Origin of the sequence: Pseudolysinimonas kribbensis, from assembly GCF_030161895.1 — a bacterium.
GTDB classification, from domain to species: domain Bacteria; phylum Actinomycetota; class Actinomycetes; order Actinomycetales; family Microbacteriaceae; genus Pseudolysinimonas; species Pseudolysinimonas kribbensis.
In genome coordinates this window covers 1,903,381-2,015,880 of record NZ_BSVB01000001.1, presented here as the reverse complement: position 1 = coordinate 2,015,880, position 112,500 = coordinate 1,903,381, and the positions used below count along the sequence as shown (strand labels likewise).

The 112,500-nt window shown below is 70.7% G+C and carries 105 protein-coding genes, 4 tRNA genes and 13 pseudogenes (2 of these 122 cut by a window edge); 44 read left to right on the top strand and 78 right to left on the bottom strand.

The features are described 5' to 3' along the window. From QQK35_RS11220 to QQK35_RS11195, 6 genes and pseudogenes are all read right to left on the bottom strand, one after another. Positions 1-1,483: pseudogene (locus QQK35_RS11220) on the bottom strand (alpha-glucosidase) (it extends 268 nt beyond the left edge of the window). Then, positions 1,480-3,078 (bottom strand): glycoside hydrolase family 66 protein, encoded by a 1,599-nt coding sequence (locus QQK35_RS11215; RefSeq protein WP_284254242.1) that lies wholly within the window; start codon positions 3,076-3,078, stop codon positions 1,480-1,482. Before QQK35_RS11215 ends, QQK35_RS11220 begins: the two are co-directional and overlap by 4 nt. Next, a complete protein-coding gene (locus QQK35_RS11210; RefSeq protein ID WP_284254241.1) occupies positions 3,075-3,392 on the bottom strand; it encodes a carbohydrate ABC transporter permease in 318 nt (105 codons plus the stop codon). Before QQK35_RS11210 ends, QQK35_RS11215 begins: the two co-directional genes overlap by 4 nt. Continuing rightward, on the bottom strand, positions 3,293-3,910 hold the full coding sequence (locus QQK35_RS11205) for a carbohydrate ABC transporter permease (protein WP_284254240.1): 618 nt from the start codon (positions 3,908-3,910) through the stop codon (positions 3,293-3,295). The genes QQK35_RS11210 and QQK35_RS11205 overlap by 100 nt, the downstream gene beginning before the upstream one ends. Further along, positions 3,907-4,875, bottom strand: a complete 969-nt coding sequence (locus QQK35_RS11200; protein ID WP_284254239.1) for a carbohydrate ABC transporter permease — start codon at positions 4,873-4,875, stop codon at positions 3,907-3,909. The genes QQK35_RS11205 and QQK35_RS11200 overlap by 4 nt, the downstream gene beginning before the upstream one ends. Before the next feature lie 4 nt (positions 4,876-4,879). Continuing rightward, positions 4,880-6,091: an extracellular solute-binding protein gene (locus tag QQK35_RS11195; protein ID WP_284254238.1), complete on the bottom strand. Its 1,212-nt coding sequence runs from the start codon at positions 6,089-6,091 to the stop codon at positions 4,880-4,882. Positions 6,092-6,351: 260 nt separating this feature from the next. Here QQK35_RS11195 and QQK35_RS11190 point away from each other — a divergent pair, with 260 nt between their 5' ends. Continuing rightward, on the top strand, positions 6,352-7,503 hold the full coding sequence (locus QQK35_RS11190; protein WP_284254237.1) for an ROK family transcriptional regulator: 1,152 nt from the start codon (positions 6,352-6,354) through the stop codon (positions 7,501-7,503). A gap of 194 nt (positions 7,504-7,697) precedes the next feature. Here QQK35_RS11190 and QQK35_RS11185 read toward each other — a convergent pair. Together QQK35_RS11185 and QQK35_RS20470 are read right to left on the bottom strand one after the other, a co-directional pair. Further along, positions 7,698-8,426: pseudogene (locus QQK35_RS11185) on the bottom strand (fatty acid desaturase family protein); the annotation flags it as partial. Then, positions 8,375-9,208, bottom strand: coding sequence for a flavin reductase family protein (locus QQK35_RS20470; protein ID WP_431311846.1), 834 nt, complete (start codon positions 9,206-9,208; stop codon positions 8,375-8,377). The pseudogene QQK35_RS11185 and the gene QQK35_RS20470, both read right to left, overlap by 52 nt. 218 nt (positions 9,209-9,426) lie before the next feature. On the opposite strand from QQK35_RS20470, the gene QQK35_RS11175 reads away from it, so the two are divergent. Further along, complete coding sequence (locus QQK35_RS11175; RefSeq protein WP_284254236.1) at positions 9,427-9,720, top strand: DUF2277 domain-containing protein; 294 nt, start codon at positions 9,427-9,429, stop codon at positions 9,718-9,720. A 75-nt stretch (positions 9,721-9,795) separates the two neighbouring features. Here the strand turns inward: QQK35_RS11175 and QQK35_RS11170 are convergent, their stop codons facing one another. Both QQK35_RS11170 and QQK35_RS11165 read right to left on the bottom strand, forming a co-directional pair. Then, positions 9,796-9,969, bottom strand: coding sequence for a hypothetical protein (locus QQK35_RS11170; protein WP_284254234.1), 174 nt, complete (start codon positions 9,967-9,969; stop codon positions 9,796-9,798). Beyond that, positions 9,969-10,394 (bottom strand): Hsp20/alpha crystallin family protein, encoded by a 426-nt coding sequence (locus tag QQK35_RS11165; RefSeq protein ID WP_284254233.1) that lies wholly within the window; start codon positions 10,392-10,394, stop codon positions 9,969-9,971. Before QQK35_RS11165 ends, QQK35_RS11170 begins: the two co-directional genes overlap by 1 nt. A 244-nt stretch (positions 10,395-10,638) precedes the next feature. Here QQK35_RS11165 and QQK35_RS11160 point away from each other — a divergent pair, with 244 nt between their 5' ends. Both QQK35_RS11160 and QQK35_RS11155 read left to right on the top strand, forming a co-directional pair. Continuing rightward, positions 10,639-12,096: a cation:proton antiporter domain-containing protein gene (locus tag QQK35_RS11160; protein ID WP_284254232.1), complete on the top strand. Its 1,458-nt coding sequence runs from the start codon at positions 10,639-10,641 to the stop codon at positions 12,094-12,096. Positions 12,097-12,249: 153 nt separating this feature from the next. Further along, a complete protein-coding gene (locus QQK35_RS11155) occupies positions 12,250-15,324 on the top strand; it encodes a DUF7507 domain-containing protein (RefSeq protein ID WP_284254231.1) in 3,075 nt (1,024 codons plus the stop codon). Between the two features lie 5 nt (positions 15,325-15,329). Here the strand turns inward: QQK35_RS11155 and QQK35_RS11150 are convergent, their stop codons facing one another. The 5 genes from QQK35_RS11150 to QQK35_RS11130 all read right to left on the bottom strand — a co-directional run bounded on the left by QQK35_RS11150 (position 15,330) and on the right by QQK35_RS11130 (position 18,293). Next, the gene (locus QQK35_RS11150) at positions 15,330-15,617 is read right to left on the bottom strand and encodes a hypothetical protein (protein WP_284254230.1); all 288 of its coding nucleotides are present in this window, start codon (positions 15,615-15,617) and stop codon (positions 15,330-15,332) included. Beyond that, positions 15,614-16,267: a serine/threonine-protein kinase gene (locus QQK35_RS11145; RefSeq protein WP_284254229.1), complete on the bottom strand. Its 654-nt coding sequence runs from the start codon at positions 16,265-16,267 to the stop codon at positions 15,614-15,616. The genes QQK35_RS11150 and QQK35_RS11145 overlap by 4 nt, the downstream gene beginning before the upstream one ends. Before the next feature lie 213 nt (positions 16,268-16,480). Further along, on the bottom strand, positions 16,481-16,900 hold the full coding sequence (locus QQK35_RS11140; RefSeq protein WP_284254228.1) for a hypothetical protein: 420 nt from the start codon (positions 16,898-16,900) through the stop codon (positions 16,481-16,483). A gap of 73 nt (positions 16,901-16,973) precedes the next feature. Further along, complete coding sequence (locus tag QQK35_RS11135) at positions 16,974-17,591, bottom strand: TMEM175 family protein (RefSeq protein ID WP_284255681.1); 618 nt, start codon at positions 17,589-17,591, stop codon at positions 16,974-16,976. A gap of 42 nt (positions 17,592-17,633) precedes the next feature. Beyond that, positions 17,634-18,293 carry a TetR/AcrR family transcriptional regulator gene (locus QQK35_RS11130; RefSeq protein ID WP_284254227.1) on the bottom strand — a complete coding sequence of 220 codons (660 nt, stop codon included), beginning with the start codon at positions 18,291-18,293 and terminating at the stop codon, positions 17,634-17,636. Between the two features lie 31 nt (positions 18,294-18,324). Here QQK35_RS11130 and QQK35_RS20465 point away from each other — a divergent pair, with 31 nt between their 5' ends. Next, a complete protein-coding gene (locus QQK35_RS20465) occupies positions 18,325-18,768 on the top strand; it encodes a carboxymuconolactone decarboxylase family protein (RefSeq protein WP_431311845.1) in 444 nt (147 codons plus the stop codon). Between the two features lie 43 nt (positions 18,769-18,811). Here QQK35_RS20465 and QQK35_RS11125 read toward each other — a convergent pair. Further along, a pseudogene (locus QQK35_RS11125) lies at positions 18,812-19,812 on the bottom strand (aldo/keto reductase); the annotation flags it as partial. A 106-nt stretch (positions 19,813-19,918) separates the two neighbouring features. On the opposite strand from QQK35_RS11125, the pseudogene QQK35_RS19775 reads away from it, so the two are divergent. Both QQK35_RS19775 and QQK35_RS11115 read left to right on the top strand, forming a co-directional pair. Beyond that, positions 19,919-20,095: pseudogene (locus QQK35_RS19775) on the top strand (hypothetical protein); the annotation flags it as partial. Positions 20,096-20,172: 77 nt separating this feature from the next. Continuing rightward, positions 20,173-20,559 carry an SbtR family transcriptional regulator gene (locus QQK35_RS11115; protein WP_284255784.1) on the top strand — a complete coding sequence of 129 codons (387 nt, stop codon included), beginning with the start codon at positions 20,173-20,175 and terminating at the stop codon, positions 20,557-20,559. On the opposite strand, the pseudogene nhaB reads toward QQK35_RS11115, so the two are convergent. The 4 genes and pseudogenes from nhaB to QQK35_RS11095 all read right to left on the bottom strand — a co-directional run bounded on the left by nhaB (position 20,556) and on the right by QQK35_RS11095 (position 25,436). Beyond that, a pseudogene (gene nhaB, locus QQK35_RS11110) lies at positions 20,556-22,056 on the bottom strand (sodium/proton antiporter NhaB). The gene QQK35_RS11115 and the pseudogene nhaB sit on opposite strands and share 4 nt — an antisense overlap. Positions 22,057-22,214: 158 nt before the next feature. Further along, a complete protein-coding gene (locus QQK35_RS11105; protein ID WP_284254226.1) occupies positions 22,215-23,117 on the bottom strand; it encodes a carbohydrate ABC transporter permease in 903 nt (300 codons plus the stop codon). Beyond that, positions 23,114-23,962, bottom strand: a complete 849-nt coding sequence (locus QQK35_RS11100; protein WP_284254225.1) for a carbohydrate ABC transporter permease — start codon at positions 23,960-23,962, stop codon at positions 23,114-23,116. Before QQK35_RS11100 ends, QQK35_RS11105 begins: the two co-directional genes overlap by 4 nt. A gap of 169 nt (positions 23,963-24,131) precedes the next feature. Then, on the bottom strand, positions 24,132-25,436 hold the full coding sequence (locus QQK35_RS11095) for an ABC transporter substrate-binding protein (RefSeq protein WP_284254224.1): 1,305 nt from the start codon (positions 25,434-25,436) through the stop codon (positions 24,132-24,134). Positions 25,437-25,656: 220 nt separating this feature from the next. On the opposite strand from QQK35_RS11095, the gene QQK35_RS11090 reads away from it, so the two are divergent. Then, on the top strand, positions 25,657-26,619 hold the full coding sequence (locus tag QQK35_RS11090) for an aldo/keto reductase (RefSeq protein WP_284254223.1): 963 nt from the start codon (positions 25,657-25,659) through the stop codon (positions 26,617-26,619). A 60-nt stretch (positions 26,620-26,679) separates the two neighbouring features. Here the strand turns inward: QQK35_RS11090 and QQK35_RS11085 are convergent, their stop codons facing one another. After that, the gene (locus tag QQK35_RS11085) at positions 26,680-27,375 is read right to left on the bottom strand and encodes a ThuA domain-containing protein (protein ID WP_284254222.1); all 696 of its coding nucleotides are present in this window, start codon (positions 27,373-27,375) and stop codon (positions 26,680-26,682) included. Between the two features lie 116 nt (positions 27,376-27,491). Here QQK35_RS11085 and QQK35_RS11080 point away from each other — a divergent pair, with 116 nt between their 5' ends. Further along, complete coding sequence (locus QQK35_RS11080; RefSeq protein ID WP_284254221.1) at positions 27,492-28,523, top strand: LacI family DNA-binding transcriptional regulator; 1,032 nt, start codon at positions 27,492-27,494, stop codon at positions 28,521-28,523. A gap of 27 nt (positions 28,524-28,550) precedes the next feature. Here the strand turns inward: QQK35_RS11080 and QQK35_RS11075 are convergent, their stop codons facing one another. Beyond that, positions 28,551-29,993 (bottom strand): NAD-dependent succinate-semialdehyde dehydrogenase, encoded by a 1,443-nt coding sequence (locus QQK35_RS11075; RefSeq protein ID WP_284254220.1) that lies wholly within the window; start codon positions 29,991-29,993, stop codon positions 28,551-28,553. A gap of 317 nt (positions 29,994-30,310) precedes the next feature. Here QQK35_RS11075 and QQK35_RS11070 point away from each other — a divergent pair, with 317 nt between their 5' ends. The 4 genes from QQK35_RS11070 to QQK35_RS11055 all read left to right on the top strand — a co-directional run bounded on the left by QQK35_RS11070 (position 30,311) and on the right by QQK35_RS11055 (position 33,400). After that, positions 30,311-31,660 (top strand): CshA/CshB family fibrillar adhesin-related protein, encoded by a 1,350-nt coding sequence (locus tag QQK35_RS11070; RefSeq protein ID WP_284254219.1) that lies wholly within the window; start codon positions 30,311-30,313, stop codon positions 31,658-31,660. After that, a complete protein-coding gene (locus QQK35_RS11065; protein WP_284254218.1) occupies positions 31,657-32,589 on the top strand; it encodes a DUF7507 domain-containing protein in 933 nt (310 codons plus the stop codon). The genes QQK35_RS11070 and QQK35_RS11065 overlap by 4 nt, the downstream gene beginning before the upstream one ends. Positions 32,590-32,625: 36 nt before the next feature. Beyond that, positions 32,626-33,018 carry a DUF2510 domain-containing protein gene (locus QQK35_RS11060; protein ID WP_284254217.1) on the top strand — a complete coding sequence of 131 codons (393 nt, stop codon included), beginning with the start codon at positions 32,626-32,628 and terminating at the stop codon, positions 33,016-33,018. Between the two features lie 232 nt (positions 33,019-33,250). Further along, the gene (locus tag QQK35_RS11055; protein WP_284254216.1) at positions 33,251-33,400 is read left to right on the top strand and encodes a hypothetical protein; all 150 of its coding nucleotides are present in this window, start codon (positions 33,251-33,253) and stop codon (positions 33,398-33,400) included. A gap of 100 nt (positions 33,401-33,500) precedes the next feature. Here the strand turns inward: QQK35_RS11055 and QQK35_RS11050 are convergent, their stop codons facing one another. The 7 genes from QQK35_RS11050 to QQK35_RS11020 all read right to left on the bottom strand — a co-directional run bounded on the left by QQK35_RS11050 (position 33,501) and on the right by QQK35_RS11020 (position 39,906). Beyond that, positions 33,501-34,112, bottom strand: coding sequence for an ATP-binding cassette domain-containing protein (locus tag QQK35_RS11050; RefSeq protein WP_284254215.1), 612 nt, complete (start codon positions 34,110-34,112; stop codon positions 33,501-33,503). Continuing rightward, entirely contained in the window at positions 34,105-34,572 is a 468-nt protein-coding gene (locus QQK35_RS11045) for an ATP-binding cassette domain-containing protein (RefSeq protein ID WP_284254214.1), read from the bottom strand. The genes QQK35_RS11050 and QQK35_RS11045 overlap by 8 nt, the downstream gene beginning before the upstream one ends. Beyond that, positions 34,509-34,907: an ATP-binding cassette domain-containing protein gene (locus tag QQK35_RS11040; RefSeq protein ID WP_284254213.1), complete on the bottom strand. Its 399-nt coding sequence runs from the start codon at positions 34,905-34,907 to the stop codon at positions 34,509-34,511. Before QQK35_RS11040 ends, QQK35_RS11045 begins: the two co-directional genes overlap by 64 nt. Positions 34,908-34,974: 67 nt before the next feature. Further along, positions 34,975-38,040 (bottom strand): FtsX-like permease family protein, encoded by a 3,066-nt coding sequence (locus tag QQK35_RS11035; RefSeq protein ID WP_284254212.1) that lies wholly within the window; start codon positions 38,038-38,040, stop codon positions 34,975-34,977. A 141-nt stretch (positions 38,041-38,181) separates the two neighbouring features. Continuing rightward, on the bottom strand, positions 38,182-38,892 hold the full coding sequence (locus QQK35_RS11030; protein WP_284254211.1) for a hypothetical protein: 711 nt from the start codon (positions 38,890-38,892) through the stop codon (positions 38,182-38,184). After that, positions 38,889-39,416, bottom strand: a complete 528-nt coding sequence (locus tag QQK35_RS11025; RefSeq protein ID WP_284254210.1) for a hypothetical protein — start codon at positions 39,414-39,416, stop codon at positions 38,889-38,891. Before QQK35_RS11025 ends, QQK35_RS11030 begins: the two co-directional genes overlap by 4 nt. 142 nt (positions 39,417-39,558) lie before the next feature. Then, on the bottom strand, positions 39,559-39,906 hold the full coding sequence (locus QQK35_RS11020; protein WP_284254209.1) for a hypothetical protein: 348 nt from the start codon (positions 39,904-39,906) through the stop codon (positions 39,559-39,561). 82 nt (positions 39,907-39,988) lie between these two features. Here QQK35_RS11020 and QQK35_RS11015 point away from each other — a divergent pair, with 82 nt between their 5' ends. After that, positions 39,989-40,906: a LysR family transcriptional regulator gene (locus QQK35_RS11015; RefSeq protein ID WP_284254208.1), complete on the top strand. Its 918-nt coding sequence runs from the start codon at positions 39,989-39,991 to the stop codon at positions 40,904-40,906. A 4-nt stretch (positions 40,907-40,910) separates the two neighbouring features. Beyond that, positions 40,911-41,567: pseudogene (locus QQK35_RS11010) on the top strand (SDR family oxidoreductase); the annotation flags it as partial. Positions 41,568-41,902: 335 nt separating this feature from the next. Here the strand turns inward: QQK35_RS11010 and QQK35_RS11000 are convergent. The 3 genes from QQK35_RS11000 to QQK35_RS10990 all read right to left on the bottom strand — a co-directional run bounded on the left by QQK35_RS11000 (position 41,903) and on the right by QQK35_RS10990 (position 45,129). After that, positions 41,903-43,675, bottom strand: a complete 1,773-nt coding sequence (locus QQK35_RS11000; RefSeq protein WP_284254205.1) for an ATP-binding protein — start codon at positions 43,673-43,675, stop codon at positions 41,903-41,905. Between the two features lie 247 nt (positions 43,676-43,922). After that, on the bottom strand, positions 43,923-44,702 hold the full coding sequence (locus tag QQK35_RS10995; RefSeq protein WP_284254203.1) for a hypothetical protein: 780 nt from the start codon (positions 44,700-44,702) through the stop codon (positions 43,923-43,925). A gap of 337 nt (positions 44,703-45,039) precedes the next feature. Beyond that, a tRNA-Ser gene (locus QQK35_RS10990) sits at positions 45,040-45,129 on the bottom strand. A gap of 106 nt (positions 45,130-45,235) precedes the next feature. Between QQK35_RS10990 and QQK35_RS10985 the strand changes: the two genes are divergently transcribed. From QQK35_RS10985 to radA, 7 genes and pseudogenes are all read left to right on the top strand, one after another. After that, complete coding sequence (locus QQK35_RS10985; RefSeq protein WP_284254202.1) at positions 45,236-46,912, top strand: HAD family acid phosphatase; 1,677 nt, start codon at positions 45,236-45,238, stop codon at positions 46,910-46,912. A 95-nt stretch (positions 46,913-47,007) separates the two neighbouring features. Continuing rightward, on the top strand, positions 47,008-48,303 hold the full coding sequence (locus QQK35_RS10980) for an efflux RND transporter periplasmic adaptor subunit (protein ID WP_284254201.1): 1,296 nt from the start codon (positions 47,008-47,010) through the stop codon (positions 48,301-48,303). Further along, on the top strand, positions 48,300-49,040 hold the full coding sequence (locus QQK35_RS10975; protein WP_284254200.1) for an ABC transporter ATP-binding protein: 741 nt from the start codon (positions 48,300-48,302) through the stop codon (positions 49,038-49,040). The genes QQK35_RS10980 and QQK35_RS10975 overlap by 4 nt, the downstream gene beginning before the upstream one ends. Next, positions 49,037-49,704: pseudogene (locus tag QQK35_RS10970) on the top strand (ABC transporter permease); the annotation flags it as partial. The gene QQK35_RS10975 and the pseudogene QQK35_RS10970, both read left to right, overlap by 4 nt. A 9-nt stretch (positions 49,705-49,713) precedes the next feature. Then, positions 49,714-50,268 (top strand): ABC transporter permease, encoded by a 555-nt coding sequence (locus QQK35_RS10965; RefSeq protein ID WP_431311844.1) that lies wholly within the window; start codon positions 49,714-49,716, stop codon positions 50,266-50,268. A gap of 29 nt (positions 50,269-50,297) precedes the next feature. Then, positions 50,298-50,930 carry a DUF5666 domain-containing protein gene (locus tag QQK35_RS10960; protein ID WP_284254197.1) on the top strand — a complete coding sequence of 211 codons (633 nt, stop codon included), beginning with the start codon at positions 50,298-50,300 and terminating at the stop codon, positions 50,928-50,930. Between the two features lie 90 nt (positions 50,931-51,020). Beyond that, positions 51,021-52,384 (top strand): annotated as a pseudogene (gene radA / locus QQK35_RS10955) (DNA repair protein RadA). 16 nt (positions 52,385-52,400) lie between these two features. On the opposite strand, the gene QQK35_RS10950 reads toward radA, so the two are convergent. From QQK35_RS10950 to QQK35_RS10915, 8 genes are all read right to left on the bottom strand, one after another. Continuing rightward, positions 52,401-53,024 (bottom strand): hypothetical protein, encoded by a 624-nt coding sequence (locus QQK35_RS10950; RefSeq protein WP_284254196.1) that lies wholly within the window; start codon positions 53,022-53,024, stop codon positions 52,401-52,403. A gap of 63 nt (positions 53,025-53,087) precedes the next feature. Next, positions 53,088-53,873: an IclR family transcriptional regulator gene (locus QQK35_RS10945; protein ID WP_284254195.1), complete on the bottom strand. Its 786-nt coding sequence runs from the start codon at positions 53,871-53,873 to the stop codon at positions 53,088-53,090. A gap of 179 nt (positions 53,874-54,052) precedes the next feature. Then, positions 54,053-54,793 (bottom strand): carbohydrate ABC transporter permease, encoded by a 741-nt coding sequence (locus tag QQK35_RS10940; RefSeq protein ID WP_284254194.1) that lies wholly within the window; start codon positions 54,791-54,793, stop codon positions 54,053-54,055. Continuing rightward, positions 54,790-55,692 carry a carbohydrate ABC transporter permease gene (locus tag QQK35_RS10935; protein ID WP_284254193.1) on the bottom strand — a complete coding sequence of 301 codons (903 nt, stop codon included), beginning with the start codon at positions 55,690-55,692 and terminating at the stop codon, positions 54,790-54,792. The genes QQK35_RS10940 and QQK35_RS10935 overlap by 4 nt, the downstream gene beginning before the upstream one ends. A gap of 59 nt (positions 55,693-55,751) precedes the next feature. Then, on the bottom strand, positions 55,752-57,095 hold the full coding sequence (locus tag QQK35_RS10930) for an ABC transporter substrate-binding protein (protein WP_284254192.1): 1,344 nt from the start codon (positions 57,093-57,095) through the stop codon (positions 55,752-55,754). 39 nt (positions 57,096-57,134) lie between these two features. Then, positions 57,135-59,639, bottom strand: coding sequence for a serine/threonine-protein kinase (locus QQK35_RS10925; RefSeq protein WP_284254191.1), 2,505 nt, complete (start codon positions 59,637-59,639; stop codon positions 57,135-57,137). A 79-nt stretch (positions 59,640-59,718) separates the two neighbouring features. Further along, complete coding sequence (locus QQK35_RS10920; protein WP_284254190.1) at positions 59,719-60,468, bottom strand: mandelate racemase/muconate lactonizing enzyme family protein; 750 nt, start codon at positions 60,466-60,468, stop codon at positions 59,719-59,721. An 80-nt stretch (positions 60,469-60,548) separates the two neighbouring features. Continuing rightward, positions 60,549-60,824, bottom strand: a complete 276-nt coding sequence (locus QQK35_RS10915) for an enolase-like domain-containing protein (protein ID WP_284254189.1) — start codon at positions 60,822-60,824, stop codon at positions 60,549-60,551. Between the two features lie 120 nt (positions 60,825-60,944). Between QQK35_RS10915 and QQK35_RS20460 the strand changes: the two are divergent. Then, a pseudogene (locus QQK35_RS20460) lies at positions 60,945-61,070 on the top strand (alcohol dehydrogenase); the annotation flags it as partial. Between the two features lie 38 nt (positions 61,071-61,108). Beyond that, the gene (locus QQK35_RS10905; RefSeq protein ID WP_284254188.1) at positions 61,109-61,948 is read left to right on the top strand and encodes a zinc-binding dehydrogenase; all 840 of its coding nucleotides are present in this window, start codon (positions 61,109-61,111) and stop codon (positions 61,946-61,948) included. A gap of 97 nt (positions 61,949-62,045) precedes the next feature. Here QQK35_RS10905 and QQK35_RS10900 read toward each other — a convergent pair whose 3' ends face one another. Continuing rightward, entirely contained in the window at positions 62,046-62,549 is a 504-nt protein-coding gene (locus tag QQK35_RS10900) for an amino-acid N-acetyltransferase (protein WP_284254187.1), read from the bottom strand. Positions 62,550-62,632: 83 nt separating this feature from the next. Beyond that, positions 62,633-65,128 (bottom strand): ATP-dependent Clp protease ATP-binding subunit, encoded by a 2,496-nt coding sequence (locus tag QQK35_RS10895; protein WP_284254186.1) that lies wholly within the window; start codon positions 65,126-65,128, stop codon positions 62,633-62,635. Positions 65,129-65,311: 183 nt separating this feature from the next. Between QQK35_RS10895 and QQK35_RS10890 the strand changes: the two genes are divergently transcribed. Then, entirely contained in the window at positions 65,312-66,310 is a 999-nt protein-coding gene (locus QQK35_RS10890) for a pirin family protein (protein WP_284254185.1), read from the top strand. Positions 66,311-66,478: 168 nt separating this feature from the next. Here the strand turns inward: QQK35_RS10890 and QQK35_RS10885 are convergent, their stop codons facing one another. The 4 genes from QQK35_RS10885 to panC form a co-directional block, all read right to left on the bottom strand. Then, the gene (locus QQK35_RS10885) at positions 66,479-66,661 is read right to left on the bottom strand and encodes a hypothetical protein (RefSeq protein WP_284254184.1); all 183 of its coding nucleotides are present in this window, start codon (positions 66,659-66,661) and stop codon (positions 66,479-66,481) included. Positions 66,662-66,780: 119 nt separating this feature from the next. Then, complete coding sequence (locus QQK35_RS10880) at positions 66,781-66,903, bottom strand: hypothetical protein (RefSeq protein ID WP_284254183.1); 123 nt, start codon at positions 66,901-66,903, stop codon at positions 66,781-66,783. 13 nt (positions 66,904-66,916) lie between these two features. Further along, positions 66,917-68,374, bottom strand: coding sequence for a lysine--tRNA ligase (gene lysS / locus QQK35_RS10875; protein ID WP_284255679.1), 1,458 nt, complete (start codon positions 68,372-68,374; stop codon positions 66,917-66,919). Between the two features lie 58 nt (positions 68,375-68,432). After that, positions 68,433-69,275, bottom strand: a complete 843-nt coding sequence (gene panC / locus QQK35_RS10870) for a pantoate--beta-alanine ligase (protein WP_284254182.1) — start codon at positions 69,273-69,275, stop codon at positions 68,433-68,435. A 59-nt stretch (positions 69,276-69,334) separates the two neighbouring features. Here panC and QQK35_RS10865 point away from each other — a divergent pair, with 59 nt between their 5' ends. Further along, on the top strand, positions 69,335-69,808 hold the full coding sequence (locus QQK35_RS10865; RefSeq protein WP_284254181.1) for a serine hydrolase domain-containing protein: 474 nt from the start codon (positions 69,335-69,337) through the stop codon (positions 69,806-69,808). Then, entirely contained in the window at positions 69,724-70,782 is a 1,059-nt protein-coding gene (locus QQK35_RS10860; RefSeq protein WP_284255677.1) for a serine hydrolase domain-containing protein, read from the top strand. The genes QQK35_RS10865 and QQK35_RS10860 overlap by 85 nt, the downstream gene beginning before the upstream one ends. An 18-nt stretch (positions 70,783-70,800) precedes the next feature. Here QQK35_RS10860 and QQK35_RS10855 read toward each other — a convergent pair whose 3' ends face one another. Next, positions 70,801-71,844, bottom strand: a complete 1,044-nt coding sequence (locus QQK35_RS10855; RefSeq protein ID WP_284254180.1) for an alpha/beta fold hydrolase — start codon at positions 71,842-71,844, stop codon at positions 70,801-70,803. Positions 71,845-71,903: 59 nt separating this feature from the next. Here QQK35_RS10855 and QQK35_RS10850 point away from each other — a divergent pair, with 59 nt between their 5' ends. Together QQK35_RS10850 and QQK35_RS10845 are read left to right on the top strand one after the other, a co-directional pair. After that, positions 71,904-72,656 (top strand): 3-hydroxybutyrate dehydrogenase, encoded by a 753-nt coding sequence (locus tag QQK35_RS10850; protein WP_425564962.1) that lies wholly within the window; start codon positions 71,904-71,906, stop codon positions 72,654-72,656. Then, a complete protein-coding gene (locus tag QQK35_RS10845; RefSeq protein ID WP_284254177.1) occupies positions 72,653-73,516 on the top strand; it encodes an alpha/beta fold hydrolase in 864 nt (287 codons plus the stop codon). The genes QQK35_RS10850 and QQK35_RS10845 overlap by 4 nt, the downstream gene beginning before the upstream one ends. A 49-nt stretch (positions 73,517-73,565) precedes the next feature. Here QQK35_RS10845 and QQK35_RS10840 read toward each other — a convergent pair whose 3' ends face one another. From QQK35_RS10840 to tilS, 22 genes and pseudogenes are all read right to left on the bottom strand, one after another. Continuing rightward, a complete protein-coding gene (locus tag QQK35_RS10840) occupies positions 73,566-74,426 on the bottom strand; it encodes a fumarylacetoacetate hydrolase family protein (RefSeq protein ID WP_284254176.1) in 861 nt (286 codons plus the stop codon). 49 nt (positions 74,427-74,475) lie between these two features. Beyond that, positions 74,476-75,360 carry a phosphotriesterase family protein gene (locus QQK35_RS10835; RefSeq protein ID WP_284255676.1) on the bottom strand — a complete coding sequence of 295 codons (885 nt, stop codon included), beginning with the start codon at positions 75,358-75,360 and terminating at the stop codon, positions 74,476-74,478. 37 nt (positions 75,361-75,397) lie between these two features. Further along, positions 75,398-75,637: a hypothetical protein gene (locus QQK35_RS10830; RefSeq protein WP_431311843.1), complete on the bottom strand. Its 240-nt coding sequence runs from the start codon at positions 75,635-75,637 to the stop codon at positions 75,398-75,400. Then, positions 75,577-76,356, bottom strand: a complete 780-nt coding sequence (locus QQK35_RS10825) for an alcohol dehydrogenase catalytic domain-containing protein (protein WP_284254174.1) — start codon at positions 76,354-76,356, stop codon at positions 75,577-75,579. The genes QQK35_RS10830 and QQK35_RS10825 overlap by 61 nt, the downstream gene beginning before the upstream one ends. Positions 76,357-76,447: 91 nt before the next feature. Further along, entirely contained in the window at positions 76,448-77,524 is a 1,077-nt protein-coding gene (locus QQK35_RS10820; protein ID WP_284254173.1) for a hypothetical protein, read from the bottom strand. A 15-nt stretch (positions 77,525-77,539) separates the two neighbouring features. Then, positions 77,540-78,319, bottom strand: coding sequence for an IclR family transcriptional regulator (locus QQK35_RS10815; RefSeq protein ID WP_284254172.1), 780 nt, complete (start codon positions 78,317-78,319; stop codon positions 77,540-77,542). After that, entirely contained in the window at positions 78,316-79,041 is a 726-nt protein-coding gene (locus tag QQK35_RS10810) for an SDR family NAD(P)-dependent oxidoreductase (protein ID WP_284254171.1), read from the bottom strand. The genes QQK35_RS10815 and QQK35_RS10810 overlap by 4 nt, the downstream gene beginning before the upstream one ends. Before the next feature lie 79 nt (positions 79,042-79,120). Next, positions 79,121-79,984: pseudogene (locus QQK35_RS20455) on the bottom strand (amidohydrolase family protein); the annotation flags it as partial. 246 nt (positions 79,985-80,230) lie between these two features. Next, the gene (locus tag QQK35_RS10800; protein WP_284254169.1) at positions 80,231-81,328 is read right to left on the bottom strand and encodes an ABC transporter ATP-binding protein; all 1,098 of its coding nucleotides are present in this window, start codon (positions 81,326-81,328) and stop codon (positions 80,231-80,233) included. A gap of 2 nt (positions 81,329-81,330) precedes the next feature. Next, a complete protein-coding gene (locus QQK35_RS10795; protein WP_284254168.1) occupies positions 81,331-82,113 on the bottom strand; it encodes a carbohydrate ABC transporter permease in 783 nt (260 codons plus the stop codon). 43 nt (positions 82,114-82,156) lie between these two features. Continuing rightward, positions 82,157-83,074, bottom strand: a complete 918-nt coding sequence (locus QQK35_RS10790) for a carbohydrate ABC transporter permease (RefSeq protein WP_284254166.1) — start codon at positions 83,072-83,074, stop codon at positions 82,157-82,159. Between the two features lie 71 nt (positions 83,075-83,145). Next, positions 83,146-84,411 (bottom strand): ABC transporter substrate-binding protein, encoded by a 1,266-nt coding sequence (locus tag QQK35_RS10785; protein WP_284254165.1) that lies wholly within the window; start codon positions 84,409-84,411, stop codon positions 83,146-83,148. A 199-nt stretch (positions 84,412-84,610) separates the two neighbouring features. After that, complete coding sequence (locus tag QQK35_RS10780) at positions 84,611-85,318, bottom strand: Rossmann-like and DUF2520 domain-containing protein (protein WP_284254164.1); 708 nt, start codon at positions 85,316-85,318, stop codon at positions 84,611-84,613. Between the two features lie 21 nt (positions 85,319-85,339). Then, on the bottom strand, positions 85,340-86,785 hold the full coding sequence (locus QQK35_RS10775; protein ID WP_284254163.1) for a PH domain-containing protein: 1,446 nt from the start codon (positions 86,783-86,785) through the stop codon (positions 85,340-85,342). Positions 86,786-86,966: 181 nt separating this feature from the next. Continuing rightward, entirely contained in the window at positions 86,967-87,452 is a 486-nt protein-coding gene (locus QQK35_RS10770; RefSeq protein WP_284254162.1) for a PH domain-containing protein, read from the bottom strand. A gap of 2 nt (positions 87,453-87,454) precedes the next feature. Further along, positions 87,455-87,937, bottom strand: coding sequence for a DUF3180 domain-containing protein (locus QQK35_RS10765; protein ID WP_284254161.1), 483 nt, complete (start codon positions 87,935-87,937; stop codon positions 87,455-87,457). Then, entirely contained in the window at positions 87,934-88,425 is a 492-nt protein-coding gene (gene folK / locus QQK35_RS10760) for a 2-amino-4-hydroxy-6-hydroxymethyldihydropteridine diphosphokinase (RefSeq protein WP_284254160.1), read from the bottom strand. The genes QQK35_RS10765 and folK overlap by 4 nt, the downstream gene beginning before the upstream one ends. Beyond that, a complete protein-coding gene (gene folB, locus QQK35_RS10755; RefSeq protein WP_284254159.1) occupies positions 88,422-88,784 on the bottom strand; it encodes a dihydroneopterin aldolase in 363 nt (120 codons plus the stop codon). Before folB ends, folK begins: the two co-directional genes overlap by 4 nt. Next, entirely contained in the window at positions 88,781-89,686 is a 906-nt protein-coding gene (gene folP / locus QQK35_RS10750; protein WP_284254158.1) for a dihydropteroate synthase, read from the bottom strand. The genes folB and folP overlap by 4 nt, the downstream gene beginning before the upstream one ends. A gap of 82 nt (positions 89,687-89,768) precedes the next feature. Continuing rightward, the gene (ftsH, locus tag QQK35_RS10745; protein WP_284254157.1) at positions 89,769-91,775 is read right to left on the bottom strand and encodes an ATP-dependent zinc metalloprotease FtsH; all 2,007 of its coding nucleotides are present in this window, start codon (positions 91,773-91,775) and stop codon (positions 89,769-89,771) included. Between the two features lie 178 nt (positions 91,776-91,953). Then, positions 91,954-92,505 (bottom strand): hypoxanthine phosphoribosyltransferase, encoded by a 552-nt coding sequence (gene hpt / locus QQK35_RS10740; RefSeq protein ID WP_284254156.1) that lies wholly within the window; start codon positions 92,503-92,505, stop codon positions 91,954-91,956. A gap of 13 nt (positions 92,506-92,518) precedes the next feature. After that, positions 92,519-93,542: pseudogene (gene tilS, locus QQK35_RS10735) on the bottom strand (tRNA lysidine(34) synthetase TilS). 35 nt (positions 93,543-93,577) lie between these two features. Here tilS and ppa point away from each other — a divergent pair. After that, positions 93,578-94,069, top strand: coding sequence for an inorganic diphosphatase (ppa, locus tag QQK35_RS10730; RefSeq protein ID WP_284254155.1), 492 nt, complete (start codon positions 93,578-93,580; stop codon positions 94,067-94,069). Between the two features lie 125 nt (positions 94,070-94,194). On the opposite strand, the gene QQK35_RS10725 is transcribed toward ppa, so the two are convergent. The 3 genes from QQK35_RS10725 to QQK35_RS10715 all read right to left on the bottom strand — a co-directional run bounded on the left by QQK35_RS10725 (position 94,195) and on the right by QQK35_RS10715 (position 97,870). Next, a complete protein-coding gene (locus QQK35_RS10725; RefSeq protein WP_284254154.1) occupies positions 94,195-95,385 on the bottom strand; it encodes a C40 family peptidase in 1,191 nt (396 codons plus the stop codon). Positions 95,386-95,470: 85 nt separating this feature from the next. Then, the gene (locus QQK35_RS10720) at positions 95,471-96,628 is read right to left on the bottom strand and encodes a C40 family peptidase (protein ID WP_284254153.1); all 1,158 of its coding nucleotides are present in this window, start codon (positions 96,626-96,628) and stop codon (positions 95,471-95,473) included. A gap of 15 nt (positions 96,629-96,643) precedes the next feature. Next, positions 96,644-97,870: a M23 family metallopeptidase gene (locus QQK35_RS10715; protein ID WP_284254151.1), complete on the bottom strand. Its 1,227-nt coding sequence runs from the start codon at positions 97,868-97,870 to the stop codon at positions 96,644-96,646. 290 nt (positions 97,871-98,160) lie between these two features. Here QQK35_RS10715 and QQK35_RS10710 point away from each other — a divergent pair. The 11 genes from QQK35_RS10710 (at position 98,161) to QQK35_RS10660 (ending at position 105,078) form a co-directional block, all read left to right on the top strand. Then, positions 98,161-98,233, top strand: a tRNA-Glu gene (locus QQK35_RS10710). 35 nt (positions 98,234-98,268) lie between these two features. After that, positions 98,269-98,342 (top strand) — tRNA-Asp (locus QQK35_RS10705). A 70-nt stretch (positions 98,343-98,412) separates the two neighbouring features. Further along, positions 98,413-98,485, top strand: a tRNA-Phe gene (locus QQK35_RS10700). A gap of 31 nt (positions 98,486-98,516) precedes the next feature. Then, positions 98,517-99,131 (top strand): cation efflux transmembrane domain-containing protein, encoded by a 615-nt coding sequence (locus QQK35_RS10695; protein WP_284254150.1) that lies wholly within the window; start codon positions 98,517-98,519, stop codon positions 99,129-99,131. 31 nt (positions 99,132-99,162) lie between these two features. After that, a complete protein-coding gene (locus tag QQK35_RS10690) occupies positions 99,163-99,579 on the top strand; it encodes a YkvA family protein (protein WP_284254149.1) in 417 nt (138 codons plus the stop codon). Between the two features lie 75 nt (positions 99,580-99,654). Continuing rightward, positions 99,655-100,380: a VIT1/CCC1 transporter family protein gene (locus tag QQK35_RS10685; RefSeq protein ID WP_284254148.1), complete on the top strand. Its 726-nt coding sequence runs from the start codon at positions 99,655-99,657 to the stop codon at positions 100,378-100,380. A 2-nt stretch (positions 100,381-100,382) separates the two neighbouring features. Continuing rightward, the gene (locus tag QQK35_RS10680) at positions 100,383-101,060 is read left to right on the top strand and encodes a response regulator transcription factor (protein WP_284254147.1); all 678 of its coding nucleotides are present in this window, start codon (positions 100,383-100,385) and stop codon (positions 101,058-101,060) included. Beyond that, positions 101,057-102,391 carry a sensor histidine kinase gene (locus QQK35_RS10675; RefSeq protein WP_284254146.1) on the top strand — a complete coding sequence of 445 codons (1,335 nt, stop codon included), beginning with the start codon at positions 101,057-101,059 and terminating at the stop codon, positions 102,389-102,391. Before QQK35_RS10680 ends, QQK35_RS10675 begins: the two co-directional genes overlap by 4 nt. Positions 102,392-102,457: 66 nt before the next feature. Beyond that, positions 102,458-103,867, top strand: coding sequence for a ferredoxin reductase family protein (locus tag QQK35_RS10670; RefSeq protein ID WP_284254144.1), 1,410 nt, complete (start codon positions 102,458-102,460; stop codon positions 103,865-103,867). Then, on the top strand, positions 103,864-104,346 hold the full coding sequence (locus QQK35_RS10665) for an FMN-binding protein (protein ID WP_284254143.1): 483 nt from the start codon (positions 103,864-103,866) through the stop codon (positions 104,344-104,346). Before QQK35_RS10670 ends, QQK35_RS10665 begins: the two co-directional genes overlap by 4 nt. After that, positions 104,347-105,078 (top strand): FAD:protein FMN transferase, encoded by a 732-nt coding sequence (locus QQK35_RS10660; protein ID WP_284254142.1) that lies wholly within the window; start codon positions 104,347-104,349, stop codon positions 105,076-105,078. Positions 105,079-105,100: 22 nt separating this feature from the next. Here QQK35_RS10660 and QQK35_RS10655 read toward each other — a convergent pair whose 3' ends face one another. Next, a complete protein-coding gene (locus tag QQK35_RS10655; RefSeq protein WP_284255675.1) occupies positions 105,101-105,757 on the bottom strand; it encodes a TetR/AcrR family transcriptional regulator in 657 nt (218 codons plus the stop codon). 100 nt (positions 105,758-105,857) lie between these two features. Between QQK35_RS10655 and QQK35_RS10650 the strand changes: the two are divergent. The 3 genes and pseudogenes from QQK35_RS10650 to QQK35_RS10640 all read left to right on the top strand — a co-directional run. Further along, positions 105,858-106,133 (top strand): annotated as a pseudogene (locus tag QQK35_RS10650) (NAD(P)-binding domain-containing protein); the annotation flags it as partial. Between the two features lie 167 nt (positions 106,134-106,300). Beyond that, a complete protein-coding gene (locus QQK35_RS10645) occupies positions 106,301-106,513 on the top strand; it encodes a hypothetical protein (RefSeq protein WP_284254141.1) in 213 nt (70 codons plus the stop codon). Positions 106,514-106,515: 2 nt separating this feature from the next. Next, entirely contained in the window at positions 106,516-107,250 is a 735-nt protein-coding gene (locus tag QQK35_RS10640) for an SDR family NAD(P)-dependent oxidoreductase (protein ID WP_284254140.1), read from the top strand. Positions 107,251-107,266: 16 nt separating this feature from the next. On the opposite strand, the gene hpaD is transcribed toward QQK35_RS10640, so the two are convergent. The 5 genes and pseudogenes from hpaD to QQK35_RS10615 form a co-directional block, all read right to left on the bottom strand. Further along, complete coding sequence (gene hpaD, locus QQK35_RS10635) at positions 107,267-108,316, bottom strand: 3,4-dihydroxyphenylacetate 2,3-dioxygenase (RefSeq protein WP_284254139.1); 1,050 nt, start codon at positions 108,314-108,316, stop codon at positions 107,267-107,269. Beyond that, complete coding sequence (hpaE, locus tag QQK35_RS10630) at positions 108,313-109,812, bottom strand: 5-carboxymethyl-2-hydroxymuconate semialdehyde dehydrogenase (RefSeq protein WP_284254138.1); 1,500 nt, start codon at positions 109,810-109,812, stop codon at positions 108,313-108,315. Before hpaE ends, hpaD begins: the two co-directional genes overlap by 4 nt. After that, a complete protein-coding gene (gene dapA / locus QQK35_RS10625) occupies positions 109,809-110,756 on the bottom strand; it encodes a 4-hydroxy-tetrahydrodipicolinate synthase (RefSeq protein ID WP_284254137.1) in 948 nt (315 codons plus the stop codon). Before dapA ends, hpaE begins: the two co-directional genes overlap by 4 nt. Before the next feature lie 15 nt (positions 110,757-110,771). Continuing rightward, complete coding sequence (locus QQK35_RS10620) at positions 110,772-111,440, bottom strand: GntR family transcriptional regulator (protein ID WP_284254136.1); 669 nt, start codon at positions 111,438-111,440, stop codon at positions 110,772-110,774. Then, positions 111,428-112,500: pseudogene (locus QQK35_RS10615) on the bottom strand (fumarylacetoacetate hydrolase family protein); it runs 369 nt beyond the window's last position. The gene QQK35_RS10620 and the pseudogene QQK35_RS10615 overlap by 13 nt, the downstream one beginning before the upstream one ends.

Genomic DNA, 112,500 nt, shown 5'->3' with positions numbered 1-112,500 from the left:
AGCCGGATGAGCCGCCGGTAGAAGGCGAAGACGGACGAGGATCCTGGCGCTGCTGCCGCGCATTGACCTCGGCGAAGTCCGGATGGATATCGATCCACGGGTGATGGGATCCGAAGCCGCCGTTCTCCTCATCGCTCCACGGCATCGGCGTACGGGCGTTGTCGCGACCGATCCGTCGGATCGAATCCATCACACGCTCGGAGTCCTGACCGGACGCGACCGCGAGTTCGTAATGGCGCAGCGACTCAATATCGCGCAGGTCGTCACTCGTGCGCAGCCTCGCGTTGGTCATGCCGAGTTCTTCGCCTTGGTAGACGTACGGGGTGCCGCGCTGCAGGTGAAGCACTGCGGCGAGCGCGGTCGCGGATGCCACACGGAATGCGCCGTCGTCGCCGAACCGGCTGACGGCACGGGGCTGGTCGTGGTTGTTCCAGTAGAGGCTGTTCCAGCCCACGTCCGCGAGGCCGCGCTGCCAGCGGTCGAACGAGGCCTTGAGCTCGACGAGATCGAGCGGCTGCACGTCGAACTTGCCGCCAGGCCCGTGATCCAGGCCGACGTGATCGAACTGGAACACCATGTCGAGCTCGCGCCGCTCGGGATCGGTGAAGAGCCGCGCCTGCTCGACCGTGGCGCCGGGCATCTCCCCGACCGTGAGGAGGTCGGCGGCGTCCCGGCCGGCGAACACCTCGCGATGCATCTCCTGCAGGAACTCGTGGATGCGGGGACCGGCCGCATAGTGCGGGAACCCGTCACCGAGCGTCCCGTCGGGCGGTACGGCGCCGTCGGGAAGGGACGGGTCCTTGGAGATGAGATTGATCACGTCCATCCGGAATCCGTCGATGCCGCGATCCAGCCACCAGCGCATCATCCGGTAGACGGCCTGCCGCACGTCCGGGTTCTCCCAGTTCAGGTCCGGCTGCTTGGCCGAGAAGAGATGGAGGTAGTACTCGCCGCTCGCCGGGTCGAGCTGCCAGACCGGCCCCGAGAAGAACGACTCCCAGTTCGTCGGCTCGGCGCCCGAGGTTCCCGCCAACGTGCCCGGCCGCGCCGGGCGCCACCAGTACCAGTCCCGCTTCGGGCTGTCGGGTCCGGATGCCGACTCCACGAACCACGGGTGCTCGTCGCTCGTGTGGTTGACGACGAGGTCCATGACGAGGCGCATGCCGCGCGCGTGGAGCGCCGCGACCAGGTCGTCGAAGTCCTCGAGCGTGCCGAGGACCGGGTCGATGGCCTCGTAGTCGCTGATGTCGTAGCCGTTGTCGTCGCCCGGCGACGGGTAGATCGGCGACAGCCAGATGGCGTCGACGCCGAGGTCCTCGAGGTGGTCGAGATGCTGCAGGATGCCGCGCAGGTCGCCGATGCCGTCGCCGTTCGCGTCGGCGAAGCTGCGGGGATAGATCTGGTAGATCACGGCGGAGTGCCACCACGGATCGATCGGTGGCAGGCCCGCAGCCGGCTCGCGGCCGGCGAGGGTGTCGGTCATGGTGTCGGCGTCCGTTCGATCGTGACGAGCTGCCACACCGCCAGCGGCGGCAGTTCAGCCTCGGCCCATTCGCCCTCGAGCCGTACCGGCAGCTCGACCAGGCGCGGTGCGCCATCCGGGTCGGCGACGCGCACGCGCGGCGCGTGGGCTCCGACCCGGCGGAAGCGCAGAACCCCGGCCGCCGGATCGCCGACGGGCGCGCGGGGCGCGTCCCACTCGGTGTCGTCCTGGCCGACGAGGTTGATGAGGTGCAGCACGAGACGGTCGCCGGCTCTGGTGACCCGGCGCCAGACGGTGCCGGCGCGCGCACGGTGATCGAGCTCGGCGCCGGCGAAGGTGACGTCGAGCTCCGCGTTGTACTCGCCCGCGTACGAGCCGGTGACCTCGACGATGCTGGGATCGAGCAGCAGCTCGTCGTGCTCGACGAGGAAGTCGTACCAGCGGCGCAGGAGGTCAGCGGTCGAGAGCTCCACCACGTGGTTGCGCACGTAGTAGGGGTCGACCAGGACGCGGTCGCCCTCACCGGCCAGCAACTGCGTCACACCGTGCGAATACAGGGTCGCCATGGTGAATGCGGTGGCGAGGTCGGCGTTCGCCGCTGGAGCGTCGTCGTAGACGTGCTGGTAGGCGGCGAGCACGATCGGCTTCTCGCCACCCGCTGCCCGCGCGCGACGCGCGACGTCGGCCAGGTCGCCGAGCGTGGTGTGCGGGGCCCACGGCTCGATGTAGAGCGCGTCCTGCGGGTCGGCGCCTGTGCGCCAGGTCGGGAAGTCGTTCACGTTGTTGAACACGAGACGGCTCGCGGGCAGCGCCGCGCGGACCGCCTCGATGAGCGCGGAGAAGGAGCGCTCGACGTCGACGGCCCCGCCGTCGGGCGAGACCGCGGTCTTGGGGTAGCCGTACTGATCGAGGTGGTACCCCGCGAACCCGATCTCCCGCGCCGCCTCGGCCAGCTGCGCCGCGAAGGCTTCCCGCCAGTCGGGTGCCGCCGGGTCGACGAGGAACAGGAAGTCGCCGAGCGCGTAGCGCTCGCCGGTCGCTGTGAGCAGCGCGCGGTGCTCCCACCGCGGCCACTCCTGCGGCCCCACCGCGTAGACCGCCGCGTAACCGAGGGCGTCCGCGCCGGCATCGGTGACCGCAGCGACGAGCCGGCGCACGGTCGCGAGCGCTACCGGCTGGCCGAGGGCATCCAGGTACTCGTCACCACCGCCGAGCAGGTCGGCGTGCCGGTAGGCCCAGTCGTAGAACTGGATGCCGGTCAGGTGCAGCCGGCGCACGGTGTCGACGAGGGCCCCTGGGTCGCGGCCGGGCCGGAAGTCGACGGTGAAGCCGTAGCGCAGACGGGTGCGAGGATCGTCGCGCACATCGACCGCGGTCCTCACGACGTGCTCCCCGACCGTCAGTTCGACCCCGTACCCGCCCGCCGGCAGTGGCGGCAGCTCGATGGATCCGTCGCCGGACCACGACTGCTCGAGGACCGGATCGCCGAGCCGCCAGACGCTGACGATGCCCGGGCCCCGCATCCCGCGCACCTCGATGACGATGGGCTGACCCGGTGCGCCCGTCGCCGCGAACGGCAGGAGTTCGGCGCTCATCCCTTCACGGCCCCGGCCGTGAGCCCCTGCACGAACTGACGCTGGAAGACCAGGAAGATGACGATCACGGGCACCACCGCGATGAGCGAGGCCGCGAACACGAGCCCCCACTGGGTCGCGTTCTGGCCCTGGAACGTCGCGATGGCGAGCGGCAGGGTGCGCGAACCGGGGTCGCTGATGAGGGTCAGAGCGATCGGGTATTCGTCCCAGCCGTTCAGGAATGTGAAGATCGTCGCCGTCGCGAGCGCCGGCCGAGCCAGCGGCAGGGCGAGCCGCGCGTAGCGGGTCCACGCCGAGGCGCCGTCGACCTGCATGGCCTGGTCGAGCTCCCCGGCATCGAGGCGAGGAAGCCGCGCAGCAGGAACGTGTTGAACGACAGCGACCCGGCGACGTAGAAGACGATCAGGCCGCCGAGCGAATCCAGAATGCCCAGGTTCTTCGCGAGCACGAACTGCGGGATCAGCAGCATGATGGCCGGGATGGTCAACCCCGCAAGCAGCACGCGGAAGATCGTCTCTTTGAACCGGAACTGGAATCGGGCGAACGCGAACGCCATCATCGAGCTGATCAGCACCGAGAAGAAGGTGGAGATCGCGGTGACGATGATCGAGTTCACGAAGTAGAGGGCGAAGTCCTCCGTCGTGAGCGCCCGTGTGTAGTTGTCGATGGTCGCCGGATTCGGGATGAGCTGCGGCGGCAGGGAGAGCACGTACGCCTGTGGCTGGAAGCTCGTCGACAGCATGTAGACGAACGGCGTCACCATCACGAGCGCGCCCGCGATCAGGGCGACGTAGCGGAGGACCGAGGAGGCGCCGCGACGGGCGGGCGTCACGCCAGTGCCTCGTCGGCGCGGCCGCGGGCGATCCGCAGCTGGAGGACCGCCAGCACGAACACGAGCACGGCGAGCAGCATCGCGATCGCCGACCCGTAGCCGAAGTCGAGGTAGGTGAAGGCCTGCTTGTACATGTAGGTCAGCACCACGTCGGTCTGCCCGATCGGGCCGCCGTTCGTGACGAGGACGACCGATGCGAACACGTTCAGACCGCCGATCACGAGCATCACCGAGAGGAACACCGTGGCCGGATTCACAGCGGGCAGCGTCACCGCGCGGAAGCGCTGCCACCGGCCTGCGCCGTCCATGATCGCCGCCTCCTCGAGGGCCTGCGGCACGCCCTGCAGGGCGGCGAGGTAGATCATCATCGACCATCCGATGCCCTTCCAGATGCCCAGCAGGCAGATCACCACGAGAGCCGTGCCGCGCTGGGCGAGCCACGACACGTCGCTGTTCATCAGGTGGAGGAAGTCGTGGAGTGTGAAGTTGACGAGCCCGCTGTCGGCGAAGAGGTACTTGAACAGCAGCGAGACGACCACCCAGCTCGTGACGACCGGAAGGTAGAACAGCACGCGGAACAATGGCTGCACAGGGCTCTTGCGCTTGAGCAGCAGGGCGATGGCCAGCCCCAGCGCCATCTGCGGCGCGACCGTCGCCAGCATGTAGATGCCGCTGTTGGTCAGGCTCAGCCAGAAGTGCGGGTCCTGCACTGCTCGGACGTAGTTGTCGAGACCCACCCACCTGCTGATCGCGCCCGCGACGATCTTCCAGTCGTAGAAGCTCATGCGGAGCGCCTGCACCGCCGGCCACACGATGAACACGGCGAAGAGGATCACACCGGGGGCCAGGAACAGGTACGGCACCGCACCCACCCGCAAGCGCCCACGGCGGGGAGACCGCGCCGGCCGCGCGACGGATCCCGTCGCGCGGCCGGTCGTCGTCCCCCGGGTGGGGATGCTCGTCATCCGATCAGTCTCCCGACAGCAGAGCGTCGATCTGCGACGCGGCGCTGTTCAGCGCCGCCTTGACCGTGGTGCCGCCCGTGAAGGCCGGTGTCAGGGCCGCCGCGAGGACGGCATCGATCTTGCTCTGGTTCGGGCTCGCGATGCGCGACTTGGCCGTCTTCAACTGGTCGGAGTAGACGCTGTAGTCGGCCGCCATCTCGGCCTGCTGATCGGCCAGGCGCGGCTGCACCGTGAGTTGACCCGTCTTGGCCATCTCGATCTGGAACTGCTTGCTCTGCGTGAAGCGGATGAACTTCGCTGCAGCAGCCTTGTGCGCGGAGCTCGCGGTCATGACGATGTCCTCGCCGCCCACGACGCTGACGGAGCCGCCCTTGCCGGCCGGAATCGGCGCGTAGATGGGGTGGAAGTCCTTGTACGAGCCGGACCACACGCCCGCCATCCACGGACCGTCGAAGATCGTCGCGTAGTCGTTCTTGGGCAGGCCGTCCTGTGTGGCGACCGCCCCGCTGTTGCCGGTCAGGAGGTTGGGGATCAGCCCCTCCTTGTACCAGTCCACGAGCATCTGGATGGTCGCGGCGTTGGCCGCGCTGTTGAGGTAGCCGGTGGCCTTGGTCTCGGCCTTGTTGGTGAACTCGCCGCCGCCCGACCAGATCCAGGGCGCGATGTTCCAGGCCTCGAGTTTGCTGTCGGCCCAGAGCGAGACGCCGGTGCCCTTGAGCGCGGTGGCCATCGTCTTCAGGTCGGCGAAGGTCTTCGGCGGTTCGCTGACGCCCGCCTTGTCGAGCGCCTGCTGGCTGGTGATGAGCACGCGCGTGTTGGTGTCCAGCGGCAGACCGTAGTACTCGCCCTTGTATCGATTGGTTGCGACGCTGCCCGGATAGTCCTTGGCCGCGAGGGCCTTGTAGTCCGACATCGAGGTGGAGAGCGGCTCGAGCACCCCGAGGTCGGCGAACTGCGGCACCCAGCCGAGGTCCGCGCGGACGAGGTCCGGCAGTTTGCCGCCGGCGGCGCTCGTCGTGAGTTTCTGCAGCAGCGAGTCGTACGCCACGTCCACGTACTTGACCGTGATGCCCGGGTTCGCCTTCTCGAAGGCGGGGATGAGCGTCTTGTTCAGCGCATCCTGCTGGGTCGAGTTGCCGCCGTTGCCGTAGGCCCCCAGAAGGTGATGGTGACGTCCTTGTGCGAATCGGATCCGGTACCGGCCCCGGTGGAGCAACCGCTGGCGATCAGAGCGACGGAAGTCGCGATCACCACCGCCGATCCGATCTTGTACGAGCGCTTCATTGCGTGGGTTCTCCTGTCGTGGTTCGGGGGTCCGACCTCGTCCGCGAGAGTCGGGGGCCGTGCGAGGTAAGTTTTACAACAAAAATAAATACACTGTCAACTGCGAGATCCGCGGCCAATCGATGGCCTAGTTGTTTCCTTTGCAATAGATACCCCGCTATGTCACTCTGAGCACATCGAAGGAGGGACGGAATGCGGATCACCACGCCGGCGTGGACGCCCGACTCGGGGGCCACGCTCGCGGTCGCGCTCGAGGTGCTGCTGCACGGTCCGATCTCCCGGAGCGACATCGCGCGGAGACTAGATCTCTCGCCGGGATCCTTGACCCGACTGAGCACTCCGCTGATCGAGAGCGGTCTGCTCGTCGAGCTCGACGAGCGATCCGAGACACCGCGTGCCGGGCGGCCATCGCGGCCGCTGGATGTCGTGGCGGACTCGCGGCATTTCGTCGGGATGAAGTTGACGGGCGCCGACCTGCGCGCCGTCGTCACGGACCTGCGTGCCAACGTGGTCGCTGAGGAGTCGATGCAGCTCACATCGCAGGAACCGCGCGCCGTCGCACGCCAGGTCGGCGAGCTGGTGTCGAGCGTCTCGCGGGGTCTGCCGACCCCGACGGCCGTCGGGATCGGGATCGGCGGATTGGTTGCCGACCACGGCACCGTGCGCAGCGCCCCGTTCCTCGGATGGGAGGACGTGCCCCTCGGGAGCATGGTCGAGCACGAGACCGATCTTCCTGTCGTCATCGAGAACGACGTCGTCGCGTTCACCGAGGCGCAGCACTGGTTCGGGGTCGGGCGCGGCCTCGACCGCTTCGCCGTCATCACCCTGGGTGCCGGAGTCGGGTACGGCCTCGTCATCCACGGCGATGTCGTCGTCGACGGCGACTCGGGACTCGGGCTCGTCGGCCACTGGCCGCTGGATCCCTTCGGCCCGGTGTGCCCGGCAGGCCATCGCGGGTGCGCGCGCAGCGTGCTCACCTCGACCGCCATCAGCCAGGCGGTCTCCGCTGCAGTCGGTCGCGTCGTCGACTACCCGGAGGCGCTGCAACTCGCATCGTCGGGCGACTCCGCTGCATTGCGCGTCGTCGACGATGCCGGTCGCGCGCTCGGCCGCCTGATCGCGGCCGTGGCGAATCTCACCGCTGCCGAGCGCATCGTGCTGGGTGGTGAGGGCATCGGCCTGACCGACGTGGCTGCCGACGCGATTCGGGAGGGCATCGCGCTCGACCGCGACCCGAGAGCGCGTACGCCTGACCTCGTCAGCACCTCAGGCGACGACTCACAGTGGTGCCGCGGCGCCGCCGTGATCGCGATCCAGCGCTTCGTGCTGGGCAAGCGCTCTTGAGGTATCCCCCGGGGTACGGGCCGGCTCAGCCCGCGCTGTAGCGCGCGGCGACGGGGCACTCGAAGATCCGCGGAGGCTCCGCCGACCGTGTTGAGGTGCTCGATCACCCGATGCCAGGCGGCCGGGAGCGTCGACTCGGTGTAGGGGACGTCGTGCTGCTCGCAGTGCTCGCGCACGATGTCGCGGGCCCGGGCGAGGTGCGGTCGCGACATGCTCGGGAAGAGGTGGTGCTCGACCTGGTAGTTGAGGCCGCCCATGAGGAGCGTCATCGCCCAGCCGCCCGTGATGTTGCGCGAGGTCAGCACCTGCTTGGAGAGGAAGTCGAGCTTCGCGTCGCGCGCCACGAACGGCATGCCGACGTGATTCGGGGCGAACGTGGCCCCCATGTAGATGCCGAACACGGCGAGCTGCACACCGAGGAAGGCGAACGCCATCCCGAGCGGAAGGACGAGGAAGACGGCGCTCAGCAGGATCCCGAAGCGCAGAGCGAGCACGGTGAGCTCGAATCCACGGCCGTGCACCTTGCGGCGCTCGACGAGCGAGCGCACGGACTGCACGTGGAGGTTGACGCCCTCGACCGAGAGCAGCGGGAAGAACACGTAGCCCTGCACCCGCGTGAACAGAGCGAGGAGGCCCCGGCGCGACGCCGCGGAATCCTGGTGGAAGGAGACCGTGTCGGCCGCGATGTCGGGGTCTTTGCCGAGCTGGTTCGGGTTGGCGTGGTGGCGGGTGTGCTTCGTCATCCACCACTGGTAGCTCATGCCCACCATCGCCGTGCCGATGAACCGCCCGAGGCGGTCGTTCGCCGGCCCGGATGCGAGCACCTGGCGGTGCGCGGCCTCATGGGACAGGAAGGCGAACTGTGTGAAGATCAGCCCGAGTGCCGCGGCGATGAGCAACTGGTACCACGAGTCGCCCAGCATGACGAAGCCGGTGATGGCCCCGCCGAGCGCGACGAACAGCCCGCCGAGCAGGAGGGCGTAGAACCAGCGACTGCGGCGCAGCAGCCCCGTCTCGCGGACGACACGCGACATCGCGGCGAAGTTCGGGCCCGCGGCGGATGCCGAGATGGTGCGCGTGTACGAAACGGAGGACATGGCCTCTCCTGGGATCGAAGTCCGACTTCCCAGTCAGAGGTGCGGGCGACTCGCCCATCGAACAGATGGGTCGAATCTAGCCGGTTCGGCTGTGCGCCGACCGAACGCGGCGGTCCGCCGCGCCTACCGGTACCACTCCTCACCGATGGTGGCGAGCCGGGAGGGTGCAGCCGCTCGCCGACGCCGTAGAAGTGCTGGAAGCTCATGATGAGCGGCCGCCATGCATCGGGGTCGACCCGCTGCATCCCCTCGTCGGAGCGGATGCGCGGATGGACGTGCGTGCGCACGATCTCGAGCTCCATCGGCCGCATCGAGTCGGCATCGGCGTCGGACCGGTGGTCGACCACCAGTCGCGCCTCGAGGTTGACCGCGCATTCGGCGACGCGGAACGGGTGCACGAGATCGGAGGGCACGGGAGTGAGCCCGGCGACACCGAACTTGTCGGGCTCGTACCGGTATCCGACAGAGGCCTTGCGCTCCGAGACCGGATTGCGGCCGGTCGTCAGCGCGAGCCGGTCGACGGCATCCACGAGGTCGGCGGAGGGCAGATTGATCACGCACTCGCCGGTCGCGCGGATGTTGAGCGCCGTCTGCGACCGCGGCGACATGCCGATGACGGCCCGTCGGCCGAGCCAGAAGATGCTCGACATCGGAGCGAGGTCGGGGTCACGGTGCTCAGCAGAGCGACCGGGGTGCCGAAGTAGAAGATCGCGGGGCTGATCACGTCGTGTGTTCGCACCTGTCGATCCTGACGATCGCCGGATGCCTGGGCTCGCGGGATTCGGACACGGCACCACGGCGCTCCTCACGGACTATGGTCGGCGGCATGTGCCGCAACATCCGGTGCCTCCACAACTTCGAGCCGCCGACCACCGATGACGAGGTACGGGAGGCCGCGCTCCAGTTCGTGCGCAAGGTCAGCGGGTCGACCCGGCCCTCCCGCGCGAACGCGGCGGCGTTCGAGCAGGCGATCGACGAGATCGCGCTCGCGACTCGCCGCATGCTCGAGCAGCTGGTGACGAGCGCGCCGCCGAAGAGCCGTGAGCTCGAGGCGATCAAGGGCCGCCGGCGGCACGAGAAGCGGATGGAGCGCGAGGTCAGGATCCGAACGGCGACCTGACGTCCGACGGCATCGATGAGCCCCGACCCGAGCCGAGGGGTCCCGGGCGCGAGGACGCGTCCGGGACCCGGTTGCTCAGGCGGCGCGCAGCGGCGGGCCTCCCGGGAAGCGCCCGGACCAGCCGGTGCGCGACGGCCGACGCTCCCCGAGCGGCGGCGTGAGCCGTCGTCCGAGGTTCGGAAGCCGCACCCCGGAGCCCTCGGAGCGGCGATCGCGCGGGTCCTGCGGCACGGCCACGAGCCGCCTCATCAGGCCCTCACCTGCTTCTGTTCCGCACCGCCCGCGGCGACGGCGATCTTGCGGGGCTTGGCGCGCTCGGCCATCGGGATGATGACCGACAGCACGCCGTGCTCGTAGTTCGCGGTGATCCGCTCCACGTCGACGCCGTCCCCGAGGGTGAACTGGCGCATGTAGGAGCCGTCGGGGCGCTCGTGGCTCAGCCACTGCACGCCGTCGTTCGCCGGCGTCCTGCGCTCCGCGCGGATGGTCAGCAGCTGGCCGTCCACGTCGAGGTCGACGCTGGCCGGATCGATGCCGGGGAGGTCGGCGGACAGCACGTACTGGTCGCCGTCACGGAACAGGTCGACGGGCATCAGGCGAGGAGTCAGGGCCGTGTCGAACACGCCGGACGCGAGGCGGTCGAGCTGGCTCAGAACATCGAACGGGTTGGACATGGATCTCTCCTTCCTCATCGGGTGCGGTCCCGGTCGAGGGGCCACGGAAGATGTATTAGCACTCTCCGCTGCCGAGTGCCAATAGTGTCGTGGGTGCTTTCGACATATCCGAAGGTGCCGTGCAGGCGGCCCGGAGTCCGGGCCCGACGATCCGCTCGTGCTCCGCCGGTGGACGCCCGGCTACGCTGGCCCCAGGTGCGCCGGGAAGTCTGGTCGGCTCCATCCCCGCACGCCCTGGAGCCGCATGACCGATCAGATCGCCTTCGCGCTCGTGGTGGCCGCCGTCGCCGCCGCCGTGATCCTCGCGGTGCTCTCCAACCGGCTGAGCCAGCGGCTGCGGATCCCGGCCCCGGCGTTCTTCCTGGTCGCGGCAGCCCTCCTCGCTCTGGCCCTTCCGCCCGTCGCGGAATCCGGACGACAGCTCGACGAGAAGGTCGTCAGCATCGCGCTCGCCTTCATCCTGTTCGACGGCGGCATGCACATCGGCTGGCGGCGCTTCCGCGGCTCGGCCGCGCCCATTCTCTGGCTCGGCATCGCCGGCACCGCCGTCACGGCCGCGGCAGTCGCCCTCGCCGCTCATCTCCTGCTCGGGCTCGATCTCACCGCGTCGCTTCTGCTCGGGGCTGCGCTCTCGCCGACCGACCCGGCCGTCGTCTTCTCCGTGCTGGGGCGCAAGGAGATCGGCGGCCGCACCGGCACGATCCTCGAGGGCGAGTCCGGCGCCAACGACCCGGTGGGGATCGCCATCATGGCCGCCCTGCTCGCCGCCACCGGCACGGGGTGGGGCGCCGTCGGCAGCGGGGTGCTCGAATTCCTGCTGCAACTGGGCATCGGCGCCGTGGTCGGCATCATCGGAGGGCTCGGCCTGCGACTGCTGCTGTCGCGCCTCACCCTCCCCAGCGAATCGCTCGCGTCGGTCTTCGCGATCGCCGCCGCCGGGCTGCTCTACGGTCTGGGCACCGCCGCCCACGGCTCGGGGTTCCTCGCCGTGTTCATCGCCGGGATCCTCATCGGCGACCTGCACGCGCCCTACAAGACGGAGATCACCCGATTCACCTCGGGCATCGCCAGCCTGGCCGAGATCGTCGCGTTCGCGGTGCTGGGGCTGACGATCCGGCTCGACGTCGTGCTCCGGCCGGAGGTGCTGGTGCCCGGACTCGCCATCGCGGCGATCCTGTCGTTCATCATTCGGCCGGTGCTGGTCGGTGCACTGAGCCTCCCGTTGCGCATCCGGTGGGGCGAGCGCGCGTTCCTGCTCTGGGCGGGGCTCAAGGGCGCGGTGCCGATCCTGCTCGGGCTGCTCATCGTGAGTGCCGACGTGCCCGGCGCGCAGACGCTATACGGGATCGTCTTCGTCGTCGTCCTGTTCTCCGTCGTGGTGCAAGGCGGACTCGTGCCGCTGCTGGCCCGAGCGCTCCGGGTGCCGATGCGCGAGGTGGAGGCGCGTCCCTGGTCGCTCGACGTCCGCTTCGCGGACCGGCCCACCGGCCTCGAGCGCCACACCGTCGAGTCGGGGTCGGCCGCCGACGGCGCCACGGTCGGCGACCTGTTCCCCGACGAGCTCGCCCGCGTGGCGCTCGCGAGCCGGGACGGACGCAGCCTGCCCGTCCGCTCCGGCACCCGGCTCCGATCCGGGGATGTCGTGCTCACCGACATCGACGACGGGCACGACATCACGGACCTCTTCACGCCCCGGGAGTAACCATGGGCGCCGGCCGCGCCGATCGCTATGCTGACGACTATTCGCGTGATCCACGGGTGTGGATGGGGCTGGGAGCGCCGAGTCGCGATTCGCAGGGGGATCCGAGTGACCGGTCTGTCCGTACCTGGTTCGAAGCAGGGCAGGCGGGGCCTGTTGCCGGCACTGCGATCGCTGCCGCTGCGTCTCGCTGCGGCGGCGGGCGCCGCCGCGTTGATCGCCTCCGGCCTGGCCCTGGGTCTGGTCGCCCAACCGGCGAGCGCCGCACCCGGGAACCCGGGGGTGCCGAGCGACGGAACCCTCGTCTACCAGGAGGACTTCCAGAATGCGCCGGTCGCGGGCGCAACCAGGATCGCCGGTTACACGAGCAGCAGCGGAGCGACCTACACGGCGGACCCCGTGTACCAGAACACCACGCTCTGCAACGGGCTGATCTTCGGCCACCAGGCGACCAACGCGGCCCTCGGGGCGCAGAGCTTCTGCGGCGCGTCGAGCGGATGGTGGCCGAGCGCGCGGACGATCCCGTCCGGCATCGGGCTCTACAACGGCATGACCGACCCGACACAGAACCTCGCGGTCGCCGACCAGACCGTCGGCGGCACGTCGAACAACTACACCGGCACGATGCTGCAAGGCAACGGGATCACCGTGCCCACCAGTGGCCGGTTCCTCACGTTCTCCGTTCAGGTCGGCAACCTCTGCTCCACCGGAGTACAGGCGCTCGATCGGTTCTACCTCCTCGACGGAGGCAGTGCCATCCCGCTGAACACGACCGACTACAACATCTGCGCCGACCCGAATCGGCGCAGCTTCGCCGTCGACGCAGCGACCGTCACCGTCGGCACGTTCACCGGCAACCAGTCCGCTCTGGTCACCAGCTCGACGATCGGATTCCGCCTCACCAACCAGCAGCCGTCCGGTTCCGGGAACGACCAGGCGTTCGACAACTTCAAGATCCTCGACGTGACCCCGCAGCTGGACAAGGCCTTCAGCCCCGCGATCGTTCCGACCGGGGGCGCGTCGGCCCTGACGTTCACGGTCACCAACACGAGTGAGCTCGCCGCGAAGAACGGCTGGTCGTTCACCGACGCGCTGCCGTCCGGCCTCCGGGTGGCGGCGGTGCCGGCGATCAGCACCACCTGCCCGTCCGGCGTGGTCACGGCCGCCGCGGGCAGCACGAGCGTCGCCGCGACGGGCGACCTCGCCGCCGGCATGGCGTCGTGCACCGTCACCGTGCAGGTCGCCTCCGCGACCACCGGGGTCGCCTATACGAACGGCCCCGGCAACGTGACGACGGTCGGGCTGAACCCGCCGGGATCGAGCACGGTGCATTTCGAGAGCCCGGCCCTCACGTTGGTGAAGCACGCCGGAACGCCGACGGATGCCAACGGCGACGGCATCACGAATGCCGGTGACACGATCGGCTACACCTTCACCGTCACGAACACCGGAGACGTGGCCCTGACCGACGTCGGCGTCACCGACGCCAAGGCCGGGCCGGTCACCTGTCCGAGCACGACGCTCGCACCCGGGGACACCGAGACGTGCACAGCGGACGCGCTCTACACGGTGACCCCGGATGATGTGGCGGCGCACGCGGTCGACAACACCGCGACGGCCCACGGCACCCCGCCGAGCGGCGTGGTCACCACCTCTCCGCCGTCGACGACGTCGACGCCCGCCGCCGACCCCGCTCCGGCGCTCACCGTCGTGAAGTCGGCCACGCCATCCGGAGACGCGACCTTCCAGCCGGGTCAGACGATCACCTACGACTTCGTGGTCACCAACACCGGCAACGTGACCATGAGCGACATCGCGATCGACGATTCCACCTTCACGGGCACCGGCTCGCTGCCGACGCCGACGTGCGCGCAGACGACCCTCGCGCCCGGGGAGCAGACGCTCTGCACCGCCGACTACACCCTCAGCGGTGGGGATGTGGACGCGGGCAGCGTCAGCAACACCGCGACGGTGACGGGCACGCCGCCAGGATCGGAGATCCCGGTCCCCTCGGAGCCGTCGACCATCGTCGTTCCCACGCCCGAGGCGCCCGGGATCACCCTGAGCAAGACCGCGACGCCGACCACCGTCGACGCCGCCGGGCAGAGCGTGACCTACTCCTTCCTCGTGACGAACACGGGCAACGTCACGCTCTCGGCGATCGATGTGCCGGAGACCACGTTCACCGGCACCGGCACCCTCGGCGCGCTGGACTGCCCCCGGGAGACCCTGCTCGCGGGGCAGTTCGAGACCTGCAGCGCCGACTACACGGTCACCCAAGCCGACATCGACGCGGGCGGCGTCGTCTCGAACACCGCGACGGCGACCGGCGTCGCGCCGAGCGGCGTCGTCGCGCTGTCCATCCCCTCCACCGCGACGGTGAACGTGACGCGGACACCGGCGCTCACCCTCGCCAAGACGGCGGATGTGACGGCGGCGGCGGCGGGGCAGCATCTGACCTACTCGTTCCTGGTCACGAACACCGGCAACGTCACGATCACCGATCCGGTGATCGACGAGGGCGCGTTCTCGGGCAGCGGCGCGCTGTCGGCGATCCAGTGCCCGACCGGTCCGATCAGCCTCGCGCCCGGCGATGACGTCAGCTGCACCGCGGACTACACGGCGACCCAGGACGACGTGGATTCCGGGGCGCTCACCAACACCGCCACGGTCACCGGCACCCCGCCGGACGGCACGACGCCTCCCGTGTCGCCGCCGTCGACCTCGGTCGTGACCACGAGTCCGGCACCGGCGCTGACGATCGTGAAGACGGCCGACGCCGCGAAGGTCACCCGCGCGGGTCAGGTGGTGACCTACTCGTTCGCGGTCACCAACACCGGCAACGTGACGATCACCGACCCGGTCGTGCACGAGGGCGCCTTCACCGGTCACGGCACGCTCTCGGCGATCGCCTGCCCCGACAGCGCGTCGACGCTGTCACCGGCTGAGTCGGTCACCTGCACCGCGACCTACACGGTCGTGGATGCCGACCTCGTCCGCGGCTCCCGGCTGAGCAACAGCGCGACGGTCAGCGGCACGCTCCGCGGCGGCGGGACGATCACCAGTGATCCGTCCACGTCGCGGGTGCTCGTCGACCCGCCGGGCGGGCTCGCGCTCACCGGCAGCGACCTCCTGCTCCCGGGCGTCGCGATGGCGCTCGTGCTGCTGCTCGCGGGCGGTCTCGCGATCGTGATCCGTCGGCGGCGTGGAGACGGATCGCCGACGGACTGACGCCGCTACGGCGCGTAGGTCACGGAGGTCTGCTTCTCGAGCTGCTTCAGGTGCTCGCCGAGCGGACCGCTGACCGCCGGGTAGCTCGTCACGGGGTCCGGCCGCGGCGTGGCGCCGTGCGCGGAGACCATGACGAGGACGACCACGAGCACGACGGCGACCGCGAGCGCGAGGCCCGCGACGAGTTGCACCGCGCGGCGGCCCCGCATGCGCGGCTTCGCCGCCGCCGGCTGGTCCGGCGCGGGGTTCGCGGGCAGCACCTTGGTCGGATCCGGTGCCGCGGCCACGGTCATCGCCACCGTGGGGAGCTCGGCGAGGAGGGGTCGTCGAGCGCGGGGGCCTGGAGCGAGACCAGCGCGCTCAACCGTTGGGCGGCCTCCGCGGCGGTGGGGCGCCCATCCGGATCACGCGCCGTCATGGTGCGCAGCAGCTCCTGCCAGGCCGCCGGAAGGGCGGGCGGGATGGCGGGGTCGCGCGCCAGCCGCGCCACCGCGGACTCGACCCCGCTGCCCGGGAACTCGCGCCGCCCGGTGAGGCACTCCAGCAGCACCAGCCCGAGCGAGTAGACGTCGCCGGCCGGCGTGGCCGGGCGGCCCTCGGCCTGTTCCGGGCTCATGTACCCGGCGGTGCCGATGACCGACCCCGTGGCGGTGATCTTCGCATCATCGACCAGGCGCGCGATGCCCAGGTCGGTGAGCTTCGCCGTCGGGCCCGACGCGTTGTCGTCGGGCAGGAGGATGTTCGCGGGCGAGATGTCGCGGTGCACGACTCCCTGACCGTGGATGTAGGCGAGCGCGCGCGCGACGTCGGCGCCGATCGCCGCGACCTCCGGGGGCGGCAGCGGTCCGCGCGCGAGTCGAGCGCGCACGTCGGACCCGTGCACGTACTCCAGCACGAGCACCCCGCGGCCGCGGTCGTCCGAGACCGCGTCGAACAGGGTCACGAGGGAGGGTGCGACAGGCGCGCCAGCAGGCGGATCTCCCCTGCTGGCGATGCAGGTCCTCGCCCTCCGCGAGCTCGCGCCGGAAGATCTTGAGCGCGACGTCCCGGCCGAGGCTCTCGTCGAGGGCTCGATACACCTCCGCCATGCCGCCGGTGCCGACCCGATCCCGGAGCCGGTATCGCGCCGCGATCAGGTCGAGGCTCTCGGTCACCGTCATCCCTTCGGCCCCGGGGGCTTCGGGCCGCCCTTCTTCTTCGGCGGCGTGGGAGCCTGCGTCTTCTGCTGCTCCTGCTGCTCCTGGAGCTGCTGGAGCCGGGCGCGCAGCTCGGCCGTGGTGGCGGCATCCTGCAGCTGGATCAGGTCGGCGCGCACGAGGGCGATCGACCGGGCTATCGCGTCGTGGCGCGCGGGCTCGATCGTGCCCTTCTCGGCGTCCGCGTCGTTCAGCCTCTCGAGCGCGCTCAGCCGGGTGAGCGCGGCGGAGTAGTCGCTGCCGGCCGCGGAGCTCGCCACGTCGAACACGGAGCGCTGCAGACCCCGCGCAGTGGCCGTCGAGTAGCCCGCGTTGCCCGCGCACCCGCTCAGCCCGATCGCGAGCGCGACGGCGGCCGCCGCCACGGGAATGCCTCTCATGGATCCAGGATGCCGGTCGAACGCTGGGCGCCTCCCAAGCTCCGAGCGGCCGTTCAGACCGGCGCCGAGGAGCTCACATCCCGGGAGTCGCGCGCCGTTGCCGGCGCGTCTCGCGCGCCCGGCGCCGCCACCCGGTCGCATCCGGGGCCAGGTGCAGCGCGAGCGCTACGCAGATGAAGCCGAATCCCGCCCAGTTGGAGAAGACCGCCAGCACGGCCGCCACCACGAACAGCAGGAACGCGAAGAGCGAGCGGCGACGGGTCGCCCGGTACTCGACCGGACTGAACTCGCCGGAGCTGCGCAGGATCTCCCGCTCGAACAGGTTGTACATGCCGTCGGTCACGACGAACAGGGCCGCGTAGACGAGGACGGGAGCGGGCGCGAACTCGGTCTGCGCCATCCACGCCGTCGTGAACGGCACGAGCGAGACGAAGAACAGGTGGCCGAAGTTCAGCCAGATCACCCGCAGCGACGGTGACGTGATGTAGGTCATCAGGTAGTGGTGGTTGATCCAGATGATCGCCACGAACGCGTAGCTGACGACGTAGCTCAACGCCACCGGCCACAGCGACAGCAGCGCGCTCAGCTCGGCGGAGGCCGGCGGCTTCAGCTCGAGCACCATGATCGTGATGATCACCGCGAACACCGCGTCGGTGTAGCCGGACAGCCGCTCCGGCGTGCTGGGGCTCATCTTCGACACGGCACCATCCTGCGCCCTCGCGCCGGCGTCGGCTCACCCGCCTGCGTGCCGTGCAACCCGCAACCCTTCGACCACCGCATCGAGGATCCGCGTCAACGTGGGCTGCAGATCGACGATGGCGTGCGCCAGGCGCGGGTCGCGCCGATACACGTCGCTCAGCACCTCCCCCGGCGTCGACATCTGCCACATGGTGCCGGCCACCGAGATCGCCGTCGAGATGACATCGACGGCATCCTGCTCGACCAGCTCGGGCAGGACAGCCCGCAGCGCTGCGCCGATGCGGTCGACCTCCCCGTGCGTCACCAGCTTGTACTCCCGGACCGAGTCGACCGAGACGTTGCGCTCGAGGCTGAGCGAGACGTGACCCAGCAGGTCGCAGAACAACGGGCGAGCGGTGAGGGTCGCGGAGACCGCCCCGCCGACGTCACGGGGATCGTCCAGCATGGCCAGCGCCGCGCTCAGCTCGGGACCCCACCGCGCCCATTCGGCCGCGGCGAGACGGAGCAGGATCTGCTCCCGGGTCTCGAAGTAGCGAAGCAGCGCCGACTTGTGCATCCCGATCTGCTGCGCGATGCCGGTCAGCGTCACCGAGCGCACACCGTCGCGCGTCGCCAGCGCGCGGGCGGCGTCGAGGATCGCGGTCTCACGGGAGCGCTTGGCGTCGGCGGTGCGCGCGCGCTGGAACTCGGACATGCAGTGAGCGTAACGCGCCTGGGTTGCGTTAATAACACAACCATGTTGTACTAGGTGTTCTCCGAGAGAGACAGGACCCCGTCATGACCCTCGCGTCCGACCGCGACTACTCCGCAGCGCTGGAATACGCCGGGCAGCTGCTCGGCACACCCTCGAGCCGTTCCTCGCGGCCACCCCGGGCGAACCCGCCAACGGCGCGGACTTCAAGCGGATCGCCACCATCCAGGCGTTCACCGACGCGTGGCCGCGCACCGACGACCTCGACCACCGCACCCGCGGCCTGGTCTCCGTGGCCATCGCCGCCACGCTCGGGACCCTCGAGCCGCTCCGCGGCCAGATCCGCATCGCCCTCAACAGCGGCGCCACCGCACGGGAGGTGGTCGAGGTGTTCGTGCAGGTCGCCGCCTATGCCGGCGTGGCGAGGGCATTCGAGGGGTACGGAGTCGCGGCCGCGGTTTTCGCCGAACGCGCCTGACGACGCCGTGTCGGCGAAGGTCAGCCGGCGGAACGCTCCGCGGGGGCCGTCGGCGCAGGGCCGCAGCGCCGACCTGCGGACCCCGGTAGACCATGTCCATCGCGCCGATGCTCTCGCCCGGGGGCACGATCGCGTCGATCCGGTCGAGCACCTCGTCGGAGAGCGCGAGGTCGACCCCGGCCAGGGTGTCCTCCAGCTGCTCCATCGTGCGCGGTCCGGCGATGGCCGACGTGACGCCCGGGTGCGCGATCGCGAAGGTCATCGCGAGGTGGGTCAGCTTCACGCCGAGCTCCTCCGCGAGGGCGACGAGCTGCTCGACGGCGGCCAGCCGACGCTCGTCGCGGAAGTGGCGCATCCCCGTCCGGGTGGAGCGGAAGTTGTCGTTCTCCTGCCCCGACCGGTACCGCCCGGTCAGCGTGCCGCCCGCGAGCGGGCTGTAGACGAGCGTGCCCATCCCGTAGCGCTCGGCCACGGGCAGGATCTCGCGCTCGATCTCCCGGTCGAGGATCGAGTAGTTCGGCTGCTCGGTGCGGAAGCGCTCGAAGCCGCGGCGCTCCGCCATCCACTGCGCCTCGACGATCTCGGAGCCGCGCATCGACGAGCTGCCGACCGAGCGGACCTTGCCCTCCCGAACGAGATCCGTGAGGGCCGAGAGCGTCTCGTCGATGTCGGTGTCGGGGTCGGGGCGGTGCAGCTGGTACAGGTCGATGTAGTCGGTCTGGAGGTGACGCAGCGATCGCTCGACCGCCTCCCGGATCCAGCGCCGCGACGCGCCCCGATGGTTGACGTCGTCGTCGACGGGCCCCCAGAACTTGGTGGCCAGCACCACCTCGTCGCGGCGCCCTTGAGCGCCTCGCCGACCACCTCCTCCGAGTCGCCGTAGCGGTCGGCGGTGTCGACGAAGTTGATGCCGGCATCGAGGGCGCGGTGGATGATCGCGACGCCGGCGCTGCGATCCGGGTTGCCCAGCGAGCCGAGCATCATCGCCCCCAGCGCGTAGGGCGTGACCTTGATGCCGGTGCGGCCCAGCGTGCGGTACTGCATGGTGTGCTCCTCGTCGCCGCGATCGGGACCGCGGCGGCATAGTGTGGTGAGAGACGGAACGACACTCCGGATATAACCGGAACATGGTTCCGCTTAAGACGACCATATGCGGAACAGGGTTCCGCCGCAAGTCTCGGATGCCGCCATGCCCTCAGTCCCGACCGCGGAGAGCCCCAGCGACGCGCCGCGCGTCATGCGCGCCGATGCGCGGCAGAACCTCGACGCGCTGCTGGAGGCCGCCAAGACGGAGTTCGCGGCATCCGGCGTCGATACACCGGTGCGTGCGATCGCCGACCGCGCGGGCGTCGGTGTGGGCACGCTGTACCGCCACTTCCTCGACGGTCCGACCTCATCTCGGCGGTGTTCCGACGCGAGATGGATGCGTGCGTCACGGCGGCCACGGAGATCGAGGCGTCGTTCCCGCCCGACGAGGCGCTCGATCGGTGGATCCTGCGGTACACCGAGTTCCTCGCCACCAAGCAGGGTCTCGCCGCGGCGCTGCACTCGGGCGACCCGGCCTACGCTCCGCTCGCGGACTACTTCTCGGCGCGGTTGACCCCGACCCTCGAACGACTGCTCGAATCGGCGCGGCGCTCGGGGGTGCGCATCCAGGATGTCGACGCCGGCGAGTTCCTGGGCGCGGTGGCCAATCTCTGCCACGGCGCCGAGCAGCACGGCCGAAGCCCCGCGCACGCGGAGCGCATGGTGCGCCTGCTGCTGGCCGGGCTGCGCGCCTCGGACGGCTAGAGCAGGAACACCGTGGCCAGGTATGCGGTGACCGAGAGGACCGCTGCGTAGGGCAGCGCCATCCACAGCATCCGGACGTAGCCGAGCCGGATGAGCGGCGCGAGCGTCGACGTGAGGAGGAACAGGAACGCCGCCTGCCCATTGGGAGTGGCGATGCTCGGGATGTTGGTGCCGGTGTTGATCGACACGGCGAGCAGCTCGAACTGATGCCGCGAGATGTCGCCGGCGTGGAAGGCCTTCGCGATCTCGCTGATGTACACGGTCGCCACGAACACGTTGTCGCTGATCGCCGACAACGCGCCCGACCCCAGGAAGATGAGCGAGAGCTGGGCCCGTCCGTGCTGCGCCAGCACGGTGTCGATGATCGGCGCGAACAGGTGCTGTTCGTGGATGACGGCGACGATCGCGAAGAACGTGACCAGCAGCGCGGTGAAGGGCAGCGCCTCCTGGAACGCCTTGCCGATCGCGTGCTCCTCCGTCACTCCGGCGAACGCCGTCGCCAGGACGATCACGGCGAGCCCGACCAGGCCGACCTCGGCGAGATGAAGGGTGAGCCCGACGACCAGGGCGACCGCGGTGAGCCCCTGGATGAGCAGTCGCGCCCGCGCGCGGGCGTCACGGCCGCCGCTCTGACCCTCGTCCCAGTGCTCCATCACCGAGCGCACCGAGTCCGGCAGGCGCGCTCCGTACCCGAACGATCGGGTGCGCTCGAGCAGCGCGCACATCGCGAGCCCGACGATGACGACGGGGATCGAGACCGGCGCGACGTGCAGCAGGAACTGCCCGAAATCCCACCCCACCGTGTCGCCGATCAGCAGGTTCTGCGGCTCCCCCACGAGCGTGGCCACGCCGCCGAGCGCGGTGCCGACCAGCGCGTGCATCATGAGGCTCCGCAAGGAGGCGCGGAAGGTCTCGAGGTCGCCCTCATGGCGCTCGTGCACCAGACGGTCATCGCTGTGATCGTGGAGGTCTCCCGCGCCGCGACCGGAAGCGAAGCGATGGTAGACCGCATACAGGCCCGCGGCCACCGCGATGACGACCGCCGCCACCGTCAAGGCGTCGAGCACCGCCGACAACACGGCTGTCATCGTCGCGAAGGCCAGAGACAGCAGCACCTTGGAGCGGACCGCGACCAGGAGCTTGGTGAACAGCAGGAGCAGCAGCTCGCGGATGAAGTAGATGCCCGCCACCATGAACATCAGCAGCAGGATCACGGTGAAGTTCGACCGGGTCTCCTCGAACACCGCCTGGGGCGACGCCATCCCGATCGCGACCGCCTCGATCGCGAGAAGGCCCCGGGCTGCAGGGGTAGCACGTCAGCGCCATCGCGAGGGTGAAGATGAACTCCGCGACGAGCAGCCAGCCGCCGACGAACGGATCGATCAGCAGGAACACGACCGGGTTCGCAACGAGGAACGCGACGATGGTGATCTTGTACCAGCGCGGCGAGTCGCCGAGGAAGTTGCGGGCGAGGGAGGACGGCAGGGCTCTCAGCACACGGCCTCCCGTTCGGTCACGGCACAGATGCCGGCCGACCAGACTTCCCGGCGCTCCGGCACCAGCCTATGCGGCGGGGTCGTGCCGGCGGTCGGTACCCCGCCTGACCCGGGTGCTCTGAAGCTACCTCTTCGCCTTCTCGAGTGCGTCTCATTCGCCTAAAGCTTCACGCCGCCGGAGAGCAGGTCGACCTTCCAGAACCGCTGCAGCGACAGGAAGATCGCGGCGAGCGGCACGATCGAGAGGAACACCCCGCCGATCACGAGCGAGAACTGATTGGGCTGCCCGCCGGTCGGCATGATCATGCCGTACATCCCGAGCGTGAGCGGATAGAGCTCGCGGTCGGTCAGCATCACGAACGGCAGCAGGAAGTTGTTCCAGACGCCGATGAACTGGATCAGGAACACCGTGATGAGCGCGGGCGACATGAGGCGCAGCCCGATCGAGTGGAAGATCCGCCATTCCGAGGCGCCGTCGAGGCGCGCGGCCTCCATGATCTCGTCCGCGACCGACGCCTCGGCGTAGATCTTGCAGAGGTAGATCGCGAACGGGTTCACGAGCTGCGGCAGCAGCACGCTCCAGTAGGTGTCGGTCAGCCCCACCGGTGCCAGCAGCAGGTACTGCGGTACCGCGAGCAGCACCGGCGGCAGCAGCACGGCCGCCACGATCGAGCGGAACACGAAGCGGCTGCCCCGGAATCGGTACTTGCCGAGCGCGTAGCCGGCGGCCGCCGCGATGAAGGTGGAGAGGATGCCGCCGCCGACCGCGTAGATCACGGTGTTGAGGGCCCATCGCACCCAGATCCCGTGATCGTAGGTCAGGATGCCGACCATGTTGCTCCCGAACGCCCCGTCGAACGACGGCACGAGCGGGGGCGTGGAGAACAGCTCCCCGTTGGACTTGGTCGCGGCGATGAGGATCCACAGCACCGGCACGAGGCAGTAGACCGCGCCCGCGAGCAGGATCAGGGTCGGCACCCAGCTGACCCGTCGCGCGCCGGGCCGGCCGTCACGACTCGGCCGCAGAGCGCTGCGGCGACGGGATGAGACGACCGCGGTCATCGGGCGCTCCTTCTGCTCAGGCGGTTGCCGACGACGTTCACGAGCACGGTCGCCACGACGGTCATGACGAGCAGCGTGAAGGCGCTGGCGGCTCCCCCGTAGATGTCGTTGTTGACGAAGGCGTCCGAGTAGACGCGCATGAGCGGCACCCAGGTCGAGCTGATCGCGTTGGTGAGCGGCTTCAAGGTGGTGGGCTCGTTGAAGAGCTGGAGGGCGCCGATCACGCTGAACAGTGCGACGAGCGTCATGGCGGGGGCGATCATCGGCAGCTTGATGCGCACGGCGATCTGCAGCTCGCTCGCGCCGTCGATCTGCGCGGCGTCGAAGAGCTCGCGGGGGATGGACTGCAGGGCGGTGTAGAGCACGACCATGTTGAACCCGAGCACGCCCCAGATGGCGACGTTGGCGACGGCGAAGAAGATCGTCGTGTTGCCGAAGTAGTCGATGAACTGACCGCCGATGGGGCTCGTCGCGGGGAGGTAGAGGAAGCCCCAGAGCAGCGAGGCGATGACGCCCGGCACGGCGTAGGGCAGGAAGATCGCGAGCCGGCTGAAGCCGGTGAGACGCGCGCGGTTCGCGTCGAGGCAGAGGGCGAACAGCGTCGCGAGGATGAGCACCGAGGGCACCCCGACGGAGGCGACCAGCAGCATGCGCCCGAGGCTCGCCCAGAACTCGGGGTCGGCCAGCGTCGACGCGTAATTGGCGACACCGGCGAAGACCGTCTCGGTCGAGGTGCCGAGCAGGCCGCCCGAGACGTGCACGCGCAACAGGCTCAGCACGAAGGCGTAGACCGCGGGAGCGAACGTGAACAGCAGCAGCAGCGCGACGGCGGGGGCGACGAGCACGACCGGCAGGATCGGGCCGCGCCGTCGGCGCCGAGCGGGTGCGGGTCGCGCCGGGGCTGCGGCGGGGACGGTGGCCATCGGCTTCCTTGCGGGGTGGGAGGGGCGGGAGCAGGGGAGGCGGGATGCCGGCGAACGCGCCGCCGGCATCCCGCCCGAGTGAAGCAGACGGCTACTTGACCGTGTAGCCCGCCTTCTTCATGTCGGCGACGGAGGCCTCCTGCACGGTCTTCAGGGCGTCCTGGAACGAGGTCTTGTTCTGGACGGCCTTGCCGAAGGCGTCGGAGTAGGCGTTGAACGTGATGTTCGCGTTCGGGCCCCAGATGTCGAAGCCGCGGACGTGCGAGGCGAGCTGAGCCATGAGCGCGTTGTAGTCGGGCTGGGTGCTCATGAACGGCGGCGGCGTCTTCAGCGCCGGCAGCGACTGGTACTTCGCGGACGCCGGGAAGACCTGCGCCTTCGTGATGAGCAGGTCGATGCCCTTCTCGCTGTTGTTCATCCAGTCGACGAACTTGGCGGCCTCGGCGGGGTGCTTCGAGTTCGCGGTCACGCCCTCGACCTCACCGCCCCAGGTGCCGATCTGCTGGTCGCCCGCCGTCCACGACGGCACGGGGGCCGCCGCCCACTTGCCGGCCGTGTCGGGCGTGATGGAGGGCAGCTGGTTCGGCGCCCACTGCCCCGAGATCCAGCCCACGATGTTGCCGGTGTTCATGTCGGTGTTCCACTGGGTCGACCAGCTCGGCCCGGGCGCCACGAGGTCCTTCGTGAGCAGGTCCTGCCAGTAGTTCGCGACCTTCTGCGTCGCGGCGTCGTCGATGTCGACGGTCCAGGTCGAACCCTTCGCCGACCACCAGTTGGCGCCCGCCTGCTCGGCGAGGCCGGAGAACCACTCGGGGCTCGCGGCGTCGAAGTTGCTGATGTACTGCTTCGGGTTCTTGCCGTGGATGATCGCCGCGTCGGCCGCGAACTCGTCCCAGGTGGCCGGCGGCTTGGTGATGCCGGCCGCCTCGAAGAGGTCCTTGCGATAGAAGAACACGAGCGGGCAGATGTTCTGCGGCACGCCGTAGGTCTTGCCCTCGAACCGCACCCGGTCGAGCACGTTCTGCGAGTAGTTGTCGAGCGACGAGATGTACTTGTCGACGGGCACGATGACCTTGTTCGAGATCATCAGCGGGATCGCGGGGTACTCGATCTCCGCGATGTCGGGGTTGGTCCCCGCCTTGTTGTCGGTGATCAGCTTGTTGTAGAGCGTGTAGCCGGTGCCCGAGGGCTTGATGAGCTTGACCTGAATCTTGGGGTTGGCGGTGTTCCAGGCGTCGACCACCTTGTCCATGCCGTTGTCCCAGTTGACGAACGTCAGGTTCACGACGCCCGAGCCGTCGGACTGACCGCCGGAGGTCGAGCAGGCCGCGAGGCCGCCGAGCGCGACGAGGCCGGCGAGCGGGATCGCCAGGCCGCGCAGGAGCTTCTTGTTCACGTGGTGCATCTCCTTTGATGTGATGTCGCAAGGGTGCGGGGTTGGCACGCCGATGTGGGCGGAATGCGCATTCCAGTCGACCCTAGGATCGTCCGCATGCGCTGTCAAGGCGGGCGGCCGGTTCGTCCCCATCATCCGATGATGGCGTGGTGTGCGACCGGTCCAACCGTCTAGGGTCGGCATGGCAACCGCATTCCCACCGATGATCGGAGGACACCGCATGGCGCAGACGAGACAGCTGGGCGCGACCGGCATCGCCGTGACACGGATCTGCGCCGGCGCCGCCGCCTGGCGCGACGTCGACGATCCGCAGGGCGGCATCGCCCCCGCGGAGTCCGCCGCGCTCGCGGCCGCCCTCTTCCGTGATCGGACCGTGCGCTACCTCGACACCTCGAACAACTACGGCATCGGCGAGAGCGAGCGCCGGATCGGCGCCGCGATCCGCGCGAACGGCGGCCTGCCCCCGGGCTTCGTGCTGCAGACCAAGGCGGACCGGCATCCCGTGACCAACGACTTCTCGGGCAGCCGGATGCGCGCCTCGCTCGCGGAGAGCCTCGAGCGACTCGGGATCGAGCGACTGCCGATGGTCTTCCTGCACGATCCCGAGAACACCACGTGGGACCGGGCGATGGACGACGACGGCCCGGTTGCGGCGCTCGTGGCCGCGCGAGCCGAGGGGCTCATCGAGCACCTCGGCATCTCGGGCGGCCCGGTCGACCTGCTCACGCGCTTCGTCGAGACCGGCCACTTCGAGGCGCTCATCACCCACAACCGGCACACCCTCGTCGATCGCAGCGCCGAGTCGCTGATCGATCTCGCCGCCGCACGCGGCATGGGCGTGCTCAACGCGGCGCCCTACGGCGGCGGGATGCTGACGCGCTGGCCCGTGGCCCGCGAGCGTTACGCGTACGGGAACGGCGCACCCGCCCTCATCGCCGCCGCGAACGAGATGGGGCGCCTGTGCGCGGAATTCGACGTGCCCTTCGCCGCCGCCGCGCTGCAGTTCTCGACCCGGGACCCCCGCATCACCTCGACGATCGTCGGCATGCGCACCGTCGCCGACCTCGAGGCCTCGGTCGAACTCGACGAGGTCGACGTGCCCGACGAGCTGTGGAGCGCATTGCGCGCGGTCGAGCTCGATCCATCCACCTGGCAGGACGCGGCCCCCGCGGTCGGGCGCTAGCCGCATCCCGGCCCGCACCCGCGCCCCCGCCCGTGCGGCGCGAATCGTTCGTGGCGCGTCCTAAAGCGCACGCAGAAGCCAGCGGGCGGAGCGGGCGAGGAGCGCTCGCCGCTCCGGGCTGTCGTACGAGGCCGCGTCGTGTCCGAGGGCGTCGTATACGACGGGGGCCGACCCGGTCGTCCGCGTCCACAGCAGCGGGTGCCGCGCGCCGTCGTGCTCGTGCCAGACGAGCGGCTGCACGTCGGGCGCCACCCGCAGGTACGTGTAGCGCTCGTCGTCGACCTCGAAGTCGTGGACGCCCGCCACGATCGGGTGCGCGTCGGTCTCGACGTGGATGTGCGCGCGGCCGTAGTCGGGATGCATCGTCGTGCCGCGCACCCAGATGCCGCCGAGGATCCCCTCCCACTCCGGCACGAAGTGCAGACTCGTCGACGAGACGTGCAGGGCGAGCAGCGGGCGCCCGGCCGCGAGGTGCGCGAGCAGGCCCGCGCGAGAGGCCGCGTCGATCTCCGGCCCGGCGGGCTCGGGTTCGGCGCCGGGGGCGAACGGCGCGTCGGCGGCGCCGATGTTGACGACGAGCAGGTCGGGCGCGGTGATCGGAAGAGCCGAGAGAGCGGCGTCGACGTCCTCGGTCACCGTCGTGGCGATCCCGGCGCCCTCGAGCACCTCGGCGACGCGCGCGGAGGTTGCGGCGAACGGATGCCAGGGGTCGGCGTATCGACCGGAACCCGAGAGCAGCAACGCGTGCGACGACATGCGGGTCAGCGTAGTCGGACACCGCTTTCCCTCAGCAAATCCCTGGTGTTGCGGCGTGGATGTGCGCCGCTTCTGGCTAGAGTGATCCCACGCTTTCCCGAAGGGATGTCAGCGCCATGCCCGCCGAGCGCCGCTCCCACCCGGTCACGTTGGCCGACGTCGCCCGCCGCGCCGGGGTGTCGCAGTCGACGGCCTCCCGCGTGCTCAACGGCAGCGAGCGCACCGTCGGCGGCGAGCTGGCGCAGCGGGTGCTCGCGGCGGCCGACGAGCTGCGGTACTCCGCGAACGTGCAGGCGCAGGCGGTCGCCCGCGGCACGACCACCAACCTCGCGCTGCTCGTGAGCGACATCGCGACCGACTACTTCTCGTCGATGACGGCGGCCGTGATGTCGGCGGCCGAGCTGGCGGGCCTGCGGGTGACGATCGCCATCACCGAGCGCCGGCTCGAGCGCGAGATCGAGCTCGTGCGCGACCTGCGCGGCCAGCACGCCCGCGCGATCGTCCTCGCCGAGAGCGGCACCCGTTCGCGCGAAGGCGTCGAGCGGCTGCAGGACGAGCTGGAGGGCTACGAGGCGGCCGGCGGCAAGGTCGTCGTCGTCAGCCGCACGACGATGCCGTTCGACTTCGTCGACCTCGACAACTTCGGCGGCGCGCGCCGGCTGGCGGTGGCGCTCACCCGGCTGGGCTACAAGCGCTTCCACGTGCTCGGCGGCGACGAGGGCCTCGTGACGACGCGCGAGCGCATCGAGGGATTCCGCGACGGCCTCGCGGAGCGCGGGCTCGAGCTGCCCGACTCGGCCATCACGTTCTCCGACTTCAGCTGGGAGGGCGCGTTCGGAGCGGTCGGGGCGCTCGACGATGCCGTCCTCTCGAACACCCAGGCGCTGTTCGCGCTCAACGACGAGATGGCCCTCGGTGCGATCGCGGGCCTGCGTAATCGCGGGATGCGCGTGCCGGACGACATCGCGCTCGCGGGGTTCGACGACATCCGCACCCTGCGCAACGTCGTCCCGGGGCTCACGACCGTGCGGGTGCCGACGGCGCAGGTCGGCCGAGCCGTGGTCGAGCTCATCGCCGGTGGCGCGCAGAGCCCGACGACGGTGCCGGCGACCGTCGTCATCCGGGAGTCGACCCCGCGCCTCAACTAGCGCGGCGCAGCGGCGACCACGGACCGGTCAGGACTGCACAATGAGCTTGCGCACGAGGTACTCCTCGACCGCCTCGGGGCCGCCCTCGGACCCGTAGCCGCTCTCCTTGCGGCCACCGAAGAACGTATCGCGGGCACCGACGCCGAATCGGTTGACGCTGACCATGCCCACGTCGAGCCGGCCCGGGATGCGCAGCGCCCGCTCCGCCGATCCGGTGAACAGGTAGGCCCCCAGTCCGAACGGCAGCCGGTTGGCCCGCTCGATCACGTCAGACTCGTCGCGGAACGACGACACGGCGGCGATCGGACCGAACGGCTCCTCGTTCATCACGACGGCGTCCTCCGGCACGTCGGCCAGGAGAGTGGGGCGCCAGTAATAGCCGACCGAATCGTCGCCGACGCCCCCGGTGACCAGTCGCGCGCCCCGGGAGACGGCATCCCGCACGATGGGCTCCATCGCCGCGAAGCGACGTCCGTTCGCGAGCGGGCCCATGCCGACGCCCTCGGCGAACCCGTCGGCGACCGACACCCCGCCCAGCAGCTCGCCGAAGCGCTCGACGAAGCGCTCGTACACGTTCTCGTGCACGTAGAAGCGGATCGGCGATCCGCACGACTGACCGGTGTTGTGGATCTTGGCGCCCAGCGCCTGCTGGGCCACGGCATCCACATCGACGTCATCGAAGACGATGACCGGCGCGTGCCCGCCGAGTTCGAGCATGGTCGGCTTGGCGTGCTCCGCCGCCTGACGGGCGAGCAGCGTGCCGACGGCCGTGGAGCCGGTGAACGACACCTTGCGCATGACCGGCGAGGCGATCAGCCGCGACGAGATGCGGGCCGGATCGCCGAAGACCATGTTGAGCACGCCATCCGGGAGGCCGGCATCGGCGAGCGCATGCGCGAGCGCGACCGCGCTGGCGGGTGTCTCCTCCGCGGGCTTGATGACGACCGTGCAGCCGGCCGCGAGCGCCGCCGCCACCTTGCGACCCGGCACCGTGAGCGGGTAGTTCCAGGTCGTGAACGCGGCGACCGGGCCCACGGGCTCGCTCACCACCATCGTGCGACCGTCGGCGGCGGCCGTCGGGAGCACGTGGCCGAAGCGGCGGGGAGCGTCCGTGGCGAGGGAGTCCATGATGTCGGCCGTGTACGCGACCTCGTCGAGCGAGTCGCCGTAGGGCTTGCCGTTCTCGCGGGTCATCGCCTCGGCGATCGGCACCGCGCGATCGCGCAGCAACTGCGCGGCCCGCATGATGATCGCGGTGCGCGCGTGCGGACTCGTCTCGCGCCACTCGCGCCAGGTGCGTCCGGCGGCGTCGATGGCGGCGTCGACGTCGTCGTCGGTCGCGACGGCGACGCGGCCCACCGTCGCACGGGTGGCCGGATCCTCGACGTCGATCCCGTCGCGGGCGGAGGATGGGATCCACCGCCCGTCGACGAACAGCTCGCCGTCGGGGTTGCGGATCGTGTCGCCCATGTCGGACCTCCGTTGTTCGTGGCTCGACCGCAGCCTACGTCAGGCAAGCGCATTCCGGAGCACGGCTGCGCAACCGACTGCGTTAGAGACTCCGAGCGCGGGTTGGGTGGCAAGCGCTTGCCAGGCGCGATCATCCCTCCGCGGAAGCGTCGACGTCGCCGCCGCCAGCGGGAGGACCGGAGCTGTAGCCTGAACCCTAGGAGTGCTCAGATTCGACGAGTGCTTCACGACCGCGGGGAGTGGTGATCGTGACACGACGGCGTCGGCATGGGCAACGCGGCACGAGCCGGATCCGCGGCGGCCGCGCACTGTCGGTGGTGCTGGCCACCACCATCGCGGCGGCCGGCCTCACCCTGGGCCTCGCGACGGCGGGCGCCGGCCCAGCGGCCGCGGCCGCGAACGGCTGCGGCTACGCCGACACGTCCGCGAACAACGGCACGCACGCCTCGACCATCTGCTGGTTCGATTTCTCGGCGTTCGACGCGACCGAGGCGCGATCGACCGAGGGGCAGCCGATCGAGATCGCGCTCGATGGCGGGCTGGTCGCCGACTTCACCGTGAAGGTCACCAACCTGCCGAACTCCGTCCCCATGAACTTCGAGGCCCGGTCGACGCCCCTCGAGACGCGGTTCGCCTTCGGCACCGACGCCTACCGCGGCATCCCGGGGTTGAATGCGCTCTACAGTCTCGCCTCGCCGTCGGGGAACAAGGCGGCGAAGATCACGTTCGACGACATCCGGGTCACCGACGCGCAGGGCGATCCGGTCGCCGGGTACTCGTTCGTCGCCGCCGACGCGGAGGACAACGTCCGCGGAGAGTCGTTCGCGTGGAGCTCCGACAAGCCTCTGAACGAGATCGAACGGCTCGCCCCGAACGGCGGGTGGGGGTGCAAGAACCCGGTCGGCCTGGGGACGACGTCGGTCACCTGCGCGGGCACGGGCGTCGGCGGCACCACGATCGCCGGCGGCAAGTCGACGGCGCTGCTGGTCGCGGCCGACACGCCGACCACGTTCGCGACGACCTGGGTCACCAGCGCGCGCTCGGCGATCGCCATCGGCGTCCAGACCGCCAAGCTCACCGTCGTGAAGCAGGTCGCCAGCCGCATCGATCCCGCCGACTCCTTCACCGTGTCCGCCGAGGACTCGACCGGTGCGGTGGTGGGGCAGGCGACCACCGGCACCGCCGGCTCCGCGAGCACGCCCGGCCTGGTCGTGGCCCCCGGCTCCACGTACACCCTCGGCGAGTCCGCCGCAGACGGATCGGCGACCAACCTGGCCGATTACGTGACGCCGTCCTGGTCCTGCACCAACACCGCGGCGGGCAGCACCACCGTCCTGCCCTCCGGAACCGGCTCGACCACGACGGTGACCCCGGCCGCCGGCGACGACATCACGTGCACCGTGACGAACACCGCCAAGGCGACCGGCATCTCGTTGCAGAAGCTGGCCGCGCCGCCGGTCGACGCGAGCGGTGACGGCATCACCGACGCCGGCGACACCATCGTGTACTCCTTCGTGGTCACCAACACCGGGCAGACCGACATCGACACGGTCGCCATCGACGACCCCAAAGTCGGGACCGTCAGCTGTCCCCCGGCACCATCGCGCCGGCGGGCGTCACGACGTGCACGGCCGACGCTCCCTACGTCATCACGACGGCGGACGTGACGGCCGCGCATCCGCTCGGTTCCCCGGCCGTGCTGACCTCGAACGCGTCGTCGACGAGCACTCCCACGGTGACGCCGGAGCCGTCCATGACGCTCGTCAAGTCGGCCTCCCCGAGCGCGCAGGCGGACTTCACCGAGGGGCAGATCGTCACCTACTCCTTCGTGGTCACGAACACCGGCAATGTGCCGCTTGCCGACGTCGCCGTGCAGGACACCGCCTTCACGGGGACCGGCACGCTGCCGAGCCCGGCCTGCCCGGCCGGCGCCGCGTTCCTGGCCCCCGGTGCGCAGGTCGTCTGCACGGCCTCGTACACACTGACCCAGCTCGACATCGACGCCGGCTCCGTGACCAACACCGCGTCCGTGACCGCGGACCCGCCCGGTCTCACGCCGCCGCCTCCGCCGACGACCTCGACGGTGACCATTCCGCAGCTCGCGGCACCCGCGGTGTCACTCGTGAAGTCCACGCCCGTCACGGCGATCACGGCCGCCGGACAGGTGGTCGACTACAGCTTCTCCGTGACCAACACGGGCAACACCACCCTGACCGACCCGGAGGTGATCGAGGGATCGTTCAGCGGTGTCGGAACGGTCTCCACGCCGGACTGCCCGGCCGGCGCGAGCCCGCTGCTGCCGGGCCAGGTCGTCGTCTGCACGGCCTCCTACACGGTGCGGGCCGGCGATCTGACGGGTCGGCCGCTGGTCAACACGGCGACGGTCACCGCGACGGCACCTGGTGGAGGGTCCGTCGACTCCGACCCCTCGACCGCGCGGGTCGATGACGTGGCGGACGTGCCGCCCGGCACCGGGCCGGCGGGTCTCGCCATCACCGGAATGACGGTCGGCGGCACGGTCGCTGCGGCGGCAGTGCTCCTCATCGCCGGGCTCGCGCTGTTCTTCGTCCGGCGTCGGCGGCGAGCCGTCGAGTAGCCGGCGCTCCACTCGATCCTGACGGAAGGTCCATCGATGGCGAATGCAGCAGCGGGCTGGTACGACGACGGGTCCGGCACGGGCGCCAAGCGCTGGTGGGACGGCAACGCCTGGACCGAACAGCGGCAAGGGCCTGCAGCCGTCGACAGCCCTGCGACGCTGATCGAGCACATCAAGACCGAGGCGAGCGCCGGCGGCCAACCGCGCCCCGCAGCGAGCGGGATGAGCTATGTCGTGCTCCAGGTCGTGCTGAAGGAGAAACTCTGGGGAACGGGCTCGGGCAATCTCACGGAGCTCGAGAAGGCCATCAACTCCCAGGCCGCCCTCGGCTACCGACTCCACACGATCACGACGGCGGCTTCGGGCAGCAAGGGCATCGGTGGCGGAGACCGCATCCAGGCGACGCTGGTCTTCGAGCGGCTGACCTGAGGTCCGCCCGGGCACCGGCCATCTCGTCACCTCGCGAGTCGCCGCCCACGGCCGAGCGGCCCGAGGGATCTCTCGCGCGAGCAGGGTCCCCGCAAAGCCCAACAGGCTCCCGGCGACGTGCGATGTGCGAACCGTGCAGCATCGAGCTCGGATGATCGGAGCGCGCTGACCCCGTGGGATGCGTAGGATCGCGCCACAGGGTCATCGCGGCTCTCGAGAGACGAGGACCATCATGGGCGAGAAATCCGCACGCAAGAACACCACGAAGACGGCGGCGTCCAAGACGTTGAAAGAGAAGCGTCTTGCCAAGCAGGACAAGCGCGCGAGCGACGACCGCGCCGCACGCGCCACCGACGCCGTGACGAAGGTGACGCACAAGTAGCCGCCGGCGGCAGTCCCCGATCCTGAATGCAGGGATCGGGCGGCTGCTCACGCCCGAGCGCCGTCAGCGCGTGCAGATCAGCCTTGCGATCCGGGGCCTGTCAATCTGTCAATTCGATGACGTGCTCGGCGGGCGCGATCGCCTCCTCGTCCGAGGTCGCCACGATCGCGATCGCCCCGCGCCGGGTCGCGTTGGCCACCTGGCCCCACACGACCGCGCTGCTGGCCATGTCGAGCTCGCTCGTCGGGTCGTCGAGGCACAAGAGCATCGGCTCGCCGATGAGCGCCCGCGCGACCGCCACACGTTGCTGCTGTCCGCCCGAGAGCTGTTCGAGCAGGTTGTGCCAGCTCGACTCCGGCAGGCGCAGAGCGGCGAGCAGCCGTTCGATCGCCGACCAGTCCGACGCGCGGTAGCCGCCCCGGGCGAGGAGCCGCACGGCGACGTTCTCGGCGGCGCTCAGACTTCCGATCAGCTCGTGCCGCTGCGTGACGATCCCGACCGCGGCGGGGTCGACGGGCGAGTCGTCCAGCAGGATGCGACCACCGGTGAGCGGCCGGGAGCCGACGACCGCCTCGAGCAGGGCTCGGCACGCGCTCGAGGCACCGGTGAGCGCGACGGTCGATCCCGGCGCGACGCTCAGGTCGAGGTCGCTCACGACCTCGGCTCCGGCGCGGAGCACCGTCGCGCGGTCGAACCGCAGACCCTCAGTCATGGTCGCCTCCGGTCTCGGCCCCGCGGATGCGGAGCTCGCCCGGCGCGACGGCGTCGATCGACACCAGCCGTCCGGAGCCCCACTCGGCTCGCAGCGCCTCGGGGAGCGGGATCGAGCCGTCGGCTCCGATGACGGCGTACCGGCCGGCGGCGGTGGCCTCCTCGCCGATCCGCCCGTCACGCAGGTGGATGCTGCGCTGCATCCGCGCGGCCACCAGTTCGTCATGCGTGACGAGCAGCACCGCGGTGCCCTGCTGGTCGGCGATCTCGACGAGCAGATCGAGCAGCCGGTCGCGGTCCGCATCGTCGAGCTGGCTCGTCGGCTCATCGGCTAGGAGCAGCCGGGGCCGGGTCGACATCGCGACGGCGAGGGCGAGCATCTGCTGCTCGGCCGGGCTCATCTCCCGCACCGGACGGTCGTCGGCGCGGAGCCCGGCCGCATCCAGGAGCTGATCGGCCACCCGGGTGCTGCCGCTCGGGATCCCCCGCAGCGCCCACTCGACGTTCGCGCCCGCCCCTCGTGCAGCAGCAGGTTCGTGGACGCTCCCTGCAGCATGAGCCCGAGCGTGCCGGCTCGCAGTCGACGCAGGTTACGCTCTCGGGCGTTGCCGAGGTCCGTGCCGAAGACCGCGACCGTGCCGGCCGAGGGCCGCATGATGCCGGCGACGACGGTGAGCAGCGTCGACTTGCCGGATCCCGACGGACCCAGCAGCGCGACGCGCTGGCCGGGCTCGACCTCGAGGTCGATGCCGCGCAGCGCGGCCACATCGGTTCCGGCCTCGCGGTAGACGTGCACGAGCCCCGCGCACCGCAGGGCCGGGACGTCGGCGGCCGCGGCGGGCGGGCGTCTCGCGAGGGGGCGCTCATCGCGACCTCCCGCCCCGCAGCTCCAGGCGCGCCCCGACCTCCGCGATGACCGCGATCAGCAACAGCACGCCCGCTACGGTCGCGGCCAGAGGAAGGGGCGCGAGCGCGTAGTCCGGCGGGGGAACCGCGCCATCGCCGCGGGTGAGCGGCAGGTGCGGCACCGTCAGGACGAACGCGACCACGCCGGCACCCACGCCGAGCACCGCGGCGAGCCCGATCGGCACGAGCGTCTCGACGGCGGCCACCCTGCGGAGCAGCCGTCGGGGCACACCCGCGGTGCGCAGCGAATCCCAGTCCCGGCGGCGTCCGGCGGCGCCGACCATGCGGATGGCGATGACGCCGAGCAGCGAGAGCAGCAGGGCACCCGCTCCCACCGCGAGGCCGAGCCGGGCGGACCTCGGCGACGCCTCACTCGCGAACCGGTCCTCGACGCTGCGGAGCGTCGTGCGCCCGGTGACTCGGATGTGATCGCGAGCCAGCGCCGCCATCACCTCGGGGTGGGCACCCGGAGCCAGCCACACCTCGTCGCTCGCGGCGCTTTGCGCGGGATCAGCCACCCGATCCGCGACCGCCAGATCGACCACCGCACCGTCGCCCAGCATCCGGGGCAGGATGCGCGCGCGCTGCACCTCCTGCAGCAGAAGCCTGCTCTGGTCGAGCCCCGCCCCCACGAACGCGTGCGGGATTCCCGGATACCGGGTGAGCTGGGTCGACGGTCCGACGATCGCCGGGAGGGGTTCGGGGGCGTCCTTCGGCGCCATGCTCGCTGTGTCGCCCTGCCCGCCGGTGAACAGGACGCCGAGGCCATCCGGCCGGCTTCTGATGACGGCTCCCGGCGTCAGGACCGAGTCGGAGCCCTCACCGATGCGGTTGCGCCACCTGTCCGCGTCGAGCCAGGGCGACAGCCGGGAAGCCGGCTGCGCGTCGGTCGAGAATCCGGTGATCGTCATGGCCGTCGCGAAGGATGAGGCGTCGGAGCCGTCGCGGCGCTCGCCGAGCCAGACCACCCGGCATCCATCGGCGCAGGGGACCGCATGCGGTGCGCTGACGAGCGTGCCGTCGTGCGGTGCGCCGAACGAGACGGTGTGCCAGCCGGTCGCGTTCTGCACGACCATCGTGAGGAAGGGCCCGGTCGCATCCGGCGGCGCATCCCCGACGTCGCTCACGCGGGCGAGCTCGATCGAGATCTGCGTGCCGGTGACCGTCATCGACGCGCCCGCCGGCGGCGCCAGCTCCGCGCGCAGCTTCGCCGCGCCCAACCCGCTCCACGCCGGCTCCCACGAGGAGACCGCCGTCAGTCGGGAGGCGTCGAGCGCGACCAGCGACGGAGCGTCGCCGCGGCTCGGCAGAAGCTCGACGGCCATGGCCTGCGTGCCGCTCGGATCGGCGCGCCTGACCGCCTGGAGGAAGTCGACATCCGAGGGCACCGAGACCGTCACCGCCTGGCTCGCACCCAGGTACGCGGCCGCACGATCATCCTGCAGACGATCCGCCACGACCGCCGTCTGGGCGGAGTAGGTGACGACGGCGAGTCCCATCGTCACCATCACCGCGACGTACAGCGCCGACGGCGCTCGACCGAGCCGCCGACCGACGAGCAGCCCGGTCAGCGACCTCGGCGCCTTTCGCGTGACCCGCCGGATGAGCGCGATGGCCAGCCGCAGGCCGACGATGCCGATGAGGACCGCGACGACCGCCGGTGCGAGCAACGTTACCTGCGGGCCGGTGATGCTGGTCTGCGACACGAGCGAGTACACGACCACAAGCGCGAGCAGCACGATCGCGGTCTGCCCGATGAGGGCCACACGCGAGATCGTGCGCGGCTCGGCGGTCTCGCGCAGCAGGACGGAGAGCGGGAGCCGGGCGGACCGCACGCTCGCCGCCACCAGTGCCACCAGCGACCCCACGACGGACAGCACGGCGGCGCCGATCACCAGCGGCTGGAGCGGCTCCACGGTGGCGGCGGGGCCCATGACCGCGCCCGCCGCCAGCTGAGCGGCGGCCACTCCGACCACGGCGCCGACGGCGCATCCGGCGATCACCGCGACCGCCGGCTCGACGAAGACGGACGCGAGCCACCGGCCCCGCGGCAGTCCCCGAAGCCGAGCGAGCCCCCATTCGCCCGCTCGATCGCGCCCGATCCGCTGCACGAGCAGGGCCTCGGCGAACCAGGCCAGTCCGAGCGCCTCGAGAGCGGCGACGGCGAGCAGGGTCGCGGCGGCGTCGCGCTGCGGCTCGACCCCGTCCACGACGTCCAGGATGTGGGAGGTGACGCGGGTGCCGGCCGCGGCGCTGACGGCCGTGAGGGTCTCGTCCTGGGCGCGCTGGATGTCCGCCCGGATGCCGGACACGTCATCCAGTGTCACGTCGCGGCGCAGGACGCGGACCGAGGAGGCGGTTCCGTCGACGTTCAGGCGACCGAACTGCCCGAGCGTGACCACCAGATCCGGTGCCGCGGGGCTATCGGTGTGCCGGCTCAGCCGAGACGGGCCCTTCAGGACGGCGCCCATGCCGCTGCGGTCGTCGTAGATGCCGACCACTCTCAACGTCACGGCGGTCGGCGTCTTCAACCTGAGGGACGCGCCCACCTTCACCGTGGTGCCCGCGGTGCTTCGAGCCACCGCGATCTCGCTGTTGCGCGTCGGGCACCGACCGGAGACGAACGTGGTGCCCCGGCACGAGGTCTGGGGTGCCGCGACGGCCGCGGTCCCCCGCGCGCTCGCCCGACCCCTCAGGGCCCAGGAGTACTCCGTGCTCGAATCCACCGCGCGGAACGGCGGCGCCCAGACGCTCCCGTGCACCGCGTTCGTGACCGCCTCGACCGAGACGAGGCCGCTCTGGGCCGATCCGCCCGGCACGTCGGCCGCCGCCACGATCGCCGTGCGCTCGATCCCGGCCCGGTGCACCGCCTGCGCGAGCGTGACCTCGTCGACGGCGCGAACCAGCAGAGGCGCGAGCACGGAGAGGACCATGGCGATCGCCGACAGCGTCACGAGCCACACGAACGAGGCAGGCCGACGCCGCACGCTGCTGACCCAGAACACGGATCGACCTGCCGGCATTCGCACCCCTTGCGCGCTCAGCCACGATTTCCGCGTCAGCTTAGGGGAGCGAGCGTCTCCGGTCATTGTGTGACGACGATTTCTCGCCGCGGGATCATGGGTCGCGCGGTGGATTTCCGCGCGACCCATGCCGCGATGGCCTTACGCCCCCAGCGAGATGATCCCCGCCTCCACGGGCCCGGACTTCCCGTACTGTGCGCCGGTGATGACGAACACCAGACCGGGCTCCGGCGGACGACCGGGACCGACCAGCGGGATCGTGTACCGGCTGTAGCCGGCGGGCATCGGCGACGAGAAGCGCGTCCACGCTCCCGGATCGCCGAGCGCCCGGTTGATCATGAAATCCTGATCGTCGTTGTCGGTGACGATGATCGTGCCGTTCTTGCCACCGGAGGGCGACCACGAGACGACGGGCGCCCCGTTCGGCACGGCACCCGTCGACGGCACCAGCGCCATGTCCTGCGAGAACCGGAACGACTCCGGATCGCGCGCGAGCCGGTAGTGGATCGGGTACGAGTAGTCGTCGCGCTGCGGGTTCTCCGGATCGTCGGGGACGCCGTACTCGTAGGTCATGATCCACAGGTCGCCCCGGATCTGCGCGATCGTCGTCATGCCGGGGCGGTTCGCGTACGTTGTACCGGTCGCGTCGTTCACCACCGGACCCCAGGTGCGCAGATCTCTGCTCGTCTGGTGCGCGAGCTTCTGCCCGAAGTCCGGGTCGCGCTGATCGGAGTAGTAGCAGACGAGGTTGTCCTGGTGCAGCAGCAGGAACGGCTCCCACACCGGCGTCGCGCCGTTCGTCGTGTCGGGCGGGCCGCCCTGCGCCACCGTGCTCAGGAACTGCCAGGTCATCCCCTCATCCGTGCTCGCATACAGCTGGATGTTGGTGCTCGAGAAGTTGGCGAAGGTGTTGCACGAGAACAGCAGCGCCCCTTCGGCAGACCGGCGAACGCCCGCGGCAGTTCGTAGAGGAACGGCTGCAGCGCGAAGCCGTTGACCGGGATGGTGCTCTGCAGCGCCCACGTCCGGCCCTCGTCCTCGCTGCGGTACAGCGGGAACCCCGCTCCTCCGGCGCCCTGGTACGTCGCGAGCAGCGTCCGCGACCGCCCGGGCTGCCGGGCGCTCAGCTGCACGGCGCGGGCGTACGACGTCCGGCCGTTCTGACCGGCCACCACGACGGGCCCGAAGGGCGACTCGGTGATAGGCGTGCCGGGACCGCCCGGCGCCGCGGCCGGTCTGGCATCGGCGAACGCCGGCGCCCCGAGACCGAACGTCAAGCCCGCTGCCGCGGCCGCTCCCGCGCCGAGCAGTGCCCGTCGCGTGACCTGCGCACCCCGACCCTGATCGCTCGCGTCGCGAGCATCGTGGATTCCCATCTACTGCCTCCCCAGTGAAGCCCCGCCCCGGCCCGTACAACGATGCACATGACCCCCGAAGGAGGGGCGATCGCAGGTTAAGCCCGCATCGTTGCTTGCCTCAAGCACATGAGATGACGCTCATGCCGGGAACGCTCATGTGCTAGCCGAAGAGGTGGGCTCCGATCGGGATGGTGCCGAACCAGAGAAAGATCGGCCCGAGCGTCAGCATGAACGCCACACCGGCGAAGATCAGCGCGGCCTTGAGGGCCCGGATGCGGCGCCGCGCGACGTCGACGATCGCGACGACCGCACCGATGACCGAGAGGACGATCACGACTGCTTCGGTGAGGAGGGCGAGCGGAAACAGCGCGTAGAGCTGACCCTCCGCGTGGAACAGGTAGTCGGGAACGCGCATCCAGGCGCAGGTGAAGGTCCAGAGCCCCACCGAGACGAGTACGAAGACCGCTCCGAGACTGACCCGCGATGTGCGTGCTGCCTGCGCCTGCATGGTCCCATTAGAGCAATGAAGGTGGGATTTCGGCGCGGGCGACGGACGGATGACTGATACCCGCTGGGAATAGCATGACAGCGTGATCGACCTCAGCCTCCGACGCCTGGAGTACTTCGTGGCGGTCGCCGAGGAGCTCGGCTACAGCCGCGCCGCCGAGCGCGTGCACGTGGCTCAGCCGGTGCTGAGCCGACAGATCGCGCTCCTCGAGAAGGAGCTCGGCGTCATCCTCTTCGCCCGTTCGACCCGCGGCACGGCCCTCACCGACGAGGGGCGCGCTCTGCTTCCGGATGCGCGCGCCCTGCTGCAGTCGGCATCGGCGCTGCAGCGACACGCGCGGCACGCGGCACGCGGCGTCGAGCGGCTCTCGATCGGGTTCATGCCCGGCCTCATCGTGACGCCGATCGTGCAGGGGCTGCGCGCGGAGGTTCCCGGCCTCGAGGTCGACCTCGTTCGCACCGGCTGGGACGACCAGGTCGAGACGATCCTCGACGGCCGCGTCGATCTCGGGCTCGTGCGCCTACCGGTGAGCGCGCCCGGGATGTCGGTCGAGCCCCTGTTCCGCGAACGGCGCCTGGCGATGCTCGCGGCCTCGCATCCGCTCGCCGCCCGTCGCGAGCTGACGGTTGACGACCTCGCCGAATGGGACCTGCTTCAGGCCCCCGACGCCATGCCCGAGTGGCGGGACGCGCGACGGCGGGCGGGCCGCTCCGCGGGGCGGGTGAGCGGACATCCGCGGGAGGTCGAGGTCAAGCTCGAGCGCGTCGCCGCCGGCCAGGGCGTCGCGGTGCTGCCTGCGTCCACAGCGGGTTTCTACCGGCGGCCGGATGTCGTATCCCGGCCCGTCGCCGGGATCGGCCCGAGCGAGGTGGCCGTCGCGTGGATGGCGCATCGCCGCTCCCCGGCGCTGCGTGCCGCCGTTGCGCTCGCCCATACCCTCCGGGCATCATTGACGACCGAGGAGGTCTTGGACGACGAGGCGGTCGCGGCCCGAACCTGAGGCCATGACACTCGACAGCTCCTCCCGCGTCGTCCTCCTCGGCGGCACCAGCGGAATCGGTCTCGCGGTCGCCCGCCGCGCCGCCCTCGCGGGTGCACAGGTCACGATCGCCTCGCGCAACCCCGCATCGATCGAGCGCGCCCTCGGCGAGCTCCCCGCCGGCGTCATCGGCCGCGCCGTCGATGCGACGTCCGCCGAGGAGGTCGCCGCCTTCCTCGATGGCGTCGGCGAGTTCGACCACTTCGCCTACACCGCGGCCGAGAACCTCGTGGGCCGGACCCTCGACGAGATCACGGCGCAGAACGCGGCCGAGTTCTTCGGCCTCCGCCTCTTCCACGCCCTCGACGCCGTGCGGCTCGCCGTGCCGCACCTGCGCGCCGGCGGCTCGGTCACGCTCACCAGCGGTACGGCCGCGTTCAAGGGGGCCCGGGATGGGCGCTCGGCTCCGCCGCGTGCGGCGCGATGAACGCGGTGGTCCGGTCCCTCGCCGTCGAGCTCGCCCCGCTGCGAGTGAACGCGGTCGCACCGGGCGTGCTCCGCTCGCCGCTGTGGTCGGCGATGAGCGACGCGGATCGCGAGACGATGTACGAGAGCACCGCCGCGTCCCTGCCGCTCGGCCGAGTCGCGGCGCCCGACGACGCCGCGAAGGCGTACGTCGCGCTGATGGACCAGGACTACGTCACCGGCACCATCGCCGTCGTGGACGGAGGGACCCTGGTCGCCTGAGATCGCCATCGGCCGCGGTGCTGCGCGGTGTTCGCGGACTGACTCAGCGGAGTCGTGAGACGGCGAGAGCCCCGGAATCTCAACGACTCCGGGGCTCTTGCGTGGCGGTACCGGCGGGATTTGAATTCGTCCATCCCAAACCGGCCGTCCGAGTTCGCGATTCCGTCGTTTTTCGCCCTCAGTCAGGCACTGCTCGATCAGTACGGCGTTGCTCATTGGTTGCCACGTTGTTGTCACGTTCTCCCGAGGCTGGGCATTTCGGCGCTGTGACTAGGCCCCATCGAGAGTGACCTGAGTGGGATCGGTCTCATCGGCGGCCTCCCGGTTGTGTGCGGGAGGCCGTTGCCGGTGCGGGAAAGATCGGCCTCGTCCGTAGGTCACGCTGGGACCTCGTGTGGCCTCAGAGGTCTTGACGAGAATCCCGCGATCGACCAGGTCTGCAAGCACTCGCGATGCCCCCACCGTGTCGAGGTCCAGGAGAATCCGCACCATCCGAGCATTGATCGTTGTGGTCTCGTGCACGAGGTCGATGATCTTCCGGTCGAGCTGGTCCGTCGTCCGGCGTCTGTACGTCACCGCCGGTCCGAGCGCGGCCAAGGCCTCCTCCCGCAGCCGATAGCGAGGTTGTGCACGTCGCGCGGTCTCGCGCGTGGGCTCGAGGAGTCGAACTTCGTCGTTGCTCAGTCGCGCCAGAACGGATTGCGCTTCCTCCGCGGACGCCTTCTGCAGAAGGCGGGTCAGCTCTTCTGCCTTGACAGTCTTGTTGGTCAGCAGCGTCAGGAGGATCAGCATGGTGTCTGCGTCCGCGGCCTCTTCGCGCGGCAGCGTTGATACATATCGGGCGAGAGCCGTGTTGGGCGCGCCGCCCAACAGAGTGACCTCGACTTGGGTCGGATCCGCGGTATAGCGCGGGGGCTGGTGGCCGACTCGAGCCATCTCTGCGTACATCCGGTCGACTCCGGATCCGGCAGTCTCGGCTAGCCCGAGTGATCGCATCGCATTGGCAAGATTCGAGTTGCGAGTGCGAGATGACGTGGTGAGGACGTTGTTTACGTTGACCCCGGGGACGAATCCACCCGGTGAACTGACCCTGAGCTGGGTGACCGTGTGCTCGACGGAGGTCCGCTCCAGGCTGAAGTACTCGCGGTGCATCATGCCGTTAACTACGGCCTCGCGGACTGCGGGCTCCGGAAGATCGGCGATGTGTAGCTGCTGACCTTTGCCGATCGACACTGGAGTTGTCTCCAGGCGAGCATCGATGAGGTCGAACACGCGCTGGACTGCCACGACGAGCGGTCCTGGGATCTGCTCGTTCGCCGTTAGCTGGCCGGCCGGGGTGCGCCGATGCGTGTATGAGATGAGCGTCTTGTCGGCATACAGGCGGCTGAACATCAGCGCCCCAGCGTTGGTGAGCGTCTGATCGTCGAGCACCACACCAGCGGCGCGCAAGAGTTCTACATCAGGCAGTTCCGCCCACCTCCGCTTCGACAGATCGCTAGAACGCGCGAGGAGATCTCGTGCGACCTGCATCGCAAACGGGTCCAGCGCATCCATACCTGCGTGGCTGCTCGCGAGACTCCAGTCCCTGCCTGTCTTCTGTGATGTAACGACAGTGATCCGATCCGTCGTCATAGGCATGCAGCTCGTCCCGATGCGCTCGGTAGGTATTTTCCCGTTGGCGCTGTGCACCTGGGTGCTCTCAGGGACGTCGATGACCACCACCCGTCCGTGCTCCGTCTGCCGGTCCACGATCTCGACCAGCAGTGGGGGCTGAGTCAGTTCGTGGATCCGAACGCGAGTTCGTTCAGGATCGAGCCTCGTTCCCTGGATGGCCTCTGGCCCGGTAATCGAGTCAGAGACGCCCACGACGATCACTCCGCCGGCGGCATTGGCCAAGCAAGCCGCGGCATCGGCCAGATTGACGAGATCGGCGGGGAGCGACCGCCCGTCCGTCTTGAACTCGACGTGACGCGCCTCGAGTTCGTCAGCGCTGGTGGTGCGGTTAGCGATTTGAGCGATCAGCGTGTCGACGAGATCTGTCATGATTTCCCGAATGTTTTGCGGAAGCCTTCACTGTGAAGGGTACCGCAAAACTATCGAGAAACTTCGTGCGGGGACAGGAACGTCGGCAGGCGGGCCAGGGCGTCCTTAACCTCAAGCCGCTCGTCTACGAAGGACTTAGATTCCCGGGGCGTCCACCGCACACTCCTGGAAGCGTCACTCACGCAACCAGCAAAGCTCGCGCCAAACCATCCCAACACGACGCGACTGCGGTAGACGTCTATGCAGCTCAGGGCGTGAGGCTGTCGAGTACCCAGCCGAGAGTCCCGGTCAACAGGTGCATGCGGTTCTTGGTGTCCGACTCCCCGCCCGCCCCGGGGTGGCTGCCTTTTGAGTGCAGCTGCGACCAGACCCCGTCGAGGAACTTGCGGCCGTTCGCATCGATGAGATCCGCGTTCGCGAACGCGGCGATCGCACTTCCGCCTCCCGGTGGGTTCGGAATGGTTAGCCCGTCTCTGGACGCGATCTCCAACAGCAACGCTTCCAGCGCGGGTCGGATCTGGCTGTTCGCGGAGGTCCATTTCGAGTTCCGCAGGTGGGTGCTTGCCTCGCCGAGGTGATGCTCCGCGGTTGAGAACCCGAGTTGCAACAGGCGAGCTCGGAGCTCGCTGGTCCGTTCGGCGAAGGGTGCGCCGCCGTCGCCCCGCAGCACCACTTCGCGAAGTGTGACGACCTCAATGTCCGGCTGTGGGGGCCAAATGTTGCTCTTGGCAGGCGCCCTCGTCTCGGCGATCGAATAGCCGTCCGCTTGAAGCGCTTTGTCAAGCCGCGCCAGCCACCCCTGATCCCTGGAGGGCCAGGAGTCGGGCTCGATCATGAGGTCGATCAGCTTGAGAACCTTCTCCTCGCCAAGCGGATCCTTGAGGAGCGCCGTGTCGAGGGTCCGCGTCACCCGGTTCACCCTGTTCAAACCGTCGACGTTGCCGGGGTCATGCTTAGCAAGATCTGCTTCGCGAAGCTTCTGCCCGACCTCGCTGTGACCGGCTTCGGACAGCTTGTCGATGATCACGGCCGTTACTGGCCCGGAGAGTGGCACGTTCGGGATCGTATCCAACCAGCCGACGGGCAGGTGGATCTGGCTCAGCTGGGGCGGCTCACCCTGCCGTGGCAAGCCCAGACCCTCCGCCAATCTGGAAGGTAGTCCGGCGGCTCAACGTCCAGACGAAGCAGATGTGTCGTCTGCGGCACGCAGCGCATGACTCAGCCGCCATTCCGTCGTCACCGCCTCCGCGATCGCCTCATGCGCAAAGCGACGATGTGAGCCTCAGAGTGAGACTTGTCAGGGTCGGCACCGGATAACAAGTGCGCCTGGAGCAGAAAAACCCCTGCTCAGCAGGGGTTTTTCATGGCGGTACCGGTGGGATTTGAACCCACGGACGGGGTGAACCGTCACATGTTTTCGAGACATGCTCCTTCGGCCGCTCGGACACGGTACCGGGAGAGAGTTTACCCAACAGGGGGTGGTGGTCTTCACAGTCCCGACATAGGTTCGAGACGGCCCCCATTCGGGGGACGTGACCATGCCTCAGCGCTGGAGGATCAATGTCGAACCGTCCGCTCCGCGCCGCCCTCGTGGGCGTCGCCACCGTCGCGCTCGCCGCCGGCGGGATCCTCGCCGGGGCCGTCTCGGCGAACGCCTGGCCGGGTGGCCACGGAGGCCCCGGCGATCACGGGCATTCGAACCACGATGCGGCCCTGACGCCGCGCACCCAGTTCACGATGGCCGCCGACGGATCGAGCGGGGCGACGCAGGGCGGGGAGGGCATCCCGAACATCGACATCGTCAAGAAGACCATCGCCACCTACTACGGCGACCCCGGCACCGGCATCGCCAACAAGACGTCGTCTCCCTATATCTCGGAGATGAACGGCATCGTCGCGAAGATGACCGCGGAGTTGCCGCGCCTCTACGCGAGCTCGGTCGCGCACCACCCGGATCAGAAGCCCGCCATCGTGTTCGACACCGACGACACGATGCTGTGGACCTACGACCAGGAGGTCGGCGAGATGCACTTCGTCTTCGACCCGGCCGCCAACAACACCGACGTGCTGGGCGAGGTGTTCCCGGCGACCCCGGCGATGGTCGGGTTCGAGAAGGCGGCGCAGCAGGCCGGCTTCGCGGTGTTCGGGATCACCGGCCGCAGCGCCGCGCAGAAGCCCGCCTCCATCGAGAACGTGACCAAGGTCGGCTACACCGGCTTCACCGCCGATAACTACTTCACGAAATGGGCGACCGGTGAGCAGCCGAGCTACGTGACCTGCGCGACCGCCGGCTGTACGACCGTCGAGTACAAGGCGAACACGCGCAAGCACATCGAGAACGACCTGCACTACGACATCGCCCTCAACGTGGGCGACCAGTGGTCCGACCTGCAGGGCGGCTACTCCGACAACGCGCAGAAGCTGCCGAACCCCACCTACTATCTGCCGTCGCCCGACCTCGCGTCGATCCAGCAGTCCGGAGTCGACGAGCGCAGCCTCCAGCCGCGCACGCGCTTCACGATGGCCGCCGACGGATCGAGCGGGGCGACGCAGGGCGGGGAGGGCATCCCGAACATCGACGTCGTCAAGAAGACCATCGCCACCTACTACGGCGACCCCGGCACCGGTATCGCGAACAAGACCGACTCGCCCTACATCCGCGAGATGACGCGCATCGAGTGGCAGCAGCTGCCCAAGATCGCGGCCGCGTGCTACGTCGGCAAGCGGCTGCACCAGAAGCCGGCGGTGATCTTCGACACCGACGACACCATGCTGTGGACCTACGACCGCGAGGTGGGCACGATGCACTTCCACTTCGACCCGGCGCAGAACAACCAGGACGTGCTGAACGAGGTCTTCCCCGCGACGCCCGGCATGGTGGCGTTCGAGAAGGCGATCCTGAAGGCCGGATGCCAGCCCATCGGCATCACCGGACGCAGCGCCGCCCAGAAGGCCGCCTCGATCGAGAACGTGACCAAGGTCGGCTACATCGGCTTCACCGATGCGAACTACTTCGTGAAGTTCGCCGCGGGCCAGAAGCCGGCGTATCTGGACTGCGCGGCCGGCGCGACCTGCACGACCATCGAGTACAAGTCGGGCACCCGCGCCTACCTCGAGACGAAGGCGGGCGGCAAGTACCGGATCGTCGCGAACCTCGGCGACCAGTACAGCGACCTCATCGGCGGCCATGCGCTGTTCGACGTGAAGCTGCCGAACCCGACGTACTACCTGCCCTGAGGCACCGGCGCCCTGCCGATCCGAGAGCCCGGTCACCGCGCGTGACCGGGCTCTCGGTTCGTTCATAGGTCCGCTCAATGGTGCGCATATGAAGCGTGGCCATCGTCCTCAGCGTGAAGCCCACGCGTCGCGCTCTGGTCAACGGCATCCTGGTCGGCGTCATCGTGCTGGCGCTCGCCGGCGGCGGGCTCTGGCTCTGGCATCCCTGGTCGGCATCGGCCGCCGGCGCCTCCGCGACCCGGCTCACGGCGACGGTGCAGCGGGGGTCGGTCAGCCAGACCGTCACGGCGAGCGGGTCGATCGCGCCCACGCGTGAGGTCGCGGCCTCGTTCCAGGTCTCGGGCACGGTGTCGGCCGTCGACGTGAGCGTCGGCCAGGTGGTGACCGCCGGGCAGACGCTCGCCACGATCGACGCGAGCGACCTCGAGACGGCGCAGAGCGAGGGCTGGACGCAGTACGTGCATGCCGAGCAGAACCTGACGGCGGCCGAGCAGCAGGCGACCTCCGGCTCCGGGCAGGGCGGCGGCAATGCCACGGCGAGCATCAACGCGGCCAAGGGCGCCGTGACCAAGGCCTCCGACGCCTATCAGCAGGCGAAGGCGCAGGTCGCCCTGGCGACCCTGACGGCGCCCATCGGCGGGCTCGTGATCGCGGTGAACGGCGAGGTCGGTGGGTCATCGGGCGGGTCGAGCGCCTCGTCGGGCAGCGGCACGAGCGGCGGATCCGGGGCGTCCGGCGGCGGCTCGGGCTCGAACTCGTCGAGCAGCTCGGGATCCGGGTTCGTCACGATCGCCGACACCTCGGCCTACGTCGTGACGGCGAACATCGCGGAGGCCGACATCGCCGACGTCGCGGTCGGCCAGGCCGCCTCGATCACCTTCCCCGCGCTCACCGGCATCACCGCGACCGCGAAGGTGACGGCGATCTCGCCGACGGCCACGGCATCCAACTCGGTCGTCACGTATGCGACGACGATCACGCTCGACAAGCTGCCGGCCAAGGTGCGCCTCGGGCAGACGGCCGAGGTCGCGATCACGATCGCGTCGAGCAAGGACGACGCCCTCTTCGTGCCGGCGGCCGCGATCACGACGGCGAACGGCACCTCGACGGTCGAAGTCGTCGATCAGAAGACCGGCACCACCTCGACGGTCGACGTGATCACGGGGGTCGTGGGCGATCAGGGCACGGAGATCACCCACGGCCTCACGGCCGGCCAGACCGTCGTGATCGGCACGCTCACGCCGAGCACGACGGGCACCGGCGGCACGACGGGCATCACCGGAAGGACCGGCACACGCGGCGGATTCGGCGGTGGCACCGGGGGCTTCGGCGGCAACGGCGGCGCCTTCGGCGGCACGGGCGGCTCCTTCCGCGGAGGGGCGAACGGATGACGCTCCTCCCACCGCGGCATCCGGTGCTCGAGCTGCACGGCATCCGGCAGACCTACGGCAGCGGCGACACCGCCGTGCACGCGCTGCGCGGCATCGACCTCACGGTCGACCGGGGCGAGTACCTCGCGATCATGGGGCCGTCGGGCTCCGGCAAGTCGACGCTCATGAACCTGCTCGGCTGCCTCGACATGGCGAGCTCCGGCACCTGCGTGCTCGAGGGGCATGACGTGGCGTCGCTCGACGAGCGCGCGCTGGCCCGCGTGCGGGGACGCCGGATCGGGTTCGTGTTCCAGTCGTTCAACCTGATCCCCCGGATGTCGGCGCTGGCCAACGTGGAGCTCCCGATGGTCTACGGCCGGGTGCGCCGCGCCGAGCGCCGGCAGCGCGCCGAGGCCGCCCTCGACCTGGTCGGGCTCGCCGACCGCGCCGGTCACCTGCCGAACGCGCTCTCCGGAGGCCAGCAGCAGCGCGTCGCCATCGCGCGGGCGCTCGTGACCGACCCCGCGATCCTGCTCGCCGACGAGCCCACGGGCAACCTCGACTCGGCCTCGACCGAGGACGTGCTCGAGATCCTCGATCGGCTCTCGGGCGAGGGCCGCACCATCGTCGTGATCACCCACGAGGACGCCGTCGGCGCCCGGGCCGGGCGGGTGGTGCACATCCGCGACGGGATGCTCGTGAGCGACGTCCGCGGCAGGGGCGCGGTCGCGGCCGAACCGGCCGGGAGTGCACGATGACGCCCGGCGAGCTGCTGCGCAGCGCGTTCCGCGGCATCACCGCGAACAAGCTGCGCTCGGCGCTCACGCTGCTCGGGGTCATGATCGGCGTCGCTGCGGTGATCCTGCTGCTCGCGGTCGGCAACGGCAGCTCGACCCAGATCCGCGACCTCATCACGCAACTCGGCACGAACACGCTCACGGTGCGCGCGGGCAGCGGGTTCGGGTTCGGCGGGCAATCGGGCGCGTCGTCCGACTCGACGAAGAAGCTCACGCTGCAGGTCGCCGACCGCCTCGCCGCCTCCCGGCTCGGGCACGTCGACGCGGTCGTGCCGCAGGTGGACACCTCGCTCACGGTCGCCTCCTCCGCGTCGGAGGACTCGACCTCGCTCATCGGCACGACCCCGCAGTACTTCACGGTCACCACGAACCGCATCGGCTCGGGCGCCCCTTCACCGACGCCGACGTGACCGGCGCGGCGAAGACCGCGGTCATCGGCGCGACCCTCGCGTCGGAACTGTTCCCCACCGGCAGCGCACTCGGCCAGTCGATCGATGTCGGCGGCACGCCGTTCACCGTGGTCGGGGTGCTGCAGACGGTGTCCTCGACCGGCGCGCAGGATGCCAACTCGGTCGTGATCGCTCCCATCAGTCGCGTGCAGCGCAGCTTCACCGGCTTCGGCCCGATCAGCACGATGACGGTGGAGGCGACGTCGGCGGACGACGTCGCCGCGGCGCAGGGCGAGACCGAGGTCATGCTGGATCAGCTGCTGGGGTACGACCCCGACACGGCATCCGGGGCGACGCCGGCGCCGTACACGATCACCGACCAGACGCAGCTGCTGCAGACGGCCGCGGCGAGCGCGCAGAGCTTCACCGTGCTGCTCGGGGCCGTCGCGGCGATCTCGCTGCTGGTGGGCGGCATCGGCGTGACCAACGTCATGCTGGTGACCGTCACCGAGCGCACCCGGGAGATCGGCATCCGGAAGGCGCTCGGCGCGACCCGCGGGGCCATCCTCGGCCAGTTCCTCGTCGAGGCGGCGACGCTCACGCTCCTCGGCGGCGTGCTCGGCGTGATCATCGCGCTCGTCGGCGCGCAGTACCCGATCAACGGCACCCAACCCGAGGTGCTCGGGTTCTCGATCCCGCTCGCGCTCGGCGTCTCGGTCGCGATCGGCGTGTTCTTCGGCGTCTACCCGGCGGCCCGCGCCGCGGCGATGCGCCCCATCCAGGCCCTGCGCGCCACCTGACCCGGACACCCATCACGAAGGGATTCACCATGAACGACGACACGACACCCGCGACGCCGGGCGACGAGCACGACCCCGCGGCGCTCCCCGCGCCCGACCCGGACGCCCCGGCCGCGCCGAGCGCCCCGAGCGCCCCGAAGAAGAAGCTGACGAGGTATCTGACACCCGCGCTCGCGGTCGTCGCGGCACTCGTCGTCGGCGGTGTCGGCGGAGTGTTCATCGGCCAGAGCACCACCCACGCCGCCCCGCAGCGAGCCGGCTTCGGCCAGGGCGCGGGAGGGGTCCGCGGCGGCGAGGGCTTCGGGGGAGGACAGGGCGGCGCGGGCGGAGGCCAGGGCGCCCCGGCCGGCCGGCCCGGCGCGGGCGGAGCCTTCACGGCCGGCACCATCACCGCGGTCGAGGGCAGCACCATCACGCTCAAGCTGCAGGACGGCTCGACCGTCAAGGTCGGCACGAGCGCTGCGACGAAGGTCACCCGGACGAGCACCTCGAGCGTCTCGAAGCTGAAGTCCGGCGACAGCGTCACCGTCATCGGGCAGAAGGATGCGTCGGGCGATGTGTCGGCGACCGCGATCGCCGAGGGCCAGACCGGATTCGGCGGATTCCGCGGCGGCTTCGGCGGCGGCACCGGCGGCGGCAGCGGGTCGGGCTCCGGCAACTGAACCCCCTCACCCGGGCCCGCCGCGCGGACATCCTCCTCCGATGCGGCGGGCCCGTCCTCTGCCGTCGGAGGGGCGACCTAGGCTGACCGCATGGCTCGACCGACCGCCGCGTACGCGTGCAGCGACTGCGGCTGGACGGGCGCCAAATGGTACGGCCGCTGCCCGGAGTGCCAGGCCTGGGGCACCGTGATCGAGCGGGATGCCCCGCGCGTCGCGATGGCGCCGGCCCCGGTCTCGCAGGCCCGCGCCGCCCGCCCGATCGCGCAGTGGGGCGCCGAGGCGAGCGCCCACGTGCCGAGCGGGATCGCCGAGTTCGACCGCGTGCTCGGCGGCGGCGTCGTGCCGGGCGCCGCGATCCTGCTGAGCGGCGAGCCGGGCGTCGGCAAGTCGACCCTGCTGCTCGAGGTCGCGGCGCGGGCGGCCCGCCGCGGCATCCGGGTGCTCTACGTGAGCGCCGAGGAGTCCGCGAGCCAGGTGCGGCTGCGCGCCGAGCGCACGGGGCGCTTCGCAGCGAGAACGGCGCCGACGAGCTCTATCTCGCGGCCGAGACCGACCTCGCCACCATCCTCGGCCAGGTCGACGTCGTGCAGCCCGAGCTGCTGATCGTCGACTCGGTGCAGACGGTCTCGTCGGCGCTGTCCGACGGGGCCCCCGGGCAGCCGTCCCAGGTGCGCGAGGTGGCCGGCACGCTGACCCGCGTCGCCAAGGAGCGCGGGCTGCCGGTGCTGCTCGTCGGCCACGTCACGAAGGACGGCACGATCGCCGGCCCGCGGCTGCTCGAGCACCTCGTGGATGTCGTGTGCCACTTCGAGGGCGACCGGCAGACCGCGCTGCGCTTCATCCGCGCGCAGAAGAACCGCTTCGGCCCGACCGACGAGGTCGGCTGCTTCGAGATGACGGGCGACGGCATCGCCGAGGTGCCCGACCCGAGCGGCCTGTTCCTCTCCCGCTCGTCCGCTCCCGTCAGCGGCACGTGCGTCGCCATCGCGATGGAGGGGCGCCGCGCCCTGCCGGTCGAGGTGCAGGCGCTCATCGTCGCCACGCAGGCGCCGCAGCCGCGACGCGTCGTGAACGGCGTCGACGCCTCGCGCGTGGCGATGCTGCTCGCGGTGCTCGAGCGGCGGTGCGGGCTGAAGCTGTCGAGCTCGGACGTCTACGTGTCGACCGTGGGCGGCATCCGGCTGCAGGAGCCTGGAGCCGACCTCGCGATCGCGCTGGCCATCGCGAGCGCCGTCAAGGATCAGGCGCTGCCGGCCACCCTCGCCGCGATCGGCGAGATCAGCCTCGCGGGCGAGATCCGGCCGGTGAGCTCGGCGACCCAGCGTGCCGCGGAGGCCCGGCGGCTCGGGTTCTCCGGTGTGCTCGACGGCGAGGCGGGCGTGCTGCGGGAGGCGATCCGCGTCGCGTTCGCGCAGACCGTGCCCGGCGACCGCGTCGACGTGCCCGCGTTCTGAGCGCCGGGCAGGGCGGCTACTGCAGCACGAACTGCTTGCTGGCGCTCGAGGTGACGCTGCCGACCTTGACCTGCAGGTGGTAGCTCGCGCCGCCGGCGATGACCGGGGTCTTGTTCGTCGCCGAGCAGGTGCTCTTCGACGACCGCGTGCGATCCCAGGCGAACGGCGTCGTGGTCAGCGACTTGCCGGGCTGCAGGGTGCGCACGTCGGAGACGGCGTCGGTCTGGCAGTCGGTCGAGGTCCAGATCGTCTCGGCACCGCTCGTGATGGTGTACACCTGCGCCTTGGTGCCGACGTCGAGCGTGCACGCCTTCGCACCCGAGTTGGTGATCGACATCGAGAGCTTGGGCTGGGTGGTCGACGCGTAACTCGCGGCATCGGTGACGGGCGTCAGCGTGATGACGCTCGGATCGCATGAACCGGCCGGACCGTCGGTGCTGAAGGTCGGGTTGGGGTTCGGGGATGTGGCGTGCGGGCCGGGCGACTTCGTCTCGGCCGAGCTCGGCGAGCCACCGCCCGGCCGCACGACGATCAGCACGATCACGACGAGGACGGCGACGACCCCGAGCAGCAGCAGCAGCCGTCGACGCCAGTACACCTGCGGCGGCTGGGGACCCACGGGGTTGCGGATCGACGACATGCGCACAGGGTAAGACCGGCCCGGCGCACGGGGCGGAAGCCTCGCCGCGAACTGGCGGGCGTCTCAGCCGCGGAACTCCTCGCCGAGTCGCGCGGCCGTGGCCATCAGCAGAGGCACCGCACGGACGCCGAATGCCTCGTCGACGCGACGGTCCGGCCCCGACACCGAGATCGCGGTGGGCACGGGAGCCCCCGGCACCACCGTGGCGAAGCAGCGCACCCCGACCTCCTGCTCGCCATCGTCGATGGCGTAGCCGCGCTCGCGGATCACGGCGAGTTCGTCCAGCAGCTCGCGCATGGTGCCGATGCTGCGGTCGGTGGCCGCCGGCATCCCGCGGCGGTCGATGATCTCCCGCACCCGCTCCTCGGGCAGGGAGGCCAGGATCGCCTTGCCGACGCCGGTGTCATGCGCGTGCGCACGCCGGCCCACCTCGGTGAACATGCGCACCGAGTGCCGGGACGGCGCCTGGGCGACGTACACGATCGTGTCGGAGTCGAGCACGGCGAGGTTCGCCGATTCGCCGAGCGCCTCGACGAGCCGGACGAGCTCCGGGCGGGCGACCGCGCCGAGCTGCTTGTGCGCGGTCTCGCCGAGCCGGATCAGACGCGGTGCGAGCAGGTAGCTGCGACTCGGGCTCTGGCTCACGTAGCCGAGCCCGACGAGCGTGCGCAGCAGCCGGTGGATGGTCGGCAGCGGCAGGTCGCTCGAGGCCGCGATCGCGCTCAGCGTGAGCTCCCCGTCCGCCGCGGCGATCAGCTCGAGGATCTCGAACGCGCGCTCGACGGACTGCACGCTGCCCACTCGCTGGACGGCGGCGTCGTCGACCGGGGACGAAAGGGCTTCGGTCACGTGTCCCTGTCCCTTCCGATGAGCGCGTCCGTCATACACCGGACCACGCCATTCTCCCACTCCCGGCCGTGACTCGTGACGACGACCGACCGATCCTCAGCCTTTCAGGCCGCTGCCGAAACTCCGGATCATGTACCGCTGGAACACGAAGAACACCACCAGCACCGGCACGCTGGCCATCAGCAATCCGGCGAAGATCTTGCCCCAGTCGGCCCCGTACTCCCCGACGAACCCATAGATCTGCACCGGCAGCGTGACGTTGTTGGTGCCCCCAGATACAGCAGCGGGGTGAAGAACTCGTTCCAGATCGCGATGCCGTCCAGGATGATCACCGTGCCGGTGACCGGCAGCAGCAGCGGGGCGACGACGCGGGTGAAGATCTGGAAGGTGCTCGCGCCGTCCACGCGCGCCGCCTCCTCGTACTCGGCGGGGATCTGGCGCATGAAGCCCGTGTACAGGATGACCGTGAGGGGCAGTTGCACCCCCGCGTTGAACAGGATCACCGACAGCGGATTGCCGCCCAGCCCGAGCTGGGTGAACAACCGGTACAGCGGCAGCACCCCGATCTGGAAGGGCACCATCATGCCGGCCGCGACGAACGCGTACCAGCGGCCGCCGCCCTTGCCGAGCGCACGAGCGAAGTAGTAGCTCGCGCCGGACCCGATGACGACGAGGATCGCGACCGCGAGCACCGTGATGACGAGGCTGTTGACGAAGGCGGGCCCGAGGCCGCCGGTCTGCCACGCCTGCACGAAGTTGTCCAGATACAGGCTCGTCGGCGCGCCGAGCGGGTTCGTCGCGACCTCGGGCGATGAGCGGAAGCCGACCGAGATCAGCATCCAGAGCGGGAAGACGAAGACGAGCGCGGCCGCGATCATGACGATCTCGACGATCAGCGTGCGCCATCGGTAGCGGGTCACTGCAGGCTCCGATCACGGAACAGCCGCATCTGCGCGAAGGCGACGACGGCGATGAGGGCGAACACGATGAGGCCGAGGGCGATCCCGTAGCCGTAGCGGTTGTACAGGAACGCCTCGTTGTACAGCAGGGTCGACAGCGTCTGCGTCGCGTACCCGGGGCCGCCCTGCGTGGTCGCGACCACCTGGTCGAACAGCTTGAGCGAGGTGATGAGCGAGAGGGTGAGGTTGATCGCCGTCGGCGTGCGCAGCAGCGGCCAGGTCACGTAGGCGAAACGTTTGATCGCACCGGCCCCGTCGAGCGCCGCCGCCTCGGTGATCTCCTCGGGGATGTTCTGCATGCCCGCGAGGAAGATGACCATGGAGTACCCCGAGTACTGCCACACGACCACGGAGACGACGCCCCAGATCGCGGTCGACGGATCGCCCAGCACGTTGAAGTTGCTCCAGCCGAGGGCGGCCGCGATCGACGCCACCGGACCGTTGGGCACGTAGAGGAACTGCCAGAGATAGCCGACGATGATCGGCGTCATCACGACCGGCGCGAACAGCAGCGTGCGCAGCACGTTGCGCGTCTTGATCCGCGAGTTCACGCCGAGGGCGAGGGCGAGGCCGGTGACGTTCTGGGCGATGGTGATCGTCACCGCCATGACGAGCGTGTTGATGAGCGCGCCGGCCGTCTGCGGGTCGGAGAAGAGGCCGACGAAGTTGTCGATCCCGTTGAAGTGGATCGCGCTGCCCAGCCCGCTCCAGTCCGTGAAGGCGTAGACGATGCCCTGCACGGTCGGGTAGGCGACGAGCGCGACGAAGAACACGAGCGCCGGCACGGCGAACCAGAACGGAACACCGAGCCGACGGGTGCGGCGACGGACGGCACCGGGTCGAGCGATGTCTGTTGTCATGACGTCTCCGATGGAGGCCCCGGGCCGGCCCGCGGCGGGCCGGACCGGGGCGGGCCGGGTCAGGAGTCGCCGAGCGACTTCTGGATCGCGTCGACGACCCCCTGCACCGTCTGCTTGCCGACGAGCAGGTTCTGGCATTCGGCGATCATGGTCTGCTTGACCTGGTAGCCGGGCCAGAAATTGGTCTGCCACAGGGCGACCTTGTTCGAGAGGTACTGCTTCTCGACGCCCTTCATCTCGGGCTGCATCTTCGTGCTCGAGGTCGGCGTGTACGGCACCCCGAAGTTCGCCTTCGCGGCGGCCGCGAGCTGGTCGGGCTGACCCATGTAGTTCACGAACGCGACGGCCGCCTTCTTGTTGTCGGTCGAGGCGGCGACACCCCACGCGGCACCCGTGTTCAGGGTGAGCACGGTGTCCGAGGCGTTCTCCGTGGCGGGCAGCGAGTACATGTCGAAGTTCAGCGAGGGGGCGTCCTGCTTCAGCGTCGGCAGGTTCGACCCGATGATGTCGACGCCGAGGGCCTTGCCGGATGCCACGAGCTGGTCGGCCGCTGCATCCGAGTACCCGGTGGGGTTGTCCTGGAAGCACTTGGCGTCCTGCATCTTCACGTACTGCTTGAGCGCCGTCGTGAGCGAGTTCTTCCAGAGCTTCGAGGTGCTCCACTTCACGCTGCCGTCGGCGAGGTGCTGGGCGAACTTCGGGTCCTTCGAGTACACGAGCGTGTTGGCGAGCTCGAGCGGCACCTCCGTCGAGAGGTAGCCGGTCTGCGCGCCGATCGCGATCGGAACGATGCCCTTCGAGCTGACCGTCTGGCAGAAGTCGAGCATCTCGGAGAAGGTCGTGGGCACATGCACCTTGAGCTTCTTCATGAGGTCGGTGTTGTACTCGACCCCGGTCGGGTTCTGGAAGCTGTTCAGCGCGTAGACCTTGTCGTTGTAGGTGACGAGGCTGTTCGCGGTCGAACCGACCGTCTTGACCCACGGGCTGGACTGGAGGCTCTGCAGCTCGCCGGCCTCGGCGAGGATCTTGGTCGCCATGGCGTTGCCCGACCCGCCCCACACGAACATGACATCCGGGGCGTGCTTGGCATCGAGCTGCGCGCGGATCTGCGGCTGATACGTGTTGGAGACCGCCTGGGTCGTCTGCACGGTGAGCCCCGGGTTCTGCGCCTTGAACGAGCTGATGGCGTCATCGATGTAGGCCTGACCGCTCAGGAAGCTGACGGTCAGCGACCCGCTCACCTTCGGCCCCTTCGCGGGCGCGCCGCTGGCGGTTCCGGCGGCGCCGGGCGTCGCGGTGGAGCACGCGGCGAGCGCCGACGCGGCCACCAGAGCGATCACGGCCGCGGCGATCCCGCGGCGACGACGGGGCCGTGCCCCGGCGGAGTGCTGCAGGGTGAACATCTTCGTCTCTCCTTGTCGTTGCAGGTGGGTGATGCGGGATCAGTGATGCGTCGGGGTGAGGACGACGTAGGGCTGCGCGCACAGGTCCTCCCCGAGTCCCGGATGGATGGCCGGGCCACCGCCCCCGTCCGCGACGACGTACCACGAGAGCGGATACGGCGACGTCGTGGCGGCGGCCGGGATGACCGGTCGCGCCGTGCCCTCCGCGTCGGCGGTCACGGTGATGACCGACCACTCGGCCGACTGGTCCAGCGGGCGGTGGTGCAGTTCGACGACCGATGACGGCGCCGCGCCGGTCACCGCGACGACGACCTCCGCGCCCGGCTCGTACGTCTCATCGGAGGCGACCCGCACCGCCGATGCCGTGTGCGGGCCGGAGAGCGCCGACAGGCGCGCCGGATCGCCCGCACCGAGAGCGCCCGATCGCGCGGTGATCTCCGCGAGCTCGGCATCGAGTTGCGCGAGGCGATCGCGCCATCCGCCGCGCTCGGTCGTCCGGTCACCGAACGCCAGGTCGTCGACGTAGACCGTCGACGCGAGGTCGACGACGTCGGCCAGGGCCCGACGCGAGCGCCGGAGCGCCTCGACGGCCCGCGCGAGATGCGCGGCCTCGCCCGTCCGCTCGTGCAGCGAGACGTCGAGACCGGCGCGGATCCGCTCGGCGAACATCCGGCCGAGTCCCGCCTGCAGGCGTGCATCGATCAGCGCCTCGCGCAGGAGCGGCGACGTCGGCGCGGCGGAGGCCTGCGCGACCGCGCGGTCGACCCGCTCGATGAGCCGCTCCAGGTCGGCCGCGTTGTCGACCGCGGTGCGCCGTGCGGTGGCGCGCCCGGCCACGATGTCGTCGGCGAACTCGTCCGTCGTCGCGAACATCTCGGGGTCGAACGGGCTGATCGCGGGCCAGGTGTAGGGGGCCGGGGTGTCGAAGTCGTACATCCCGGCGCCCTTGTCGCCGTCGTGCACCATCGGCAGGTTCGTGTATCCCTCGGGCCAGTAGAAGTTGTTCGAGGCGCTCATGCCGTACGCCACCGTCACCAGGGGCAGGATGCGGCCCGCGGCGCCGAGCGCCTCCTCGACGGCGGTCGCCGCCTCGCCGTACGCGCGACGGAGGTAACGCCGCCACTGCTCGGGATCGGCATCCGGGTCGAAGAGCAGGCGGCCCCACAGCCGGTAGCCGTAGCGGTACTTCTGCCAGTCGTCCGACGCCGGCCGGTGCAGCTCAGCGTCCGTGTACAGGTCGCGCGGCCCCTCGCCGGTGCCCTTGCGCCCGCGGAACGTCAGCTGCTCGCAGAGCTCCACGCCCCGGGCCCCGCCGATCGTCGACCAGCGGCCGTATCCGGCGAAGATCGCCGGATCGGCCCACAGCAGGAAGCGCTGGGTGCCCGGCCACACGCGGAACACCACGTCCTGCTCGCGATCGCCGCGCAGGAAGTCACCGTAGCCGTACCGGGTGAAGCGGCGCGTGTTCTGGGTGACGCCGGAGAGCGCGTCGTCGTTCATCGGCCGCGCGCGCTCGAGATCGCGCACGCGTGCCTGGTGGTAGGGCAGCCCCTGGTGCTCGGCCCAGTACTTGGGCGAGAGCGCCACCCGCCCGCCCGTCGAACGGGCGGCGGCGAGCAGCTCGTCGTCGACCCCCTTGGAGTGCATGTCGATGTCGATCGGCCGGCCGACCTCGCCGACGGCCGTCATGATCTGCCCCCAGAACGCCCCGTGCCCCGCTTCGGGAACACCGCCCTCGTAGTGCACCCGGAAGGTCACTCCCGAGATCGCCGGACAGGCCTCGAGCAGCCGGCGCAGGGCGACGGCCGAGTACTCGGCGATCTGCTCGTCGGCGATCCCCTCGATCGGGTAGCGCAGCTCCGGGCTCTCGCCGAGCTCGGGCCGCACCGCGTGATTCCACAGCCCGAGCTGGAAGTCGATGCCGCGCCGAACGGCCTCGTCGCTCGCGAATCGCAGCGCCGCGAGGTTCGCCTCGCGGTCGGCGTCGTCGACGTTCGCGACGCTCACCTGCCAGCCCGGCACCTCGAGCAGGAAGGGGTAGGCGAAGCACAGGTAGTTGTCGCGCACGTCGATGTCGTGCGAGAAGTTGTACTGCATCCCGAATGCCAGCTGCACGCGGTTGATCCGCTGGGCGGCGAGTTCGTCGAGGTAGCCGGTCCAGAACGCGCGATCCCGGAACCACCCGAGATCGAGGACGTCGCTGGAGAACGATCGCAGCACCCCGCGCACGGGCACCGCCGGCGCCGCATCCTCTCCGTCCGCGGCGACCAGGGCGCCGTCATCCCCGAACTCGATCCGGTCCGCCAGCTCCGTGATGCCGTACGCGGCCCCGCGCGCATGGCCGGCGCGCACGGTCAGTCCGTCGTCGTCCGTCTCGAGCCGGAAGGCCTCGTCGCCCGCGGCGACCCCGCCGGCCCGCACGCGGAGAGCGGGCACGGGACGCCCCGCGGACGAGATCGCGCGCTCCAGGCGTGCGATCGCCCACGGCACCGGATCGACCCCGCTCAGTTCGGGATCGACGTCGATCGCGGGCAGATCGCTCACGGGAGCTCCTTCGCATCTTCCACGCTACGGAAACTAAATTCCGCAACGCAGGCCACGCTAGGTCACCGGCCGGAGCAGGTCAATCCATTTGTTGTGATCCACGCGAAATACGTCGTTCCGCCTGGGCGACGAAGCCCTCCTCGAGTTCGATCCCCCAGCCGGGCTCGTGCGGCGCCGCGACCTCGCCCCCGACGACCTCGGGCATCGGCCCGAAGACCCCCTCGGTCCAGGGGGTGCGCTCGATGCTCCACTCCTGCGGGTGGATGCACGCGGGCATGGCCAGCGCCAGGTGCAGCGTGAAGACCTGCAGGAGCGAGGCGTTCGCGCAGTGCGGTGTGCACGGGATCCCGGCCGCCTCCGCGAGCACCGCGACCTTGCGTGCGCGCGAGATGCCGCCGATGTAGCCGACGTCGGGTTGCACGATGTCGACGGCCCTCCGCGAGACCATGCGATGGAACTGCGGCAGGGAGGTGTCCTGCTCACCGCCGGACACCGGGATGTCGAGCGCGTCGGCGACGGCGGCCGTCTCGTCGAGCTGGGGGAACGGGCACGGCTCCTCGAAATGGAAGTAGCCGTGCTGCTCCAGGATCCGGCCCACCCGGATGGCCTGGGCGGCCGTGTATCCGCCGTTCGCATCGGCGCTGAGCAGGAAATCCGGGCCGAGGACCTCCCGCATCCGAGGGATGATGCGCTCCGTGCGGTGCGGGGCGGCGTCGACGTCGCGACCCATCGCCTCGCCGACCCGGATCTTCGCGGCCCGGAAGCCGAACTCCGCGGCGAGGCCGGCGATCCGGTCGGCCTCGGCCTCCGGCGTGATGTCGCGCACCATGCTGGAGGCGTAGACCGGTACCGAATCGCGGGCCGCGCCACCGAGGAGCCGCCAGACGGGCTGGCCTGCCGCGCGGCCCATCAGGTCCCAGAGCGCCGTCTCGATCCCCCGAGGCCGCGGAGCAGGAAGCTGCTCGGGAACTTGTACGTCTGCCGCAGGAACTCGTCGACGAGGGCCTCCGCATCCCAGACCTCGCGGCCGAGGAAGAACGGCGCGACCAGTTCGTGCAGCACGTGGGCGGTCACCGCCGCCTCGTACGGCGCCGTCTGACCGATGCCGACGGCGCCGTCGTCGGTGCTCACCCGCACCACCACGAGCGGTCCGCGCCGCAGCGTCTCGATCGCGTCGATCCTCATGAGCGGTCCCCTCCCGACGCGCAGTGCGTCGTGCGGCCTCTTGACCGCGTCCGGCGTCTCGCCCTACGTTAGCCAATCGTGGATAGACACCTCCACGATACGAAAGCAGCGCCGCCCGTCATGCGGGCCGCGGTGCTCGAGGAGGGTGCGGCCGGCCTGCGGGTGATGGAGCTGCGGACGCCGGTCCCGCAGCGCGGCGAGGCCCTCATCCGCGTGGAGGCGTGCGGCGTCTGTCACACCGACCTGCACGTCATCAAGGGGAGGTCGGCTTTCCGCGCCCCGCGGTGCTCGGGCACGAGATCAGCGGCACGATCGTCGCGTTCGGCGAGGGGACCTCGACCTCGCTCGAGGTCGGCGACGCGGTCGTCGGCGGGTTCATCATGCCGTGCGGAACCTGCCGGCAGTGCGAGCGCGGCCGCGACGACATGTGCGTCGAGTTCTTCGCGCAGAACCGCCTGCGCGGCACCCTGTACGACGGCACCAGCCGGCTCGCGATGCCCGACGGCTCCTTCCTCGCGATGTACTCGATGGGCGGTCTCGCCGAGTACTGCGTCACCCCGGTGACCGCGCTCACGCCGGCTCCCGTCGGCGTCGATCTCGCCAGCGCGTGCATCCTCGGCTGCGCGGGCCTGACCTCCTACGGCGCGGTCTTCCGGGCCGGCGGGGTGCGCGAGGGCGATCGCGTCGCGATCGTCGGTGCGGGCGGGATCGGCGGGGCCGTCATCCGCATGGCCGTCGCGGCCGGCGCCTCCCGCATCGTCGCCGTCGACATCGCGGCCGACAAGCTCGCCCAGGCCCTGCGGCTGGGCGCGACCGACGCCGTCGACTCGTCGACGACCGACGCCGTCGCCGAGGTCCGCCACCTCACCGGGGGCGTCGACGTGGCGTTCGAGGCGCTGGGTCGCCCGGCGACGTTCGAACAGGCGAGCCGGATGCTCGACGACGGCGGTCGCATGGTCGCGATCGGCATCGCCGACGGCCAGGCGACCGCCTCCATCGAGATCACCCCGCTGGTGCGCCGGGGGTACACGATCGTGGGCTCCTACGGCGGGCGCACCCGCCAGGACCTGCCCGAGGTCGTCGGCATCGCCGAACGCGGGGGTTCGACACGTCGTCGATGGTGACGCGGCGGGTCTCGCTCGACGAGGCGCCCGACGCCTACGCGGCCCTCGCGCGCGGCGAGATCGTGGGCCGGGCGATCGTCGAGATCGGCGCCCGCTCCTAGAGCTGCTTGAGCATCCGGGTGTTGCCGAGGGTGTTCGGCTTGACGCGGGCCAGGTCGAGGAACTCGGCGACGCCCTCGTCGGGGGAGCGCACGAGCTCGGCGTAGACGTCGGGCGCGACGATGCCCTCCCCGATCTCGGCGTAGCCGTGGGCGGTGAAGAACGCCGTCTCGAAGGTGAGGCAGAACAGGCGGGCGAGACCGAGGGCGCGGGCGTCGTCCTCGATGCGCTCCAGCAGCGCGTGGCCGACGCCGCGATGACGCCACGCGGGTGCGGCGGCGAGAGTGCGCACCTCGCCGATGTCCTCCCAGATGACGTGGAGGGCGCCGCAACCCACCAGCTCGCCGTCGGGTGCTTCCGCGACCCGGAACTCCTGGACGGCCTCGTAGAAGACGACGCGGTCCTTGCCGAGCAGGATGCGCTCCTCGACGAGCGGTTGGATCATGCGCTCGATCTGCACGACATCCGGAGTGCGGGCGGGCCGCACCCGTATCTCCGTCACGTTCCGACCCTACCGGTGTTGCCAAAAACGCCCAGTGCGACCGGGGTCGCACTGGGCGTTTTTGGCTAGGGGATCGCGCGGGGTCAGGCCTCGATCGCGGCGACCGGCTCCGGGAGCTCCTCGCGGCCGGGCTGACGCCCGGTCTCGAAGGTGAACTCGCCGCCGTCCGGCCCGGGCACGAAGTCGACCCGCACGTGGTCGCCGGCCACCAGCTCGTTGTGCAGGATCTTCTCCGAGAGCCGATCCTCCACCTCGTGCTGCACGGCACGGCGCAGCGGGCGGGCACCCATCGTGGGCTCCCAGCCGAGCTCGATCAGCCGGGCCTTGGCGGCATCCGAGACCTCGATCGTCATGTCGCGGTCGAGCAGGCGCTCGGCCAGCCGCTTGATGAACAGCCCGACGATCTGCTTGAGCTCGTCCTGGTTCAGCTGCGGGAAGACGATCGTCTCGTCGACGCGGTTCAGGAACTCCGGCTTGAAGTGCTTCTTGAGCTCCTCCACCACCTTGCCGCGCATCGCGCGGTAGGAGTTCTCCGAGCTGCCCTCGAGCGTGAACCCGACGGGGCCGCCCGTGATGTCCTTCGTGCCGAGGTTCGTGGTCATGATGATCACGGTGTTCTTGAAGTCGACGACGCGGCCCTGGCCATCCGTCAGACGTCCCTCCTCCAGGATCTGGAGCAGCGAGTTGAAGATGTCCGGGTGCGCCTTCTCGATCTCGTCGAACAGCACGACCGAGAACGGCTTGCGGCGCACCTTCTCGGTGAGCTGGCCGCCCTCCTCGAAGCCGACGAACCCGGGAGGGGCGCCGAACAGCCGCGAGACGGTGTGCTTCTCGCCGTACTCGCTCATGTCGAGCGAGATCAGCGCGTCCTCGTCGTCGAACAGGAACTCCGCGAGCGCCTTGGCCAGCTCCGTCTTGCCGACGCCCGTGGGGCCGGCGAAGATGAACGACCCGCTCGGACGCTTCGGGTCCTTGAGCCCGGCGCGCGTGCGGCGGATGGTCTTGGCGAGCACCGAGATGGCCTCCTCCTGACCGACAACGCGCTCATGCAGGGCCTTCTCCATGAAGATCAGGCGCGAGCTCTCCTCCTCGGTCAGCTTGAAGACCGGGATGCCGGTCGCGTTCGCGAGGACCTCCGCGATGACTCCCTCATCCACGGTGCCCGACGCGGCGACGTCTCCGCTGCGCCACTGCTTCTCGAGGCGCAGCCGCTCGCCGAGCAGCTTCTTCTCCTCGTCGCGCAGCGACGCGGCCTTCTCGAAGTCCTGCTCCTCGATCGCGGCCTCCTTGCTGCCGCGGACGCCGGCGATCTTCTCGTCGAACTCGCGCAGCTCCGGCGGCGCCGACAGGATCGACAGCCGCAGGCGCGCGCCCGCCTCGTCGATCAGGTCGATGGCCTTGTCGGGCAGGAAGCGGTCGCTCACGTAACGGTCGGCGAGGTTCGCCGCCGCGACGATCGCGCCATCCGTGATCGACACCTTGTGGAACGCCTCGTACTTGTCTCGGAGTCCCTTGAGGATGTTGATGGTGTGCGGCAGAGACGGCTCGTGCACCTGCACGGGCTGGAACCGGCGCTCGAGCGCGGCATCCTTCTCGAAGTGCTTGCGGTACTCGTCGAGCGTGGTCGCGCCGATCGTCTGCAGCTCGCCACGGGCGAGCAGCGGCTTCAGGATGCTGGCCGCGTCGATCGCGCCCTCGGCGGCGCCGGCACCGACGAGGGTGTGGATCTCGTCGATGAAGGTGATGATGTCGCCGCGGGTGCGGATCTCCTTCGTCACCTTCTTGAGGCGCTCCTCGAAGTCGCCGCGGTAGCGCGATCCGGCGATGAGCGAGCCGAGGTCGAGCGTGTAGAGCTGCTTGTCCTTCAGCGTCTCCGGCACCTCGCCGCGGACGATCGCCTGCGCGAGCCCCTCGACGACGGCGGTCTTGCCGACGCCGGGCTCCCCGATCAGCACGGGGTTGTTCTTGGAGCGGCGGGAGAGGATCTGCATGACCCGCTCCATCTCCTTCTCGCGCCCGATGACCGGGTCGAGCTTGCCGTCGCGCGCGGCCTGCGTCAGGTTGCGGCCGAACTGGTCGAGGATCTGCGAACCCTTGTCGGGCGTCGCGTCGTTGCCTCCGACGGCCACCTGCTCCTTGCCCTGGTAGCCCGAGAGCAGCTGGATGACCTGCTGGCGCACGCGGTTGAGGTCGGCGCCCAGCTTCATGAGCACCTGCGCGGCGACGCCCTCGCCCTCGCGGATCAGCCCGAGCAGGATGTGCTCGGTGCCGATGTAGCTGTGACCGAGCTGCAGCGCCTCGCGCAGCGACAGCTCCAGCACCTTCTTGGCGCGCGGGGTGAAGGGGATGTGGCCGGTCGGCTGGGTCTGCCCCTGCCCGATGATGTCCTGCACCTGCTCGCGCACGGCGTCGAGCGAGATCCCGAGCGACTCCAGCGACTTGGCCGCGACGCCCTCGCCCTCGTGGATCAGCCCGAGCAGGATGTGCTCGGTGCCGATGTAATTGTGGTTGAGCATCTTCGCCTCTTCCTGGGCGAGGACGACCACCCGGCGGGCCCGGTCGGTGAAACGCTCGAACATGATCTGAAACCTCTCGTCAGGCACCGGTCGGGCGGTGCCTTGCATTGAGAGTAACGAGGGGGTCGGCCCGGGTGATCCCGTGTTCGCCGTGGGCGTGAGGGGTGTCGCGAGCCCCGTCGGCGTGCCGGTGGCGCACCCCCGTCCGCGGCCCCGCGTCGCCGCGCCGAGTCGTAGGCTCGCCGCGTGAGCAACCTCGAGGTCGAGCCCGCGGAGCTCGTCTGCGACGAGCCCCTCGCCGGCCGCGGAGTCGAGATCCTCGAGCCGCGTGACGTGCCGCTCGGCGGACCGCGCGCGATGCACGTGCGGCGCACGCTGCCGCAGCGGGCGCGGTCCCTCATCGGGGCGTGGTGCTTCGCCGACTCGTACGGGGGCGACACCGGCGAGGAGACCGTCGGCGCCGACGACCGCAGGATGGACGTGCCGCCGCATCCGCACACCGGCCTGCAGACGGTCAGCTGGCTCTACGCCGGCGAGATCGAGCACCGCGACTCGGTCGGCAGCCGGGAGCTCATCCACCCCGGGCAGGTCAACCTCATGACGGCGGGCGCCGGCATCCAGCACTCCGAGGAGTCCACGCCGGGCTCGGTGCGGCCGCACGGCGTGCAGCTGTGGACCGCGCTGCCGGATGCGCACCGCTTCACCTCGCCCTTCTTCGAGCACCACGTGCCGGCGCCGATCGCGGTGGGCGATGCGACGCTGCGGGTGTTCGTCGGAACACTGCACGGCGCGACCTCCGCCGTGACCGCGTTCACGCCGCTCCTCGCCGCGCAGTTCGACCTGCCCGCCGGCGGTCGCGTCGAGCTGACCGTCGACCCCGCGTTCGAACACGGCCTGCTCGTGGATGCCGGATCGCCGACCCTGCAGGGCGTCGCGATCCCGCGCCATCACCTCGGATACGCCCCCGCCGGCTCCGCCGCCCTGACGATCGCCGCGGGCGACGAGCCGCTGCGCGCGCTGCTCATCGGCGGGGTGCCGCTCGGCGAGAGCATCGTCATGTGGTGGAACTTCGTCGGACGCAGCCACGACGAGATCGTGGCGTTCCGCGAACGGTGGCAGGCCGACGTCATCGCGGGCGGCGATCGCGCCGGCACCTTCGGCTCGATCGACGGCTGGGCCGACGGGACGGCGCTTCCGGCGCCGGAGCTGCCGAACGTGCGGCTGCGGCCCCGCGACCAGCCCTAGCCGCGCCGCGCCTCTCGTCGCGTCGCTCGTGGCGGCGCGGTGATCCGATCGCGGTTTCGCCATCGGATGCGTCCCGCGCGGCATCCCACGGATCCCGAGACCATGATCGGTTCGAGAAGGCCGTCCACGAGCACGGCCGGCATCGGCATCCGGCACCCGGGATCCGGCTCAGGGACGCGCGGAGTGCTCCTGCGCGAAGCGAGCGCGCTCCTCGGCTTCGATGCGCGAGTAGGCGCGGCGCTCGTCGCGGTCCGCGCGCACGATCATCCGCATCACGAACCAGAAGATGAGGCCGAGCACGACGGTGGGCACGAGGGACCAGATGATCCCGCCCCACACCTCGGCCGACATGCGGTCAGCCTAACCGCGGCGGCTGAGTCAGCGCTGCGCGAGGAAGAACGCGACGGCGATCACGACGACGATGAGCGCGAGGCCCGCATACATGACGATGCGCGAGGTGCGGCGGTCCATCAGCCGCCCCGCGAGAGCAGGCTCAGGATGCCGTCGCCGATCAGGAAGAGCCCGATCGCCGCGAGCGCGATCCAGACGACGATGCGGGTCGTCGTCGGACGACCGCCCGGATCCTGAGCCATCGCGGTATCCCGTCTACTTGACCAGCGGGAACAGGATCGTCTCCCGGATGCCGAGGCCGGTCAGCGCCATGAGCAGCCGGTCGATGCCCATGCCCATGCCGCCCATCGGCGGCATGCCGTGCTCCATCGCGGTGAGGAACTCCTCGTCGAGCCGCATCGCCTCGTCGTCGCCGCGGGCCGCGAGCTTCGCCTGCTCGACGAAACGCTCGCGCTGCACGACGGGATCGACGAGCTCGGAGTAGCCCGTGGCCAGCTCGAAGCCGCGCACGTAGAGGTCCCACTTCTCCACCACACCCCGCATCGCGCGGTGTTCGCGCACCAACGGAGAGGTGTCGAGCGGGAAGTCCATGACGAACGTGGGACGGTGCAGCGTGCCCTTGACGAAGTGCTCCCACAGCTCCTCGACGTACTTGCCGTGCGTCGCGAGCTTGACCTCGACGCCCTCCTTCTCGGCGAGCGCCGCGAGCTCGGTCAGCGGCGTCTCCGGCGTGATCTCGACGCCGGCGGCCTCGGAGAGGGAGTCGTACATCCGGATGCGGTCCCACTCGCCGCCGAGGTCGTACGCCGTGCCGTCGGCCCAGGTCACCGTGTGCGATCCGGCGACGGCCTCGGCCGCATCCTGGATCAGCTCCTGGGTGAGCGCCGCGATCGAGTCGTAGTCGCCGTAGGTCTGGTAGGCCTCGAGCATCGCGAACTCGGGGCTGTGCGTGGAGTCCGCGCCCTCGTTGCGGAAGTTGCGGTTGATCTCGAACACCCGGTCGATGCCGCCGACGACGGCGCGCTTGAGGAAGAGCTCGGGCGCGATGCGCAGGAAGAGCTCGGTGTCGAAGGCGTTCGAATGCGTGACGAACGGACGCGCGCTCGCGCCGCCGTGCACGGTCTGCAGCATGGGCGTCTCGACCTCGAGGAAGTCGTGGCGCGCGAACGTGGAGCGCAGGCTCGCGACCGCCTTGGCCCGCGCGCGGACCGTGAAGCGCGCCTGCTCCCGGGCGATGAGGTCGAGGTAGCGCTGCCGCACGCGCGTCTCCTCGCTCAGCTCGGAGTGCAGGTTCGGCAGCGGCAGCAGCGCCTTCGAGGCGATCCGCCACTCGCGCACGAGCACGCTGAGTTCGCCGCGGCGCGACGAGATGACCTCGCCCGCGACGAAGAGGTGGTCGCCGAGGTCGACGAGCTCCTTCCAGCGCTGCAGCGACTCCTCGCCGACCTGGTCGAGCGAGACCATCGCCTGGATGCGGCTGCCGTCGCCCGACTGCAGTGCGGCGAAGCACAGCTTGCCGGTGTTGCGCAGGTGCACGATGCGGCCGGCGACGCCGACCTGCACGCCGGTCGTGTCGTCGGCGCGCAGGTCGGCGAAGCGCTCGCGCAGCTGCGGGATGGTGTGCGTGACCGGCACCGAGACCGGGTACGCCTGCTCGCCCTCGGCGAGGAGGCGCTCGCGCTTGGCGAGCCGGACGGCCTTCTGCTCGGCGATGTCCTCGAGGGTCTCCTCGGGAGCGTCCGCGGGGGCAGGTCGGCGGTCATGGGGGCCTCTAGGTCAGGTGGATGGCGTCGTTGTCGATCAGCCGCGCGGGGCCGACCCGGGCGGCGACGAGCATGCGCGCGGTGCCGCGGTAGCCGGCGTCCACCGGGCGGAAGGTGCGCGGATCGACGACGGCGAGATAGTCCAGCTTAACGAGGCCGTCGCTCGTCAGGACCTCGCGCGCGGCGGCCAGCGCGGCATCCACCCCATCGCCGGCGGCATCCGCGGCGGCACGCAGGGCGGTGCTCAGCGCGACCGATGCCCGGCGGTGCTCCTCGTCGAGGTAGCGGTTGCGGCTCGAGAGCGCGAGGCCGTCGTCGGCACGCACCGTCGGCACGGGCTCGACCGTGACGGGCAGGTCGAGGTCGCGCACCATCCGTTGCACGAGGAAGAGCTGCTGCGCGTCCTTCTGGCCGAAGAGCACGTGGGTGGGCTGCACGATGTGCAGGAGCTTGGCGACGACGGTGAGCACGCCGTCGAAGTGCCCGGGCCGCGACGCGCCCTCGAAGGTCTCGGCGACGGCACCCGCGTGCACCGTGACCTGGGTCGGGCCGTCGGGGTACATCTCGGAGGCATCGGGCGCGAACACGAACTCGACCGCGCGCGTCGCCAGCGCCGCGAGATCTCCGCTCGGGTCGCGCGGGTAGCTGCTCAGATCCTCACCGGCCGCGAACTGGGTGGGATTGACGAAGATCGAGACGACGACCGTGGCGGCGACCTCGCGGGCCCGGTCGACGAGCGCGAGGTGACCCTCGTGCAGCGCCCCCATCGTCGGGACGAGCGCGACCGGACCGCGACCGGCGAGCGCGGACCGCATCCCCGCGATGGTCGTGACGACGACGGACTCGCTCATCGCGACCTCCTCCGCGCCTGCGGCGCCCCGACGATGCTAGCGGCGTAGGCTCCGTCGCGATGGCCGCGCCCGTGCTCCCCCGTTCCACCCCGACCGCGGAGGGCATCGACCCCGCGGCGATCGCCTCCCTCGTCGAGGCCGCCGAGCGCGGCCGGCACGGCCTGCACAGTCTCATGGTGGTGCGGCACGGCGCGGTCGTCGCCGAGGGATGGTGGACGCCCTTCGCCCCCGACGTGCGCCACCTCGTCCACTCGGTGTCCAAGAGCTTCCTCTCCACCGCGATCGGCATCGCGCAGGAGGAGGGCATCCTGTCGATCGACGAGCCGGCCGTCGACTTCTTCCCCGGTGTCGACGGACCGCGCGACGTGCTCCTGAAGCACCTGCTCTCGATGTCGGGCGGGCACGACGCCGACACGATGGACCTCATGCGGCTGCTGCCCGGCGAGCACTGGCCGCGCATCTACTTCGCGTCGCCCTTCATCTATCCCCCGGCGAGCATTTCGTCTACGACTCCGGCGGCAGTCATCTGCTGAGCGCCGCCCTGCAGTCGCGCACCGGGATGCCGCTCCCGCAGTTCCTCGAGCCGCGCCTGTTCCAGCCGCTCGGCCTCGACACGCCGCCCTGGGCACCGTCGCCCGGCGGCGTCAGCCTCGGCGGCACCGGCATGTCGCTGCTGACGGAGGACATCGCCGTGCTGGCGGAGCTGTACCGCCGGGGCGGGCGGTGGTCCGATGGGGACGGCGGCGACCGGCAGCTGGTGCCGCAGGCCTGGGTCGACGAGGCGACGCGGGCGCACGTCGACAACGGGCCGAGCGCCACCGTGGACTGGGGTCTCGGCTACGGCTACCAGTTCTGGCGATCGCGGCACGGGTACCGGATGGACGGCGCGTTCGGGCAGTTCGGCCTCGTCATCCCGGAGCTCGACCTCGTGGTCGCCATGACGGCGGGCACGGCCGACAGCGCGTCCGAGCTCCAGCTGGTCTGGGATCACCTGCTGCCCGGCGTCGATCGGGCGCACGGCCCCGCCGCCGACGGAGCCGGCGACGATCAGCTCGCCCGCCGCCTCGGCTCGCTCGAGCTCGCGGCGCCCGAGTTCCTCGCGGCACCGCCGGCCGCGGCCGCCCGCGTCTCCGGCCGCGCGATCGCCCTGCCCTTCACGACCCTCGGCATCGCCACCGCGACGCTGCACCTCGACGGCGACCGCACGACTCTCGAGACCGTCGGCACCGACGGGTCGGTCGAGCGGCTCGGCGCGGCACGCACCGCATGGGTCCCGGGCGAGACCCGGCTCTGGCCGCACCCGGAGCTGACCTCGACCCGCACCGGGACCCGCGCCGGCTGGGTCGATGACGCCGCGTTCGAGGTGCACGAGCAGTGCATCGAGTCGGCGGCACGGCGCATCTGGCGGTTCGAGTTCGGCGACGGCGACGACGTGCGTCTCACCGTCGGCCTCGACCTGCCGTTCTGGACCCCGCGCACCGAACGGGTCGCCGGCCGCCTGGCCTGAGGCGACGCTCCGCCCGAGTCAGCCGACGAGCTCCTCGAGGGCGGCGCGGACCCGATCCGGATGCTCCAGGTGCGGTGAGTGCCCGCACTCCTGCAGCAGCCGCTCGGTCACCGCGCCGCCCGAGGCGCGGTACCCGTCGAGCACGGCGCGCGTCTGCGACACCATCGGCTGCGCGGGTGCGATGTCGTCTCCCGGCCATCCGGGGATCGCACCGAGGGCGCCCAGCTGGTTGAGATCGAAGAGCGAGGCGTCCGACACGATCACGTCGGCGGCGCCGTGCACCCACAGGATCGGCGGCTTCACGGCAAGGCCGGTGATGCCGCTGAGGTCGAGGTGATCGGGCGTCATCGTGTTGAGCACGCCGTGCTCGCCCGGGGCGAAGCCCGGCCAGTTGGCGCTCGGGCGGCTGTCGCCGGGGTAGTTGCCGACCCCGGTCGCGGTCGAGAGCATCGACTCGACCCAGAGATCCTCGTACTCGTCCCGGTGGCCGGCGTGCACATAGGCCGTGCGGTAGACGGTGCGCGGCGACGCCGGGCCGTCGCCGGTGTCGCCGGATTCGAGGGCTGCGACGAAGTCCGGGTTGCCGCCTCCGCCGCCGGTGCCCGCGGCATCCGGGGTCAGGCGCGAACCGTCGAGCGCGGTGCCGCCGAAGCCGTACGGCGAGACCGGCGACTGCAGGGTGAGCGAGGCGACGGGATGGTCGAGCGCGTACTGCAGCACGACGCCGGCGCCCATGCTCCAGCCGAAGAGATGCGGCGCGCCGGCCGGCCCGAGCGCCTCGACGGCGGCGAACAGGTCGTCGCTGTAGTCGCGCAGACCGCGCGTCGCGTCGACCGGTGCCGTCTCGCTGTCGCCGAAGCCGCGGAGGTCGACGGCGACCACGCGCCACGAGCGCGGCAGCGAGAGCATGAACGGCTGGAAGAACAGCGCCGACGAGACGTTGCCGTGCACGAGCACGACGGGCGTGCCGGCGTCGTCGTCACCCTCGCGCTCGAGGACGTTGGTGCGGATCCGGGTCGTCGGGATCTGGCGGGACGCGATGCCGGGGAGCAGAGTGGACACGGTTCTCCTTCGGGCGGGTGCGTGCTCACGTTAACCCGGCCACCTCGGTTGCGGAAGGGATGCGGATGGCGGAGCTCGACGGTCGCACGGCGGTGGTCACGGGAGGCGGCAGCGGCATCGGGGCGGCGATCGCGGAGCGGCTCGCCGCCGACGGCGCGCACGTGCGCGTGATGGATCTGGATCCCGCCGCCGCGACGATGGTCGCCGACCGGATCGACGGCGAACCCTGGGTCGTCGACCTCGCCGACACGAGCGCGGTGGCCGCCCTCGCGCTGGACTGCGACATCCTCGTCAACAACGCGGGCATCCAGCGCGTCGCCCCGCTCGAGGAGTTCGAGCCGGAGGCCTTCCACCGCCTGATCGCCATCATGCTGGAGGCGCCGTTCCTGCTGATCCGGGCCGCGCTGCCGGCGATGTACCGCCGCGGCTGGGGGCGCATCGTCAACGTCTCGTCGGTGCACGGCATCCGGGCCTCGGAGTACAAGTCGGCCTACGTCGCTGCCAAGCACGGGCTCGAGGGGCTGTCGAAGACGGCGGCGCTCGAGGGTGCGCCGCACGGGGTCACGAGCAACTGCGTCAACCCGGGATACGTGCGCACCCCGCTGGTCGAGAAGCAGATCGCCGACCAGGCGCGCATCCACCGGATCGCACCGGAGGACGTGGTCGAGACCGTGCTGCTCGAGCGCGCCGCGATCAAGCGCCTCGTCGAACCCGACGACGTCGCCTCGCTCGTCGGGTGGCTCGTCTCGTCGCACGCCGACATGGTGACGGGGGCGTCGTACACGATGGACGGCGGGTGGAGCATCTCGTGAGCACCCACCGCACGCGCACCGTGACCGTCGACGGCGGCGAGCTGACCGTCGGCGAGTGGGGCGATCCCGGCGCGCTGCCGCTCATCGCCATCCACGGCATCACGTCGTCGCATCTCGCCTGGGCGCACGTCGCGGCCGCGCTGCCGGAGCGCCGCGTCATCGCGCCCGACCTGCGTGGACGCGGGCGCAGCAACGAGCTGCCCGGCCCGTACGGGATGCCGCGGCACGCCGCCGACCTGCTCCGCCTTCTCGACGACCTCGGCCTCGAGCGCGCACAGCTCACCGGGCACTCGATGGGCGCGTTCGTCGCCGCGGCGACCGCGGCGCTCGCACCGGATCGGGTGAGCTCGGTCGTGCTCGTCGACGGCGGTCTGCCGCTGCGCGATCCCCCGGGCGGGGATGTCGAGGCCGCCGTGCGCGCCTCGCTCGGCCCCGCGCTCGAGCGGCTGTCGATGACGTTCGCCGACTCGGCCGCGTACCGGGCGTTCTGGGCCGCGCACCCCGCCTTCGGCGGCGAGTTCGACGCCGAGATGCTGGCCTACATCGACTACGACCTGGTGGGCGATCCGCCCCATCCGTCGAGCAAGGCCGACGCGGTCGCACAGGACTCGGTGCAGTTCTACGGCGACCCGCCGGCGCAGACGATCGACGCGATCCGCGCGCCGATGCGCCTGCTGTGGGCGCCGCGCGGGTTGCTGAACGAGACGCCCGGCATGTACACCGGCACCGAGCTCGCACGCTGGCGCGAGCGGTGGCCGGCCATCGCGATGCGCGAGGTCGACGATGTGAACCACTACACGATCCTCATGTCGGCCCGCGGCGCCGCCGAGGTCGCGGCGGAGGTGCGGCAGGCGGGCTAGCCGACGGCGGGGTCGGCGTCGGCCACCGCAATCGCGTCGATGCGCCGGCTCACGCCGCGTCCGCCTCTTCGACCACGCTCTGCTCGATCCGTCCGAGTCCGTCGATCTCCATGGTGACGCGATCCCCCGGCGCGAGATAGGGATAGCGGCGGGAGAGCGCAACGCCCTCCGGCGTGCCGGTGAGGACGACATCCCCCGCCTCCAGCACCATGTACCGGCTCAGGTCGCGCAGGATCGCCGCGACCGGGAAGACCATGTCGGCGGTGGTCGAATCCTGTCGCGGCTCCCCGTTCACCCAGCTCCGCATCGTGAGCGACTGGATGTCGCCGACCTCGTCCGGGGTCGCGATCCACGGACCGATCGGCGCGAATCCCGCAGCGCTCTTGCCCTTCGACCACTGGCCTCCGGAGACCTTCAGCTGATGCTCGCGCTCGCTGAGGTCGTTGGCCAGCGCGTAGCCGGCCACCGCGTCGAGCGCCGTCGCATCGTCGGGCGCGTGGCGCAGCTCGCGACCGAGCACGACCGCGAGTTCGACTTCCCAATCCGTATGCCGCGACCCGGGCGGCAGCACGATCGGATCATTCGGTCCGACCACCGTGTTCGGCTTCTTGAAGAAGACGACGACATGCTCGGGAGCCGATGCTCCCGACTCCGCCGCGTGGGCGGCGTAGTTCATCCCGACGCAGATGATCGAGGGCGGCTTCGGGACCGCCGCACCGATCCGCTCGCCCTCGATCGACGTCGGCGACAGCGCGCCGGCCGACAGCGCGCGCCGACAGCGCGCCACGCCGCCGGATGCCCAGAACGACGGGTGCAGGTCGTCGGTGAGCGGACGCAGGTCGTAGAAGACGCTCCCATCCATGACGACGGGCCGCTCGTGTCCCGCTTCCCCCACCCGGAGGAACCTCATCGCACTGCGCCTCCTCGCGGCGTCGCCGCGTCGCGGCGCATCGCCCCGGTCACGTGCGCGGCTCCAGCGCCTCGGCGATGTTGGCAGTGGTCAGGCGGTGCAGCTGCGCCTCGTCGAGCCCGCGTTCGGCCAGCAGTGGCACAAAGGAGTTCAGCAGCCACGAGTAGCCGTGACCGCCGAACGTCGCGAGCTGCGTCTTCGCCGAAATGTCGCACCCGAGCACGACACGGTCACCGTATCCCTCGCGCACGAGGCGGGCCACGCTGTCCGCGCGCACCTCGTCGGACGGATAACCGGAACCCGCATAGCCGACGTTGTCGACGCTGAGGTAGACCCCCGTCGCCGCGATCTCGAGCAGCAGTCGGTGGTCGACGCGGTCTCCGAGGTGACTGATGATGAGCCGGTCCGGGGCGACGCCCGCGTCTCGGAGGAGTTCGATCTGGGCCAGCGCGAGTTCTCCGAAGTGGGTCGTGTGGGTGAGGATCGCGACCCCGGTCTCCCGATGCGCGCGCGCCGCAGCACGGAACACCCGCTCCTCCGCGGGGCTGATCGCCCCGCGCTCCGTGCCGATCTCCCCGATGACGCCGGCCCGCACATCGGTCCCGTCGACTCCGCTCGAGATGCCCGCGATGAGGTCCTCGGCGAGATGTGGGACGGTCTTCTCGAAAACCTCCCGGGGGTACAGGCGCTCCCGGTACCAGCCTGCGCCGAGCACCAGGCGCACGCCCGACCGCTCGGAGATCCGGCGGAGTGCGAGCGGATCGGTGCGGATGCCGACCGTGCTCGCGTCGACCATCGCACCGCCGCCGGCGGCCCGGAACGCCTCGAGTTCGGCGGTCGCGACGTCCTCGTCATCGAAGATGCAATCGTAGGAGGAGATGAGCCTCCAGTAGTCCCAGAGCACGTGTTCGTGGCTGTGGGTGACGCCGAGGATCCGGGAGCGACCGGTCCTGTGACGGTCATGATGTCCGTCATGCGATCTCCTCGGGGACGAGAACGGTCTTGATGGTGGTCGGCACGGTCGTCAGCAGTCGGGTGAATGCCTCGACGCCCTCGCTCAGCGGTCGGACCTCGTACCATTCGCGCCGCACGTGCCCGACGAGCTCGACGGCGGCGGCGAAGTCGGCGTCCGTGTAGCAGAAGCTGCCGATCACACGCTTCTCGTTCCGGATGATGTCGCGGCCGTCGAAGCCGGCGTCGTCCGAGTGCAGGCCGATGAAGACCGCGGTGCCGTCCGGCCGGATCGCTTCGACGGCTGCGGCCCGCGTTCCCCGGTGCCGACGGCGTCGAACACCACATCGAACTCGCCCTCGAGGCTCTCCCCGACGGCATCGGCACCGGCCGTGAGCGCGACGGCGGCCCGCTCCGGGCTCAGGTCGACGACCTCGACATGGCCGATTCCAGCCGCCTTCGCCACGACGGTCACGGCGACTCCGACCATTCCCGATCCGATGATCCCGACTCGCTCGACATCCTTCGTCGTCTCCCGCACGAGACGGAGAGCATGGACCGCGTTCGCGAGCGGCTCAACGAGGGCGGCTGCCTCCAGCGGCGTGCCTTCCGGGAGCACGTAGCAGTTGCGTGACGGGACGGCTGCGTACTCCGCGAATCCTCCGGGGCGCTGAATGCCGAGCAACACCCTGTTGCGGCACACGTTCACCGAGCCGCGACGGCAGGAGTCGCAGTGCCCGCAGTACACGAGCGGGTTCACGACGACGCGGGCACCATCCGAGACGCGGGTACCCGCGAACTCGTGCCCCATGATGAGCGGCGGACGCCGGAACGGGCTCTGCGACGCGAAGCCCTCGAGTTCGGAGCCGCAGATGCCGACGGCACCGACGCGGACGATGGTCTCATCCTCACCGGCGTGCGGCGCACCCACCTCCTGCAATTCCAGAGTGAGCGGTGCGGTGTAGACGACGGCTTTCATGATTCCCTTCCTTCAAGGCGATCGACGACCTCGATGACGGCGGTGGCCAGAAGCTCGCCGTGGCCGGGGAGCAGGGCCATCGGGTTGACGGTCAGGACGCCATCCCATGCCTCGGACTCACCGAGCACGACCGGGACGGCACGTGCCGCCAGCGCGCGTGCGACGGCGTCGGCGCCGTCGCGGCCCCCTCCACTCGGATCCGGAGCATCGGCACGTCGAGCGCGTCGTCGCGGAGGCGCTCGACGGCGAGACCGGCGGCCCCCAGCGTCTCCTCCGCACGATCGAGCTCGGCGATCCCGGGGAGCTCGTCAGCGCCGGGGTCGCGCAGGTAGCGTTCGACGGCGGCGACGAGGCCCACGAGCTGCTCCCGGCCGACCTTCATCGGGCGGGACGGGCCATGCCGCGGCGGCGTCGGCGAGGTGCGCGGAACGGCTGGCGACCACGTCGTCGGACGCTCGTCCATGTCCTGCTGGTGCACGCCCGCGAGCGACACCCAGTCGGCGGTCCCGCAGAGCAGGCCCGAGGCCTGCGGTCCGCGGAATCCCTTGCCCCCGGACACGGCGATGAGATCCGCACCGTCCGCGAGGAATCGCCGGAGCCGGTCGACCGGCGGCACGTGCAAGGCGCCGTCCACGATGACCGGGATGCCGTGCGCGTGCGCGATCGCCGCGGTCTCGGCGAGAGAGAGCAGGTCGCCGGAGCGCCCCGGCCGGAAGAGCACGGCCGCGACCGACTCATCGAGCACGCGCTCCAGCTCGCCCGGATGGCTGCTCGCCGGATAGCCGATCTCCAACAACCGCGCACCGGCCTGCTCGACCGCGCGGTCGTAGGGATCTCGATGCGCCTTCTGGATCACCACCGTCGAGCGCGCGCCGACGACCACGGGCAGTCGATCGATCGCCGCTTCGTCGCCCTGAGTGAGCGCGATCGTCGTCGCGAGGTGGAGGGCTGCGGCGGCGCCGGAGGTCACGTAGCACGCGGGGATCTCCAGGAGAGCCGACAGCCGAGCGCCCGCCGCCGCCTGCAGTTCGTCCAGGCGGACCGGGTGCCGGAAGGCCGCGCGCATCGCGTCCCACACCTCGTCGGCGAGAGGCAGTCCCCCGAGCCGGGTGGCGGGGCCGACACCATTGACGATCGGCCGGAGGCCGGGGGTGTCAAGGAGATCCATCTCAGTCCTTCCTGTTCACAGGTCGCGGGAGATCGCTGCCGCGGTGCTCGTCATGATGTTGAGCATTCGAGGGTCCGGGGTGACGGAGCGGTTGAGGCGGGCCACCGGCGTCGAGCAGCTGATCGCAGCGACCACCGAGCCGCGCCGCTTGACGGGCACCGCGAGGCAATACAGGCCGAGGGTGTACTCGCCGCTGTCTTCGGCATACCCGAGGACGCGGATGCGCTCCAGCCTGGCCTTCAGCTCGTCGTGCCCCGTCACGGTGTGCTGGGTGTACCGCGAGAGCCGCACCCCCTCGAGGCGACGGTCGAGCTCGTCGGACGGCAACGCCGCCAGCAGGACCTTGCCGAGGCCGGTCGTATGCGCGGGCAGCCGGTTGCCGACGTCGGAGACCAGACGGAACGCCTGCGGCGACTCCTCCTTGGCGATGTAGACGTTGTCGAGTCCATCGAGGATGGCCATCTGCACGGTCTCCCCGAGGACGTCCCGCGCGTTCCGCAGGTGAGGCAGGGCGACGCGCGCCGTGTGTGCGGCCTGCGTGTACGACTGGCCGGCCTCCCAGACGCCCACGCCGATCCGGTAGACCTTCCCCTCCGGGTCGTAGGAGAGGAACCCGCGGTCGGTGAGGGCGCGCAGCAGACCATGGAGGCTGCTCTTCGGGTAGTCGAGCGCGTCGATGAGTGCCGTGAACCCGAGCCCGTCCCGCTGCCGGGAGATGAGCTCGAGGAGATCCATGACGCGCTCCGCCGATTTGATGGACCCGCGCTGATCGGGCTTCTGCGTGTCGTCCGTCATCGTCCGAGCACCATTCCCCCGTTGACACCGATGAGTTGACCCGTGATGTAACCGGCATCGGCGGATGCCAGGAAGCCGATCGTCGCCGCGATCTCAGCAGCCGTCCCCGCGCGCCCGACGAGGGATCGCTCGACGCGCACGCGGTCGAACTCCTCCGTGACCCGGTCCCCGAAGAACTCCGTGTCGGGCACGTAGCCGGGCAGCACCAGATTCGCGGTCACGCCCTGCGGCCCGAGCTCCTGCGCGAGCCAGTACATCCACGCATGGAGCGCCGCCTTCGCCGCTCCGTACGAGCCGCCGTAGCCGCTGCCGAGCTGCGCACCGATCGAACCGAGCCCGATCACCCGGCCGCCCGGGCGCGCGATCCGGGACTTGAGCGCTTCGACCAGCAGCACGGCGGTCATCAGGTTCTGCTGAACGTCGGCGTTCCAGTCGTGCGCGACCTCGTCGAGACCGACCGGGTTCGTCGCAGGCGTCCCGCCGGCCGCCGCAACGATCACGTCGACGGCCCGTGGCCCGACGGCGGCGGCGACGGCGCTCGCCCCGTCCACCGTCGAGAGGTCGGCGGGGACGGCGCGCCCGCCCACCTCGGCGGCGAGCGCCTCGAGCGGTGCCCGGCGACGGCCCAGGAGATAGAGCTCGTCGCCCGCATCCGCGAACCAGCGGGCGGCTGCCCGGCCGATCCCGCTCGCGGCTCCGCTCACCACGACCAGCCTGCTCATGCGGGCACCCCCTCGGTTCCACCAGGTCGCCGCCGATCATCGTCGCGACCGGCCGCAGGACGCGGTCGCCCTCGAAAGCCCGGCCGAAGCCGTCCTCGAAGGACTGCGGGCCCTCGGCGAGATCGAAGATCGCGAGGTCGGCGGCCGCCCCGGAACGCAGGGTGCCGATCCCCGAAGCGTCGAGGCCGAGCGCCCGCGCCGGCGCCAGCGTCGCCCGCAGGAGCACGTCCGGCAGCGGCATCCCCAGCGCCATGAGCCGGGAGAGAACGAGCGGCAGACTCACCACGCGCGTGCGCGAGTAGGCGTGCAGGTCACTGCTGATCGTGTCGGGCGCGAACCCGAGCCCGAGGAGCTTCCGTGCGACGTCGGCGCTGAACCCGGATGCCCCGTGCCCGATATCGAAGACGACGCCGCGTTCCCGGGCCTCCCGCGCGCCCGCGCGAACCGCGTCGCCGTCCAGGAGGGTGTTGCCCTCCCAGCCGGTGAACGCATGCGTGAGGATGTCGCCGGAGCGCAGCGTGGCGAGGATCTCGTCGACCGCGGCAGGAGACGGTCCGAGATGGACCATGAGCGGCACGCCGAGGTCGTCGGCGGCGGCGCGAGCACGGCGCAGCGCCTCGGGGGCGTTGTCTCCGCCGACGTCGTGCGATGCCCGCACCTTGACGCCGACGATCACATCCGCATTCGCTCGCGCGCAGGCGACGGCGACCGACGCATCGCTGTAGTGCAGCGCCTTCAGCTCTCCACCGAGCCGGATGCTCGTGGTCCCGACCGATGCGATGTTGACGAACGCCCGCACCCGGACGGCGCTCGTGTCGATCGTCGTCGCGCGGAACGCAGGGAAGAGGTGGCCACCGGCACTGCCGGCGTCGATGATCGTCGTGGTGCCGCCTGAGGGCCCGATGTCGTCCGGATCGAGCCCCAGATCCTGGCCCCGGAACACGTGAGCGTGCAGATCGACGAGACCCGGTGTGACGAGGTGTCCGGACGCGTCGATCACCCGGTCGGTCGGACGGCCGTCGGGTTCAGCGAACCGCCCGTCGACGATGACCAGGTCGCGGCGCTCGATCACGCCGCCATCGGGGTCGTAGACGTCTCCCCGCTCACGAGCACTCTCGTCATCGAGCCGCGACCGCCGGTTCCAGCCGCTCGCCGCTCGCCGGGTCGAACCACGACGCGCCCGCGAGACTCAGGCTGATCGCGCACGGATCGCCGACGGCGAGGTCGACCTCACCGGGGATGCGCGCGTAGTAGAGGTCGCGCACCGCGCCGGCACCGAGCGTCGCGGCCTCCGCATCCCCGAACCGGAACCCCACGACCGTCTCGGCGCCGAGGCGCTCGACGATCGCGACGTGCCCGTGGAGTCCGTCTCCCCTGACGCGGCGAGAGCGATCTTCTCCGCGCGGACGCCGAGAGTCACGGATTGCCCCGCCGCGACCGGGGCGTCGGAGACGGGGAGGATGCCCGCATCCGGGATGCGCACCCCGCCGTGCGCGACCTCGACGGGGATGAGGTTCATCGCGGGCGATCCGATGAAGCGAGCGACGAACGCGTTGGCGGGGCGCTCGTAGATCTCCGTCGGGGTTCCCTGCTGCTGGATGATGCCGCCGTCCAGCAACACGATCCGCGTCCCCATCGTCATCGCCTCGACCTGGTCATGGGTGACGTAGACGAACGTCTTGCCGACCTTCTGGTACATCGTCGAGATCTCGATGCGCATCTGCGACCGCAGCTTCGCGTCGAGGTTCGAGAGGGGCTCGTCGAGCAGGTAGATCGAGGGGTCGCGAACGAGCGCGCGGGCCAGTGCGACGCGCTGTCGCTGGCCGCCCGAGAGCGTCTTGGGGCGGCGATCGAGGAGTGGGGTGAGCTCCATGATCTCCGCGATCTCGGCCACCTTGCGAGCGACCTCCGGCAGGCGCATCGCGCGCCGGCGCTCGATGGACCAGATGCCGGGGATGTGCTGCCACCAGCGGAAGCGGTCCATGAGAAGCGGGAACGCGATGTTCGCGCGCACCGTGAGGTGCGGATACAGGGCGTACGACTGGAAGACGAACGCGATGTTGCGCTCCCGGGGCTCCAGCTCGTTGACTCGCCTGCCGTCGAAGAGGAGGTCGCCGGAGCTGATGTCGATGAGGCCGGCGATCATCCGGAGCATGGTCGACTTCCCGCAGCCGGAGGGCCCGAGCAGCACCAGGAACTCCCGGTCCGGGATCTCCGCCGTGAAGTCGCTGATGACTTCTGAGCTGCCGAACGACTTGCTCACCGACGAGAACGTCAAGGCGGGCATCTTCACCCCTTCACTGACCCGGCCGTGAGGCCGCTGACGATATGACGCTGAACGAGCAGGAAGAACACGATCGCCGGGATCGTGAACACGATGGCCGCCGAGAAGACGGTCGAGAGCGGGGTGATGAACTCCCCGATGAAGGACGAGAGCCCGACGGACGCGGTCCACTTGTCCCGATCCTGGATGAACGTCGAGGCGAAGAGGTATTCGTTCCACGCGTCGAAGAACATGATGACGGCGGCTGCCGCGATCGAGGGCGCCGACAGCGGCAGCATGATGCGGAGCAGGATGACGAAGCGGGGACAGCCGTCGACGCGTGCCGCCTCCTCGATCTCGTAGGGGATCGAGTCCATCGCCGACTTGACGATCCACACCGCCACCGGCATGACGAACGCGGTGTCGGCGAGCACCAGTCCCACGAGGCCGTTGAGCAGACCGAGGCCGGCGAAGAGGGCGTACAGCGGCACGATGAGCAGCGCCTCGGGCAGCATCTGCGTCGCGAACAGGATGAAGCCCACGACTCCCCGGCCATGGAAGCGGTACCGCGAGAGCCCGTAACCGGCGAGCACGGCAAGGAGCAGGCTGAGGAACGTCGTGCAGAACGCGACGATCGAGCTGTTCGCGAGCCATTGCAGGAGCGGGACCCCGCTGGTGAAGACGTCGAAGATCTGCGGCGTCCGGGTCACATCCGGGATCAGCGGCTGGCCCGTGAAGAGCTGATCGCGCGGGGTGATCGCCGTGTCGTACATCCAGTAGATGGGGAACCCGGCCAGCACGATCAGCACCAGGATGATCGCGATGCGGGCGATCGGAGGAATCGGCGGCGCCTCATCGGGCGTCCTTTCGCGCGTCGCTGCGGTCGGACAGGAAGTAGACGACGGTCACGACCATCGACAGGCACAGTCCGAGCATGCCGATGGCGGCCGCCTGGCCGAGCTGGGAGTTCTGGAAGGCCTCGCGGTAGACGCTGATGACGATCGTGTTGGTCGTGTCGATCGGACCGCCACCGGTCAGGAGGTAGATCACCTCGAAACGGCGGATCGACCAGATCGTCATGAGCAGCGCCACGATGCGCAGGGTCGGGACGATGTGCGGGAGGGTGACGGTGCGGAAGACGTTCAGGCGGTCGGCTCCGTCGACCCGCGCCGCTTCCCGCAGCTCGCCCGGCACGCCCTGCAGTGCGGCGAGCACGACGAGCATCACGAACGGGAAGACCTTCCACACGCTCACGAGCGTTACCGAGAGCAGCCCGAGCTTGGGGTCGAGCAGCCAGCCCTGGGCTCCGATCCCGAGCGCTTTCGTCGCCCGGTTGGCGACCCCGCTCTCGACGTTGAAGATCCAGATGAAGACGAGCACCGCCGCGACCGACGGCACGGCCCACGGGATCGTCAGAAGGGCCCGGAAGACCGCCCGGCCGCGGATCCGCTCGCTCAAGGCGACGGCGGCGACGGTGCCGAACAGGAGCGACCCGATCACGGTGCCCGCGGTGTAGAGCAGGGTCGTGAGGAGCGAGGAGTAGAACGCACCGCTCGTGAGGAGGTCGCCGTAGTTCTTCCCTCCGACGAACTGCCCGCCGTCGGGATTGAGAAGCGTCGCGTCGGTGAAGCTGAACCACAGGCCGCGTGCCATGGGCACGACCATGAAGAACAGCAGGTAGATCGCGGCAGCCCCCACGAAGAGGTAGGGCGCGATGGCTGCCGCCGCGTTCCGGCGGCGGATCCTCGAGGTCGGCGCGGCCGTCGTCATCCGGTGTCCTTCACTCCGTGGCCGTGGGGTGGGGCGCCAGGCGCGCTCCACCCCACGGCGGATCGATCGGCTTACTTCAGGGAGCTGGCCGCGTCCGACAACGCCCGCTGTGGCGAGACGTCTTGCAGGAGCACCTTCTCGACTTGGCTGAGCACCGTGTGCGCGATCTGCGGCGTCACGCTCTCGAAGCCGCGGATCACCGAGCTGCGGGTGTTCTCGCCGTCCTCGCGGTAGCCGACGGCCCACGGGTTCTTGGCGAGGAACTCGTCCGAGACCGTGGTCTTGGTGGCGAGGGTCGAGGTGTTGCCGAGGTTCTCCGAGAGCGCCTGCTGCGTGTCCTTCGTGAGGAACCAGTTGAGGAAGTCCTCCGCGAGCGCCTTGTTCTTGGTGTGCGCGTTGATGCCGAAGTAGATGCCGACCTGGCTCGTGTAGGGCTTGGGAAACGGCAGCGGCGACGAGATCATCGACGTCGAGGGCACCTTCGCGCTGATCATCGCGGGCGGGGCTCCGGTCGCGTCGATCATCATGGCGACCTGACCCTCGCTGAACTTCGTGCGGAAGGTGGACGCGTCGTCACCGACCGAGAAGGCGCCGGAGTCGTACATCTTCTTGAACGCCGTCAGCGCGGCGACGTTCTGCGGGCTGTCGATGGTCAGCTTCTTGCCGTCCGACCACGATCCGCCGTAGCCCTGGATCCAGTTGTTGAAGTCGACCCACCACGGGGTCTCCTCCGCCAGGCGGCTGCGCACCGCGAAGCCCGTGATCCCCAGCTTCTGCTTGATCGTGACGGCGGCGTCGACGAGCTCGTCGAAGGTCGTCGGCGGCTTGACGCCCGCCTGAGCCAGGATGTCCTTGTTCCACAGGAACGCATACGGCGCGATCTGCCAGGTGACGGCGACCTGCTTGTTGTTGTAGACGCCGCCCTTGTTGGTCGAGTTGAGCGCCTTCTTGGTCGTCGGCGTCAGGACATTGTCCAGAGGCTCGAGCAGGTTGGCCGCGGCGACCGTCGGAAGGAAGGTGTCGGCCATCGTGAACAGGTCGGGACCGCCGCCGGCCGAGAGCTGGATCTTGAGCTTCGTCTCGTAGTCGGCCCGCACGATGCCGACCGTCTCGATCGTCGCCTTCGGGTTGTACTTCTCGTAGCCCTTGATGATGTCCTGCATCTGCTGGCCGTAGTTGGGGGCGAGGAAGTCCCAATGAGCGATCTGCAGGGTGCCGGACGGCTTGCCGCCGCTCGATGAGGGAGCCGGGCTGTTCGAGGGTCCGCATGCCGTGAGCGCGAGCGCGACGGCGACGCCGACGGCCCCCACCACCAGTGTGCGTCGGGGTATCCGCATTGATGCCTCCTTATGCCGATTGGTGCATGTGTGAGTAAGTGCGGCAACTCTAGCCACGCGTTTCGGCTATGAAAACTGAAGTTCGGATACATGAACTCCGGCGCGACCCGGCCCTGCGCGCATGCGGACATGGCCGAACGCCACAGGCGATTCGGAGCCCGTCTGCCGTGATCGGGCGGCCGCCGACGCCGTGCGACCGCTAGCCGACAGCGGGGTCGCCGGCGTCGCCCGCGTCGAGGGCGTTCTCCACGGCCGAGCGCACGAGCGGTCCGAGCATCCGCCCCGGTCGCTCGACGCCGATGGCCCGCAGTCGCTCGACCGACTGCCCGACGACGGCCGACGAGAACTCCGAGGCCGCGCCGATCGCCTCGGCGTACGCGGGGCGGTCGGCCTCGGCGATGACGACGGGCTCCGCCCCCATCTCGACGACCAGTGCCTGGCCGATCAGCAGCACGGGGCCGGGCGCCGTGACGGCGCACCAGGCGTCCCGCAGCCGCGCGAGGTCGATGCTCGTGCCGGTGAACGCCATCGCCGGATGGATGGCGAGCGGGATCGCGCCGGCCGACAGCGCGGGGGCGAGCACGCCGACGCCGTACTCCGCCGCGGTGTGCACGACCAGCTGTCCCGGCTGCCATGCCCCGGTCGCCGCCAGCCCGGCCACGAGCTCCGGCAACTGATCCGGCGGCACGGCGAGCAGCACCAACTCGCTCCGCTCCACGATCTCGGGCACTGTGAGCACCGGCACGCCCGGCAGCATCGCCTCCGCGCGGTCGCGGCTGGATTGCGAGACGGCGCTGATGCCCACGATCGCGTGGCCCGCCCCGCCGAGCGAGGCGCCCAGCACCGGCCCGACACGTCCGGCCCCGACGATCCCGATGCCGAGGCGGCCGTCGCGGTCGGCGCTCATGACGCCGGGCTCATGCCGCGCTCACGCCGGCGCCGCCGGGAACTCGGGGCGTCGGTCGTGCGCCCGTGGCGGAGCGAGCTCCGAGCGCTGCGCTCCCCAGCGGTGCGAGCGGTCGGCGACGGCGGCCGCGACGTCCGCGGCGGCCGCGTCGCGGAAGAATCCCGCGGCATCGTCCGCGTCGAGGGCCCCGAGCCGGGCGGTGATCGGACCCGCGACGGTGTGCACGTGGATGGCGGCCAGCCGCAGCCGGCGCAGCAGCGGCCCCTGGTGCACCGCCACGCTCTGCATGCGCGCCGCCGGCACGACCACGAGGTCGCGCCAGATGGCTCCGCGACGCAGCAGCACGGCATCCGGTCGCAAGGCGAAGCCGTTGCGGCGACGCGAGAACCAGCGCAGGATGCGGGCGCGGGGCGGCGAGACCGTGAAGCCGTCGTCCGGGCGGCCGCCCTCGAGCGATGCGCGCACGAGCGGCTCCATGCCCTCCGCGGCGAGCAGCTCGGGCAGCGTGAGCTCGAGCACCTTCAGCACCTCGGCGCGGCTGCCTACCGGCAGGATCATCGTGCCGCGCCGACCCTCCTGGCCGCGCTCGCGCGAGCGGCTCGCGAGGTTGACCCGCACCTCCCACCAGTCGAACGGCCGCCACAGCAGCTCCTGGCTGACCTGCACGGAGTGGATGCGGCCGGGCGGCAGTGTCTCGTTGCTCAGCGAGAGCAGGCCGTAGCCGACGCGCACCCCGTCGGCCGTGCCGGCGATCGAGTACCGCAGCGACTTCGTGACGCGGCGCACGAGCACCGAGCCGAGACCGAACAGCAGCGGCACGAGGCCGAACAGCACCTCGTAGACGTGGAATCCGATCGCCATACCGACCGCGACGGCGAGGATCACGACGAACCACAGCGTGGCGGTGCTGAGCACGGTCGAGCCGACCAGCCGCCCGGGGTGCATCTGCACGACCGAGGTGGGCGGTGCCAGCGACGGGTCGAGCTCCGGTGCGGTGAACTCCTGGTACCGCTGGTTCAGGATCGCGGCCGCACCGGCGGCGTCCGCCGGATCCGACGCGGCGGCGAGCGTCTGCTCGCGCAGCCCCGACGCCCGGCGCAGGATCACCCGGCGCAGCGCGTCCGCGCTGCGGCTGGAGAGGTAGGCGAGGTTGACGTTGGCGTCCTGGCCGGCCACCTTGATCTCGAGCCTCGCGGCACCGAAGATCCGCGGGAGCACCTGGCGGGTCACATCGACGCCCTGGATGCGGTCGAGGCGCCCCTTGCGATTGGTGCGGAACAGGATGCCGCTGCGCACCTCCACCTCGTCGCCCGTGATGCGGAAGGTGTGCATGCGCCACGACAGGTAGAAGATGCCGATCACGATCAGCAGCACCCCGAACACGATGAGCAAGGCGATCGGCACGAGCTGGTGGCGCACGATGAGGTCGATGGGATCGCCGCCGCCGTAGTCGCCGGCCTGCGGCACGAAGAGATCGACGAGTCGCTCACGCAGCTGGCTGATGACGATGCCGACGATGGCGATGAACGCGATGCCGCCGCGCAGCAGCGGCGTCGCCGGATGGAGGCGGTGCCATTCGCCGTCGGCGAGGTCCTCCGCCTTCCTGGCGGCCGCCGGATCGACGGGCGCGGATGCCGGGGAAGAGAGCTCACAGCCCCGCCCGGCGCGTCTCCGCGAGCTCGACGAGGCGGTCGCGCAGCTCCTCGGCGTCGGCCATCGGCAGACCGGGCACCGTCACGTTGCTCGCCGCCGCGGCGGTGACGAGCCGGAGTCCGGCGAGACCGAGCGCCCGGTCGAGCGGGCCCCGGTTGATGTCGACGAGCTGCATGCGGCCGTACGGCACCGCGACGAAGCGCTGGAACATCAGCCCTCGGCGGAAGAGCAGGTCGTCGTCGCGGAGCCGATATCCGATCGAGCGCACGCGGCGCGGCGTGAAGGCCGCGAGCAGCACCAGGATGACGAACGCGGCGGCCGGGAAGACGAGCATCCACGCCTGATGCGAGACCCACCACGGCAGCGAGACGGCGACCGTGATCACGACCCAGCCCACGATGGTGCCGACCAGGTCGACCCAGACGTAGCGCGGGGCGACCCGCTTCCAGTCACCGGGCGCGGGATCGAGGCGGGCGGACATCGCTATGACCGTACCCGCTCGGGGTGACCGCCGTGCCGGTCGTCATCGTCATCGTGCGGCGGCACCCGACAGAGGTACTCGGCGACCAGTCCCGCGATGAGCAGCACGATGCCCCCGGCGAGCGCGGCGAGGATGCGTCCGAACGTCTCGCCATTGGGCGACCCGCGCAGCACGAGATCGGCGAGCAGCCCGAGCGCACCGCCCGCGAGCAGCGCGCCCACGATGCTGCTCGCCTTGGCGAGCACGACGACCCGCGTCGCGTAGAACGGGTTGATGAGCTGGCGCTGGGATCCGCGGACCGCCCGGCGGATGGGCACCGCCAGCACGATCACGAGGGCCGCGATGATCACGAGACTGAGCGGGAACGTGTACTCCGGCCGCAGTTTGGCCAGGCTCGCCGCCGCCAGCGCCGCCTGGATGCCGAATCCGGCGACGCCGCCGAAGGCCGCGATCGCGACGAGAAGCGCGGGACTGGTGTGCTTCACGATGTCGCCTCGAGCGCGGTGAGCAGGTCGGCGACCCGTCCCCGGCCGGGGAGCACGGCATCCGGATCGACCTGGTGCCACGGGCGCAGCACGAACGCGCGCTCGGCGGCGCGCGGATGCGGCAGCGTGAGGGCGGGATCGTCGCGCCTCTCGCCGTCGTAGTCCACGAGATCCAGGTCGAGCGTGCGATCGCCCCAGTGCTCGGTGCGCACGCGGCCGTGGTCGGCCTCGATGCGGTGCAGGAGCGCGAGCAGGTCGTCGGGCGGCAGCGTCGTGCGCAGCAGCACGACCCCGTTGAGGTAGGCCGGTGCGGTCGGATCCTCGCCCTGCGGTCGCAGCGCCACCGTCTCGATCGCGTCGGAGACCGCGGTCACCTCAACGCCCTCCGCCGAGGCGAGGTCGGCGACGGCCGCGAGGACGGTCGCCCGACGGTCGCCGAGGTTCGCGCCGTACGCGACCACGGCGGCCGCGACGCGGGGAACGGTCACGACCGGCTCCGCTCGATCACGACGCGCACGTCGTCGAACGGCACCGCGATCGGCGCCTCGGGCTTGTGCACCGTGACCCGCACCGATTCGACGGCCGGGAACGACAGGGCGACCGCGGCGACCCGCTCGGCCACCGTCTCGATGAGGTCCACCGGATCCCGCTCGACGGCGGCGACCGCCTGCTCCGCGAGTTCGCCGTAGTGCACGGTGCGGGCGAGGTCGTCGGAGCCGGCGGCGTCGCCGAGCGGCAGTCGCACGAGCACGTCGATGAGGAACGGCTGCCCGTTCTGGCGCTCGTGCGCGAAGACGCCGTGGTGACCGATCGCGCGCAGGCCGACGAGCTCGATCGAGTCGCTCACGAGGTCGCCACGGTCTCGGGCCGCAGATCGACGGCGGATTCCGCGTCGAGCTCCGTGCCGCGCTCCGCCTCGACCGCCGCACCGGCGGTCAGCGCCGCGGGCGCCCGGTAGTCCTGCGCGCCGCGCTCCCAGCGCTCCCAGACGTCGAGGGCCCGCCGGCTCGCGGCGACGTCGTGCACCCGCACGCCCCACGCGCCGGAGCGCGCGGCGAGAGCCGTGATGATCGCGCTCGGAGTGTCGCGCTCCTCCATGGAAGCCTCGGGCGGCAGCAGCTCCCCGACGAAGCGCTTCCGGGAGGCGCCCACGAGCACCCCCGCCCCGAGGCCGGCGAACTCCTCCAGGTGTCCGAGCAGCGCCCAGTTGTGCGTCCCGTCCTTGGCGAAGCCCAGGCCGGGGTCGACGATCAGGCGGGCGGGATCGACGCCGAAGACGATCAACTCGGCGACGCGGGCCTTCAGCTCGGCGCGGACCTCGGCCACGACGTCGTCGTGCCGCACCGGCTCGTCGGCCCCGCCCCGCCAGTGCATGGCGATGTACGGCACCTCGCGTGCGGCGATCAGCGGCGCCATGCCCGGATCGGCGAGGCCGCCCGACACGTCGTTGACGATCCGCGCGCCCAGGTCGATCGCGGCGCGCGCCACCTCGGCGTGCATCGTGTCGATGCTGACGGGCACGCGCCGATCGGCGAGCCCCGCGACGACGGGGAGCACGCGCCGGCGCTCCTCGTCCACGTCGACCGGGGCGGCGCCGGGTCGGGTCGACTCGCCGCCCACGTCGACGTAGTCCGCGCCGAGCTCGCGCAGCTCCACGCCGCGGTCGATCGCGGCGGCCGTGTCCTCCCAGACGCCGCCGTCGCTGAACGAGTCGGGGGTGACGTTGAGGATGCCGAGCAGCCGCGTCATCCGCACGCCCTACGCCAGCGGAGCCGAGCGCTCGCGCGCGGTCGGCGGAGCGGTCGCGCCGCAGAAGCGGCGGCGCGCAGAGTCATGCGGTCGCGATGCCGGGACTCTTGCGCGGACGCGGTGCGCGCTTGGGGCGCGACGGCGTCTGCTCGGAGTCCACGCCGCCGTCGGTCGCCCCCAGGTCGATGGGTGCCTTCGGCATCTCGATCGGCGGCTGGTCGCTGATCGGACGCTTCGTGCTCGACAGCCACTGCGGTCGCTCCGGCAGCTTCCGCACATCCGCGAAGATGGTGGCCAGCTGCTCGTGGTCGAGCGTCTCCTTCTCGAGCAGTTCCCGCGCCAGCTTGTCCAGGATGTCGCGGTTCGCGTTGAGCACCGAGTACGCCTCGTCGTGTGCGGCGTCGATGAGCTTGCGCACCTCGAGGTCGACCTTCTCGGCGATGTCCTCCGAGTAGTCGCGCTGGTGACCCATGTCGCGGCCGAGGAAGACCTCGCCCTGCGACTGGCCGAGCTTGACGGCGCCGATGTCGGTCGACATCCCGTACTCGGTCACCATCTTGCGCGCGATGCCGGTCGCCTTCTCGATGTCGTTCGAGGCGCCGGTGGTGGGGTCGTGGAACACGATCTCCTCGGCGACGCGGCCGCCCATCGCGTAGGCGAGCTGGTCGAGCAACTCGTTGCGGGTGACGGAGTACTTGTCCTCCAGCGGCAGCACCATCGTGTAGCCGAGGGCCCGGCCGCGCGGCAGGATCGTCACCTTGGTCACGGGGTCGGTGTGGCGCATCGCCGCCGCGGCGAGGGCGTGGCCGCCCTCGTGGTACGCGGTGATGAGCTTCTCCTTGTCCTTCATCACGCGGGTGCGGCGCTGCGGGCCGGCCATGACGCGGTCGACCGCCTCATCCAGGGCGCGGTTGTCGATGAGCTGCGCGTTGCTGCGCGCGGTGAGCAGGGCGCCCTCGTTGAGCACGTTGGCCAGGTCGGCCCCGGTGAAGCCCGGCGTCTTGCGCGCGAGCACCTCGAGGTCGACGCCCTTGGCCATCGGCTTGCCCTTGGCGTGCACCGACAGGATCTTCTTGCGGCCCTCGAGGTCCGGGGCGTCGACGCCGATCTGGCGGTCGAAGCGCCCGGGGCGCAGCAGGGCCGGGTCGAGGATGTCGGGGCGGTTGGTCGCCGCGATCAGGATGACGTTGGTCTTGACGTCGAACCCGTCCATCTCGACGAGCAGCTGGTTCAGCGTCTGCTCGCGCTCGTCGTGCCCGCCGCCGAGGCCGGCGCCGCGGTGGCGTCCGACCGCGTCGATCTCGTCGACGAAGATGATCGCCGGCGAGTTCTGCTTGGCCTGCTCGAAGAGGTCGCGCACGCGGCTCGCGCCGACGCCGACGAACATCTCCACGAAGTCCGAGCCCGAGATCGAGTAGAACGGCACGCCCGCCTCGCCCGCGACCGCGCGCGCGAGGAGCGTCTTGCCGGTTCCGGGAGGGCCGTAGAGCAGCACGCCCTTCGGGATGCGCGCCCCCACCGCCTGGAACCTGGACGGGTCCTTGAGGAAGTCCTTGATCTCCTGCAGCTCCTCGACCGCCTCGTCGGCGCCCGCGACGTCGGCGAAGGTGACCTTGGGGCTCTCCTTGCTGACGAGCTTGGCCTTCGACTTGCCGAACTGCATGACCCGGTTGCCGCCGCCCTGCATGCTCGAGAGCAGGAACCAGAAGATCGCGCCGATGAACAGTACGGGCAGCAGGAGGCTGATGATCGTGCCGAACCAGTTGGTCGACGGCGCCTGGTCGTCGTACTTGGCACCCGACTTGTCGACCGCGCTCACGACGTCCAGGCCGCGCGGCGCGACGTAATAGAACTGCACCTGCGTGCCGAAGTCCTTGTACGAGCTCTTGAGCGTCATGTCGACCCGCTGGTCACCGTCGACGACCTTGACGGTCTTGACCGTGCCCTGGTCGTTCAAGAGGTCGAGGCCCTGCTGGGTCGTGATCTGCTTGAAACCCGACGCGGTGATCAGCGAATAGGCGATGACGATGGCGAGGCCCGCCAACGCGATCCAGATGATCGGTCCGCGCAGGATGCGCTTGAAGTCCATGGGTGCACTCGGGCACGGCGCCCGCTCCTGACAGTGGCCCCCAGATTATCGCGCGATGCGTTGGCCCTGCCTGGACGTTCGCCGGAGGCGCACGCGCTCCGCTCAGAAGCGAAGGCCATTTCTGGCCTTCGCCGCGGCGCCAGTGCCGACGACCGTCCCGGTCGTCGGTTCTCGGTCGCTAGCTGTAGATGTGCGGCGCCAGCACCGCGACGTCGCGCAGGTTGCGGTAGCGCTGCGCGTAGTCGAGTCCGTAACCCACGACGAACTCGTTCGGGATCTCGAACCCGACGTAGCGGGCGTCGATCTCGACCTTGGCGGCCTCCGGCTTGCGCAGCAGCGCGCAGATCTCGACCGATGCCGGCCCCCGGGTCTGCAGGTTGGCGCGCAGCCACGAGAGCGTGAGCCCCGAGTCGACGATGTCCTCGACGATCAGCACGTTCCGGCCGCTGAGGTCGGTGTCGAGGTCCTTCACGATGCGCACGACACCCGAGGACTGCGTACCGGCGCCGTAGGACGAGACCGCCATCCAGTCCATGTCGACGTCGCGTTTGAGCTCACGCGACAGGTCGGCCATGACCATGACCGCGCCCTTCAGCACACCGATGAGCAGCAGGTCGCGGCCCTCGTAGTCGCGCTCGATCTCTCGGCACAGCTCGGCGATCCGGCCCCGGATCTCGGCCTCCGTGTGCAGGACGCCCGACAGGTCGGCGGCGACGTCGGCGGATTCCATCAGGGCTCTCCCGTCATTCGGCGCTCAACGGGCGCGTCTGGGTGCTTTCGAAGTGCAGGAGCACGCCCCGCCGCACCACCCTAACGCCGGGCAGATCGACCCCGGCCTGCCCGTGCCAGTCGGTCACGAGACGGCACACCTCGAGGGTCTGCGCGCGCGTGAGCGAGAGCCCGAACTCGCTCCGCACGGCCAGGCGCACGAGCCGCTGGCGCAGCGCCGGGGGTTCGCGGCGAGCGCGGTCACCGGCAGGGTCAGCCCCGCCTCGGCGTGATCGGCGAGGTCCTCGGCGACCTCGCCGGCGAACGCGTCGAGGGCCTCATTGTCCTCCCGCAGCTGCTCGGCGGTGCGGGCGAGCGCCTCCGCGACGCCCGGCCCGAGCTCCCGTTCGAGCACCGGCAGCACGTTGCGCCGCACCCGCACGCGCGCGAACCCCGGATCGTCGTTGTGCGGGTCGTGCCACGGCTCGAGCCCGGCATCCGCGCACGCCTGCCGGGTCTGCGCACGCCGGATGCCGAGCAGCGGCCGTCGCCACAGCCCGTTCATCGGCGCCATGCCCTGCAGGCTCGCGGCGCCCGACCCGCGCGCGAGGCCGAGCAGCACGGTCTCGGCCTGATCGTCGAGGGTGTGCCCGAGCAGCACGGCGTCGGCGCCCGCCGCGCGCGCGGCCTGCTCGAGGGCGGCATACCGGGCGTCGCGCGCCGCGGCCTCCGGACCGCCGGCCGCACCGACCTCGACGCGCACCACGGTGACGGGATCGAGGCCCAGGTCGCGCGCCTGGAGCGCCGCACGCTCGGCGACCCGTGCCGATCCGGTCTGCAGCCCGTGGTCGACGACCACGGCACCGGCCGCCACGCCGGCCCGCGGCGCCTCGAACGCGACCGCCGCCGCGAGCGCGAGCGAGTCGGGCCCCCGCTCAGCGCCACCAGCACGAACGACGGGGTCCCGTCGCCCGTGCGCACGCCGAGATCGGAGAGGGCGGTGCGGACCGCGCGGCGCACGTCGGCGATCGGCGGCGTCAGTCGGGGCCGATCGGGCATCCACTAACGTTATTGCCGCACACGTGAGGAGCAGCATGGCGAACTACGACGCGGTCATCGAGATCCCCCGGGGCAGCCGCAACAAGTACGAGGTCGATCACGAGACCGGCCGGGTGTTCCTCGACCGCGTGCTCTACACGACGTTCGTCTACCCCACCGACTACGGCTTCTTCGAGCACACGCTCGGCGACGACGGCGACCCGCTCGACGTGCTCGTGCTCACGCAGTACCCGCTGTTCCCGGGCGTCGGCGTGAGCGTGCGCCCGGTCGCGGTCTTCCACATGACCGACGACGGGGGCGGTGACGCCAAGGTGCTCGCGGTGCCCGCGAAGGACCCGCGCTGGGACCACATCCAGGACCTGAACGACGTGCCCGAGTACACGAAGAAGGAGATCGAGCACTTCTTCGAGCACTACAAGGACCTCGAGCCCGGCAAGTGGGTCAAGACCGAGGGCTGGGAGGGCGCCGAGGCGGCCGAGGGGCTCATCAAGAAGGCCCAGGAGGCCTACGTCCCGCCGTCGCACTGATCCGGCCGCGGGCCGACGTCACACGCGCGCGCCGCAACCGATCGAGCGTTTGCCATCCGATCGCGCCCGCGCGGGCCGCATCCGATGGCAAACGCTCGATCCGTTGAGCGGATCAGCGCGGGCCGTCACATGACGATGCGGCCCACCTGCGGCACCAGCCGCGACTCGTAGTCGCTGTACCGCACCGGCACGATGCGCACCCGTCGCCGCGGGTTCGGCGCCTCGATCATCTGGCCGCCGCCGATGTACATCGCGACGTGGGTCTTGACGGCATCCGAGGGATTGCCGTTGACCGAGTAGAAGATCAGGTCGCCCGGGAGCATGCCCTGCGTGCTGTTGCGCGGGATGTTCACCAGGTGCCCGATCGAGCGCATGTGGTTGTACTGCATGGTCGACCCGTGACCGCCGATGTCGACGCCGACCTGCTCCCACGCGACCATCGTCAGCCCGGAGCAGTCCCACACGGTGGGGCCTGCGCCGCCGAGCACGTAGCGCTTGCCGAGCTGCCGTTCCGCGAACGCGATGACCGCGCCGATCGCACCGGACGGCAGCGGCGGGATGCCGGCCGCCGCGTTCGCCTGGGCGACCCCCGCCGCGTACCCGGCCTCCACCGCGGCCGTCGTCTTCTTGAGCGCCGCGAGCTGGGCGAACATCGTCTGCTGCGCCGACTCCTCGGCCTCGACGAGCGCCTCCGCCGTGGCCGCGGCGGCCTGCGCCGCGTCGTACGCCGTCGCCGCCTGCGCCGCGAGGTCCTTGCGCTTGGCCTCCGCGACCGACGCCTGCTGGGCGAGCGCCCGGGCCGCGTTCTGCGCGTACTCGGCGGTTCGCATGATCCCGGCCGAGGTGCGACTGAGGTGGTTCATCGAGCCCAGCTGCGCGAGCAGCTGGTCGGTCTGCGGGCCGGAGCCGACGAAGATCCCGAGGGTCGGGTCGCCGCCCCCGGTGCGGTCGAGCGAGGCGATCAATCCCGCGGCGCGCTTGCGTGCCGCATCGGCGGTCGCCTGCGCCGCCTTCTGCTGCGTCTGCAGAGCACCGACCTTCGCGGTCGCCGCATCGAGGGCTGCCGCGGCAATGTTGTAGGTCTCCTCCGCGAGCGCCTCGGTCTGCTCCGCCTGCGCCGCCTTCTGCTGCGACAGCTTGAGGTCCGCCGTCAGCACGTCGATCTCGTGCTGCTTGGCGGCCTGGCTGGCCTGGGCGTTCTGCACGTCCTGCCAGCTCGGGTAGTCGGCGGGCGCCGCGTCGGCGGCGAGCGCGCTGCCGAGCACGAGAGCGGTGGACAGCGCGAGCGCGCTGGCGGAGGCGGCGATCAACCTCATCCGGTGGGCCTTCCGACGTAGGGCACGAGGTCGAGCGTGCGGATCCCGACGATGCGCACGGGCACCCCGGCACGCGGCGCCTCGATCATCTGCGAGCCGTTGATCGCCATCGCGACGTGGTACTTGACCTCGGCGCTCGCGCTCCCGCCGTCGGCATAGAAGAGCAGGTCGCCCGCGACGATGCCCGCGCTGCGTGGCACGAGACGGCCGAGGAGCGCATGGTGTTGTACTGGCTCGTGGATCCGTGCGGGCCGATGTTCACGCCCGCCGCGCGGTACGACATCATCGTGAGGCCCGAGCAGTCCCAGTAGGTCGGGCCGGCACCGCCGAGCGCATACGGTTTGCCGAGCTGCCGCTCGGCGTAGGCGATGGCCGTGCCCACCGCGCCCGGAGACGGCGGACCCGGGTCCGGATCCACGCCGGCGTTTCCGCCGCCCGATCCGCCCCCGGTCGGCACCTTCTGCGCGGCCTCGGCGGCCTCCACGGCGAGACGGGTCTGGTACCCCGCCTCGAGGGTGGCGGTGGTGCCCTTGAGCGAGGCGAGCTGCGAGAACATGACCTGCTGCTTCGCCTGGATCGACGCGACCTGCGCGTCGGCCGCATCCGCCGCCTTCCGGGCGGTGTCGGCCGCCTGCTGCGCGTCGGTCGCCAGGGCGCTGCGCTTGTTCTTCGCGACGGTCGCCTGCTTGGCAAGGGCCGCCGCCGCGTTCTTGTCGAACTGCGCCTTCTCGAGGATCGCCTGCGACGCCGCGCTCAGCCGGTTCATCGACCCGAGTCGCGCCAGCAGCTGGTCGGTGTCACGCGGGGACGCCGCCACCAGCCCCAGCGTCACGTCGCCCCCGCCGGTGCGCGCCAGCTGCGCGATGATCGCGCCCGCGCGCCGGGCCGAGGCGGCGGCCTTCGACTTCGCCTCGTTGCGCTGGTCGGTCAGTCGGGCGGCCTTGCGGCTCGCGGCATCCAGGTTCAGCTGGGCGATCGAGTACAGCTCCGCCGTGGTCTGCGCGTTGCGCTGGGCGGCATCGGCCTGCTTCTGCAGGTTCTGCACGAGCCCGGTGATCGTCGCGATCTCGGCCTGCTTGGCCGTCTGGTTCTTCTTCGCGTTCTGCACGTCCTGCCACGTCGGGTAGTCCGACGGTGCGGCGACGGCGGCCGGCGCCGCGCTGAGGGCCAGCGCGAGCGACAGGGATGCGGCAGCAGCAGCCGCTCCCCACGAGCGCGCGCTCCGCCTGGCGGCGGCATGCATCAGCCGCCGCTGTCCTCACGAGCCAAGAGTGACACCCCGAGCGCGCATGAACGTCACCGGATTGGTGAGCGAGCCGTTCACGTAGACCATGAAGTGCAGGTGGCATCCGGTCGCGCCGCCGGTCATGCCGACGCGCGCGATGTTCTGCCCCGGGCCGACGTGCTGTCCCACGTGCACCCCGATGCCGCCCGGCTGGATGTGCCCGTAGCCGGTGATGACGCCGTTGCCGTGATCGATGGTGATGTAGTTGCCGAGGTCGCTGTACCAGCCCGCGTACTTGACCGTGCCGGCGTGTGCGGCGTAGATCGGAAGCCCGCACGCCTCGGCGATGTCCTGCCCGCTGTGGAGCTTCCACACGTGGTAGATCGGGTGGAAGCGCAGCCCGAACCCGTCGAGCAGCACCCCGTTCGACGGATCCGCCCAGCCGGAGGCGCTCACGCGGCCCGCGGCGCCCGCGCCCCACTGGGCGACGAGACCCTTCTCGTAGTCGGCCTGGGTCGCCGCGCGCTTCTGCGTCAGGACGGCCAGCTGCGCCTGCAGCTGGGCGGCGTGCGCGGTCTGCGCGTCCACGGCGGCCTGCGCCTTCGTCGCGGCATCCTGCGCGGCGGCGAACGCGGCCTGGGCCTTCACCTGCAGTTCGTCGAGGATCTTCTTCTGCACGGTGGCCTGATCCGTCAGCTTCTGCGCGTTCTTCTCCAGCTGGATCGCCCGCGCGTAGATGCCCTCGGCCTGCTTGATCAACTGGTCGTAGGCCTGGAAGCGGTAGAGCTGCTCGCTCGCCGCGCCCTGGTGCGAGAGAAGGGTCGCGGTCGTGTCGATGCCGCCGTTGGTACGCGCCAGCTGGGATGCCAGCCGCGCCGCCTTCAGACGCGCGGCCGCGGCGTCCTTCGTGGCGGCATCGGCCTGGGCCTGCAGCTGCTGCGTCTTGTAGTCCTGCGCGTCGTACGCCTCCTGCGCCTTCGCATAGGCGTCGCCCTTGACCTGGGCGTCCTTCTGCGCGGCCGCCGCCGCGGCGGTCAGTTGTGCGAGCTGTGCCTGGATCTGCGCGACGAGGTTCTTCGTCGCCGACTCGGCCTGCTGCGCGGCCTGCACGTCGGCCCAGCTGGGGTAATCCGTGGCACGCAACGCGGGAAGGCTCGCGGTGGCCACCCTGACCGGCGTGGGCTCGGCGACCGCCGGCGATGCGGCGATGACGCCGGCCGGCAGCAATCCGAGCACGACGAATGCCGCGACGCCCCGCACGCGAACGCGCGCCCCCGCGTGGACTTCCCCGACCGGTCCATGGTTTCCCCGCTCCCGTGCGATGGCGCGCGCATGCGCGCGCTATTCACACGAATAACATCGTTAACAATAACAACAGACGTCTCGAAGTCTCAACGCCGGGTTGAACCTAACCGCGGGTCACGCGAACGCCGGGGACGCGGGCCGGTGTGGGGCGCCATCCGGCACAGGCGCGCGATCGTCGCTGCCGGTTGGCGGCATCCGGCGCGGTCCCGTATGCTGGACCCTCGGTTGCCGTGCGGTTCGCTCGCGGCCCCATCGTTTAGTGGCCTAGGACACCGCCCTTTCACGGCGGCAGCACGGGTTCGAATCCCGTTGGGGTCACGCTGAACGAGGCAACCGAGCAAATTCAACAGCAAGGCCCTGTAGCGCAGTTGGTTAGCGTGCCGCCCTGTCACGGCGGAGGTCGCGGGTTCAAGTCCCGTCAGGGTCGCGGATGTCAGAGCCTTTCCGCAAGGAAGGGCTCTTTCTCCATCGCGGCGGTCTCGCCACCGCCGCGAACCGGCTCTGTAGCTCAGTTGGTAGAGCGCACGACTGAAAATCGTGAGGTCACGGGATCGACGCCCGTCGGAGCCACCCACAACCTCGTCGCAGGACAATGTCTCACGTGGGCGAGACATCTCCATCGGGCAGCGCTCGCCTTCTGCGGCTCGGCCGAGCGCTGGAGTGGATCACTCTGCTGTGGAACGTGGTCGCCGTCGTGGTTCTCGCGGCCCTCGCCGTCACGGCCTCCTCCGTCGCCCTGGCGGGCTTCGGACTGGACAGTCTGATCGAGATCGGCGCGAGCGCCGTCGTGCTGTGGGAGCTCTCCGGGTCGGGTGCCCGCCGGCAGCGTCTCGCCCTGCGGCTGATCGGCGCCGCGTTCGTCGCCCTGGCGGCCTACCTCCTCGTGCAGTCGACCGTCGCTCTCGCGACCGGTCACCGGGCGGATGACAGCGCGGGCGGGATCGTCTGGACGGGGGTCACCGCGGTGGTGATGTTCTCTCTGGCGGCGGGGAAGCGCCGCGTCGGCCAGGCGCTCGGCAATGCGGTCCTGGAAACCGAAGGGCGGGTGACGTTCATCGACGGGATCCTCGCGACCGCCGTGCTGATCGGCATCGCAGTGAATGCCGCGTTCGGCTGGTGGTGGGCCGACGCGCTCGCGGGATACGTGATCGTGGTCTACGCGATCCGGGAGGCCGTGCACATCTTCCGCGAAGACCGCGCGGCCGTCACCGGCTGACCACGCCGCCTCGACGGATCAGACTTCACTCGTGACGTGGTGGACGATCGTGCTGGCGATCGCCGGTGGCCTGCTGCTGCTGTGGGGCGCTCTCGTGATCGCGCTGCTGGTCGGTGCTCGCCGCGCCGGCGACCGCACCCGCCTGGTCGACCTGCTGCAGCTCGTGCCCGACGTCGTGCGGCTGGTGCGCCGGCTCGTGGCGGATCGGTCGGTCCCGCGGAGGGTGCGCGTCGTCCTCGTGGTCCTCCTCGGCTACCTGCTGCTGCCCATCGACCTGGTGCCCGACTTCATCCCCGTCGTCGGCTACCTCGACGACGCCGTCATCGTCGCCCTCGTCCTCCGCTTCGTCACCCGGACGGCCGGCGCCGCCGCTCTCGACCGGCACTGGCCGGGAACGCCGGAGGGGCTGCGTGCCCTGCGCTTGATCACCGGGCTCTCCGGGTCGTAGAGGTTGCGCGGTGCTCGCGCGATGTCGGGCGGGACCCGGCGGCATCCAGGGGCCGCTCGTCGTACAGTCGCCGTCATGACCAGCTCATCTCTCGTGCACGATCACGAACCGCATGCGCCCGGAACGGCCGATCGCCTGAACCGGCTCCGGGCTGGGGTGCTCGGCGCGAACGACGGGATCGTCTCGGTCGCGGCCGTGGTCGTCGGCGTCGCCGGCGCGACGACCTCGCTGCCGGCGATCATCGCCGCCGGCTCGGCCGCCCTGGTCGGGGGCGCGATCTCGATGGCGCTCGGCGAGTACGTCTCGGTGAGCAGCTCGCGCGACACCACCCGTGCGCTCATCGAGAAGGAGCGGCACGAGCTCGCGACGATGCCGGAGCAGGAGCTGGCCGAGCTGACCGAGCTGTACCGCGCGAAGGGACTCAGTCAGGCGACGGCGCGCACCGTCGCCGAGGAGCTGACCGCTCACGACGCCCTCGCCGCGCACCTGGAGGTCGAGCTGAACATCGACGAGGACGACATCGTGAGCCCCTGGGCGGCCGCGGCGGCATCGGCCCTCGCGTTCCTGATCGGCGCCGTGCTGCCGATGGTCGCGATCCTGCTGCCGCCGGAGCCGGCGCGCATCCCCGTCTGCTTCGCCGCCGTGCTCGTCGCGCTGGTGCTGACCGGCACGATCAGCGCACGGATCGGTGGCACCCATCCGCTGCGGGCCACCCTGCGGGTCGTCATCGGCGGCGCCTTGGCCCTCGCGGCGACGTTCCTCGTCGGCCGGCTGCTCGGCACGGCCGGGCTGGGAGCCTGACGATGGCCCGGGTGCTCGTGGTCGAGGACGATCCGACGATGGCGCAGGTCGTCTCGCGGGCGCTCGTCGACGACGGTCACGAGCCCCTGGTGTGCGAGGACGGGATCCGGGCGTTGATCGCCGTGGGAGAGTCGACGTTCGACGCGGCGGCGATCGACGTGATGCTGCCCGGCGCCAGTGGATTCGAGGTATGCCGGCAGATCCGCGCGCGGGATCTCACGTTCCCCATCCTCATGCTCACCGCACGCGATGCGGTCGACGACCGGGTGAAGGGACTGGACTCCGGGGCGGACGACTACCTGACGAAGCCGTTCGCCCTCGCGGAGTTCAGCGCCCGCATCCGGGCCCTGCTGCGCCGGCACGGAACGCAGCCGCGGACGCGCCTCGCGCTCGGCAACGTCGTGCTCGACCTCGCGGCGGGCCGTCTCGAGGTGGGAGACGCCCTGGTTCTGCTCACGATCCGCGAGAACGGCCTGCTGCGGGTGCTGCTCACCCGCACCCCCGAGGTGGTGACCCGTCCGGAGATGCTGGACGAGGTGTGGGGCACGCGTCACATCGATCAGAACGTCGTGGATCAGTATGTGCGCTACGTGCGACGCAAGCTCGAGAGCGCCGGTGCGACGGCCGTGATCGAGACGGTCCGCGGCCGGGGATACCGGATCGTGGAGGCCGTCGCGTGACGAGGTTGCGGATCCGCACCCGACTCGTGGCCGGCACCGCCGTGGTGGGCGTGATCGTGCTCGCGGTCGCGCTGATCGTGGCACGCGTCGAGATCTCGCAGCTGCTGCACGACAGCGCTGTGCAGCTGGCCCGCACCGACCTGAGTTCCTTCGCGGTCGACCTGCAGCGCAATCCGGGAGAACCGCCCGACACCGTGGCGAACGGCCTGCTGATCGTGGTCAAGGATCCGTCGGGACGCGTCGTGCGCGACACGGCGCCCGACGACGTCCGGCGGGCGCTGCCGGCGGTCGCGTCCGACAGCGACTTCACGTTCGGCGACGACGAGGGCCGCTCCTACGTCGTCGTCGGCCGGCTGGTGCAGACCTCGGAGGGGGACTGGTCGCTGTGGGCTGCGCGCGACGTCTCCAGCAGCCGCTCGGCCGTCTCCGGGATCGACCTGGTCTTCGTCCTGATGGGGATCGGCCTGCTCGTGGTGCTCGTGCTCGCCTCGTGGTTCCTCGTGCGCGGGGCGCTGCGTCCGGTCGAGGAGATGCGGCGCCATGCGGAGACCCTCGCGGGCGATGAGTTGCTGCCCGTCGGCGACAACGACGACGAGCTCGCCCGGCTCGCCTCGACGCTCAACGACTCCGTGTCGCGGGTGCGCGATGCGGCGTGGCGGGAGCGGCGGATGGTCTCCGATGCCGCCCACGAGCTCCGCACCCCGCTCGCCGGCCTCGCGGCTGAGCTCGAGCTGACCCGCCGGCATCACGACGATCCGCAGCAGCTCGACGCCGGACTCGTCTCCGCGCAGCGGTCGGCTCAGCGACTGGGGGAGCTGGCCACGAACCTGCTCGAGCTCTCACGCCTGGACGAGGCCGAGGCACCGCCGGAGACCGCCGACGCCTCGGAGATCACCGCGGAGATGCTCGACGCGATCGACCGCGCGCGCACCCTCGTCGCGGACCGGCGGCTGCGGATCGACGATGACATCGTGGTCGCCGATCCGGGCGCCCGCTACGAGATCGGCACGATGGCGATCTCGCGCGTCGCCGACAACCTGCTCTCGAACGCCACCCGGGCCGTGGGCGCGCGCGGCACGGTGGTGGTGCGCGTGAAGCAGGACGTCGACGTGCTGGTGATCCGGGTCGAGGACGACGGGCCCGGTGTGCCCGAGGACTTCCTCCCCGTCGCGTTCGAGCGCTTTTCTCGTTCCGACCCGGCCCGCCAACGGGAGGGGAGCGGTCTGGGCCTCGCCCTGGTCGCGGCGATCGCGCACGCGGCGGGTGGCGCCGTTCGAGCAGAGAACCTCGGCCCCGGTTTCGCCGTGGAGGTGCGTCTGCCGAAGATGTGAAGGCTCTCGTCGGCCACGGGCTCGGTTCCGAGCATCGGCCAAGGCGGCGTGCGGAGCATGTCGTCCATGGCTTCCGCGATCACCGCCCCCGCGCTGACGTCGGCCGCCGCGCCGGCCGCCGGTCGTGCGCTCCGCCATCGTCGCCGTCTCCGCCGCGCGGATCTGCTGACGGTGGTCGCCTGGGCCAGCGCCGCGCTCGCCGTCGCCATGTACCTCACCCACGGCGTCGCGCTCGCCGGCATCGGGGACCTGCTGACCGCTGGAGGAATCGTGGCGGGCCTGGTCGGCAGCGACCTGGTGCTCGTGATGCTCGTGCTCGCAGCCCGTGTCCCGCTCATCGACCGCACGATCGGGCATGACCGGGCGATGGCGGTCCATCGGCAGCTCGGCAAGCCGGCGTTCTACCTCCTGCTCGCGCACGGGGTCCTCCTCACGCTGGGGTACGCGTGGGCCGACCGGGCGAACATCGTCGCCGAGACGGCGTCGCTCATCGGCGCACAGGACATGCCGATCGCGTACCTCTCGCTGGGCCTGTTCGTCGCCGTGATCGTCACTTCGCTGGTCGCGGTGCGGCGGAAGCTGCGCTACGAGGTGTGGCACCTCATCCACCTGCTTTCCTATGCTGCGGTGCTCACGGCCCTGCCGCACCAGTTCAGCCAGGGCACCGTCTTCGCCGCGGACACGCCCCAGCGCGTCTACTGGATCGCGCTCTACGTGCTCGCCCTCGGCGCGATCGTCACCTTCCGATTCGTCGAGCCGGCGGTGCAGAGCATGCGGCACCGGATCGTCGTCGATCGCGTCGAGCGGATCGCGCCCGACGCGATCTCGATCCACCTCCGTGGCCGCGATCTCGACAGGCTCGGGGCGCAGGGCGGCCAGTTCTTCACCTGGCGGTTCTGGACCGGTCGCACCTGGTGGCACGCCCACCCGTTGTCGCTCTCGTCGGTGCCGACGTCGCGCACCGCGCGCATCACGGTGCGGGAGCTCGGTGACGGGACGCGGGCCCTCCAGGCGTCGCTGCGGCACGGCACCCCCGTGACCTTCGAGGGGCCGTACGGGATCTTCACCGACGCGGCCCGCGGCAGGGAACGGGTCGCCGTGTTCGCGGCGGGTATCGGCGTGACGCCGGCCCGGGCCCTGCTCGAGCGGCTCGACGCCGGTCGGGGAATGGTGTCGGTGATCGTGCGGGCCTCGGATCCCCGATCCCTCTTCCTCTGGGACGAGATCCTGCGGTTGTGCCAGGACCGCGGCTGGAACGCCTGGGTGTCGATCGGCCGGCGGGGATCCGGTTCCTCGAGCTGGCTGTCCGCCGCCGACGCGCACCGCGGGGTGTCGATGCGCAGCGCCTTTCCCCACCTCGACGACTCCGAGGTCTACATCTGCGGGCCCGACAGCTGGGCCGATGCCGTCGAGCACGAAGCCCACCATCGCGGCGTCGCGTCCGCCCACATCCACCGGGAGAGGTTCGAACTATGAGCACGCGGGGAACTCTCGGTGGTGTCTTCGCCTCCGCCGCCGTCCTCATCATCGGGTGGCAGATCGGAGCGGCGGCGCTCGGCCACCCGGCGACGACGACGTCAACGGGTCCGACCGGCGCAACGGCGGGCTCCGGCTCGAACGGCGCCCCGACCTCCGGGAGCTCCGGGTCGGGCAGCGGGAGCCCGGCGTCGTCGACGCTCAAGGACGGCACCTTCACGGGGGCGTCGGTGCAGACGCCGTACGGCGAGGTCCAGGTGTCGATCGTGGTCGCGAGCGGCAGGATCAGCGACGTCGCGACGCCGACGCTTCAGGCGTACGACGGTCGCTCCGAGCGGATCAACAGCCAGGCGGTCCCGCTGCTCAAGAGGGAGGTCCTGCAGGCGCAGTCCGCGAAGGTCAGCATGATCTCGGGAGCCACCTTCACCAGCCGGGGCTACCTCACCTCGCTGCAGTCCGCGCTCGACAAGGCCGCCTAGATGACTGCCTGGCACGTCTTCTCGACGATGGGCACCGTGGTGTCGATCCACGCCGATGCACCGATTGCGCGGCACGTCCTGCGCGAGGTGGAGGGCGTCTTCGCGGCGTTCGACCGCAGGTTCAGCCTGTACCGACCGGACAGCGAGATCAGCAGGATCGCCGACGGCCGCCTGGCGCTCCTCGCCGCGGGCGCCGAGCTGCGCAATGTCTACGAGCTGGCCCTCGGCTGGAGGTCGGCGACGCACGGTGCCTTCACCCCGCATCGGCCGGACGGGGTCGTCGACCTCTCCGGCGTCGTCAAGGCGCTCGCCATCCGCGACGCGGGAACGGCCCTCGACCACGCCGGCGCGACGACCTGGAGCATCGGATGCGGTGGGGACATCCTGACCCGCCTGTCCGACGGCGCGGAGCAGACGATCGGCATCGCGGACCCGGCGGATCGCCGTCGGCTGCTGACCGCCGTCGCGATCTCCGCCCCCCACCGGGCGATCGCGACCTCGGGCGTCTCCGAGCGCGGCGAGCACGTCTGGGGACCCCGCCCCGATTTCGACCAGGTCACCGTGCTCGCGGCCGACATCGTGACTGCCGACGTGCTCGCGACCGCCATCCTCGCCGGCGGTCAGGAGACCTGCGACGAGGTCACCGCGACGATGCCCGTCGACGTGCTGTGCGTGCGCCGCGACGGCGAGGTCGTCGGCACCCCGGGGGCCCGTCTGGCCCTGCCGGCCTGACGGACCGGCCCGAGGGAGCCGGTCAGTCGGCCTTGCTGAGGTCGACCATCGCGTCGTAGAGCTGCTTCTCGGTCAACGGCGGCTCGGGAACCGGATGCGCCCGCTCGGCCCGGTAGGCGTCGAGCATGAGGTGCAGGTGGCGTCGCCAGGCGTCGGGCGCGGTGGCGGCGGTCGCGTCGATGATCCGGCCGTTGGACCAGATCAGGGTGACGATGTCGGCGAGCGTGATGTCGGGTCGCGCCTCGCCGGCGTCCTGGGCCCGGGCGAGAAGGCGCCCGATCTGGTGGCACAGCTCGTCGTGGATGCGCTCCGTCTCCGGGCTGCCCGGGAAGCGTCGGGAGAGGAAGTCGTTGAACCCGCGATCGCCGGCCTGCGCCCGGAACAGGTTCTCGAGGTAGCGGACGAACGCGTCCCACGGATCGTCGAGCTCCGCGACCTCCGTGGCGTCGCCGAGGAACTCCTGCAGGCGCGGCTCGAACGCGGCGAGGAGCAGGTCCATGCGGGTCGGGAAGTGGCGGTAGAGGGTTCCGATCGCGACACCCGCGTTTCGCGCGATCCGCTCCAACGAGGCATCCACGCCGCGCGCGGCGAACTCGCTGCGTGCGGCGGCAAGCAGCTTGTCGCGACGCTCCCGGGCATCGCGACGACGGGGCGCACGTGCGCGGTCGGCCTCCGTCATGCTCACCGGTCGAATCTACTGCGGAATCGTGGAATAGGTGAGGCACCCCTCCGGTTGGGACCTGTAACCGGAGGGGAGCCTCACCTTTGAGGCCGGCCGCATGGCGACCATCCGGTCCACCGGAGAACGACGAGGAGTACACGAGATGACCACCATCAGCATCATCGGCTCGGGCAACATGGCCGGCGCGATCGGCCGCCGAGCGGCGCAGCACGGCCACACCGTCGAGGTGATGAGCCGCGACACCGCGAAGTCCCAGGCGCTCGCCGATCAGATCGGCGACGGGGCGACGGTGGGGACCTTCGGCGCACGACCGGTGGGCGACATCGTCGTCCTGGCGGTCCTTCACACCGGTGCCCTCGACGTGGTCGCGCAGTACGGCGACGCCCTGGCCGGCAAGATCCTGATCGACATCACCAACCCCTTCAACCCCGACGCGAGCGGAGTCGTCACCTCCCCGGCGACTCGGTCTCGCAGCAGATCGCCGGCGCCGCCCCGGCGAGCACCCGGGTCATCAAGGCGTTCAACACCGTCTTCCGCGGCGTGCTCGCCGCTGACGGGCCGCTGGACATCTTCTTCGCGGGAGGCGACGCCGAGTCCAGGCAGCGCTTCGCGGAGTTCTTGGAGAGCCTCGGCATCCGGCCGCTCGATGCGGGAGGAATGGAATCCACCCACGCCCTGGAGTGGGCGGCGATCCTGCTCATGGGGCTGGCGCGCAACGGCAGCGGGTTCGACGTCGCGTTCGGGGCCAAGTGATCATGGGGAAGCTCGAGGGCAAAGTCGCGGTCATCACCGGCGCGACGAGCGGGATGGCGCTGGCGGGCGCCCGGCTGTTCGCCGACGAGGGCGCGCGCGTCGTCATCACCGGCCGGCGGAAGGACGCGCTGGACCGCGCGCTCGAAATGATCGGGCACGACGCGATCGGCGTCCAGGCCGACTCGGCCGACCTCGGGGACCTGGACCGGCTGTTCGCGACGGTCGAGCGGGAGGCGGGCTCCATCGACGTGCTGTGGGCGAGCGCCGGGATCGGCGAGCAGAGCAGGCTGGGCGAGATCACCGAGGAGCACTTCGACGCCATCTTCGGGCTGAACGCGCGCGGCACGGTCTTCACCGTCCAGAAGGCGCTGCCGCTGTTCAACGACGGAGGGTCGATCTTCATGACCGGGTCGAACGCGTCGCTCAAGGGGTACGCCGGCTTCGGCGTGTACGCGGCGAGCAAGGCCGTGCAGCTCGCCCTGGCACGCACCTGGGTGTCGGAGCTTCGGGACCGGAACATCCGCGTGAACGTCCTGACCCCGGGCCAGGTCGACTCGCCCGTACTGGAGCAGGTGATGGACGCGGAGATGAAGGCGGCCTTCGAGTCCGTGATCCCGCGCCGGTGGATGGGCCGGCCCGAGGAGATCGCGTCGGTCGCGCTGTTCCTCGCGTCGGACGACTCGAGCTACGTCAACGGCCTGGAACTAGTCGCCGACGGCGGTGCCACCGTGATCTGAGCGCGCCCGACCACGCTCAGAGCTGCTGACCGAGCTTGAACCCTTTCTCGGTGTCGCCCTCCCGGGTGTACGAGAACCCGTCGGCGCCGATCGTCACGGCGAGCTCGCTCGGCTGCTCGCGGTGCACGACCGGCTGCGGCTCGCCGTCGAGGTCGAGCACGAGGGAGGCCTCGGTGTACCAGCTCGGCACGACCGGGTTGCCCCACCAGTCGCGGCGCTGGTTGTCGTGCACGTCCCAGGTGACGACCGGATTGTCGGGGTCACCCGTGTAGTAGTCCTGCGTGTAGATCTCGACGCGGTGCCCATCCGGATCGCGCAGATAGAGGTAGAACGCGTTCGAGACGCCGTGCCGGCCGGGGCCGCGCTCGATGACGTCGCTCAGGCGCAGGGCGCCGAGCTTGTCGCAGATCGCGATGATGTTGTGCTTCTCGTGGGTCGAGAACGCGATGTGGTGCAGGCGCGGGCCGTCGCCGCCGGTGAGCGCGGTGTCGTGCACGGTGTCCTTGCGGTGCAGCCACGCGGCGTAGGTGACGCCGTCCGCGTCCTGGATGTCCTCCGTGACGCGGAACCCGATGCTCTCCAGGTAGTCGCGCCCCGCCGGCACGTCGGGCGTCACCTGGTTGAAGTGGTCGAGCCGCACGAGCGCGCCGGGCGTGTACAGGTCGTAGCGCCAGGCGAGGCGCTCGACGTGCTCCACCTCGAAGAAGAACTCGTACGGGAACCCGAGCGGGTCGATCACGCGCACCGCGTCGCCCACGCCGGGCACGAAGCCGGACGCGCGGCGCTCGGTGCGGCATCCGAGGTCGCGGTAGTGCCGTTCCGCGCGATCGACGTCCTCCGGCGTGCGCACCCGGAAGGCGAGCGCGGCGGCGGCCGCGACCGGCCCCCGGCGCAGCACGAGGTTGTGGTGGATGAACTCCTCCAGGGTGCGGAGGCAGATGACGTTCTCGTCCTCCTCGGTCACCACGAGGCCGAGCACGTCGACGTAGAACGCCCGCGCCGCCGCGAGGTCGGTCACGACGAGCTCGGCGTAGGCGCACCGCACGATGTCGAAGGGGATGGTCATCGCCGGACTCCGAACCTCGGGGTGTGCACCGGCCCGAGCGTGATGTGCACGGCCTGCTGGTCGGTGTAGAAGTCGATCGAGCGGTAGCCGCCCTCGTGCCCGAGCCCGGACGCCTTGACCCCGCCGAACGGGGTGCGCAGGTCGCGCACGTTGTGCGAGTTCAGCCAGACCATGCCGGCCTCCACGCGGTGCGCGAAGGTGTGCGCGCGCTCGAGATCGGTGGTCCAGAGGTAGGCGGCGAGGCCGTAGCGCGTGCCGTTGGCGAGCTCCAGCGCCTCGTCGTCGGTGTCGAACGGGGTGATCGTCACGACGGGGCCGAAGATCTCCTCCTGGAAGATCCGGGCATCCGGTGCCACGTCGGCGAACACGGTCGGCGCGACGTAGTTGCCGGTCTCGAGGCCCGGCGGCCGCCCTCCGCCGGCGAGCAGGCGACCCTCGCTCTTGCCGAGCTCGACATAACCCATGACCTTGTCGACGTGCTCCGGATGCACGAGCGCGCCGACCTCGGTGGCCGGGTCGTACGGATCGCCGACCACGATGTTCGCGGCGCGCGCGGCGTAGCGCTCCAGGAACTCGTCGTAGACCGGACGCTCGACGAGGATCCGGCTGCCGGCGGTGCAGCGCTCGCCGTTGAGCGAGAACACCCCGAACAGCGTCGAGTCGATCGCGGCGTCGAGGTCCGCGTCCGCGAACACGACGGCCGGCGACTTGCCGCCGAGCTCCATCGACAGGCCCTTGAGCATCGGCGCCGCGTTGGCGAAGATCAGCTGCCCGGTGCGGCTCTCGCCCGTGAACGAGATGAGCGGGACGCCCGGATGCCGCACCAGCGCATCGCCGGCCTCCTCGCCGAGCCCGTTGACGAGGTTGAAGACGCCCGGCGGCAGGCCGGCCTGCTCGAAGATGCCCGCCCACAGGCTGGCCGACAGCGGGGTGAACTCGGCCGGCTTCAGCACGACGGTGCAGCCGGATGCCAGCGCGGGCGCGAGCTTCCAGCTCTCGAGCATGAAGGGCGTGTTCCACGGCGTGATGAGCCCCGCGACGCCGATCGGCTTGCGGTGGACGTAGTTCAGCTGCGCGCCCGGCACCTGGTACGCGTCGTCGGACTGGGCGACGATCAGGTCGGCGAAGAAGCGGAAGTTCTCCGCCGCCCGCAGCGCCTGGCCGAGCGCCTGGGTGATCGGCAGGCCGGTGTCGAAGGTCTCCAGCTCTGCCAGCCGGTCGTTCTGCGCCTCGACCGCGTCGGCGATCCGGTTCAGGATGCGGGCGCGCTCGCGCGCCTTCATCCGCGGCCACGGCCCCTGCCGGAACGCGAGCGTCGCGGCCTCGACGGCGCGGTCGACGTCCGCCGCGGTGCCGGCCGCCGCGCGCACGTAGGGCTCGTTGGTCACCGGATCGAGCACCTCGAAGGTGCCGCCGTCGACGCTGTCGACGACGCGTCCGTCGATGTAGTGCCGGATGCCATCCGGCAGCCCGGCGGGCACGTGGTGCGGCGTCATCCGCGGTCCCCGATCTCGAAGCCGTCCACCGGCGTCAGGTAGTCGGCGCCCTGTTCGAGGTAGACCCGCATCCGCTCGACGCCGGCGTCGGTCGGCGGGATGAGCGGCGGACGCACGGCGCCGGAGCGGATCAGCCCGCGCTCCTCGAGCACCCACTTGCCGGGCGCGGGGTTGGTCTCCACGAACAGCAGGTCGACGAGCGGGTGCAGCCCGTAGTGGATGGCGCGCGCGCCCTCGACGTCACCCGCCATCCACAGCTCGTACATCCGCGCGTGCGCGGCCGGCGCGATGTTCGCGGTGGCACTCAGGTATCCGGCGCCGCCCAGCGCGAGCAGCGGCAGGCACAGCAGCTCGATGCCCGACCAGACCACGAGGTCCGGTCCGCACAGCCGGATGACACGGCTGAAGTGCTCGAAGTCGCGCGTGGTCTCCTTCACGCCGACGAAGTTCTCGACGTCGCGGAACAGCCGCGCGATCGTCTCCGGCGCGATGTCGACCGCGGTGCGCGAGGGCACGTTATAGGCGAGGATCGGCAGGTCGGGGAACTCGGCCGCGACCGTCCGGTACCAGACGTAGAGCGCCTCCTGCGTGGGCCGCGCGTAGTACGGCGTGATGATGAGCGCCGCGTCGATGCCGAGCTCGACGGCGCGCGCGGTGAGCTCGATCGTCTCGTCGAGCCGTGCACTGCCGGTGCCGGGCACGACCGGCACGCGGTGCCCGGATGCCTCCAGCACGGTCGCGATCGCGGCGACCCGCTCGTCGGTGCTCTGCGCGCTCGGCTCGCCGGTGGACCCGCCGATCGACAGGCCGTGCGTGCCGTGGGCGAGCTGCCAGCGCACGAGGTTGGCGAGGCTCTCGTGGTCGACCTCGCCGTCGGCGGTGAACGGCGTCATGAGCGGCGCGATCGAGCCGCGCAGGGTGCGCGGATCGGTGCGGTACGGCATGGTGCTCCTCCCGGGTCAGTGGCGGTGCAGCGCCTGGTACGCGAGGAGCGCGTCGACCGTGCGGGTGCGATGTGCACGGGCGGTGAGCTCGATGTCGAGCTCCGGCGCCCCGGCGCGGATGAGCTCGAGGATGCCGACGTGCTCGCGCACCGACTCCACCGCGCGTTCGGGCACGAAGCTGAAGGTCGAGTCGCGCAGCCGGGCCAGGCGATCCCAGGCGCGGCGCACGATGGCGAGCAACTGCGGGTTGGGGCAGCGCTCGAACAGCACGGCGTGGAACTCGGCGTTCAGCCGGGTGAAGGCGTGCGGGTCGAAGTCGGCGAGCATCGCCTCCAGGCGCGCGTTGATCGCCGCGGCGCGGTCGAGATCGTCGGCCGTCACCCATGGAGCCGAGATCGCGGTCGCGGCACCCTCGGCGATGCCGAGCACCTGCATCGTCGCGACGTACTCGCCCTCGTCGACCAGGGCGACCTGCGCCCCCACGTTCCGCTCGAAGGTGACGAGACCCTCGGCCTCCAGCAGCCGGATCGCCTCGCGCACCGGCACCGCGCTCACGCCGAGCTCGCCGGCGACGGCCGCGAGCACCAGGCGGGTGCCGGGCGGGAGGCGACCGTCGGCGATCCGGCTCCGGATCCAGTCGTACGCCAGCCGCGACTTGCTGGGCGCCGCGATCAGCTCTGCCATGACCCGTAGCGTCTCCGCCACTCGGCGTTCATCGGGTAGAGGCCCTCGACCGATGCGCCGGCGGCGACCTGCTCGGCGATGAACGCCTCCTCGCGCTCCTGCTCGACCGCGTCGCGCGCCACCTCGACCGCGAGCGCCGCCGGGATCACGATCACCCCGTCGTCGTCGCCCACGATCACGTCGCCGGGCTGCACGGCGGCGCCGCCGCAGGAGATGGTGATGTCGGCATCCCACGGCACGTGCCGCCGGCCGAGCACCGCCGGGTGCGAGCCCGCGGCGAAGGTCGGGATGTCGATCGCCGCGACGGCGGCCGTGTCGCGCACGCCGCCGTCGGTCACGATCCCCGCGGCTCCCAGCCGCTGCGCCCGCAGCGCCAGGATGTCGCCCACCGTGCCGGTGCCGAGCTCGCCGCGGGCCTCCATGACGAGCACCTCGCCCGCGCGCAGCGTGTCGAACGCGCGCTTGTGCGTGGTGAAGCCGCCGCCGTGCGCGGCGTGGAGGTCGGGGCGGTACGGCACGAAGCGCAGCGTGCGGGCGCGCCCGACCATGCGACGGCCCGGCACGACGCCGTGCACGCCCTCGATCGCGACGTCGTCGTAGCCGCGCTTGCGCAGCTGGGAGCTGAGCGTCGCCGTCGACACCGAGAGCAGGGCGGCCCGCAGCTCGGGGGCCAGCTCGAATCCGGGTGCGAGGCCGGCCGCCTCCCTGCTGCCCCACGCCTCGGCGCGCTGCTCGTCGTCGATCGAGGGCGCGGCGCCGAAGTCGCCGAACGGCACGTCGCCTTCGACGACAGTGGTGCGCAACCGCCCGCTCGTGGGCGCGCCGGGCGCGGTGGGCGCATCCACCTCGACCTCGAGAACGTCGCCGGGCACGGCCACGCTCGCGCCGGCCGGCGTGCCGGTCAGGATGACGTCGCCGGGCTCGAGCGTCAGCAGCTGGCTGAGGTCGGCCACGAGGCGGCCGAGGTCGAAGAGCAGGTGCGACGTGTCGTCGTCCTGCACCAGCTCGCCGTTGCGCCAGGTGCGCACGCGCAGCGCGGCCGGGTCGACGTCGGCCGCGT

Excerpts from the sequence above, each read along its gene's own strand:
- QQK35_RS11215 (WP_284254242.1), bottom strand. The coding sequence starts at position 3,078 with ATGAGCGCCGAACTCCTGCCGTTCGCGGCGACGGGCGCACCGGGTCAG.
- QQK35_RS11210 (WP_284254241.1), bottom strand. The coding sequence starts at position 3,392 with ATGCAGGTCGACGGCGCCTCGGCGTGGACCCGCTACGCGCGGCTCGCC.
- QQK35_RS11200 (WP_284254239.1), bottom strand. The coding sequence starts at position 4,875 with ATGACGAGCATCCCCACCCGGGGGACGACGACCGGCCGCGCGACGGGA.
- QQK35_RS11190 (WP_284254237.1), top strand. The coding sequence starts at position 6,352 with ATGCGGATCACCACGCCGGCGTGGACGCCCGACTCGGGGGCCACGCTC.
- QQK35_RS20470 (WP_431311846.1), bottom strand. The coding sequence starts at position 9,208 with ATGTCGCCGCGGTCGCAGACGGCGCTCAACATCCGCGCGACCGGCGAG.
- QQK35_RS11175 (WP_284254236.1), top strand. The coding sequence starts at position 9,427 with ATGTGCCGCAACATCCGGTGCCTCCACAACTTCGAGCCGCCGACCACC.
- QQK35_RS11170 (WP_284254234.1), bottom strand. The coding sequence starts at position 9,969 with ATGAGGCGGCTCGTGGCCGTGCCGCAGGACCCGCGCGATCGCCGCTCC.
- QQK35_RS11165 (WP_284254233.1), bottom strand. The coding sequence starts at position 10,394 with ATGTCCAACCCGTTCGATGTTCTGAGCCAGCTCGACCGCCTCGCGTCC.
- QQK35_RS11160 (WP_284254232.1), top strand. The coding sequence starts at position 10,639 with ATGACCGATCAGATCGCCTTCGCGCTCGTGGTGGCCGCCGTCGCCGCC.
- QQK35_RS11150 (WP_284254230.1), bottom strand. The coding sequence starts at position 15,617 with ATGACCGTGGCCGCGGCACCGGATCCGACCAAGGTGCTGCCCGCGAAC.
- QQK35_RS11140 (WP_284254228.1), bottom strand. The coding sequence starts at position 16,900 with ATGAGAGGCATTCCCGTGGCGGCGGCCGCCGTCGCGCTCGCGATCGGG.
- QQK35_RS11135 (WP_284255681.1), bottom strand. The coding sequence starts at position 17,591 with ATGAGCCCCAGCACGCCGGAGCGGCTGTCCGGCTACACCGACGCGGTG.
- QQK35_RS11130 (WP_284254227.1), bottom strand. The coding sequence starts at position 18,293 with ATGTCCGAGTTCCAGCGCGCGCGCACCGCCGACGCCAAGCGCTCCCGT.
- QQK35_RS11105 (WP_284254226.1), bottom strand. The coding sequence starts at position 23,117 with ATGACCGCGGTCGTCTCATCCCGTCGCCGCAGCGCTCTGCGGCCGAGT.
- QQK35_RS11090 (WP_284254223.1), top strand. The coding sequence starts at position 25,657 with ATGGCGCAGACGAGACAGCTGGGCGCGACCGGCATCGCCGTGACACGG.
- QQK35_RS11085 (WP_284254222.1), bottom strand. The coding sequence starts at position 27,375 with ATGTCGTCGCACGCGTTGCTGCTCTCGGGTTCCGGTCGATACGCCGAC.
- QQK35_RS11080 (WP_284254221.1), top strand. The coding sequence starts at position 27,492 with ATGCCCGCCGAGCGCCGCTCCCACCCGGTCACGTTGGCCGACGTCGCC.
- QQK35_RS11075 (WP_284254220.1), bottom strand. The coding sequence starts at position 29,993 with ATGGGCGACACGATCCGCAACCCCGACGGCGAGCTGTTCGTCGACGGG.
- QQK35_RS11060 (WP_284254217.1), top strand. The coding sequence starts at position 32,626 with ATGGCGAATGCAGCAGCGGGCTGGTACGACGACGGGTCCGGCACGGGC.
- QQK35_RS11055 (WP_284254216.1), top strand. The coding sequence starts at position 33,251 with ATGGGCGAGAAATCCGCACGCAAGAACACCACGAAGACGGCGGCGTCC.
- QQK35_RS11050 (WP_284254215.1), bottom strand. The coding sequence starts at position 34,112 with ATGACTGAGGGTCTGCGGTTCGACCGCGCGACGGTGCTCCGCGCCGGA.
- QQK35_RS11035 (WP_284254212.1), bottom strand. The coding sequence starts at position 38,040 with ATGCCGGCAGGTCGATCCGTGTTCTGGGTCAGCAGCGTGCGGCGTCGG.
- QQK35_RS11030 (WP_284254211.1), bottom strand. The coding sequence starts at position 38,892 with ATGACCTGGCAGTTCCTGAGCACGGTGGCGCAGGGCGGCCCGCCCGAC.
- QQK35_RS11025 (WP_284254210.1), bottom strand. The coding sequence starts at position 39,416 with ATGGGAATCCACGATGCTCGCGACGCGAGCGATCAGGGTCGGGGTGCG.
- QQK35_RS11020 (WP_284254209.1), bottom strand. The coding sequence starts at position 39,906 with ATGCAGGCGCAGGCAGCACGCACATCGCGGGTCAGTCTCGGAGCGGTC.
- QQK35_RS11000 (WP_284254205.1), bottom strand. The coding sequence starts at position 43,675 with ATGACAGATCTCGTCGACACGCTGATCGCTCAAATCGCTAACCGCACC.
- QQK35_RS10985 (WP_284254202.1), top strand. The coding sequence starts at position 45,236 with ATGTCGAACCGTCCGCTCCGCGCCGCCCTCGTGGGCGTCGCCACCGTC.
- QQK35_RS10975 (WP_284254200.1), top strand. The coding sequence starts at position 48,300 with ATGACGCTCCTCCCACCGCGGCATCCGGTGCTCGAGCTGCACGGCATC.
- QQK35_RS10965 (WP_431311844.1), top strand. The coding sequence starts at position 49,714 with ATGACGGTGGAGGCGACGTCGGCGGACGACGTCGCCGCGGCGCAGGGC.
- QQK35_RS10960 (WP_284254197.1), top strand. The coding sequence starts at position 50,298 with ATGAACGACGACACGACACCCGCGACGCCGGGCGACGAGCACGACCCC.
- QQK35_RS10950 (WP_284254196.1), bottom strand. The coding sequence starts at position 53,024 with ATGTCGTCGATCCGCAACCCCGTGGGTCCCCAGCCGCCGCAGGTGTAC.
- QQK35_RS10935 (WP_284254193.1), bottom strand. The coding sequence starts at position 55,692 with ATGACAACAGACATCGCTCGACCCGGTGCCGTCCGTCGCCGCACCCGT.
- QQK35_RS10930 (WP_284254192.1), bottom strand. The coding sequence starts at position 57,095 with ATGTTCACCCTGCAGCACTCCGCCGGGGCACGGCCCCGTCGTCGCCGC.
- QQK35_RS10920 (WP_284254190.1), bottom strand. The coding sequence starts at position 60,468 with ATGGTGCGCGACATCACGCCGGAGGCCGAGGCCGACCGGATCGCCGGC.
- QQK35_RS10915 (WP_284254189.1), bottom strand. The coding sequence starts at position 60,824 with ATGAGGATCGACGCGATCGAGACGCTGCGGCGCGGACCGCTCGTGGTG.
- QQK35_RS10895 (WP_284254186.1), bottom strand. The coding sequence starts at position 65,128 with ATGTTCGAGCGTTTCACCGACCGGGCCCGCCGGGTGGTCGTCCTCGCC.
- QQK35_RS10885 (WP_284254184.1), bottom strand. The coding sequence starts at position 66,661 with ATGTCGGCCGAGGTGTGGGGCGGGATCATCTGGTCCCTCGTGCCCACC.
- QQK35_RS10880 (WP_284254183.1), bottom strand. The coding sequence starts at position 66,903 with ATGGCTCAGGATCCGGGCGGTCGTCCGACGACGACCCGCATCGTCGTC.
- panC (WP_284254182.1), bottom strand. The coding sequence starts at position 69,275 with ATGAGCGAGTCCGTCGTCGTCACGACCATCGCGGGGATGCGGTCCGCG.
- QQK35_RS10865 (WP_284254181.1), top strand. The coding sequence starts at position 69,335 with ATGGCCGCGCCCGTGCTCCCCCGTTCCACCCCGACCGCGGAGGGCATC.
- QQK35_RS10850 (WP_425564962.1), top strand. The coding sequence starts at position 71,904 with ATGCGGATGGCGGAGCTCGACGGTCGCACGGCGGTGGTCACGGGAGGC.
- QQK35_RS10840 (WP_284254176.1), bottom strand. The coding sequence starts at position 74,426 with ATGAGGTTCCTCCGGGTGGGGGAAGCGGGACACGAGCGGCCCGTCGTC.
- QQK35_RS10825 (WP_284254174.1), bottom strand. The coding sequence starts at position 76,356 with ATGAAAGCCGTCGTCTACACCGCACCGCTCACTCTGGAATTGCAGGAG.
- QQK35_RS10820 (WP_284254173.1), bottom strand. The coding sequence starts at position 77,524 with ATGGATCTCCTTGACACCCCCGGCCTCCGGCCGATCGTCAATGGTGTC.
- QQK35_RS10815 (WP_284254172.1), bottom strand. The coding sequence starts at position 78,319 with ATGACGGACGACACGCAGAAGCCCGATCAGCGCGGGTCCATCAAATCG.
- QQK35_RS10810 (WP_284254171.1), bottom strand. The coding sequence starts at position 79,041 with ATGAGCAGGCTGGTCGTGGTGAGCGGAGCCGCGAGCGGGATCGGCCGG.
- QQK35_RS10800 (WP_284254169.1), bottom strand. The coding sequence starts at position 81,328 with ATGCCCGCCTTGACGTTCTCGTCGGTGAGCAAGTCGTTCGGCAGCTCA.
- QQK35_RS10790 (WP_284254166.1), bottom strand. The coding sequence starts at position 83,074 with ATGACGACGGCCGCGCCGACCTCGAGGATCCGCCGCCGGAACGCGGCG.
- QQK35_RS10785 (WP_284254165.1), bottom strand. The coding sequence starts at position 84,411 with ATGCGGATACCCCGACGCACACTGGTGGTGGGGGCCGTCGGCGTCGCC.
- QQK35_RS10780 (WP_284254164.1), bottom strand. The coding sequence starts at position 85,318 with ATGAGCGCCGACCGCGACGGCCGCCTCGGCATCGGGATCGTCGGGGCC.
- QQK35_RS10770 (WP_284254162.1), bottom strand. The coding sequence starts at position 87,452 with ATGTCCGCCCGCCTCGATCCCGCGCCCGGTGACTGGAAGCGGGTCGCC.
- folP (WP_284254158.1), bottom strand. The coding sequence starts at position 89,686 with ATGACGCGGCTGCTCGGCATCCTCAACGTCACCCCCGACTCGTTCAGC.
- ftsH (WP_284254157.1), bottom strand. The coding sequence starts at position 91,775 with ATGGACTTCAAGCGCATCCTGCGCGGACCGATCATCTGGATCGCGTTG.
- hpt (WP_284254156.1), bottom strand. The coding sequence starts at position 92,505 with ATGGAATCCGCCGACGTCGCCGCCGACCTGTCGGGCGTCCTGCACACG.
- ppa (WP_284254155.1), top strand. The coding sequence starts at position 93,578 with ATGGCGAACTACGACGCGGTCATCGAGATCCCCCGGGGCAGCCGCAAC.
- QQK35_RS10725 (WP_284254154.1), bottom strand. The coding sequence starts at position 95,385 with ATGAGGTTGATCGCCGCCTCCGCCAGCGCGCTCGCGCTGTCCACCGCT.
- QQK35_RS10720 (WP_284254153.1), bottom strand. The coding sequence starts at position 96,628 with ATGCATGCCGCCGCCAGGCGGAGCGCGCGCTCGTGGGGAGCGGCTGCT.
- QQK35_RS10685 (WP_284254148.1), top strand. The coding sequence starts at position 99,655 with ATGACCAGCTCATCTCTCGTGCACGATCACGAACCGCATGCGCCCGGA.
- QQK35_RS10680 (WP_284254147.1), top strand. The coding sequence starts at position 100,383 with ATGGCCCGGGTGCTCGTGGTCGAGGACGATCCGACGATGGCGCAGGTC.
- QQK35_RS10670 (WP_284254144.1), top strand. The coding sequence starts at position 102,458 with ATGGCTTCCGCGATCACCGCCCCCGCGCTGACGTCGGCCGCCGCGCCG.
- QQK35_RS10665 (WP_284254143.1), top strand. The coding sequence starts at position 103,864 with ATGAGCACGCGGGGAACTCTCGGTGGTGTCTTCGCCTCCGCCGCCGTC.
- QQK35_RS10660 (WP_284254142.1), top strand. The coding sequence starts at position 104,347 with ATGACTGCCTGGCACGTCTTCTCGACGATGGGCACCGTGGTGTCGATC.
- QQK35_RS10655 (WP_284255675.1), bottom strand. The coding sequence starts at position 105,757 with ATGACGGAGGCCGACCGCGCACGTGCGCCCCGTCGTCGCGATGCCCGG.
- QQK35_RS10640 (WP_284254140.1), top strand. The coding sequence starts at position 106,516 with ATGGGGAAGCTCGAGGGCAAAGTCGCGGTCATCACCGGCGCGACGAGC.
- hpaD (WP_284254139.1), bottom strand. The coding sequence starts at position 108,316 with ATGACCATCCCCTTCGACATCGTGCGGTGCGCCTACGCCGAGCTCGTC.
- hpaE (WP_284254138.1), bottom strand. The coding sequence starts at position 109,812 with ATGACGCCGCACCACGTGCCCGCCGGGCTGCCGGATGGCATCCGGCAC.
- dapA (WP_284254137.1), bottom strand. The coding sequence starts at position 110,756 with ATGCCGTACCGCACCGATCCGCGCACCCTGCGCGGCTCGATCGCGCCG.
- QQK35_RS10620 (WP_284254136.1), bottom strand. The coding sequence starts at position 111,440 with ATGGCAGAGCTGATCGCGGCGCCCAGCAAGTCGCGGCTGGCGTACGAC.